A 115,343-nucleotide genomic window follows, 5' to 3' on the forward strand; every position below is an offset into this window, starting at 1 on the left:
CACGTTTTTCGAAGCAATTCGCAAGCCGCGTCAACTAAGGGTTTCTTCATGTACTGTCTACTTTCTTGACATAAGTCCATTTTTCATACAATACTGCTCGATCGGGTCTGATGGAGCGCAGGTTTGTACGTTTTTTCTTACAAAATCGCTCCGTTCGGCTCTGATGGGGCACAGATTTGTACGGTGCAGCAGGGTTGGCTATTGCTGCAATGTGGCCGTTTTTTGGGGAGTTTCATTATAATTTCTGCTGATTTTAAAGCGACAGCTCGGGCTTGTCGTAATAGCGGATGGCTTCCACCTTGGCGAATTCCTCTTCCAGCTCCTTGCGATAGGCCAATGCTTGATCAGTGGAATAAGAAAGCTCGCGGCTCATTATCTCGACCACCGCGTCCACCCATATTCGTGCGGAGTAAATATCAAATAACAGCATGCCGCTTCGCCTGACCAAAAAATCGGCTGGTTTCAGCGCAGCCTCGTTATGAATTCCATATAACAATGCCGCATGGATATGTCTAGGCAAGCTTGGCCTGATAACACCGCCGAAACTGCCAGGTTTGCCTGCCCCGCCAAACAAAGCCGTCTTTTCAGACTCGACTGCTCCACCAGACAAATCCGCCTTTTCAGACTCGGCCGCTCTACCAGGTAAAGATGCTTTTTCAGACTCGACCGTTCTTACAGGCACATCCTCTGCCTCTTTGGCTGGCTCCAATTGTTTCGATGCGAATCCATTCGCCGCTTCGTTCGTTTCAGGCAGCAAAGCCAGCACCTGCTCCGTGTTGGAGCCATAGCGGCGAGCCAGCGCCTCGGCGTCGTTGCGAGCCAATCCGGCGTGAAGGCCTGCCAGCACCATTTTGTCCAAAAATTCGGGATAACCGATTGATCCGCCTACATCGCCGCCGGACACCGGTATGCTGCGAGTCGTGCATGGACCAAACAGGGATGCTCCTTCCTGAGCCAGCTCGCGGGCGACGATATCCGTCACCGTCTCCGCCATTTTGCGATAGCCGGTCAATTTCCCGCCGGCAATGGTCAGCATGCCAGACGGCGAGCGGAAAATTTCATCCTTGCGGGAAATTTCCGAAGGGGACTTGCCCTCCTCATAGATGAGAGGACGAAGGCCGGCCCAGCCAGACTCCACATCAGCGTGACTCAGCCCCAGGCCGGGAAACATCCCGTTTGCGGCTGAAAGCACATATTCGACATCTTCAGGCGTTATATCGGGATTAGCGGGATCGCCGGTGTAGTCTGTGTCGGTTGTGCCGATATACGTTTTGCCATCGCGCGGAATCGCAAACATCATGCGCCCGTCGGGCGTATCAAAGTAGAGAGCCTGGCTCAGAGGAAACCTGCTTTGATCAAAAACCAGATGAATCCCTTTAGTCAAACGCAAGCTTTTACCGGTTCTGGATGCATCCATTTTCCGCAAATCATCCACCCATGGACCAGCGGCATTAATTATTTTTTTGGCTTTTATAGTACAGGAGCGCCCTCCAGCACGATCTCGTGCATGCACACCGATCAAACGCCCGTTTTCATACAGAAGCTCCTCTGCTTGGACATAGTTGACTGCTTTTGCACCAAGCTGCACTGCCTTTTTGACCACCTCAATGCATAAACGCGCATCGTCCGTGCGGTATTCCACATAAAGGCCGCCGCCCTTCAGCCCGTCCCTTTTCAAAATTGGCGCCTTCTTAAGCACAGCCTCCCGATTAAGCATGCTTCTGCGCTCGCCACGTTTTACCCCGGCCAAAAAATCATATAATCTCAGTCCAAACGACGTTGACCAGCGGCCAAAGGTGCCTCCTTTATATATGGGCAGGAGCATAGGCTCCGGCGTAGTCACATGCGGGCCATTTTCATAAACAACCGCACGTTCCTTTCCGACCTCGGCCACCATTCCGATTTCGAATTGCTTCAAATATCTGAGCCCGCCGTGAACCAGCTTGGTTGAACGGCTTGATGTCCCCGCAGCAAAATCCTGCATGTCGATCAACGCGGTTTTCATTCCGCGAGCCGCCGCATCCAGCGCAATGCCCGCTCCTGTAATTCCTCCGCCAATGACTAGCAAGTCCCATTGCCTGCGCTCCAGCTCCATCAGATGCAAGGTTCTTCGTTTGGATGAAAACTGGTTTTCCATACTCATCCCCTCCAATGCGTTCCCTCTTGCTTCCCGTATATGATGCATCGGAAATAATGTTCCTCTGTTGCGTTTACTTAAACGCTCGTGCTGCCTGAACCGCCTTTTTCCAGCCGCTGTACAGTTCATTTCTCCGAGACTCATCCATATTAGGCTCGAAGCTTGTCTCCAGCCGCCACACCTGGCGAATTTCATCGCGGTCCTTCCAAAAACCGGTTGCCAGCCCGGCAAGATAAGCCGCACCAAGCGCTGTCGTTTCATTGACGACGGGCCGCTCGACGGGCACCTGAAGCATATCGCTCTGAAATTGCATAAGTAAATTGTTGCGTACAACGCCGCCGTCGACGCGGAGCGCAGTAAGCGCAATGCCGGAGTCCTCCTCCATTGCTTTCAGCACATCCTTGGTCTGATAAGCTAGCGCCTCCAGGGCGGCACGGATAAAATGCTCCTTTTTCACTCCCCCGGTCAGGCCAAATACGGCTCCGCGCGTTTCGCTATCCCAATAAGGAGTGCCCAATCCAACAAACGCGGGCACAACGTAAACGCCCTCTGTCGAGGAAACTCTTGCCGCATAAAGCTCGCTGTCCGCCGCCGACTTGATCATGCGCATGCCGTCTCTCAGCCATTGAATGGCCGAGCCCGCAACAAAAACGCTGCCTTCAAGCGCGTATTCTACCCCTCCATCAATACCCCACGCAATGGTGGTCAGCAAACCATGTTTGGACACGATAGGTTCACTTCCCGTGTTCATCAGCATAAAGCATCCTGTACCGTAGGTATTTTTGGCCATTCCCTTTGTATAGCATGCTTGACCAAACAGCGCCGCCTGCTGATCCCCTGCAATTCCTGCAATAGGAATGCCATTGCCGAAATACAAGTGTTCCGCCGTTTTCCCATAAATCTCAGAAGAAGAACGAACCTCCGGCAGCATGGCGGCAGGTATTCCCAAAAGCTCCAGCAGCTCTTCATCCCACTTGAGCTCGTAAATATTAAACATCAAGGTCCGCGATGCGTTGGTATAGTCGGTAATATGGCTTTTGCCATCGGTCAGCTTCCAGATCAGCCAGCTGTCTATCGTGCCGAACAGCAAATCGCCCCGCTCCGCGCGTTCTCTCGCACCTTCGACATGATCCAGAATCCACTTGATTTTGGTTCCTGAAAAATAAGGGTCCACCAGCAGGCCGGTTTTGGCCCGAAACGCGGATTCATGTCCCGCCTTGATCAGCTCCTGACAAATATCCGCGGTTTGACGCGATTGCCATACGATTGCGGGATGCACGGGCCGGCCCGTATGCCGGTCCCAGACTACAGTTGTTTCCCTTTGATTGGTAATGCCGATGCCATGTATCTGATCCGCGGCGATATCTCCCTTAAGCAGCGCAGAAGCCATAACTCCAAGCACCGAAAGCCAAATTTCATTGGCGTCCTGCTCAACCCAGCCAGGCTTGGGATAATAGGCCTTAATCTCCTCCTGGGCTGAACTTGCAACTTCGCCCTTGCGGTCGAAAATCATGGCGCGGGTGCTGGTTGTCCCCTGATCAATCGCCATTATGTAGGATTGCTTGTGCTTCATAAGCCCCTCCTTATCTCTAAAGAACTTAATCACATTATGCATGGTTTGAAACAATTGGTGAAGAAAAAGATTTCTAGGAAGCAAAAGCCAAAGAAACAGGTATCAAATCGGTATGAAATACGTATTGAATGGGTATTGAACATGTATGAAACACGTATGGAACACGTATGGAACATACATGGGAATACAACCGGGATGCTTGTCATAAACAGGGGGTTCAAACTCTACCGGACACAAATGTCCGGTAGAGATGGATTTCAAGGCTATTGTCCTCTGTAACAGACAAAAATGTCTGTTACAGCAAAAATAACCGGTTTTTTCATACATTTTGAAGCTCTAATGGACATAAATTTCCGTTGAAATTGAGAATAGCTGCTTTTTGGCCTTCTTACGGACATTTGTGTCCGAAACAAATACACCGGCAGCAATGTAAACCAGTAATCCGTCTTTTGTTGAATTTCATTAATGAGGATTATTCATCCCTCTTCCCAGCCTGCTTTACTCCTCTCAGCAACGATTACCCTTGACACAGCAATGGAGCAGATAAAAAAAGTTGGAGAGGAAACGAAAGCATTTCCCTCCAACTAGATTTCGTCTTAATGATTAGCGGCTTAAGCACCAAGAATCCAAGAAGTAATGGCAGCCTGAGGCTTAATCAGCCCTTTGCTGCTTCGCAAAATTGCGCTAGCGCCTGTTCCACAATATATCTTGGACATGCCAGGTTCATGCGCAGCCAGCCTTCTCCCTCACTGCCAAAAATAGAGCCTTCATTAAAAGCCACCTTTGCTTTCTTGTACATCAAATCCTTCAAGCCGTTTTTGTCCAGTCCCAACTCCCGGCAATCCAGCCATAGAAGATAGGTCCCGTCCGGCTTCAGCGGCTTAATTAGGGGAGCATGCTCCTCCAAATAAGCCAGCGCATAATCCAAATTCCCCTTTACGTATTCCAGCATCGCCTCAAGCCATTCCTCGCCCTCCCGGTACGCTGCTTCCACAGCATCCTGGGCAAAATGCTGCGCCATATGCAGACTTAGCGTCTTCAGCCTTTTTTCCAGTTGGCTTCGCAATGTTTTGTTGGAGACGACCATAAAGGAGGTTAACAATCCCGGCAAATTAAAGGTTTTGGTAGCGGCCAGCGCGGTAATCGTAATGTCGGCAATTGCCGGAGACAACGTTGCAAACGGGGTATGCTGATGTCCGTCAAAAACCAGATCGCAATGAATTTCGTCGGATACAACAATGACTCCGTAACGCAGACAAAGCTCTCCCAGCGCAACCAGCTCTTCGCGGTCCCATACCCGTCCGCCTGGATTATGAGGACTGCACAGCAGCAGCAGCTTGGCGCCACCCTGGAAAAGAGTCTCCAAATGATCAAAATCCATCTCGAAGCGGCCGTTCCGGATGACCAGCGGATTAGTGGCTACAGTCCGTTCATTGCTGGTAATGACATCATAAAACGGATAATAAACCGGGGATTGAAGAACAACCGGCGCGCCGGGTTCGCTAAACAATTCAACGGCCAGGCTAAGCGTTGTTACAACGCTTGGCGAATCCACAATCCATTCCTTCTCCAGCTTCCAGTTATGACGGCGCTGAAACCAATTCTGAATACTCTCAAAGTAGCTATCTTCACGAATGGCATACCCGTAAGCGCCAAGCGAAGCACGTTGCTTCAGAACCTCCTGAACCGCCGGAGGGCTGGGAAAATCCATATCCGCTACCCATAGCGGCAAAATATCTTTATTGCCGAACAAGGCTTCGCGCTGATCCCATTTGTAGGATCTTGTATTGCGGCGATCAATCAGAGTATCAAAATGAAAGGACATTGACTACACCTCTTCTGATGAAATAAATGACGAACAAGCTTTTCTTTATCTTATCGGTTATTCAACCTTCGATCAACAACCAGCTTGCTTTGGGTGGTAATACGAAGATAATCATTATGTACTCCTCAGCAAAAAAAGCTCCGCTTGCTGCATTCAGCAAGACGGAGCGGTAAGCTAACTAACAGTATCCTAAGAGCGGTATCCTAAAAGCGGTATCCTGTATAAGTGGAACGCTTATCAGTTGATCTTGCTCTACATTATTTATTGAAAGCAGGAACTACAGCGCCTTTGTAGGTTTCATTAATAAACGTTTCAACCTCAGGCGAATGCAGCGCTTTGATCAGCTTCTGGATCGCTTCGTCGTCCTTATTGTCAGGACGGGTAACCAGAATATTTACATAAGGGGAATCCTTGTCTTCAATAAAAAGCGCATCTTCAACCGGGTTCAAATTGGCTTCAAGCGCAAAGTTGGTATTGATTGCGGCAATATCCACCTGGTCCAATACGCGAGGCAAAGTAGCAGCCTCCAGCTCAACGATTTCAAACTTTCTTGGGTTTGCTTTAATATCGGCCACTGTTACGTCTACTCCCGCATTTTGATCCAGTTCAATCAAGCCGTGTTGGGCCAGCAGTAGCAAGGAACGTCCGCCGTTGGACGGATCGTTAGGAATTGCGATTTTGGCGCCGTCCTTTAATTCGTCGATGCTTGTAATTTTGTCGGAATAAACGCCAAACGGCTCAACGTGCACGCTGGCAACGTTCACAAGATCATAGCCGTGATCGGCATTGAATTTCTCCAGGTAAGGAGTGTGCTGGAAGAAGTTTGCATCCAGCTGTTTCTCGAAAACTTGAATATTGGGCTGGAGGTAGTCGCTAAATTCAACAACCTCAAGATTGACTCCTTGCTCCTTCAGGACAGGAACAAGCAAATTCAAAATTTCGGCATGCGGCACGGGCGATACCCCTACTTTAAGGGTAACTTCTTGGGCCGGCGCTTCAGTAGAAGAACCATCGGTTGGAGCTTCCGTAGCCGCAGCCTGGGAGCCCGATGGCTCCGGACTTGCGCTGCCTTCCTTGGAGCCGCCTCCGCAAGCTGCCAATACCACTGTCAACATTAATACCAAAGCCAAAACCCATCCTGTTTTTTTCATCTCATTCTCTCCTCCATATCTAGTATCTGGTATCTAATATCTAATTTCTACTATCTAATTCTGGTATCTTTATTCTACTTTCTGCTAAAATGCTTGACTAATGCGTCGCCCGCCATCTGCAGCACTTGTACAAGCACAAGAAGGAAAGCTACTGTAACGATCATGACATCCGTGCGGAAGCGCTGATACCCGAGACGCTGAGCCAAATCGCCAAGGCCGCCGCCGCCGATAATGCCTGACATTGCCGTATACGATACAAGCGTAATCGCGGTAATCGTCACGGCTGCAATCAAGCCGGTCCGGGCTTCGCGAAGCAGCACATGCCATACGATTTGCCACTTGGTAGCGCCCATTGCCTGCGCTGCCTCCTGTACGCCGCGATCCACCTCGCGAAGCGCAGCCTCCACCAGTCTTGCAAAAAACGGAACAGCAGCAACAACTAGCGGCGGAATTGCGCCTTGTACGCCAATGGAGGTGCCTATCAGCATTTTGGTAAGGGGCATAATCAAAATCATCAAAATAACAAAAGGCACCGATCTCAGCATATTGACAACCAGCGACAACACGAAATAAGAAATTTTGTTTTGAAGCATCTGCCCCGGTCCGGTCAGAAACAAAATAATGCCAAGCGCCAGGCCCAAAATGATGGTAAACAGCAGCGAAACGCCCATCATATACAAGGTTTCCCTGGTGGCTTTAAACATCAAATCCCAATTGATTTCATCGAAGTAGCTAATCATCCGTCCCAGCAGCGATTTTCCATTCAACAAAGTATCATTCAACAAAGTCCCATTCAACAGAGTTCCATTCAACTGAAATCCGTTTAACAGGGAGCCATTCAGCAGATTCAACAGAATGCCATTCATCGGAGCACGCTCACCTCCAGTCCGCGGGAGCACAAGCCGCCAACAACGGCATCAACGTCGGCATCGCTTCCTCTCAGCTCCACGACCAGTTGACCATAAGGCGTGTCTTTCATGCGGGAAACCGTTCCTTGAAGGATGGCAAAGGTCGCCCCGGTTTCCTTGACCGTTTCATACAGCACCGGCTCATATGTTTGCTCACCGCGAAAAATAATGCGCAATATCCGTCCGCCCGAGCCCGCTCCGTTATAAAACGCGCTGCTGTCGATACTGTCCGCCACCTCGCTAACAAACTGCCTGCTGACTTCATGCTGCGGCTTCAAAAAAACATCAAGCACATCGCCAACCTCTACAATTTCGCCTTGGTCCATGACAGCGACCCGATCACAAATCGCTCGAATGACACCCATCTCATGTGTAATGAGCAAAATGGTAATTCCCAGCTTGGTATTAATGTCCTTTAGCAGCTCAAGTATGCTTTCCGTTGTTTGAGGGTCCAGCGCCGAGGTTGCCTCATCGCAAAGCAAGATATCGGGATCACTGGCCAGCGCCCGCGCAATGCCGACCCGCTGCTTCTGCCCGCCGGATAGCTGGGAAGGGTATTGCTTGCGATGCTGACTTAGACCAACAAGCTCCAGCAGCGAAGCAACCTTTGCGGCGATTTCCTTTTTCGGAAGCTTGCTCAGCTTTAGCGGAAACGCAATATTCTGCTCCACGGTCGCTGTACTGAGCAGATTAAAATGCTGAAAAATCATGCCGATCCGCTTGCGTTCCTTTTGCAGCTCGCCTTCCTTCAGCGAAGTCAAATCCTGGCCGCCAACCAGAACCTTTCCGTTTGTTGGACGCTCCAGCAAATTGACGCAGCGGAGCAACGTGCTTTTGCCAGCGCCCGAACGGCCTATAACGCCAAAAATCTCTCCCTTCTCCACTGTCAAATTGATGTGTTGAAGCGCGGTAACGATACGGTCCTTCGCCCTGTATTCTTTATCAATGCCGATTAGCTCAATCAGGACAAACACTCCTCTGCAAGTCTATAGCAGTTGTTACGGCCTCAATCCCACTAATCCATACTTATCTTATTGGATTAGTATAGTATATTTTGGAAGCAATAACAACCTTAAAATTATACCCTAATCCTGTTATTGTTTGGAACACAACCATCCATATAAATATCAATTTGGATCATACGCGATACCGGAATGCGCTGCCATGACACGAATCACAACACAAGCGGCACATCGCGAAATAAATGATAATGATCACATTTTAAAGGATATTTAAACCTTTGGGTTTCCTATAAACGCGGTGGAGATATTCCAGTATTTACATCCACATTCCTACTAAAACATGCGGGTTTTGTGACTTGATTCTCTTCCGGTTCCGCTCTAAACTGGTAGAATCTACATGCCTATTGGAGGAAATCACGATGAATAACTGCATTATAGGAATTGACCTTGGCGGCACCAATATAAAAGCCGCCGTCTACGACCTCTCCTTTAACTGTCTTACGGACAGAATGATAGATACGCAAGCCGACGGCGGACCGGAACATGTTCTGAATCGTATTGCCGAGCTGGCTAAAGCCATGCTTGACGAATTGGGAATGACCAAAGCTGATGTCTCCTGCATGGGTATGGGCATCCCCGGTTTGCTTGACCCTGAAACGGGGTTTTCCGTATTTTCTCCCAACTTCCCGGGCTGGAGCAACGTTAATGTCATAGAAATTATGAGCCGTACCTTTGATTTCCCCATCTTTATCGACAACGATGTTCGGGTCAACCTGTACGGGGAATGGCGCTTCGGCGCGGGAGCCGGGTGCCGGGATTTGGTGCTGCTGACGCTGGGTACCGGACTTGGCTCAGGCATCGTCATGGGCGGTCGCGTGCTTTACGGCGCCACCTCAAGCGCAGGTGAGATCGGCCATATGAATATGTACCGTGAAGGCCGTCCCTGCAAATGCGGCAGCTCCGGCTGTCTGGGACGGTATGTATCCGCAATCGGCATGGTCAATACGTTCAAGGAACATCTGAGCCAAGGAAGAACAAGCATCATCGCGGAGTGGACGCTTGGAAAACCAGAGAGGATCACCGCCCGCATGATTTCTGAGGCTTATGATCAAGGGGATGTTCTGGCAGCCGAGGTGCTTCAGGAAACGGGTACATTGCTTGGATTCGGGTTAAGCAATGTTATCAATTTATTTAACCCGGAGCTGATTATCATCGGAGGCGGCATGTCCGCAGCCGGAGAACGGCTTCTTCAGCCAACACGCGAAGCCATCAATGCCCATGCCCTGGAAATGCCTCGCCAAGCCTGCAGCATTGTTACCGCCCGCTTGGGCGGCAAGGCAGGAATGCTTGGAGCGGCCGTTTACGCCTATGAGCGCAGCCTCGGCAAATGGAGCGGAGGCAAGGAGGAGCAAAAGGCATGAGACATATCATGATCGTGGAGGACGACAGCAAAATTGCCGGATTGCTGAAGGAGCATATCCAAAAATACGGCTACAGGGTTACTTTGGCTAATCAATTTGATGCCATTCTGGACAGCTTTCTCGCCCTGCAGCCGGACCTTGTGCTGCTTGACGTTAATTTGCCCAGCTTCGACGGCTATTACTGGTGCCGTCAGATTCGCACCGTCTCCACCTGCCCCGTTTTGTTCATATCCGCCCGGGACGGGGAGATGGATCAGGTCATGGCGCTGGAAAACGGCGGAGATGATTATTTGACCAAGCCGTTTCACTACAGCGTTGTAATGGCCCGCATCCAGAGTCATCTGCGGCGGGCATACGGAGAATATTCAGAAAAAAACGAGGAACGGGTCGTGGAGCTTGCGGGACTCCGGCTTTTTACCGAACGGCTGGAGCTGCACCTGAAGGAGCACAAGGTTTTGCTGACACGCAAGGAGGGCGATTTGCTGGAGGCGCTTATGGAGCGAGCGCCACGCATCGTTAGCCGAAGCTTTTTACTGGAAAGGCTATGGGATGATCAATCTTATGTCGATGAAAATACATTGAATGTCAATATTGCCCGTACGCGCAAAAAGCTGCTGGAGCTTGGCATTGAAGAGGCGCTGGAGACTGTGCGAAGCGCCGGATACCGCTTGAATTACCCGGGAGAAGGCGGGGAGAAGCCTTGAATCTTTTCCTTCGCGAGCACAGGCTGCTCCTTTTTATCCAGGTGCTGCAATTTGGTATAGTAGCCGGCTTGTTTTGGCTGGACGGCTATCGTAATTTATCCCTTATTTTTTATGCCCTCTTTCTGAGCCTGCTCATGATGGGAGGGTATTTGTTCTACCATTATGCAAGCCGCAAGCGTTATTACGAGAAGCTCCAGCAGCCCTTGCGGGCCTTCACGGATTCCTACGAAAAGCTGGGCGAATCCCCTGCCGCGGCAGCATTGGAAAACCTGCTCCACGAGCAATACCAGCTGTATCAGCAGGAGGTTGGCAAGCTTCAGCGGCAGCAGGAGGAGCATTTGGTTTTTATGGACCAGTGGGTGCATCAAATGAAAACCCCCTTATCCGTTATCGAGCTTACATTGCAGCATGACGACTCCCCCGGCGTCGAAAGCATTCGCGAGGAGCTGGAGCGTATGCGGTCAGGACTAAGCACCGTGCTCTACATGGCTCGTTTACGAGGTTTCAGGCAGGATTTTCATATTAAAGCCGTGGATTTGGCAAAGCTTGTTCGCGAGGTGGTCCACGACAACCGGAGATTGTTTATTTTGCAAGGCGTATTTCCGGAGGTTAAGGAGAAGGCTGAAGGACTGGTTGCGGAGAGCGATGAAAAATGGCTGTTTTTTATGCTTTCCCAGATCATTGGAAATGCCATCAAATATTCTAGCAGCGAAGGCGGAAAAGTTGAAATTACACTCTTTATGCAGGATGGCTGCCCTGCCCTGTCGGTGCAAGATAAAGGAATAGGCATTCCCGCTGCAGATCTGGGACGGGTGTTCGATCCCTTTTTTACCGGGCAAAACGGCCGCGGCATGCGTGAATCTACAGGCATGGGGCTTTATCTGGTTAAGGAGGCCGCCCGTCATCTGGGCCACGATATCCAGCTTGAATCGCGGGAGGGCGAAGGCACAACCGTGTCACTCCTGTTCCGTTCGGGACATAGTCTTACAAATCTGTAATACAGCCGAAAGAAAAATCGATAGCTGCAATAACTCCTTCGTCCCTATACTAAACGTACAAAGCGAGGATATGACGAAAGGAGCAAAACAACCATGCTTAACATGAATGGTGTAGGAAAAATCTATTCCGGCAAGGTGCCTTATCAGGCATTGACGGATATACACTTGAAGATAGAGAGAGGCGAATTCGTAGGCATCATGGGGCCATCCGGCAGCGGCAAAACGACGCTGCTGCAAATCGCTGCCGCGATCGACAAGCCAACCTCCGGGACTATAACATTCGACGGAAGAGACATCACGTCGCTAAAAAGACAACAGCTGGCGGAATTTCGCAGACGCGAGCTGGGCTTTATTTTTCAGGATTTCAATTTGCTTCATACGCTTACGGTCGAGGAAAATATCGTGCTCCCTCTCACACTGGAAAACGTTAGCGTTAAAATCATGAAAAGCAAATCCGCCGCTATTGCGGAAAAGCTGGGCATAACGGATATTCTGAACAAAAGAATATTCGAAATATCCGGCGGCCAAGCCCAGCGTACCGCAATCGCCAGAGCGATGATTCACGAGCCCAAGCTGCTGCTTGCTGATGAGCCGACAGGCAATCTGGATTCCAAATCAGCCCGCGACGCTATGGAAATGATGGAGCATATCAATAAAACCGAACGCACGACGATGATGCTTGTCACTCACGATCCCGTAGCTGCCAGCTATTGCCACCGCGTTGTCTTTATTCAGGACGGCAAGCTTTATACGGAAATGAACCGCGGCGATAACCGCCAGCATTTTTTTCAAAAAATTATTGATACGTTGTCATTGTTAGGGGGACGTTCAGGTGACCTTTCGCCAGTTCGCATTCCGTAACGTTTTCCGCAATAAACGATTGTACGCCGCCTATTTTCTGAGCAGCATGTTTTCCGTCATTGTGTTTTTCACCTTTTCCATCTTTGCCTACCATCCCGCTATCATTGCATCCTCTGATGGCTCATCGGCGGGAGGACCGCTGTCGGTGGCTAAGTGGATTATTTACGTGTTTTCGTTTTTTTTCGTTTTGTATTCCATGAGCGCGTTTCTGAAATCCAGATCGAATGAATTTGGCCTGCTTATTTTGCACGGCATGTCGCCTCTCCAGCAGCGCCGGATGATTTTTTTGGAAAACATCATCATCGGCTTTGGCGCTACGATTGGCGGTATTGCTCTGGGTACGGCTTTTGCCAAAGGCATTTTACTGCTGGGCGAAAATGTGCTTCAACTGGAAGCGTCACTGGATTTTTATTTTCCGCTTCAAAGCATCTGGATAACATTGCTGTCCTACTCCATTCTTTTTGTAGCCATATCCTTTTTTATTTCTGTCGTATTGAGACAAAAAGAGCTGATTGATTTGATCAAGGGCACGAAGCGTCAACGTTCGGAGCCGGTCAGCTCGATCTGGCTGTCGCTGCTATCCGCAGTGCTGATGGCCGCTGGTTATTGGCTTGCGCTAACTGTGCAAGGACTTGAATCCCTTGTGCTGCTTCCTGTAATCGCGCCGCTTGTTATTGTAGCGACCTATTTTCTCTTTACCCAGCTTAGCGTCAAAATCATTCAAAGCCTGAAGAAGGAAAAGCTCTTTTTCTGGCGGGGACGCAACCTGATTCTAATGTCGGATCTCAGTTACCGGATGAAGGACAACGCTCGAACCTTTTTTCTGGTCGCCATCGTCTCAACGGTTTCCTTTAGCGCGATCGGCGCCTTGTATATAGGAAAAACGTTGTTAAACAAAGGATTTGAAAACAATCATTATATAGTCGACTACAGCTCCAAAGCCGGCAATGAGCAGGAGCAGGAGCATATCGAAATCATTAAGCGGGCGCTTGCGGACAACTCCGTTGAGGCCAAGCTGATGGACACAACCATCAATTATTACGACATCGAAGGCGCGGAGTCTCCGGTAGCCATTATTAATCAAAGCACCTTTAATAGATTTGCTGGAGCGATGGATGAGCCGTTGCTGGATTTAGGCAATGACGAGGTCGTATTAGTTAATGTCGGCTTGCAAATGGCTTATGAAAATGAGCAGCTGACCCATACAAGGACGCTGATGCCGGACGGCGCAACAAAAGCCTTGGTTACCCCGCTCGAAACGATGGCATTGCCTAGAGAAAGAGGTTATCTGGTGGCATCAGACGAGCTTTATGCCGGCTTTCAGAACCCCGTTGAAGCTGGCCGGTATTATGGATGGTTTGCTGAACCTGGGCATGAGAAGGCTATAGCCGTTGGAAAAAGTCTGGCTGGCCGTATCGCCTATCAAGATTTGCTTTATAGTTACTCATCGCCAGCTTACGAGCAACACCAATTAAATGCGCTTTACGCTCCTATGCTGTTCATTGGCTTGTTTGTTGGCATCGTCTTTTTTGTATCCGCAGGCAGCTTTATCTATTATCGGCTATACAGCGATCTGGATGAGGACAAGACCAAATTCAAGACTATAGCAAAGCTGGGACTCAGCGACAAAGAGCTGGAAGCCGTACTGACTCGCCAGCTGGCTATCTTGTTTTTTGCTCCTATCCTTGTTGCTTTAATCCACGGGGCGGTTGCCTTAACCTCCTTATCCAAAATGCTGCAGTATCCAATTGTTTACGAGTCGGTTACGGTGCTTGGCATTTTCCTGGCGGTTCAGGCGGTTTATTACCTGGTCGTCCGGCATCTGTACATCAAGCAGATCAAGTCAGTGCTATAGCATACGGCGAAGGGGCTGTCCGAAAAGTCTGTTGCGGTACAGTCTCTTCGCATAATTGGCCGGGCTTCGCAGGAACTGGCGTCCCTCCGGCGATAGATTTACACCGGTCCCTCTATTTCTGCTTTCAATTGTTCAAACCACTCTAGGTTAACCAAGTGATGAGAACGGGAATTTTGATTCATGCGACGGTAATAATCGATTGCGCCGGGAATTTGTTTTGTGTTAGACAGGTACTCATCAAGAAGGGCGATTCGGGTTTTAGTCTGGTCTATTTGTGATTGAATCAGTTTCAGCAATTTGTTTTTGTCATATTCATCCGCAAAGAGCAGTGCCCCATAAAATTGAAGGTTCACATATTCCGATTTGGTGCCGTATTTGACCATTAATTTTTCGAATTCAGCTATTCCTGAACCGGTAATTTTAAAATTACGAGTTTCGCGCCCACTGGCTGCTGCAGAATTCTGCTGAATTTGTTCAATCCAGCCTTTTTCCTCAAGCTGCTGCAGATTGTAATAAAACGAGCCTTTCGTGAAGTTTACAATGTATTTGTAGTGGCGTTTTTCCATTAAAGCCAAAAGCTCATAGCCGTGAGCACCCGGGTTTTGGATAAGTAAGCCAAGGATTAATAATGGGATCAAGGCTGCATCACCTTCGCCATCTGCGCCTCGAATTCCGCGTACGTGATTTTACCTGAAGCCAAATTCATGCTATGAAGGTACATTTGTTCTGCTTTGGAATAATCGCGCTTCACTTTAAGCGACTGCTTCTCCCCCGGGATAGGCTCCAGGACATGACACTTTCTTGAGAAGGCCTCGAAATAGCGGTAGCCGAATTTTCGTTGTGAAACTGCATCTAAATGAATGCCATCAGGATTTGCGGTCAATCCAGCCGCCGTTACAAAATAACAATTTTGCTGGTTGTTAGCGAAGCGCTGCAATTGCTCATTGACCTGTCGATATTCTGTTGCGTGTTGTCCAAAACCTGTCTTCCCAAGGAAATCACCTAGTCCTCCAATGATTAACGGCACTTCATCAAGCTTCAATTCGTTTCTTAGGGTCTGGATGATAAGGGTTAACTTCTCGTAATAAGTTTCATGTAGGGAACGATAACTGTCGCTCTCTCCCTGGTGCCAAAGAATCCCGCAGATTTGACTTGACTGCAAGGCGAAACGTGCTTCGGACAAAGCATGCTGAAAAAGGATGCCTTCCGGATGCCAGTCATTTAAGGAACTGCCGCCTTCTGCACAAGGAATCAAACCAATTTCTTCATCGGGATTGGCTTTCGACCAAGCATCGGCAAAAGACGCCGCAAGGCTAATACCGGAAACCGGACGGTCATAATTAATCGGTTCTGTCATCATCTGCCATTGCCCATTGCGCAGCATTTTTATTTTTTCATGATAGATAGGATCGACTTCATGCAAAAATCCACGGCCCGCCATATTTGATTGACCCAACATTAAAAAAGATTTTATCATTAAATCCTCGCTCCCTTACATCACCACTGTAGTCTGATTAGAATAGAAACATTCTATAGTCTAATTAGACTATTGTCAATTAAGTCATATTGGAGCAGCAGGACAGGGATTGATTTTTGTTTACTATTAAAAATAGTTAATAAACCACCGAACCAAGCTATCCTTTCTGCGACTTTATAGATGAAAGCTTTCGAACGAGAGGTGAAAACCATGCCAAACAAGGATTTAGGCAGCCAAATTAACTTTTTATTGGGAGTAGCTTTTCGTAAATGCGGCAGTCTTGAAGACGCGCAGGATTTAGTACAGGAAACCTTGCTGGCGTCCATTGCTTATCTTTCAAAGGGCAAAACAATCGAAGAGCCTAAAGCCTGGCTTCTTACCGTTTTGAATCGCAAATATTATGATACGCTTCGAAAAAAATATAACTATCCAAAGGTCACTATTGGTGAGTATTTTGACATTGCTGACGATAACCTTGCAATTGACGAAATTGAAAAATCGGATGAAGCCGAAGCCATACGGCGTGAAATTGCCTATCTTTCAAAGATTTATAGAGAGGTAATTGTTCGGTTTTATATGAACGGCGAAGAGGTCGGAGGAATAGCAGCGGCACTGGGCATACCAGCCGGAACCGTAAAAAGCAGACTGTCTGCAGGCAGAGAGCGAATGAAGAAAGGGTTGAACAGGATGGATAGCTACCATAAACAAAGCTATGAACCAATTGAGTTGCATGTTGCAAACAGCGGTCAATGGGGAATGAACGGTGAACCGGCTTCTCTTGTTAACCATGATCTGATAGCCCAAAATTTGTTGTATTTAGCCTATTCAAGGCCAATTACCATTGAACATTTATCACGCGAGATTGGAATTCCTGCTGCTTATATTGAACCGATTATCCAAAAGCTTGTGAAGGGCGAGTTAATGAGACAAACAGGCAACAAGGTATACACCGACTTCATCATATCCACTCTTGAGGACAGGGGAAAACACATCCCCGCGCAAAAACAGCTTGTAGAAAACCATTTTGAGCAGTTTTGGAGTGCCATTCAAACGGGGCTTGATAAACTCCGCCAAACCGATTATTTCCTTCGCTTCAACTCTGATCAGCGCCACGCGCTGGAGCTGTATTTTGTTTTTAACTGTATGGATTACGGCATTCATAGGACATTCAATCAGATTTTTGGTAAGGAACAGATTATCACTGACCGCCCCAACGGCGGAAAATGGATTGCTTTTGGATACGCCAATTCCAAGAAGCTGGATTATCGGGAGCATATGGACATAATGAAACATGCTTACGCGGGCGAAAGACATGTGTATCTGGAAAACTATCTCGGTTCAAAAATGATCGGTATGCATGTTTATGACCCGGAAGGTTTTCCGGTAAAGCTATATCATCGAGATCCATATTATAAATCCTTTTATGGTGAACAGGATGGAGATTATTTGAAGCTCCTTTATATCATTCACAGTGGCATTAATCCTGTTGAAACCGGATTTAACATCGAATTGCTTAAAAGTATACCCTGGTTGACTGAATGCAAAATTCTGCGGTCGGACAACGGTAAAGTGGAACTAAACATACCCGTGCTTACACAAAAAGAGTCTGAATCGCTCTGGCAAATATGCGCCGAAACAAAATCCGCCATGACGGACGATCTGAAGGAGCTGCTCTCCGGATTTTATAGGGGGAAAAAGCAGGAGATTCCCCTGCATATTAAAAGCGTCCCCCTTCAAAAGCAATATCTATGGTCGAATCATGCGTTTTTATTTGCGACATTGCGTTGCGCCATAAAACGCGGAAAACTGTATGATGGCGGTTATGATCTGGAAGCACAACCACCGTATCCGATGATTTTTATTGTGGAGGGCTAACCTGCTGTTTTGCACAACTTGCTTACCAGGGGGAGGCCAGCGCCCCATAGGGACTTTAGCCCAAGAGCTAATGCCTATGCAGGCATACAGAAAAAATCCAGTTAGATCATCTGCTGACCTAACTGGATTTTCCTATTTCTTCTCAGTTACACATCTATTAAACATAGGGCAAAGCCTTAAATCTTATAAGCCTTCATAGCTTTGCGGATTTCCTTCCAGCTTGGGCGTTTGCCGTACATCAGGACGCCCGTGCGATAGATCTTGGCCGATATATATACCGCCACATATATGGAGACCAGCAGGATAGCGATGGAAACAAGCACCTCCCAGGTCGGAACGCCTGTAAGTCCAAGCCTCAGCATCATCACATAAGGCGAGAACAGAGGAATAAAGGAAGTAACCTTAACCAGCAAGCTGTCCGGCGTGCTGATGCTGAACATGGCGATGTAGAAGCCTGCCAGTGAAATAAACGTCATCGGCATTGTTGCCTGCCCCAAATCCTCCGTCCGGCTTACGATGGAGCCAACCGCCGCATAAAGCGTAGCGAACAGGAAGAAGCCGGTCAGGAAAAAAATCAGGGAATACGCAAGTATCATAGGATCAATGGCTGACAAATCTATGTTGAAGCTGCTAAGCGCGCTTTTGTTATGCGGCAGCGACAGATTGATCAGCATAACGCAGACGTAGAGAGAAACCTGAGCCAGCACAACCAGGAACATGCCGAAAATTTTACCAAACATCTGCTTAAGCGGCGCAACGCTTGTGATGAGAATTTCCATAATGCGCGAGCTTTTTTCGGCAGTTACTTCGGATGCGATCAATTGGCCCGATGTCATGATGGCCATAAACAAGAAGATAATAATAAAGTAAATCAAGCCCATATTGACGCCTTGCTGAGCTGACGATTTGCCCTCTCCGCCCGATCCGGCGGTAGCAATCTGCAGCGTTGTAATTTTGATCGGCGCTTGAAGCGCAGCCAGTTGGCCCTCGCTAAGGCCCGCATCCTGCAGTGCCGTTTGCAAACGAATATTTTGAAGGGCCGTTTGCAGAGATTCTGTTATGCTGATATCCAGAAGCTTCTCCGACTTGTAGGACATAGCGGGGTAGCCGCTGTCGCTCATATCGCCGAACTCAAGATAGCCGCTAATGGCTCCATCCTTAATAGAATCCTGCAATAGCTGTTCGTTCTGGGCGGCGTCGCCCTTGTCCGGGAATGCCATCATTTTGATTTTGCTGCCCTCAATAGCATCGAAATAAGCTTTAAGGCTGTTCCCCGTTGCAGTTCCGGCATCCTGCTCCTGTTGGGATTGGATGTAGCCAATTTGTTTTGCGCTGGATTCGCCCTTGTCGAACTGAGTAATGATGTAAGGAAGATTGATGCCGATACTGATAATGAGTGCAATAATAAGCGTTGTAATAATAAAGGCTTTGCCGCGGAATTTGTTCCTCGCCGTAAATCCAACTACTGTCCAGAAACTATTCATTACGCTCACCCACCGTCTTAATAAAGATTTCGTTTAATGTTGGTTCCTTAATTTCGAAGCGTGTCACTTCAGCCTGCTCCAGAGCATGACGCAAAATTTCCGGTCCTACAGCTTCCGACTGGATGCCGATTTCATAGCCGTATTCATGGTTTTTGACAAGGGTAACGCCGCTAATGTCTTCAAGCCCCTTCACTTCCGTTCTTGTGCTGAGGATGACGCGTTCCCGCGGGAATTGGCCTTTTAACTCCTTCAGATTGCCGCTTAGCACCGTATTGGACCGATGCAATATCGTAATGTTGCGGCACAGCTCCTCGACATGCTCCATGCGGTGCGTCGAAAAGAGAATGCTGCTTCCGGAATCCCGCAGCTCTTTTACAGTAGCTTTCAGCACTTCAACGTTAACGGGGTCCAATCCGCTAAAGGCTTCATCAAGTACAACAAATTGCGGCTTATGGTTAACGGCGGCGATAAACTGGATTTTCTGCTGATTGCCCTTGGACAGCTCCTCTACCTTTTTGCCGTAATATTCCGGAACCTCAAATCTCTCCAGCCAGCGCTTCAGGTTTTGATCGGCATCCCGTTTGGACATGCCGCGAAGCTGGGAAAGGTAAATAATCTGGTCACAAACCCGGATTTTGGGATACAGCCCGCGTTCCTCCGGCAAATAACCCAGCAGGCCAAGCTGCTTTGTGCTGTAAGGCTGACCGTTGTAACGAATTGTGCCGGAATCCGGATAAATCAGCCCCAGCACCATTCGCATCGTTGTTGTTTTGCCAGCGCCGTTAGCGCCCAGCAAACCATAAATTTCGCCTTTATCGACCTCAAAGCTGATGCCGTTAACGGCTGTTTTGTCCGCGTATTGCTTCATCACGTTTTCAACTATTAATGGTTTCATGTGAACAATCCCCTCGTTTCATGTACTCTTGATCCCAAACCGTCCTGCTGAAGATGTGCTGCCAATATATCATCCAATTCCAAGGCTTGCCTGCTGCTGATAGCTATGCCGTTTAGCCTGCACCATTCCTCTGCGTCCAGCGCTTTTCCCGTTGTAACACGGAACGACGACGCTCCAACAGCTTCAATGCCGCATTGACCGGGAAGCTCCGCCAGACGCCCTGGCGTTAACTCTTCTCCCGAAACATATAGCGTAAACCAGTTTCCAAACAGCTCATCCTTTTCATACATGCCCAGCACCCGGCCTTGCGCCACAAACACAATGTAATCCGCCAGACGTTTTACTTCCTCGATAATATGCGTATTCATCAAAATCGTTTTACCGCCTTGGCCCATATACCGGTGCAAAACATCAATCATCGTTTTCCAGGCGATTGGGTCAAGTCCCGACGAAGGCTCATCCAATAGCAGCAGCTCCGGACTATGGGATATAGCAAGCGCAAACTCGAATTTTCGGCGCATTCCCTTGGACATTTTGGACATCCGCTGATTATCGCTAACGCCCAAGATATGAAGCAGCTCCTGATATCGGTTGACATTCCAGCTTGGATACCAGCGGCTGTAATAAAGAGCCTTATCGCAAGCCTTCAAGTTATCGTCCAGCTTAAATGGTCCTTCCGCCAGATAACCTATCCGCTGCTTAATCAAGTGCTCATCTTCGCCGCCCATTTCGTTTCCCAGCACTGTAATTCGCCCGTAATCAGGCTTGCTGAGATTCAGCGCCATACGAAACAATGTGCTTTTCCCGCTGCCATTAGGGCCAACTATCGCCGTAATAAATCCTTCCGGGATGCCAAGCGTAACCGGTCCTAGCTTAAAACTGCTTCTGCTTTGAACAACTCCGTCAAAAACAATAGCCTGCCGCTCCTCCATGTCTCATCCTCCTTCGCCGTAGTGCCTGTTTATTGCCTCTTTGAACAACTGATTCAATTCTTCCTTGGTACACTTCACTCTTGTTCCAGCCACAATAGCTTCATCGATGGCCTCCATCACTCCCGCCAAACGCTGCCGATCGCGCTCCTGCTCTCCGACTCGCGCCACATAGGTGCCTGTTCCCTGACGAGTTCGCACAAGCCCTTCCGTTTCCAGATCGCTATACACCCGTTTCACCGTTATAACACTGCATTTAACAGCTTGTGCAAGCTCGCGGATAGAAGGAAGCAAGGTGCCCTCGGCCAATTGCCCGCTTACAATCAAAGCTTTGAGTTGAACCTCTATTTGCTGATAGAGCGGCTCGGAGCTTTGCTCGTTAATTTGAATGGGCAGACGCATCGCTTCACCCGCTTTCCAGATTATCTAAACAAATCGCGTTCAATTATGCGGCCTGCTTTTGCCCTATAACTAACGAATACAGCTAAAACTGCCGCACCAAATGGAACCAGACTAATCCAGCCCTTTCCATCCCTGCATAACTCGTATATCCTTACCAGCATAGAATACTGAATAAGATGCGAAAACAAGATAGTTCCACCCAGGAACAGCACCACAATGCATACACAAAACCAGAAATAAAACTTGCCTGAGTATCCAATCTCGATGTACGTATACATAACTCCTGCCGCTATCGCGTAGCTGAACCAGTATAATACGAATAACAGGTAGCTGACTAAATCAAGCGGGACATTGAACAACTGCGTTGTCATAAGGTAAAAAAGGATAAAAAAGAGACCTGTTGTCGGGATGGCGTTCATGAATAACAAAAAGATTCGCCCTAGTGCGATCTGACGATTCGAAATCGGAAGTATTCTCCAGCCTACAACCCTGTTTGTATAATCATCGGATTTCCAATAAAACCCTTTAACCTGAGATGACATCAGACCAAGCAGCGGAAGTATTCCGACAGCAAGAAAGTCCATCGACCAACCGATAAAGGGATCAACTTCACTATCCCGAAGCCCATCCGCGAAGTATTTGCCCAAAAAGATCAGCAGGTAAAAGATAAAAAAAACGCCCATTAAATGCCGCCATCCGCCTCTTTTATACTCTTCCTTAGCAAAATACCATGCGCCTTGCCAAGTGTTCATGCGTTTACGCCTCCTAATATATGCCGCACATCGTTTATATACTGTATATATCTATATACACAGTATATTCACACTATAATCCGATGTCAACCCCTTGAATATTAAAAAAGACCGTTCCACGCAGAATGATTCAACTCTGCAGGAACGGCCATTCGCCGAATTCCATTACACTTTTTAACTAAAAATGGCATCAAACAGCGGTTTAACCTCCGCAGCGGGGTATATGACGTACAGGATGAGATAAACAAAAACGCCGGTAATCGCCGTAATAAACCAGATGATGGAGGTAACTCGCCCAAGGCGGCGATGCTTGACCATTTTTTTGCGATAGCCCAATACGATGGTTGTAATCCCGAATACGGCAGCAACCGTAGCGAGGACAATATGGAACAGCAGGAAAACAAGATAATAAGGCTTAAGTCCATCAGGCCCGTTATATGGGGTACTGCCAATAAACAGCGTTCGTGATGCATAGATGACAAAAAAGATAACTGCCGCAACCGCGGCCCACAGCATAACCGTCTGATGCTGATCAAGCTTGCGCTTGATGGCAAGCCGCCACCCGATGGCGACCAGCACAGCGCTAACTACAATAAAAAAAGTGCTGGTCGTCGGCATAATCGTATTCAAATCGCTACCACTCAATCACATCACTCCATTTCATCCCTATTGTACCGTACCGGGATTAGGTAAATCATCCTCTGTATGCTCGCGTTTAAACCATTGCCGGAAAATATAGGCCAAAATGATGCCATACATCAGCTCCTGAACCAGCTTCATGACGATCCCGCCAAGCTGCTGATCCTGCAGCACTCCGCCCATAAAATTGAAAAACTCGGGGCCTCCGAATTCCGTCAATAAATATGCCGTATCGCCAGGAATGCAATATCCCATCGCGGTCGCCCATACGTTAGGATCATTGTATGTCGCGTATAAACCCGTATCCGCAAAAATAATAAGCGCGCAAGCAGGCGTCAGCAGCACTCCGTTGGCAAACACATACGCCATTCTTTTGACATCGGTCAGCCTTGACCATTCAGGAACCGGAGAAGCCACTTGCCACCACATCATAAAGGATGTTATAAGCAGGGCAACATAATAGAGGCGATGTACCGCAAAATTGGTCATGACATAATCATGCACAACGGGAACATGGTAGATAGAAAATAACATATTAAATAGAATAAGCGTTATAACGGGATGCATCATAAAATTTAGCCTGCGCCAGAACGGACGGCTAAACCACTTGCGCCACAGAAATGCCGGCGTAGCCAATAAAACCATAAGAGGCACAATCAAATAAGAGATAGACATATTAATCATATGAAAAGTAAACATCAAATGACCAAGGAAGTTTAGCGGCCCGCCATGGGAAAGATAGAACAAAAAAACGGCAGACACAAACAGAGTTTTTTGCCACCCGCTTGCTCCCTGCTCCTTCGGAGCATGCTTCTCCCGATATGGGCCAACCAGATAGAAATACAAGATAACGACCGCAGCCATAGCAAACAAAAATAGCGGCGTCCACAATTCCTCAAAGCTGAAATAGCTCAGGATGCCAAACATAGCAATTGCACTCCTTTCGTGCCTACCGTAATCTACGCAAGAAGAGGGACCCGGCAAGGGACCCTCCTCTGTTCAATTATGCCACACGGGTTACCATTACCACCATACCCAATATTCTGCCATAATGACGCAGGTAAAAACGATAAAGACGCCAGACAAGATGCCGATAATGGCGAAGCGATGTCCACGATCCTTCATATGCATCCAGAAGGCCATCTGTACAAACACCTGAAGCACTGCCGTTCCCAGCAAAATAATATAAATGAAGTCTTTGTTGATTTCGCCGCCGATGACAGTTGCAAACGCAATAAACGTTAGCAAAATGGAGAACACAAAAGCGACTATATGCTTCTTGGGTCCTTCAACCTTATGCCGCCTTCCGCTTTGCTCCGGGGAGGAACCATTCGCTGCCATGCGTTAAACCACCTTTCCCATCAAATATACGACTGTAAAGATGAACACCCAGACAACGTCGATAAAGTGCCAATACATACCCGCGACATAAACCTTCGGCGCGGTAACAACGGTCAGGCCTTTTCTCTTCAGTTGGATGATCAGCAGCGTAATCCACAAAATGCCGAACAAGACGTGCGCTCCATGGAAGCCGACCAAGGTATAAAACGATGAGCTGAACGCGCTGGTTGTAAAGCCATGACCTTCAAGCACATAATGATAAAACTCGTAAATTTCCAGGCCAAGGAAACCAAGGCCAAGAAGAACGGTAATAATCAGCCAGTTAATCAAAGCTTTTGTTTCGTGTCTATGCATCGCCTGAATGGCGAACACGCTCGTCAAGCTGGATGTAAGCAAAATAGCGGTTGCGATGGCCACCAATCCGAGATCAAATAAATGATCTGGCGTCGGGCCGTCCATCACAGAATCGCGAAGCGCCAGAAATGCTGCAAAAAGTGTGCCGAAAAGCACGGTTTCTCCACCAAGGAACAACCAGAAGCCAAGAACCTTATTACGGCCTTCAAGCGTGGCTTTTTCCGGCTCGTGAGGCAATTGCCCTTCTGTGTGTGTATGAGCACTCATGCTTTTCCCCCCATATCCTTCAGAATTTCAGCCTCTTCAATATGGAAGCCGTGATCGTCGATTACGGAACGAAGCAGCATCGAAGTAAAGGTTATTAGCAAGCCAACAATCCCGATCATATGTCCCATTGTCAGAGGCGTGCCAAGGAAGTGTCCCCAATCAGGTGCGTACATAAAGCCAAAACCGGCAATAAACAGGCCCAATCCCATACAAAACGGCAGGATTGACGGCGATGGCATATGAATGGGACCAATTGGCTCCGCAGGAGTCATGCCGCTGCGGCCTTCCATTTTTTCCTTCCAGTAAGCATCGTAGCCACGAACAAGAGGCGTTTGTGCAAAGTTGTATTCAGGAGCCGGCGAAGGAATTGTCCATTCCAGGGTACGTCCGTCTTCCCAAGGATCGAATGCGGCGGTTTTTGGTTTTGCAAACGAAGCAGCGACATTAATCAGGAACATAATGGTTCCGATGCCCATCATAATCGCTCCCACCGTACTGATCATGTTCATTTCGTTAAAGCCGAGTCCATCCAAGTACTGCCAAATTCGGCGAGGCATCCCCATCAAACCAAGGAAATGCTGGACGAAAAACGTTAAATGGAAGCCTATAAAAAACATCCAGAACGTCAATTTACCCAACGTTTCATTCAATACGCGCCCGAACATTTTTGGCCACCAGTAATGCAAGCCCGCAAAAATGCCAAGCACCAGTCCTCCTACAATTACGTAGTGGAAATGCGCAACAACAAAATAGGAGTCGTGATACTGGAAGTCGGCTGGCGCAGCAGCAAGCATAACGCCTGTAACGCCGCCCATAACGAAGGTCGGAATAAAGCCGACCGCGTATAGATTGGCTGCCGTAAATTTAATGGAGCCGCCCCACATCGTAAACAGCCAGTTGAAGATTTTGATGCCGGTTGGTACGGCAATCAGCATCGTTGCAATCGAAAACAACGCGTTGGCGATGGGACCTAGCCCGGTTGTGAACATGTGATGCGCCCAAACCATGAAGCCCAGGAAGCCGATCAAAATTGTTGCAAACACCATAGAACTGTATCCAAACAATCGTTTTCGGGAGAAGGTGCTGATGACTTCCGAAATAATGCCAAAGGCAGGCAAAATCAAAATATATACCTCAGGGTGTCCAAAAATCCAGAAAATATGCTCCCAGAGTACTGCATTGCCTCCTGCGGAGGGATCAAAGAAGTTAGCTCCAAACAAGCGGTCGAACATAAGCGCCGCAAGACCAACGGTCAATGCAGGGAATGCAAACAGAATCAGCGCCGATGTTATAAAAGCCGCCCATGTAAACATCGGCATCCGCATAAAGGTCATGCCTGGCGCCCGCATATTAATAATCGTAACCAGAAAATTAATGCCGCCAATCAAGGTTCCGATCCCTGCAATTTGCAGGCCCAATACATAATAATCGACGCCGTGATTGCCGCTATAGGTTGTTCCGGCCAGCGGCGCATACGAGGTCCAGCCCGCATCGGGCACGCTGCCTACAATCCAGCTGACATTCAGCAGCAATCCGCCAAACAGGAACGTCCAAAAGCCAAGCGAGTTCACAAAAGGAAACGCAACATCGCGCGCTCCGATCTGAAGCGGTATAACCGCATTCATCAAGGCGAACAGCAGCGGCATAGCCGCAAGGAAAATCATGGTAGTGCCATGCATCGTAATAAGCTCGTTATACGTATTTGCGCTTACAAAATCATTCTGAGGCTGCCAAAGCTGTACCCGGATCAGAATAGCCTCCAGGCCCCCGACCAGGAAGAAAAAACCTCCTGCTATCAAATACAAAATCCCGATCTTTTTGTGGTCAACGGTTGTCAGCCAGTCCATAATCCCACTGTAACGCTTGACTGCATGACCATGTGCGTGAGCATGTGCCAAAGCAGGAACCCCCTTCAATCACTGATGATTTATTCAAAATCTAACGTTAACTCCGACAAATACTTGGCGATGCCCTGAATTTCTTCTTCCGTCAAATCGTATTGATTTGACATTTCATTTCCGGGCTTGATCGCTTCCGGATTTTTAATCCATTTGTAGAGATTGTTGTAAATCGTATCTTCGTGCTTGTATTTAATATCATCAGCTTCAACGTTAACCAAAATGCCTGCTACGCTTTCCCTGCTGCCAATACCAGTCAGGTTAGGAAAAGCAGGGCCGCCCATGTCGCCAACGGCATGACATGCCAGACATTTCTTCTCGAATGCGTCGGCAATCGCTGGATCGCTTGGCAGAGCTACAGGAGCCTGCATCGCTGCTGTCCAGCGTTCGAAGGAGGCGGAATCAACGGATTTCACCTTGAAGTCCATCAGACCGTGGGAAGGACCGCATAGCTCGGCGCATTTGCCTAAGTAAACGCCTTCTTTTGGAGCTGAGAAATACATTCTATTTACGTTACCAGCAGGATTTGTATCTATTTTGCCTGCCAGTGCAGGAATCCAGAAGGAGTGAATGACATCAGCCGATTTGGCTTCAATAGCGACTACGCGATTGTTGGGGATGACAAGCTCCTGGGAGGTCTTGATGCCGAGCTCCGGATACTCGAATTCCCACCAATATTGATGAGAGGTCACGATAACTTTAACCGCTTCCGGGTCATTGCTGTAATCTTTGGACAGATTGAAAACGGATTGCACAGTAGGCACGCCCAAAATAATTAGCAAAATAACGGGAATGACAGTCCAGATAATTTCCAGCTTATGGCTGCCTTCCACTTGCTTGGGAATGCTGTTGTCTCCCTTGCGTCTGCGGAAACGAATTATGACATAAACGCAGATTGCGAACACGACAATAACAACGAATGCCATAATGGTAATCGCCAGTTTCATCAGTCCGAACTGTTCCTCTGCTACTGGCCCTTGCGGATTCAGCGCCGACAGATCCTCTCTGCCGCAAGCCGACAGCAGTAACGCCAGCATAGCCATAAGCGGCGCAAGCCGTTTTACAAATTGCCACCGTTTCATCATTAATCAACCCCATTTTTGACTTTTTCGCAAAGACCGAATTTTCCCGTGGCAAGCGGTCTGTTACGTAATCTGTTGATGATATTTCACAATGCTGTAACATAAATCACTTAATTAAATATAAAGTTGTGTCTTGTTTTTGTCAACGCTCCACAGAGAGTTCACAAATTGTTCTCAAAGCTGTCAAAAACGTTGCTGCAACAGCAATTTGACATTGCTTTATTCCTAATTTTCCCCTTGCAATCAAAATTACTCTATATTTCATTAAAGCCCGAAGCAATGGCTAATTATGTACGGGTTTGGAAACGTATATTTAGGGCCTCCGAACCCACACTAAGTGCAATACCATGTTGAAATGGAGGCAATCCGCGATGAGGAAAAAAGCAGTATTGCTGCTGCTCCTGGCCTTGTTTGCCGTTTTTCAGGCAGGCTGCAGCTATAAGCAGGAATTTCAAAGGAGCGATTCCGATTACGGCAGCAGAAAAAACGGAGATCCCAAAAACAGCGGAGTCCAGTCGTATGGCAAAGCGTCAAGCAATCCCAATCAGCATCAAAACGTTTTTTTTGAATACAGCTCGGCGCTTTCCAAGAAGGTTACAGCATTAAACGGTGTAGCGGCTGCAAACGTCATGCTGACGGACAAAAATGCGTATGTGGCGATTATGCTGGATTGGACGGCGGTGGGCACAAAGAGTACCGGCGGAATTAAGGAGCAGAACAACACCGGAACCAATGAAGGTGTCTACAACATCGATAGCGGTACCCCTTACGGCAATGGCCGCGTTGCCGCTTCACCCTACAATTCCTTCTTTACCGTCAGTGATCATAATCAATTATCCCATGAGCTCAAACAGACCATTGCCGATTTGATCCGAGCCGACCTTCCTATGGTCCAGGAGGTTCACATTTCCGCCAATATGGAGTTTGTGAACTATTTCAACGAATTTGCCAAGGAAGCTTGGGGCGGGCGTTCGCTTGCGCCATGGACTGACAGCTTTAACACGGTTGTTCAGTATTATTTTGACGGGGGAAGCGTTATGCCCAAGCCCATTACGCAGCCAGGGCGAGTATCGCCCCAGGATTGGCAAATGGTCAAACCGCATTGAGAAAATCTCTTCCTATATATATGTGAATGCAAATCAGCTAACCAATTAACATGCGTCTTGAACTTCCGCAAGCAGCAGATATTACCCTATTTATGCAACCTGCAGGCGCTCAAAGGCATCCAACATTGCCTTTGAGCGAGCATCAATGACCACGCCTTATCTGGAGTGCTCCTCTTGGGCCAGCTTTCCTTCCAGCAGCTGCAGTTCTACTCTCAGCCGTCCGATGCTTTGCCGGATTGCTTCATTGCCGGATGCACTTGCCGGTTTGCTCTGAGGAAGCGTTCTGCCGTCCATCGTATGGAAAGTCATCTGATTATTTCCGTCGATTTGCGCTAAAAATACCTCCTCAACCTTCAAAGACTGCCGTTTTAACTCAGCATTCAAAAAATCTTCATTTTGGCCGGACTGTTGAAGCTCATCCTTTACCAGCTTTCCGTCCATGATAACGGAATAAGTCTGCTTTTCCTCGCCTGGGTCCCATCCCAGCATATCGGGTGTTATGGGCTGGTATTGCTTCTTCAGCAATACATCCAGTTCTCCGCTTGGCTCCAAGACGGCAAATTCAACATCGGCCACGCGAAAAACCTCCTTTTTGCGCAGCTGCTCCATGAGCTCAGCAACGGTTACTCTTTCTTTCGCAAGCTTGCTTTTGTCAAGCTTCCCGTTTTTGATTAGCACGGTGCTTTTGCCATCGATGTAATCGTTGACCCCTTTGCTCTTTAGCGTCCAATATTCAATGCCTACCGACACGCTTACCCAAACGCAAAGCGATATGATTCCCAAATACCATAAATTATCAATGTCAAGCGATATGTAGGCAGCGATGTTACCGATTGAAATCCCCGTTATGTATTCAAACAAGGACAACTCTGAAATTTGCCTTTTGCCTAAAAGCTTGGTCAAAAAAAACAATATGACAATAGCGGCTACGGTTCTTATAATGACCTCTAACCATTCTTGCATGTCTGTTCCCCTCCCACTTAAAATGGTTGTTCAAGAAGCCCGCTTCCTATTATAAAGAAGCCAGAGCTTTTTGAGCTTCAATTTATATGGTGTCCAAAAGGAGAAAAGTCATACAAATGGTTAGATGATTCATGGAATCGCTAAAATTAACAGTTGCTTTTTGAAACATAATGAGTTATGATAATAAGAATGATATATTTAACCCCTATGAAATCCTCAGTAAGATTCAATTTACCCTCTGATTTTGATTTCTAACTGACCCATTGAGCTTTGATTTTGTTAAGGAAATTCTGATTCACGCTGGCGCGGTCATTGGAGCCGCAAGGACGGAAGAGAGGTAGGGCTTTCGTTGTTTTGGGATGAGAAGACATTGGTGATTAGGGCGTATCTTTTCTTTAAACGTTGAGACACACCCGGGCATTTGGATTAAACCCGCTACAGGTTAAATATATATAAATTAAGGGCAGCCATCCGGCAACTCAACACTAGTTGCTGGAATGGGCTGCCCTGTCCAATTTTCAGGAAAAAATCAATTAAAGGATGTCGTAGCCTTGTTCTTCTATGGCTTCTCTTATTTGCTCTAGGGACACCTTGGCTGAATCATAGGACACCTCTACTTGACCGCTGGCAAGATCAACCTTTCCGCTGGCGCCAGCCTCCTCAACTGCTTTTTGTACGGAGCTTACGCAATGGCCGCAGCTCATGCCGGAAACCTTCAATACAACGTTTTCCATGTTCATTCCTTCCTTCCTCTTATTTCATTAATTTATTGACGGTGACAAGCAATTCCTGAATAACCTCTTCTTCGCCCGCTTGAATACGTTCAACCACACAGCTTTTCAAATGGCCCTCCAGCAGCAGCTTGGCTACACTGCCCAAAGCAGATTGTGCGGCTGCAATTTGCGTCAACACGTCATCGCAATACGTATCCTTTTCAATCATCGCTTTGACGCCGCGAATTTGGCCCTCAATCCGGTTTAGCCGGGAAGACAGATTTTGCTTCAGCTTCTCGGAATGATGACTTTTGCGAGGCTCATCTCCGCTATGACTATGGCAGTGCTGTTCCTCCAGGCCTTCATGTGCAGAATTCATCATGCTACCTCCACTGGCTTCATTTGATGTCATCATTCTATCATACCCCTATAGGGTATGTAAAGATGATCCGCCATTCTCTTCGATAAGCAACTTTTTAGCTATTGTAAATGCAATCCAACCTGTGTTTAGCTATATTTAATGGATATAATACTTACTTATTCAGGAAAGGGATGAATGCTATGACAACGATTAACTTTGCGCATCGGGGAGCCAGCGGTTATTGCCCGGAAAATACAATGAGCGCTTTTGTGAAAGCCGTAGAGCTCGGCGCTACCGGAATTGAAACCGATGTCCAGCGTACAAAGGACGGGGTGCTGGTTCTGATTCATGATGAATCGCTCCAGCGGACAACGGGCCTTACGGCGCTTGTCAAGGACATCACGTATGAGCAATTATCGGCCCTGGATGCCGGGAGCTGGTTTCACTCTGATTTTAGCGGGGAAACCATTCCAACGCTGGAACAGCTGCTGTCCTTTGGCAGGGAGCATGGGCTTATTTTGAACCTGGAGCTAAAAAACGGGCTTGTTCAATACGAGGGGATGGAAGCGGAGGTTCTGAAGCTTGTTTCAGAATACGGTTTGAATGACAAGGTTGTTATTTCCAGCTTTAATCACTATTCTCTTGCTTTATGCAAAAAGCTGGCGCCGGATATCTCCACCGGTGTTTTATATATGGAAGGTCTTTACCGTCCATGGGACTATGCGCGCACTCTTGGCGCTGATGCATTACATGCTATTTTTTATGCTGTGCTGCCAGAATGGGTGGAGGAAGCCCGGGAAGCCGGTGTGGTTTATCATCCCTTTACTGTAAATGAACCCCGTGATCTGGAACGAATGCTGAAAGCCGGGGTTGCTGGAATTATCACGGATTATCCCGACCGGCTCCACACATTACTAAATAAGGGGATGGTGCGTTAACGATGAGGGAGTTTTCGGCGAAAAAAATATGGCTGCTGGGATTGGGCTTTTTCAGCATAAGCATCACGTGGGCGCTTTATAATGCTTTTGTCCCTTTTTTCCTGGAAAAGTATTTGTCCAGCGTATCGGCAATCGGCTTTATGATGACGATCGACAATTATTTTGCCATCTTTCTTCAGCCGATTATTGGCCGCTTAAGCGACCGGACCCGTTCCAAACGGGGAAAGCGTATGCCTTTTTTAATGATTGGCATGCCGCTGGCGGCTTTATTTGGAGCATTGATACCGTTTCATACGAGTTTTATTGTTCTGATCCTTTTTATGGTATTGATGAATTTGGCAATGAGTCTGTACCGTTCACCCACCGTTGCGCTTATGCCTGACCTCACACCTGGCAACAAGCGGACTCAGGCTAACGGCATTATCAATCTGATGGGCGGAATAGGATCTATTCTTGCCTTTGCCGGAGGCTCCTACCTCTTCGAAAAGCATACATCTTTGCCTTTTCTGTCTTCTTCTCTGATTACAATCGCTTGTCTTGGCGCGTTGCTTTATTTTATTTCGGAATCCAGAGATTCCGGCACCTTTACGCCGACGGAAAACGCGCCAAAGCTAGCTTCATTGCGCGGGGAGTGGAATTTATCCACTTTGCTGCTGCTAGGCGCCATCTTTTTCTGGTTTTTCTCGTATCAAGGCGTTGAGGCGTTATTTACCCTTTATGGCAAAAACCAGATCGGCTTGTCCGAAGGCCAAGCCTCCTTTTCACTTGCCTTTTTCTCTCTCGCATTCGTCCTTGCCGCGCTTCCCAGCGGTATGCTTGGCAGTCGTCTGGGCAAACGAAAAGTCATTATGGCAGGCGTTATTGGGCTTATCGCTATTTTTGGCCTTCTATCATTTGTTCAGGATTTATGGACTCTTCGGTTATTTCTGCTTGCCGGCGGCGTTTTCTGGGCTTTGATCAATATTAATTCCTATCCCTTTATCGTTGCTCTTGGCAAGGAGAGCAGCATCGGAACCCGAACAGGCATTTATTACTTTGCCTCTTCCCTTGCCGCTATCTCCTCTCCCCCGCTTCTGGGAAAGCTGATTGACCTGTTGGGCTACGGCATTTTATTTTACGCCGCTGCCGGAGGTATGGCCATTGCCTTGCTTTTCCTTGTTTTCATCCGGGACCAAGGCCGTAATGAGGCAATCTAGTTAATGAATGCTGCTTTTGCTAAAGTTTCCGCCCAGAACGTCTGATACGTGTTCGATTGCAATAAATGCTTTTTCGTCTATTTCCTGCACGATCGCTTTTAACTTGGCAAGCTCCAGGCGGGATACGACACAGTAGATCACCTTCGTGTCTTCGCCTGAGTAGCCGCCTTGAGCCTGCAGCAGAGTCGTGCTGCGTCCCAGCCTGTCCACGATGGATTGGGAGATTTCGGAGTATTCCTTGGAGATGATGGTAACCGACTTGGATTCATCCAAACCTTCCACCACAATATCAATGACTTTGATAGCGATGTAATAGGTAAGCATGGAGTACATAGCAGAGGACCATTCAAATACAAAACCGGCAACAATAAAAATAATGACGTTAAAAATCATAATAACCTGGCCTACAGCCATTCTCAGCTTTTTAGAGATCATAATGGATACAATCTCGATGCCATCCAGCGCTCCGCCAAACCGGATAACGAGGCCTACGCCCGCGCCAAGGATCATGCCTCCGAACAAAACACCCAGCAGCTTGTCTGCGGGAAACGCTCCGCTATGATGCAATAGAGCCGTTGTCAGCGACATAACAATAATTCCGTATAAGGCTGAAATGGCAAAGGTTTTGCCCAATTGCTTGTAGCCCCAAATGAGAAAAGGGACGTTTACAATAAATAAATACAAGCTGAGCGGTAACGGAGTAAGGGCCGAAAGCATAATGGATATGCCGGCGATCCCCCCATCGATGATATTGAATGGCACAAGAAACTTTTCAAGGGCAACCCCCATCAATATGGAACCGATCGTAATAAAAAAAACGCGTTTAGCAATTTCAAGCAAAGAAAGCTTCCTATGCTCTTTCCCATGTGGCATCCCGCCGCACCTCCATTTATTCAAAAAAGCCTGCATTTTATTATAAAACGTTCTGCCCCATTTTCCCATTCAAATTTTTCTTATCCATGCAAAATAAATCCAATCCTGCGAAGTATTCACTTTAGAAGTTATTATAATACGTAATCATTGGAATAAAATTCAAAAGCCTTCCAGCAAATAAATCGCTGAAAGGCTTATTAGGGGCTGTCCGAAAAGTCACGTGAAACGAATAACTATTCAGCAGAGAGGTCCGAAGGGGAAAGGGTGTCTTGAGGGCGAGTTTTTTTGTCGGCTTTTATCCACTACAAAATAGGATCAAAATAAAGCAGACAAAAATGTTTGAGCTTCCAAGACACCCTTTTCCTTCGGACAGCCTCATCTCTGGAATCAGGAGTTTTTCAAAAGCTCTGCAATATGGCTTTCTATTTTTGCAGGTTCATCGGCAGAGCCAAAACGTTTGACCACATTCCCTTCACGATCAACCAGAAACTTGGTGAAGTTCCACTTGATCGCNTCGGACAGCCTCATCTCTGGAATCAGGAGTTTTTCAAAAGCTCTGCAATATGGCTTTCTATTTTTGCAGGTTCATCGGCAGAGCCAAAACGTTTGACCACATTCCCTTCACGATCAACCAGAAACTTGGTGAAGTTCCACTTGATCGCTTTTGTACCCAACACTCCGCGCGCTTCCTCCGTCAAATGCTTGAAGAGAGGGTGCGCATCTTTGCCGTTTACGTCAGTTTTGGAAAAAAGCGGGAAGCTTACGCCAAAATTCAACTCGCAGACTTGAGCAACCTCGCTGTCCGTTTCCTTTTCCTGATTAGCGAATTGACCGCTCGGAAACCCGAGCACAGCAAAGCCCTGCTCGCTGTATTCATCATGAAGCTTTTGCAGCCCCTTGAACTGGGGAGCAAAGCCGCAGCCTGTAGCCGTGTTGACGATCAGCATAACTTTGCCCTTATAAGGGGCAAGCGTACCGGTCTGGCCCGTAATGCTTTTAACTTCAATATCGTAAATGGACATGTGTATTGCCTCCTCATATATATTTTGCATAATTTAATTTTATACAATCTATATAGAGATGTCAACCTAGGCTTCAACAGCAGCTTTACAGGGTAACTCCGTCTTTAAAAATAGCAATTTCCTTAAAGCCGTTGCGCTCGCTGCACGTTTTAGCTTCACCAGAGGCCAATTGAAGCAAATAGCTCCACAATTCGTCGCCTAGCTCTTCCATGGAATGACTGTCCAGCAGCCTGCCCGCATCAAAATCAATCCAGTTTTTCTTGCGCGCCGCAAGTCCGCTGTTGGTGGATATTTTGACCGTTGGCACCGGGCCGCCAAACGGCGTTCCCCTGCCTGTGGTAAACAAAACAATATGCGCGCCGGCCGCAGACAGCGCCGTCACCGAAACCTGGTCGTTGCCCGGAGCCTCCAGCAGCGTCAATCCGGGCTTCTGCGCCTGTTGTCCGTATGGTATAACGTCGGAAACCAGAGCATGACCGCCTTTTTGCGTGCAGCCCAGCGACTTTTCCTCTAATGTTGTAATGCCGCCCGCTTTGTTGCCTGGAGATGGATTTTCGTAAATTTCCTGATTATGACGGATAAAATATTGCTTGAAATCATTGACCAAATGAACGATCTGATGGAAAACGCCCTCGTTCACGGCCCGGTCCATTAATATTTTTTCAGCGCCAAACATTTCAGGCACCTCGGTCAAAATAGCGCTGCCCCCCGCAGCAATCAGCCGATCCGACATTTTGCCTACCAGCGGATTGGCGGTAATGCCGGAAAAGCCGTCAGAGCCGCCGCATTTTAGGCCAATCTTCAGCCGGGAAACAGAGACCGGCTCTCTTTTGAACGTTTCCGCGTATTCAACAAGCTCCTGAATCAGCTCCAGCGCTTCTTCTATTTCATCCTCCGCCTGCTGCGCCTTCAAAAATTTGATTCTGCGCTCATCATGAGGGCCGATAGCTTCCTTAAAGGCCTCCACCTGGTTGTTTTCACAGCCCAATCCAACAACAAGCACACCTGCTGCATTGGGATGGCGGGCCAGCGAAGCCAGCAGCTTCTGCGTAAAAGCCAAATCGTCGCCTAGCTGCGAGCAGCCGTAGGGATGAGCGTAATGGTAAACGCCGTCCACGCGATCCCCAAACTCGGCCGATGCGCGGCGAGCAACAATATCGCAGGTTTTGTTGATGCAGCCTACCGTATTAATGATCCAAATCTCATTGCGAATGCCAACTTCTCCATTATCGCGTATATATCCATCAAAATAGAGAGGCTTATTCGACGCCTCCGCCCCATTAGCTCCATCGCTGGGTTCCGCCAGCTCCTTATTTGTCAGGCCTGCACCATGCCCTTCAACGGGACCAGCGCCAGCGGCTTCGGCCTTTTCGCCGGAGCCCGGTCCATCGGCTGTTGGCTCGTAGGTATAATCCAAAATTCCTTTTAGTCCGGTCGACAGGTTATGCGTATGAATCCATTCTCCGGGTCCAATGTCAGTTGTGGCAACACCAATGGAATAACCAAACTTAAGCACATGCTCCCCCTTGGTTATTGCGCGCGCCGCTACCTTATGTCCCTGGGGAACATCCTCGGCCAGCACAATTCCACTATCGGCATTTGGATCATCCAAGCGCTGCCCCTTGGCCAAATCCTTGAGAGCGATAATGACCATATCATCGCGATGAAGCCTAACTCCGTTGTTCATGATCCGTCTCCTCCCATTGAGCGATCAAATTTGCTGCCGCTTCAGCCAGACCAGGAGCCGACGCGTTCAGATCAACGCCCCAAAGCTGCTCTAAAGCCAATAGCTTACGAAGCGTTTCTTGCAAAGGTTGATGTTGCCCCTCCGCGGCTGCCCATACTTCGGCGATGGTCTCCAGCAATACAGCATCGTCCTTAACGATGTAGCGTTCACCATTCAGATCATGCCCTTCGAATCCATCCTCGCCGCTAGCGATTTTGTAATAACGCAGCAAACCCGCAAGGCCATGAAGCAGTCCGTCAGGCAAATCATTTTCATAGTAAAAGGCTATGGACGGAAGCAGGCGGGTTTTGAATTTGCTCAAGCTGTTCATGGCAATATCGGAAAGCCTGTGGCGGATAAAAGGGTTCAGAAAACGGCCCGCCACTTCTTCCGCATAGCTCTCCAGCTCCTGCTTGTCGTATGGCAGGGATGGAATAATCTCCTGGCCAATCGTCCTTTTTACCAGCGCGCCCCACTCCGGATGCTCCATGGTCTCCCTTACTTCCTTGAGGCCATGTACCAGACCAACCAGCGCCATCAACGTATGGGCCCCATTAAGAATACGGACCTTCCGCTGCTGATATGGCTTCAGTTCCTCCACCCAATGCACGTTTAAGCCGCTTCTAACAAGCGGAAGCACGTTTTCCAGCTCAGGCTCGCCTTCAATAACCCACAGGTGATAAGGCTCGGCCGTTGTAAGCATAGGATCGCGGTAGCCCCATTCCTTAAACCAGGCCTCCGCCTGGGCCTCATCGGGGTAACCCGTTACTATCCGGTCCACTAAGGAATTCAAAAAGCGGTTATGCTCCAGCACCCACTGAACGAATGCCTCCGGCAAGTCCCAATCCTTGCAGTAGTGAAGCACGCATTCCTTCAATGCATCGCCGTTGCGCTCCAGCAGCTCGCAAGGAAAAATGTACAACCCACGGGTTTTATCCCCGTCAAAGGCCAAATATCTTGCATACAGAAGCTGCGTCAATTTACCGGGATAAGAAACTGCCGGCTGACCATCCACCAGCGCCTCGGGCCGATAGGCTATGCCGGCTTCCGTCGTATTGGACACGACAACCCGCAGCTCCGGCCCCTTCGCAATGTCAAGGAATGTCTCCCAGTTGCTGTAGGGATCAAATACACGACCGAATATTTCGACAACTTCCTTCCGTTCAACCGGCTTTCCGGCCTCCAGCCCCCGAACCACAACAGTATACAAACCGTCCTGCTCCGCAAGCGCTTCGATTTTCGGCTTCCCTCCGGGTCTTGGCTGGACAACCGCGACGCTTCCTGTGTAGATGCCTTTTTTCCGGCTTTCGTACAGCATCAAATCGACAAACCCTCTTAAAAAATTGCCTTCGCCGATCTGCAGGACTGTAACGGGGGCGCTTCGCAGCGCCTCCAATCTTTCCTTGCCTGACTCCCCCAGCACTTCCTGGCCAAGCCGAACGCTCGTCATTACGTCAACACTCCTTTAAAGGTCATTCAAAGCTTTGAACAGGTATTATTCAACCCTTTATGCAAAAAAGATTACTTCCTTATTAATTCCGGTTGTTTCGTCTTCATTATAGCGAATGAATAATAGTGCTTTAATCACAGATTCATACCTGTTTATAACCTATTTTGATGTAATTTGAATCCCTTTATAGATTTGCGCGATCTTTTGTAAGCCTTTCCAAAATATCTTGTATACTTGTATGGTAGTGTGGTAGGATGTTGGATAAGAGGTGAAGAATGATGAACATGCTTAGGCGCCAGCGCAGCGCATCGACCCGGGACGAGGTTTATGCGGCACTGCGCGAGGATATTCTTAGCCTGAAGCTGCCGCCCGGAACTCCCCTGTCGGAAAACGAAGCTTCGCAGCGCTTTGAGGTCAGCCGGACACCGGTAAGAGAAAGCTTGATGAAGCTTGCCCAGGAGGGACTGGTGCAAGTGCTGCCGCAACGAGGCACCTTCGTTTCGCTCATCGACACCTCGCTTGTAGAGGAAGCCCGGTTTATGCGGGAGCATCTGGAATGCGCTGTTGTAGAGCTGGCCTGCACCGCTTTTGACGATCAAAGCTATCGGGAGCTGATGTCCAATCTGGATCGCCAGCGGGGAAGCATCGAACGGGTCGATCTGGAGGGCATGTTCCAGCTGGATCAGGAGTTTCACGAGCTGCTGTTCAAGGGCACAGGCAAAAGCCATACCTGGGGAGCGCTCGGGCAGCTGACCGTTCATTTGAACCGCAGCCGCAGGCTTCGGCTTGTCGACGATCACAACTGGGGCCACCTGTATGAGCAGCACCGGCAAATAGCGGAAGCCATTTCGGCAAAGGACAGCAGTCACGCAAAAGCTCTAATGAAAAATCACTTGAATTTGAATGTGGCCGATCAAGCATTGTTGAAGGAAAAATATCCCCAATATTTTATTTAGGAGGTTATGATTGCGATGCGCATGACGTTCAGATGGTTTGGCGAAGGCAACGATACCGTACCGCTTCGGTATATTACGCAAATTCCAGGGACGGAGGGAATTGTCTGGTCCCTGCATGACGTGCCTGCCGGCGAGGAATGGCCGATGGACAAAATTATGGAGGTCAAAGCTCAAGCAGAGGCAGCCGGCCTGCACATTGATGTTGTTGAAAGCGTTAACGTGCATGAGGATATCAAGCTGGGACTGCCGTCCCGCGACCGTTATATCCATAACTACAAGGAAACGATTAAAAAGCTTGGCCAAGTCGGTGTTAAAGTGATTTGCTACAACTTTATGCCGATTTTTGATTGGCTGCGCACCGATCTCCATAAGGAAACGGAGGACGGCTCGACAGCTCTCTTTTATGAAAAGAGCCGGATCGACGGCACCGATCCTTTCGAGCTGGTCCGGGTCATTAACGAAAACTCCGCATTGACAATGCCGGGCTGGGAGCCGGAGCGCTTGCAGCATCTCTCCACCCTGTTTGAGGCTTACCGGGGCGTAACGGAGGAGGACCTGTGGACAAACCTGTCCTACTTCCTGCATGAAATTATTCCGGTGGCCGCCGAAAATGGCATTACAATGGCGATTCATCCCGATGATCCGCCATGGAGCATTTTTGGATTGCCGCGCATTATGACGTCACATGCCAACTTTTCCAGATTTCTTTCCCTTTACGATCATCCCGCAAACGGCATTACCCTTTGCAGCGGCTCTTTAGGCGCCAATCCCGAAAATGATATTATAGCCATGATTCACGATTTCAAGGACCGGATTCCGTTTGCCCATATCCGTAACGTACGCGTCTTTGATAATGGAGATTTTATCGAAACATCCCACCGGAGCCAGGACGGCACCGTGGATATCGCGGGAATTATGAAGGCTTATCACGATATTGGCTATACCGGCTACGCGCGCCCGGATCATGGACGTCATATTTGGGATGAAAAATGCCGTCCCGGCTACGGCCTGTACGACCGCGCCTTAGGCATTATGCATCTGTGGGGGCTGTGGGACGCTTACCGTTATGAGGCCGGCCAGGGAGGTCAAGCAAAATGAGCGGAGAAAATAGCGGAAGCTTAATGAGCAGCGGCAGTTTACCTCTGCATTCTGCACTTAACGGCAAGGTTGCTGTTGTAACCGGCGGGGCAGGCGTTTTGTGCCGGACGATGGCGCTGGAGCTTGCCAGGCAAGGCGCAAAGGTTGCCATTGTAGGCCGCACCGCCTCCAAAAATGAGGCTGTGGCAGAGGAAATCAGGGCGCAAGGCGGCATTGCCTTCGCCGCAGCATGCGATGTTACTAATGCGGAAAGCACGCGCGAAGCAAGCCGATCCATTATGGAGGCGCTTGGCCCATGCGATATTCTGATCAACGGGGCGGGCGGCAATCATGCCAGCGCCAATACAACCAAAGAAACCTTTAGCAGGGAAGATTTGAACAAGGAAGGCTTGACCACCTTTTTTAATCTGAGTCTGGACGGCTTCAGACAAGTACTGGATCTTAACCTGATGGGCTCCTTGATCCCGTCTCAAATATTTGCGGAGCAAATGCTTGACCGTCCTGCTCCCGTCATTATCAACATTTCTTCCATGAGCGCCCCGTCGCCCATGACAAAGGTGCCTGCCTACAGCGCCGCCAAAGCAGCCATCGACAACTTTACCAAATGGCTTGCGGTTCATATGGCGGAAACCGGCATTCGCGTCAACGGAATTGCGCCCGGTTTTTTCCTGACGGAGCAAAACCGCGCATTGCTGCTGAATAGCGACGGTTCATTAACGGAGCGTTCGCGCAAAATCATTTCGCAAACGCCGATGAAGCGATTTGGCCAGCCTCAGGACCTATTGGGCGTTCTGCTGTGGCTGGTCGACGACACCGTCTCCGGCTTTGTAACCGGAGCAACCATCCCTGTTGACGGAGGCTTTATGGCCTATTCCGGCGTTTAATACAAAAAATCGCCCCGCATCCGCAGGAAAACGGATGTGGGGCATTATAGTAAACGACCACCTAGAGCGTGTCTGAAAACCGGCTTGAGGTCATCTTGCACCGCCTTTCCGCCCCGGCCTGCGTCCATTTTGCTTGACTTACCCCCGGTAAGCCTGCACAAAACTTCCTTGTTTGGAACGAAAAATCGGTACTACCACTCGGAGTATTCAGACACGCCCTAAACAACCTGCATTGAAATTTCCTCGTATTGGCTGTCAAAGGAAATGCGCAGCTCTTTATCTCCAACGTACCAGAGATTATCTTCCTCCATAAAGAAGGTAATGCCTTCCACTTCCTGTTGCAATCCCGCGTTTCGCGGCGTTTCCTTCGTGATACCAAGCGATAAGCCGGGATGTACGCTGCCGCAGCCGCCAAGCCTTACAAAAACACGCAACGCGTCTCCTTCGGCAAGCTCCATTTGTTCCTTGTACCACAATGCCGCAGCCTGCTCCACATTCATTTTCATCCTGCTCAACCCCCGGCAAATTTGTGATCCTTCTCTTCAACCTTACCCACTTTGCCGAAGAAATGCAACCATTCATTAGCCTAAGAAAATAGAAAAAGACTTCAAAAACATCATTCGCTAGCGAAGAAAAAGCTTAGGCCTCGGACAAAATCCGTTTTTGGCCTTCCAATGCTTTAATCGGAGCAATGTTTTGCGTAAACTCCAGTGTGCCCAGGTAGGCTCCATCCTCAGCTCTTACCGCATAATAACGAATCAGAACAAACTTATCCTTAAACGGAATCCAGAAATCCTCGGAGTCCTTTTTGCCCGCTTTAAAATCGGCCAGCAGCTCATTCACAACATGGACGCTTTGCGGCGGGTGGCAATTTTGCACAGTGCGGCCAATGACTGCTTTTGTCCGGGCAAAAATCCGTTCCTTGCCGTGGGAGAAATAACGAACGACATCATTTTCATCAATGAAGGTCAAGTCCACCGGCATGTGGTTCATGATCCCTTCCAATTGAGCCACGGACAAAATACCGGTACTGAAACGGACAAAGCCGTTTTGAACGCCTTGTCCTTGATCGCCTTCGTCGGCCTCCTCCGCGCCTTCCGGCTCGGGGGCTCTTGCCGGCACCCAGGTTTCGCTGCCGTCGATCAGACAAAATCCGATTTGGTCGCTTTCCGCCGCTATTTTGACCCATTCGTCTTCAGTCAGTTTGCCTAGCGCCATCGGCAAGAGAATATGTTCCTCCTTGTAGATCATTTCATTAACCTCGCGAATGATATGCTCCAGGCAGGCAGCTATTTCATCCTTGTGGCCGGGATTGGCAGCAAGCTCCGCTTTAACCTCTTTGATCATAGCGCGAATCGTATCGTCCACACCCCACATTACTTTAGTCGGGCCATAGATGCCGTATTTCTCCAGGTAAGGGAACAGCAGATTTTCCTTGCGGCTATAGTGCTTGTCAATATCCAGCAGCAGGCTCAAGTCTTCCAGCAATTTATAAATGAGCTTTTCTTCCTGATTGCCTTCCTTAAGCTTGTCGGTATGAAGACGCAGCTTGAAGTTTACAAGCTTCTCCAGCTCCCGGTTCTCCAGCTTGAACGTGTGAACGGGATGCCCCGGCTGCTCCTCCGGCTTTGACGAACGGTGAATTTCCTCAATCGAGCCTTTGAAAATAGCTGTATGAACGGAGCAAAGCCGCTGTACCTCCGAAACGGGTATGCCTTCCTCCGTCATTAGCGCATGTTCGATTGCCGATATTTCGTCGATCGATACGTTTCCGACCGCTTCATGAAAATGTGCTTTCACTTCATCCACGCTTTTCCCTTGATGAAGCTCTTTTATAATATCCTTCAGCATTTCCTGCCGGCGGCTTCTTGCCTCTTGTCCCTGTTCACGATTATTAATGATTTCGCTCATGTCCGGTCCTCCTCTGATGTACTGCCGTACGCCAGGCCAGACATGACTTTAAGCTGACACTAACGTGTACCCAGAGTATACTGATAACGATTATCACAAGTCAATATATGCAATGGTTCGTTCACATAAACACTATATATTGATATTTTCTGTGAACTTGAATTTTCGGATAGCCCCTTGGAGCCATAAGGAGCTGATGTGGATAGCTGGACTCGGGCTTGCTTTTTTGAGCGCGCTTTAAGTTACCCTAATCAATTGCGGCTGCGCGGCGAAGCAGGATATTAGCCAGCAGAACGAGGGCTGCAAGCAGCATAACCGTTGCGACAAGGCAAGCTCCGAACCTGCTGCTCCATTCCAGGGAGCCCATAACGGCTTGGCGGGCAAAACCGGGAAGCGCTCCAGGCAGCCAGCCTGCATATTTAGGAAACAAATTAGAGAGCAAGGACAATACAGCGCCCGCGCCCAGCGCTGCAAACGCGGCTCCTGCCGCGCTTCTTAGCGCGGTACTGAGCAGCAGCGTCAATGTCAGCAGAACAAGCAGCCATAGCTCGTAGAGCAGAAAGCTGGATAACACCGCTTTAAAGGCAACCGCCTCTATTAAAAATCCGGTATAATACCATGCCGCGCCATATCCGGCAAGCAGAGACAGCGAGGACAGCAGCAGCATAGCCCCCCATTTGGACACCAGATAACTAGCGGGAGATACAGGCTTTACCAAAATCATCGAAACTGCACCGCTATTTCGCTCGCTCGAAACCGTGCCCATAAACACCAGCACGATGACCAAGGCTCCAAGCGATCCGAATTGCGCCAGCGTTTCGGCCATCACCTGCGCTCCGGTTGGCAACGGAATTTCGATGACGGAGCCATCCGGCAAATTCCCCGCCTTTTCCAATATAACCGGCATATAATAAGACGTTACCGGCTGCATGATGCCAAGCGCGATAAAAACAATCGGCACCCAAATCAGCTTCAAACTGCGAACCAGCTCCAGCAGTTCCTTGCCAAACATTGCTGCAAACCGCGATAAACCGGAGGATGGCCGCACGCTCCTCTCGCTTGCTGCTAATCCGCTCATCCGCTCACCACCTTCATAAAAAGATCCTCAAGCGAGGAAAAACCAACCTCCAGCTTGCTTACCCCCACATTCTCACGCAGTAGCTCCTCCAGCAACGACCGTCTGGCTTCAGCAATATCATCAACGATAAGACGGACCAGATATCCCTCAACCTCTACTTCCCGAACATGGCGCAGCAGCGGCATGCGTTGAAGCGGCAGATGAGAGGAAGTCATATGAGGGAGTGCCGCGGCAGTGCTTTCGTTCTCCCTTTCAACAGTCTTTTGCGCAAACGACTCTGCATCCCTTTTGAGAGTTAACGCCCATTCGCGCGATGCCTCCCCTTCCTCCAGCCTGATGCTGATAACGGGAAGACGGTTATTGTTTCGAACCTCCTGCAGCGAGCCTTGAAGCGCAATTTGACCAGAGGCCATTATGATGATGTCATCGCACAGCTCTTCTGCGTCATGCAGCACATGAGTTGAAAAAAGCACCGTCGTTTCAGACTTCAGCTCCTGAAGCAGCTCCAGCACCTCGCGCCGGCCAATGGGATCAAGCGCGGAAACCGGCTCGTCCATAACCAGCAGCTTGGGCTGGTGAACCAGGCTTTGCGCCAGCCCAAGCCGCTGCTTCATACCTCCGGAATAACCTTGAATACGCCGCTTGCCGGCTTCCTCCAGCCCAACGCGGGACAACAGCTCGCTCGCCCGAATATCTGCCTGGCGTGCCGTTAGGCCGCAAAGCTTGCCCGCGTATGCCACATATTCCTTGCCGGTCATCCAGCCGTAAAAAGACGGCGATTGCGGCACGTAACCAAGCAGCTCCCGCATATCCCGGTGGCTGCTTCCGCTGCAGCCGTTTATGCGCACTGTGCCTTTCGTTGCTTTTAGAAGCCCTGTCAGCATACGAATGGTCGTTGTTTTCCCTGCTCCGTTTGGTCCCAGCAGAGCGGCGCAGCGGCCTTCCATAACAGTAAAGTCCAGGCCCTTGACGGCCTTTGTTGTTCCAAATGATTTAACGAGGCCTTCAACCTCCAACAGGGGCCTCATTATTCATTTCTCCTTCCAAAAACCATAAAAGCGATTGGGCCAATCAAATTAGCAAATATGATGACCAATATCCATACCCATTTGGGTCCCCGCGTTTGGCTGGACTTGATACAAAGAACTAACGCTATCACCATCAAAATAAGCTGCAAAACCATAATGGGCGCAATAATGGGCAGCAATTCCTTGAGTTGTCCAAGCTCCTCGGCCATATTCATCCTTCATCCGCTCCTTTTCCATCCTAATTTGAGTCCTGCCCGCTCCGCCCCCGCTTCTTGCGCGAAGGCCGGATAACAAATACCCAATACACAATCAGGGGAGTCGGAAACTGGGTCAGCGCCCATAACCCCCAAAACCATTTCATTCCGCCTCTTTTGCCAGAGTCCAGAAACAGCCAGGTAGATTGGCCTACCAATATTGAACCAATCAACAGCCAAAACCATATCGATTCCCTCAGTAGCTCCTCCATCAGTCCTTCGCCCACCCGACATATTTATATCCAAATATGAGCAGAAACACCGCTCCAACGGTTCCATAAAATCCCCAGAATAATCCCGGGCTGGCTTCAGCCATCCAAACCATTCCCAATAGAATAATTACCGCAACCAGCCAAAACAGGGTCAGCTCGGTCCACATAGCTTTTTGGCGCTTACGCTTGTGATCCGCAACCATTATTTCCAGCTTGCCCAGCGCAGGCGGCTCCGGCGTATGGGCAGCATCAAACTGCTTCAGCTTTTGCATCATATTTTCCTGAAACCAGATTGCGTCTGTATCGCCTTTTTCACTTTTATCGCTTTTATCGCTTTTATCGCTTTTTCTGCTCTTTTCGCTTTGTTCGCCAACTGATTGGCTGCGAGATTTATCCAAGTCGTAACCATTATTCATGCTCGCCAAGCTCCTTTCTGATCAGCTTCATGCCAATGCTTAATCTGGATTTTACCGTCCCAAGCCTGATTTCAAGCATTTCAGCAATTTCCTCCTGGGAATAGCCGTAATAATATTTCAGCAGCACCGGCATCCGATGATGCTCCTCCAGATTGCTAAGCGCCTGCAGGGCGGCAGGCCATTCCTCCATAAGGCTTAAGGTATCAAAGCGCAAACGATGATTATTTACTTCTTCCTTCAGCCATCGCTCCTCCCTTTTGCGGCGTCTGGCCTTATCAATCGCCAGTCTGGAGGAAATTGCAATTAGCCAGGTAGAAAATTTGGAGCGCTCCTGAAACGTGGAGATCCGTTCAATCGCTTTAAGCATCGTTTCCTGGACAAGGTCCTCCGCCCTGCTTCGGTCCATGGTCAGCTTCAGCGCATATTGGTACAACAGCTTGTAATTGTGCTGCAGCAATTCCGCCAGCGATGTTCCATCGCCGCGCTTTGCGGCAGCAATCAGCTTGGCTTCATTTCCCAATGAACCCGCGACTCCCTTCGCTTATGGTGTTTGATAACTACTTAGACGCATGGCTTCCTCGCTTCGTTCATTTTTATTTGACAGCTCCCAGTAGTACAATCAGCTTAACCTTTAAATTCCAGTCCCAATCGCTCATACAACATCGCCAAGCTTTCGTTCATTGTTTGGTGAGCGGTGTCAATGACGATGCGATCCCGATCCCAAACCTCATACCATCGGTTTTCAACCTTCTCCCACGTAGGAAGAACAAAGCCGGGAATATCAGCAGCACGCGTCTCAATTCGATGTCTATGTTCACAAACGTCAGAGCAAATGACTTCAACTTCAACAAATGGAGCTTTAAGAGAATCCGCCACATTTCGCCAAGCTTGACGGGTCACCTGGATAGGGTTAACTGTATCTGCAACGACGTCGAGGCCCAATCGGAGATTTTGCGATGCGATTGCATAACACACGAAGTATCCCTCAGGTCCGTCAACCCATGTTCCTGCGTCCCGCATAGCCTGTTCTACGACATCGACCCGAAGATACGCTGCCCGCAGCTCCCTGGCTAGAGCTGATGATAACGTGGTCTTTCCGGCGCCTGGCAATCCGCTGAATATATAGAGCATAATATTCGCCTCCATCACTTTTTTAGGTCGTGTCTGAAAACCCGCTTGAGGTCATCTTGCACCGCCTTTTTGCCCCCTGCTGCGTCAGTTTTGCTTGACTTACCCCGGTAAGCCTGCACAAAACTTCCTTGTAGGGAACGAAAATTCGGCAAAACCTGTTCCTCTCGGAGTATTCAGACACGCCCCAGTTTTCCATCACAATCAAAAAAAGAAGCCTCTTTACCTTCAGACGGTAAATGAAGCCTCTTAAGAACGGCTGTACCAGTTCCAAACCTGTTCCACATCGCTCTGCTCCAGGCAGGACACGCCAAAATTCATCGAACTGCCAAGCGCATAAACTGACAATGAAGCCAACTCTTTTCGGCGTAGTCCCAGCGAGCGCGAAACCTTCATCGCTTCGATGCGCGGTCTTGCAATCAAATAAGTGCTGCGACTTAGCCAGCGCCGTCTAAGAGACAACTGGCGATCCTCTAGCAGAACGCCAGCGGAGCGGTGGCAAAAAAACCTCCATGCCGCCACCAGTGGAACAAGGAGAAGACACCAGCTTCCTGCTGCCCCAAACATTATAATACAGGCAATGCTTGCCGCCGCGGCAAACAGCAGCGGAATACGCAAGTAGTAGAGCAACGCTCTACGCGGCGGGGGCTGCAGCTTTTGCCCGCTTTTCATGCGGAAGCCGGGAATATAACCATCCAGCAGCTGCTGGATTTCGGAAAGCTTAATGTAAGGATGCAGCATCAGCATCTCCTGCTTATCGGAGGTTACGACCTGCAGCTTGACCTCGCCATAGCCCATCCATTGCCGAAGCAGGCTTTCGCCAACAATGACGGCCTGTACATTGCGAGGATTAAAGACCACCATCTTTTTCTCCAGCAGACCATAGCTCAAGGTAACCTGATCGCGTTCCCTGACAATTTGGAACCCGCTATATTTAAGCACATAAAGAACGACTGACAAACCCCAGGCAAAAATCAAAACAGCCAGCGATACAAAGATGATCATAAGTACGCCAGACACTAACCAGGCGGAATCTTCAATCACCTGTTCAAAAAAATGATCCGGCAGCAAAAGCTTAATAAAATCGTCGGCAAAGGAATAGATCCCCGCCAAAAAAGCCAATGCCAAGCCAAAGTTTAGTGAGGTAGCCGCAGCTTGGAAGAGCTTTCCCGGCCCTAGAGAGATGACACGCGCATGCTGTTTATTACCCTGGCCACGGCGCTCCGCATCTTCGCTGCGCAGGCCGGATGTCCATAACGCATCACTTTGCAGCGGCTCGGACTCTGCTGACCGCGACGCGGCTACGCCCTCTTGAGACTCGCATGCTGCCAACGGCGAGTCCGCCGCTTTTTCCTGCGCTCCAAAAGCCGCATCCGATGAAGCAGGGTGTCCCGCAAACTGGCGCAGCTGGTCCTTGATGGCGCCGGCTTCCTTTAAGGACAAAGCCTGCAAAACGGCATCCGCTTTTTTGCCGCCGCCCGGCGTTTCGATTTTTAACTGCGCGATGCCAAGCAGACGCTGGATAAGAGGCTGCTCCACATTAACGGAATGGATACGTGAGTAATAAAGGGTCTTTTCCTCGCGGAACAGATATCCTTTCCTTATGACCATTCGGTCGTCCTCCAGCCGGAAAACGGTCGTCCTCCATTCCAAATAGCTAAAAAATAAAATAAGGACAACAAGACCCGAAATACCGGCGAGCCAATACCATTCCAGCAGCCTGGACCAGTTGAAGCCATTAAAAATCCCGATAAAGATAAGGGGGAGAAATCCTTTGACCGCACTCAATAAGCCATACAGCAAATATAGCGGATGAAGGCGTCTTTCTTCATTCATCTTTTTCATCCACCCTTGCCAATACTCCTATGCGCTGCTTCAGCCGCTCCGCATCCTCAAGCTTCAAGCCGCTTATTTTATGCGTAGTTGCAGCCGTTACAATCAACACTTTGGCAAGCCCGAATTTGCGCAAGATAGGACCGCTCTCCATCTCAACATGCTGCACCTTCACCATAGGCACAAGCACATTGCTAATAAAAATCAGGCCTGACCGAATTTCCAGCTCTTCCTGAAACAGCTCATATCGGAATCTCTCAAAATGGACCTTCGGCACAAGCCATGTAAATACGATCAGGCTCAGCACTAGCAGCGCTAAACAAATCCAGACAGGAAGCAACGTCCATTCCCGCCATTCCGCTACAAACCAATAAGCGGCAATTAACAGCGCAAATATGCCGTTGGATATGCTTTCCTTTAACCGGTCAGCCTTTAAGTAGTCGGGATGCAATCGTTTTGTTAATGCCCGGTTCATAATATCCTCCTTATTCCATCCTCCTCCTATTACACCAATTTTAATGCGGCCAGTCAACTCGCGACCAGCTCCGCCGTTCCTTTAATCGTCCACTCTATAGGATCAAGCCCCCGATAGGTTTGAGGGTGCTTTATACCCGTAATCAGCACGACTCCGGGCTTTTGCAGCACAACCTCATATTGATAGGCTTCATTAACATAAACATAAGGAAATTGCTGCTCCGAATTGATAATGTCCAGCACCAGCACCTCAACCGGCTCCCGCAGCCAGGAGCCCGGAAGCGGAGAACCGCCGCCATCCAGCAGAAGATTGGTTTGCAGGTACTGCATGGCCGCCGCAGCGGCCTCCCTCTCATCAAGACGAAGCACGCCTTCTCCAAGCGCTTCCTTATCCAGCTGCTGGGCCGCGGCGTGAGCCGCACGGTTAACGGCGCGTTTCCCCTGGAACAAATGCTTCATTGCAATTTCTTCATCCACCTGAATAATATGACACAGCAGCCAAATCGTCATCATGGCCATAATAGCCACCAATTTGTGCATTCCTTCCACCTTCGTCCGCTTCAGTTCACATATTCGCTCATTTTCATGCCGAAAGCCCGCATCCTGGCATCCGGCGCAATAGCTTCAATACCAATCAGTGAATCAATAACAAATAGTCTTTCGTAAGGGTAGCTGATAATCAAGGCAATCCCGATTCCTCTAGGCACAGGCGATGATGATTCCCCCGCCGAAACGCCGCTGGTCGTGGAAAGCTCGTATTCCAGCGCTTCCCCGTTTAATCCCAGCTTTGACAGCCTGTCTCTGGAGCGCTGCAGCATATCTTCGCCAATGTAGCCATACGTGCCGCTTGCTCCAACCTCCAGCAAAAAATCCACTTCCTGCTGAAGCGCGGCTTGTCGCACGATTGCCACATGTCTGTAGATTGGCGAAAACATAATCCAGCACAGCATAGCCGAAAACAATACAAAAACGAGAAGCTGCTTCAAGGGCTCATCTCCCTAATATGCTGGCTCATGGCCCCTCCGCTGCGGCTTACTCCGTTTTTTAGCCCGCTGTCCCCCTCGGCGGCAGCCGCATAAACAAGCACCACCGTAATAATAAGCATCAAAGTAATCAGCAACGAACGCAAGCTGCTCCCTCCTTCCGCCGTCCCCGCGCTCCTTACACCGTTTCAACAACACATCATTAAGGCAGAAGAGTGTTAATTCGTGTATTGGCTGCATTTCCTTGCGACTGAATTTGAGCTCTTGTTCCCGTCGTATCCTGAGCAATGATGGAATTAAACAACACAACAACAACAACCAGCAGCATAACGGTCATCAAAATATTGCGCATCTTTTCACCTCCTTTCCAAAAACCTCGCGTCACGGGATCAAAAAGGGACTAGCCTAATGACTGAAACAGCTTCTGCCCTTCCATAACCCAAGGGTAGATAAATACCTGAAAGGTATAGAGAATCGGCAAGCCGGCAACAACAAACAGCAAATAAGACGCCGATTCCTTTCGTCCCTCTTTGGCAAGCTCCAGCTTTTCCTTATAATCGCCGATTCTTGCCCGCAGCAGGCTGTAATAGTGGCTGCTTTCATGAAGCCGGAGCGCATCAAGCGTTTCCGCAAAGCTTAAACCGTCTTCGCTGCCGATACGCTCCTTGAAGCTTTTGAGGGCAAGCGCGGGATCGTGATACCATTCCGCCAGCAGCCGCTCCAGATCGCCCCTGATCGCACCCGTTAGCGGAATGCATCGTGTCAGTTTAGCGTGAATATGCAGCGACGAATCGCATAAATAGAGCAGCTGATTACTAATCCGGTAAATATCCCCTGTCATTTGCAAGCTGCGCATTTTGGCCAGAGACCGCAGCCACATCCGGTCAACCTTCAAGCCAGCCGCTAGCAGCATAGGGATGCCAAGCACCAGCTGAAGCTGCAAGATCGACAAACGGCCTTGTCCAAACCATCCCGCTGCTGCCGCTGCCAGAAGCAATATAATCATCGCCAATCTGCGCAGTGCCGCGTACCACCCGGGATCATCCGTGATCCCGCAGCCCGCAAGCAGCAAGCTTCGCTCTTGAAAATCAGGTCTGTTTGCCTTTATGCCAAGCAGCTTCAGCAGCCGCTCCGGGGGAGGAGAGGCGCGCCATTTTAACTGCGCCAGCCGCCTCCAGCGTCCAGGACGGCGGGGGAGCATGGCAAGCAGCGCATAAAACCCTGCTGCGCCAAACAGAAACTGCCCCGCCAGGCTGGCCGTTCCGACAAAGCCAATCATCCAATGATGCATGGATAAGCTCCTTTACATTTTTTTGCGAGACAACCATAAGCCCATTAAAAAGGAAGCAAAAATCAACAAAAATGAATTGAGCAGCATGTCTCTGCCCCGAGGGTCCAGAAAATAATAAAAGTAGGAGTTTTCCTTGTTGTAATAAAGATTGATACCCATAAACAGGCCAAGAAACAGCAAAGGCGTAAAGTTGGCGAGCCTGATTTCCAACAAGCGGTGACGTTCCTGCTCATTGGAGCGGCGCGCTTTCCTCATGTCGGAGATCAGCTCCTTCAAGCCTTCCGACACGGAGACGCCCTCCCCAAGCGAAACCCTCAAAATATTAACAAAATAATCTCCCCACACATGCCCCAGCGATGAGCCAAGCAGCTTCAGGCTCGCCTCATCATCCCCGCGCACGGACAAATTCCGGTATAATTGCTCGAATACGCCCTGCATGGGCCCCAGCAGACGTTTTTCCTCCACTGCCCGCTGAAGCGCAACCTTGACCTGGCGCTCTCCCGTTACAAGATAACACTGGTAAAACAGCTCCACTGCCGGCAAAAAGTCTATTTGAGCTCCCATTCTGCGATGAACCAGCAAGGCCCGTAGCCAGGTATAAGGAAGAAAGCCAACCAACAGTCCAAACAGCAAGGCGCCTTTTGCCGTCTGAAAGAAGAGACTTCCTCCCGTTATGCCAGCAAGCAGCAGGACCCCGCTTGCAGCGATAAAAGCATCCGGCTTAATCTCAAGCCTCAGCGTCTCCAGCAGCTCGGACACATGATTCTGAATGCTTTTGTACCGCCCAAAATACCGCAGCAGCAAATTTCTTGCGCTGTAGGGCGATTCATAGGTCAGCCTGCTAGTCAACTGTTTTTTGCCAAGCCACAAGGCAAGACCGGAATAAATGCTGATGCCAAACAGAAGGAAGAGCAGCAAGCCTGCAGCCCAGAATGCCCACCCGCTCATACGGCATACCCCGCTGCCGCCAGACGGCTCGCAGCCCTTGGCGAGGGAGCATCAGGCGAGTTCCATTCCCCGCTGGCTTCATCCAGCGTAAACCAGTCCCTAACTTTAACCTCGCCGGCATGCCAGATCAGCTCTCCAATACGGGCCACTACCCTGCGGCCCTTCCACAGCTTCATTTCAATGCCAACCTCCGTTACATATTCCGTAATCCGCTTGGCCAGACGTTCCGCATTCATCGCGCGGCCATCCAGCATGCACATGTCGGTGATTGCCTCCGGCACATCCTCCAGATGGTTTGCATGTACCGTCGTCATGCTTCCGGAATGTCCTCGCGTACAGGCTCTGACATAAATGTTGGCATCGTCATCGCGAATTTCGGCATGGATAATTCTTTCCGGCGATTGGCGGAGCGCCAGCCGGAAGGCTTGACCTGCGGAATGACTGGCGTCCTCCTCCGAGGCCTCGTATTCCACGATGTTTTTATCCGGGAAATCTCGTCCCAGCATCATCTCGAACCGGTTTTCAATCGTTACAATCCGCTCTGTATCTGGCAGCTCCGCGATAAAGGCCTTCATCAGATTCGTTTTGCCGGAGTTGGTTGGACCGATGATGACCAGATTAAACCGGGCCTTAAGCACCGCGCGAAGCAGGCGCGACATCTCCTCGTTCAAGGTGCGGCATAGGGGTCCAGCCAATACATTCAAGCTGAAGCTTTTTACGGTATAGAAACGGATGGTCAACGTCGGGCTTGCCGTAAATCCAAAGCCGGTCATCGTTACGCGCGACCCGTCGCGCAGCATGACTTCCGCCCAGCGCTTACGGGGCGTGATGCGGTCGTTGTTGTATAAAACGAGGTTTTGCTGAATCCGCTCTACCTCTCTGATGCTGCCGAAGCTATAGGAGGAAAGCCTGGCTATGCCGCCTCGCACTTCATAAATACGCGTTCCCACCACCTGGACCTCCTCCAGTCCCGACCTGCCTGCCAGCACAAGCTCCAGAACGTTCAACCCCACAACCTCTGCAAAAAGCGCTTCCGCAAGCGTCGCATACGGATGCCGCCAGCCATCGTCATGTATCCGCAGCGATTGCAGCCTGTCCTGAATGACGGCGAGCACTTGCGTCCTCTCATGCGGAAAACCAAGCACCGCTTTGTTGAGCGTTTCCCCATATTGCCTTCGTTCTTCACCGGTTATGCCCCGCGGAGCGCTCAGATAGGAACGCATATCCTCTGCCAGCTTATGAAACTCCTCCTCCCGGCCCTGCTCCGCCAATTTCGCACTTGCGTCGGTTCCCATAGCCTCCGGCATGGCTTCAAGCACAATTTCTTCCCCGCCTCTGGATACCATTGCGGCAAATTCTGATGGAGAAAATCGTTGCTCGCTCATTTGCTTTCACTCCCCTTTATACCGAATCAACGCCGCCTCGCAGCTTGGTCAGCTTTCGGAACCACGGCTGATTTTGCATGGGTGAAAAGCTCCTCTGCAAGCCATGGCGCCTTAATAGCTCCCTTGCCGGCTTAATCATTGCTTTTTTACCCTCTCCGTCTCTGCGCAGCCAGTCCTGAAATTGCCCCCTGTCGTAGCAGCTGTAAAGCGCGCTGTTTAATTGCAGCTGACCAAGCGGCTTTACTCCAAGCTCCTTGCAAATTTGCTTCATGCTGTACCCTTCTCCTCCCCATGCTCCATGTACAACGACACAGTCATACTGATTTGAATTTATCTGGAATAACGGCGATACCTGACCGATCCAGCGTTTTCCGTCTTCCTGAAAATGAGATAATGCCGGCGTCGTTACAACAATCCGCGTCTCGGCCTCCCGAATGGCGCAAACCGTGGCAGCATTATCCCAATAAGCCCCGACATCCAGCACGACAAAATCAAATGTTCGTTTGGCAATTTCAATCAAATGGCTGATTTCAAGGGGCTGATAATATTCCGCCTGCTCCCGGTTCAAGCTGCCAAACAAAATATGCAGATTGGCTTGTCCCGGAAGCGAAAGCATGGCTCTGCCCAAAAGCTCCGGCGATAGCGAGGCGGAATGAAGCTCAGGCTTGAGCTGATCCAATGTGGCGGGCGGCTTGTCCACTCCCAAAAAACGATGCAGCTTGGCGCTTTTGAGATGCAGACAGAGGAAGCCGACTGAAATGCCTCCCGCTTCCGCCATGCGCAAGGCGGTTGCAAACGCCGCTGTAGTCGTGCCAATGTTGGGCGTTGTGCCTACAAACACGGCCGAGGATGATAATCGTCTGCTCACGGCGTTTTCTCCTCTCCTGAGCCCGCCCCCCCAAAGCGTTGGAACGATTCCGGACTGTATGCTACAACCAGCTTGATCTCTCCGTCACGGCACAGGTTGTCCAGCTCCAGCCATTGCTCTTCGGTCAAGTTCAGATTGAGGAAATCAATAGGACCGTTGGCATCGCGCCGCGCTGCATACATCCCTTCCTTATTGCCGTCCGCCAATGCAAGCAGATGAGATTGAGCCAAGTTGTCTATTTCCACATTGCCGGAGGTTTTGACGGAAGCAACCACAACGCTGTTCGGAAACAGCTTGCGCGATTCCCCCTCGCCTCCTGAAGCGTAAAGCTGAACCAGATCGCCGGCCCGGATACCGCTTGAAATCGACTTGATGTAATCCTTAGGAATACCGAATGTGGATTCCTTAAAGCCTGGCTGAAGTCCGTATTCATTCAGCTTCCATGCCAGCAGCGGCTCGCCCTTGCCCAGCGGAACCGCCGCCTCCATACCTATGGCTGCATACCTATCAAGCAGCATATCTTCTGCAAAAGCATCGCGCGCCAGTCGCGCAAGCTCCAGATCCTCTTCCTTGATCATCTCTCCGGCCGCAATAAACCGTTTGGGAATGACAACGCCAATCGTTTCCTCTGCGGTTAGCTGCTGGCGTTGAAGCTGGTATAGTCCATATACAAAACACGCCGACAATAAAGCCGCGGCAAGCGCCATCCAAAGTTTTCGATTGTTTCTCATTTTCAGCATCTCCCTCTTCTGGCAACAAAAAAAGAACGCATTCTCCGCTGCAGCAGCGTTAAGAATGCGTTCTTCGCATAAATGTGCCTATATTCAATAGTCAATTTCCAATTGAGCTTATAATAGCAAAGTCACCTGGCAATTGTCTATCGTTTTTTAAAAAACATGCCATTAAAAATCAATCAAACCAACGCTAATCAGCAAGGCATCGTCTACCTTGCGCATCGTTTCATCGTCCAGATGGGTAATTTTGTCAGTCAGGCGTTGTTTGTCGATCGTTCGGATTTGCTCCAGCAGTACAACGGAATCACGGTCAAAGCCATGGCTTGCCGCATCCATTTCAACATGGGTAGGCAGCTTGGCCTTCTGAATTTGCGCAGTTATGGCAGCCACAATAACGGTTGGGCTAAATCGGTTACCGATATCGTTTTGGATAACGAGCACTGGGCGCACCCCGCCTTGCTCCGAGCCTACCACGGGCGACAAATCAGCAAAAAACACATCTCCGCGTTTTACGATCACATTCTACACCCCGCTCACGAGCCGACCGAGCGTATGGTTCGCTTCTTCCTCTGCCTGGAAAGCCTCCGACGCCATATTTAAATTGATTTTCGCCATCTCCATATAGCCGCGTTGCATGGATTCGCGAATTTGGCGTTTTTTCCGTTCCACCAAATATTGCTTCATGGCTTGACGAATAAATTCGCTGCGGTTCGAGTTTTCCTTGGCAACGATTCCGTCCACCTCCTCAAGCAATTGATCGGGCAAGCTGATCATAATCCTTTTCGTATTATGCAAATTGGCCACCGAACTCGCACCTCCAAAACTTTTCCAACCCCGTATTACACATTATGACAAAATATCGCGGCGACTATACTTCAACATGTCTATGCCGTCCGTATAGCTTTTATGCTATATGGCTTGTATGCATGAAAAATGCCGGAATTCAGCCTGTCAAAATTACTCGACATGCGACTTTATACTCTTAATTCGCTATTTCTCGCTCATTTCCTTCATGGGTCAAAAAAAGAATTTCATGGAAATAGCTTTCTTGCGGAATTACGCCTCAAAATATTCAAAAATCGAGCGGATTTGCAACCCTGACAACCGTACCATTCTCGATATATACGCGAGGAACGCGGGCGGCCAGCATACAAATCAGCTCGTATGGAATACTTCCGAGCTGCTCGGCTACTTCCTCGGCAGTAATGATCGCTTCGCCTTGCTGCCCGATCAGTACAGCCTCCGCTCCTGCCTCTATTGCCCCGGTTCCGGCCGCCGCCTCTCCCAGCGACACCATGCATTGATCCATGCAGATGGTTCCGACAATAGGACGTTTGACCCCATCAATCAGCGCATGGGCCTTGCCCGTCAACAGACGGCTGAAGCCATCCGCATAACCAATCGGCAGCGTTCCGATGATTTCATTTTTTCCGGCAAAATAGCGTGTTCCATAGCTGATTCCCCAACCCTCTGGAGCATGCTTCACAAACACGACCTTGCTTTTGAGGCTGAGAACCGGCTCCAACTTGACCCGGCTGCGGTTTACCTCCTGCGAAGGATACAAGCCGTATAAACCGATGCCCAGCCGTACCATGCCGCCTGCCCATTCCGGGGTGTCGATGCCGCCCGCGCTGTTGGCAGCATGAATGAGCGGAATACTCCAGCCCCGTTCCTTAACGGCCGCCGCAATTTCCGAAAAACGGTCATACTGCAGCTTGGTATAGCTTTTGTCGGCCTCATCCGCATTGGCGTAATGAGTGAACATGCCTTCAACCTCAAGCTGCGGCGTATTCAGCGCATTTTGAATAAAGTCGAGGCTTGCCTTAACGCCAATAACGCCTAGCCTGCCCATGCCGGAATCAATTTTGATGTGAACCTTCAATTTTAAGCCGCCGGCGTCTTCCAGAGCTGCTGCCGCATCCAGAATGTCTTTCCGGAACAAGCTGATCGCAATCCCGTAACGGCGGGCAATCTCCAGACCGTCGGCCGGAACAAAACCCAACACAAGAATTGGAGCTTTAATGCCCGCACGCCGGAGCTGCAGCGCTTCATCCAGAAATGCTACGCCCAGATAGTCTACGCCAAACCGCTCCGCCGCCTCCGCTATTCCAACCGCTCCGTGTCCATAGGCATTCGCCTTGACGGATGCCATAATGCGGCAGCCCTCCGGCAGCGAAGCTTTCACTGCCTCCAGATTGCGCCGCATCGCATCCAGCGATATTTCAACCCTGGTCGGGCGATAATAAGCATTCAAATCCTTCACCTTCTCCTCCATGCTTCCCATCTGACAGTCCGAGCTTTTTGCACATAAAATCAATGTTACCCCCGCAACTTCGGACTGTCAATGAAATGAATGCCAGATCAGGATGACACCTATTGGAAATGGATGCTGATCCTCTTTATTTCCCGATTTCTCCCTGCACGGACTGCGCTATTTTGAGCATTTCGGATTCCGGCAGATTCCCGCTGGACAAGCGGAATTGACTGCCTTGATAGCTCCATGTCAGAGTCTGGAGCTCTTCGCCCGCCGTCAGCTCTGCGATGGTATAGCCAAGATCCACCAGCGTTCCCGGCACTAGCGTAGTCGCCACGTCCTTAAGCTGAGTTTGAATAAGCGAATAGCTGTATGTTCCGTTAAAGCGCGTCATCAGTCCCGGTTGACCGGCATATTCAATATCGGAGCTGTCCTGCCAGCTTACGCCTTCGGGCATATACAGCGGCTCCATTGCTTTAAAGGTGCTTTCGGCTTTCCCCGACTCCCCGGCCGTTTCTTCATTTTGAGGCGCGGCTGCTGCTCCGTCATCCGGTGTTCCGACGGACTCATCATCGCCTTCAGCCGCATTTTCACCCTCTTTGCTTCCGCTATTTTCCTGGGTCGATGCATCGTCATCCTTCTGCCCATGACCTTCGCCGGAATGCTCCGGGGTCGCCACGGTTGGCGCATCTCCGCCAGCTCCGGATGGAGCGGCTTCCGCCTTCATATTGGCTTCGGTCTCAAACACGCTTTTGTCAAATTTGGGTCCAAAGCTGAATTTATCAAACTTTACATCCACCATCACATTGGCATTGGTATCGCTGACTTCAACCTGGCGAGGGCTTAAATCATCCTTATCCAGCCAGATTTTCTGGCGCGCCAGCGCTCCGCTGTTGTAATTTGCCATAACGTCAAACACATATGCGTCTTCGTTTGTCGCAAATTGCCTGGAGTTATCCACGATGATGCTGTTTGCAAGCGTCTGGAACAAGTATACTTGACCCTGGCTCTGCGGCCAGTCGCTTTGGAAACGGAAAACCTTGTTCAGCTTCGGCGTCAGCACAAAAACGCCTTCATCATTTCTCAGTACGATTTGCGTAATGTCCTTTTCTTCGTTAGTAAGCTTGATTCTGTAATGATTCGGCTTTTGGTAAGAAACCTCCACGCCATAAGTCAGCGGCTGCTGACCTGTATGAAGCGTCATCGTCCCGCTTCCCTGATAGCTTTCCATGCTGCTGACAAACTTGTCCAGCTCCTTCACCACGGACTCGGCGTCCTTCGTTCCGCAAGCAGACAAAACAAGTGAAAAAATCAGCACAATTGCCGCCGTCCATGTCATGCGACGCATGATATCATCCCCTCTGCACCCATAATTTTAACTGGCTGATACCATGTTTATGAGGGGACTCGGCCAATTATGCGGACGACTTTGACAAGCTGCCTCCGACGTGACTTCCGACTTCACCGATCAGGAATATCTTCATCCGTTGTGGAATGAATTCATGAGCTCTGGAATATCTTCAGCGCCTTGTCCAAAAGGATGCGCAAACCAAAAAGAGGCTGCCCGAAAAGTCAAGCGGAACGAATAACTATTCAGCAGAGAGGACCGGACTTTTCCGGGAGGGACCAGCTTTGCTGAATAATTATTCTCCGTAACAGACTTTTCGGACAGCCCCCTTGCAGGCAAGCTATTTTGTGAGAAAGGAAGGATTAACGGTAATAGGACGTAGTTAACGGAACAAAGGCAAAGCTGTTATCTTTAATGTCGTAATGGACATACAACGACTCTACGCCCCCAATGTCCGCTTCAATGGTAACCAGCCCGTCTTCGACTTTAACAACATCCACCTGCTTCAGGATGATATCGTTGTCGCTATCCCTGATCTCCATTTTTTCGATATCCTCGCCAATGGCTGCAATTTGAAGATAGAGCTTTTGATGCTCCTTTTTAGGATAAAGCATAAAGCTGCCGCCGCGGCTTCCCTTTCCGTTATCGAAGTAAGCCTCTTTATAATCAATGCCTTTGTACGTCGTCTGATCCGGGTCCTTGGTATGGTACATATTATCAAAGCCTTGAGCTATTGCCGTACCGTCCACCTTTTCGCCAAGAGTGATGGTTTTGGTTTCATTGTCGTAATCGACCGCTACGCCCAGAGCGTCCGAGATGGCTCGAATAGGAACGTAGTTGGAGTCCTTATAATTAATTGGAACGATGGCGTTGCCCTTGGCATCCTTCAATTGAATCGGCGAGCCGTCAACTTTAACCTTGATTTCAGGATTCAAAAATGCCTTGATTTCCTGCATTTTGGTCGCAGCCAGCGCCCCCGTCCCCATACTGAGCAGCATCGCAGCGCTTATGCCAGCAATAATTACGCTTTTTTTCAAGATTTCTCACTCTCCCGCAGCTTCGATTATGTTTAAACGTGATAATCGTACAAGAGAAAAAGAGGAAATTCAAGTAGCTGCGGTTGTATCTGGGTAGTCCCTATTTCTTATTTTTACCTGATATCGTTCATTTTTCAGCTCACCGCACGGACTGCCGCCCTATTTGTATGTCCTTTTGTCTTATCCCTCTGCCTTATCCTTTTGTCTTAAAGCCTCGTTTTTATCGGCAAAACGTTCATTATGGGAAGAGACGCCCGCCATCTTGGATTCCGTTGGGTCAATATATAATTTGGCGCTATTTACAGCAAGCACAGCGTCATTAAAAGCGCCGGCAATAAGTCTTATTTTGCCTTCATTCGTTACAATATCGCCTGCGCCGAATATACCCGGCATACTGGTGCACATGTTAGGCGTAACCGAAACTCCATATTCCTCGCAGCTTAATCCCCACTCCAGAATGGCTCCGCCAAAATTTCTTTCATATCCATGATTGACGAGCACCTCATCCACTTCAACGTCCAGCTCTTCCCTGGAATCAACATGCTGCAACGTAACATGGTGTATTTTATTTTTATTGCCGTGCAGGCGGGATACGATATAAGGCACATAGGCTGTTGCTACAGCTTTCATACGTGTGACAGAAGCTTCAAAAGCGCTAAAGTCGTCCCGTCTGTGAACAACGTACACAGCTTTGGCTATGTTGGCAATTTCAATGGCCCAATCAACCGCTGAATCGCCTCCGCCGGATATAAGCACTGCTTTATCCTTAAACCTGTCCAGGCTCGTTACCGTATAGTGAAGATTGTTAAGCTCATAACGATCGGCGCCTTCAACGGTCAGCTTTTGGATGCTCGTAATGCCGCGTCCGGTAGCCAATATAATTGTTTTTGTATAATGCTTTTCTCCCGTATTGGCGGTAAGAATAAAAATACCGTCATCCCGCTTCTCCATTCCGACCACCTCTTGTCCAAAAACGATAACGGGGTCGAAGGTGCTGGCCTGTTTTATCAAGGAATGAATAATGGCTTCGCATCGAATCGGCTCAATTCCGCCTACATCCCATACCAGCTTTTCCGGGTAGGTTCGCATAAAGCCGCCCAGTTCATGCTTTGCTTCAATTAATTTTGTTTTCATTTCCCGCATTCCACTATAAAAAGCAGCATACATTCCGGCAGGGCCGCCGCCTATAATAATGACATCATAAATATCCTGCTTCATTTAGCGCACCAGCTTTTCTACTAAGTAGTCAAGAAATAGAGGAGTGCCGACCAAGCCTTCGCCAACTACAAAATCTGCCGTTTTAAGCGGGTATACATTTCCTTTTTTTACAGCCTCCATAGCTTTCCAGAGAGGGCTGCTTTCTAATTCCTTCATGGATTCCTCGCTGCTGTAATTTTGCATTTGGCGCTGCTCCACAAAAATATGGTCCGCGTCAAGCTCTGGCAGCACCTCCAGTGACATAGGCGTAAACCAGGTATCATTATCCTTCAACATCGTTGGTATATTCAGTTCAAGCTGTCTATACAGCATGTCGCTGCCGGGGCTGTCCTTTTCGGTGCCCAAAACACGATATTGCTTTTGTTCTACGCGCAAAACGAGAATTTTTTCATCGCCGATAGCCTTGTGCAGCTTTTCTTTAGTTTCTTCTATTTTTTGCCGGTACTTCTGAAGCGCAAGCCCGGCTTCTTTTTCTTTATGGAACAGCTCGCCCAGCACGGGAACAAAATCAGGGATAGCAATGCCGGCATCAACAGCAACCGTTGGAGCAATTTTACTTAAAGCCTCGTATTTTTTTTCATCAATGGCTGCGCCTTGAGCAATAATGAGATCCGGCGCCGCTTCAAGAATGAGCTCGAAATTTTCTTCATATTGCTGGACCTGAATCATTTTGACCTTATTTTCATTAAATATCTTCGGGCGGTATTCCGGTTCGATTTCCTCTACAAGGGTAACCATTTGGGGGATTACGCCAATCTCGATTAAATTTTCAGCATAGCTTGAGGTCAGCACCAGCATATTTTCAGGCTTGGCAGGAATGGTCACTTCACCAAAGACATCCTTTACAACACGTGTTTCAGGTTCGCCTTTGCTCTCCGCAGCTTTTGTTGAGCAAGCCGCTATCATTAATACAACGAGCGTTAAAATCACATACAGCATGGTTTTTCTCATTACAATATATCCCCTTTTTATTTGATAATGATTATCACTACCAAATTATAAAGAATAATGAGCTAACCTGCTATAGCGTAATGTGTCTTAAAAATTGGATTATTGTGTTTCCGGGCAAGTGCTCCCCATTATAAATGGTTCAATCTGCCCCAGCATTTTTCTTTTGCCAAATACGCTGCAATTATTAATCCATAAGCCTGTATCCACATATAAAACCCGTTTGTTTTTTACCGCATCCAGCTTGGCCCACTGCTCGCTTTTTTGCAAGGCTGCAAAGCTAAGATCAGCACTGTAATAATCCATGATTCGTTTTTCAACCAATAAATAATCGGGATTTGCTTCCTCCAGCTGTTGTAACGAGCACGGATTGAAATATGGTTCGTTCGTGCGAAAAATGGCAGGCATTTGAAAGCCCATTTCATTGTACAAAAGCAACGCCGCGTCGCAGGAAGACTCTCCTATGTAACGGTAACCCGATTCCTCTACGCGCAGATAAAGGACAGTAGAGTCAGTTGTTACTTTTCTTTGTATGCTGCTTTTAACAGCTTCCGTCTGCAGAGCCAGCTCCTTAATCATTTGCTCGGCTTTATTTTCCGAATTAAACAGCCGACCGAAATAACGAATAACCATATTCAGATCGTCAGGCAGCCTGGTTATGACTGATGCAAAGGTCCGAAAATATTGCTTGATCTCTTCCGTTAAGTAAGCGCCAATAATCAAATCGGGCCGCCGATGCGCAATAATATTTTGTTGAATGATATATTGAGGCATTTCCAATAAGGTCACGCCATTTTCCAAAAATAAATCCTTCTGATAATCGGGGGTTAGCGATTTATTAACGACAACACAATCCGGCCTAACACCTAATGCAACTGCAATTTCTGCGTGTGCAGAGGAAAGAAAACAAATCCGGTATGTTGCGATATTTTGTTTGAATTGCTTGGGCGGACGGCCAACGATTGCTCTAAACTGCCGGCTAAAATATTGAGAATCGTCAAAACCCGCCTTTTTCGCAATGCTTCTAGTTAAATCCTCTGTAACAAGCAGCATTTCCTGGGCGCGTAATATCCGGTAACGAATCAAATATTCGATCGGAGTTTTCTGATATAGCCTGGTGAATATTTTGGAATAATACGAAGGACTATAACCGGCAATTGCCGCAAGATCCTCTCTTGCAATTAGTTGATTGTAGTTTTGCTGCATATAAGTAACCGTATTTTCCATTCGTTGTTCAAGTGTGTATTCATCTGTTTGTTGTTCTTGTTTTAATTCCTTTAACAGGCGGTACAAAATAAATTGCTTAATGGTTACGTTCAACTCGCCTATTGGTCCAGCGAGCGCTATACGAGCATCTGTCACCGCCATTTCAGGCACTTTTTGCATGTAAAAACCCGTCGCTGTATTTACGCTCCACTGGCAAATTGAGTTCATAGCTGTATCGTATACCTTAAAGCTAATGAGATAACCTGAAAAATCCAGTTGATTTGCAGAGGTTAGCCGGATGACGGCCCCTCTTTCTACAACCATTAAATGACCAAAGCTGATATGCTCTTCATACCCATTAACAGTCAAGGCTGCCTGGCCATCCGCAACTAACAGAAGAGAAGCATTATCCAGCTGCTGGTCTGGTTGCTCAAATAACGCTTTTGCCAAATCTTTTATTTCGATGCAATGCATAAGCCAATCGGGATTGGAATCAAGCATTTGGATGCTCTCCTTTGGTTCATTGTTGATGAGACTTGGTGAGAAGCGAATGCCTTCCTCCCTATTGTAGTGCATAACCTGCAAAAATAAAGGACCTAAAAAAGGGCCCCTCCGTCATATGACATCGGGACGCCTCTGGCAAGCTATTTCCAGGACGTGCGCCCTGATCAAAATTCTATGCAGCTCATTATTCTTATGGCTGGCTCAGCGTATCTCCCTGTACGGGATGAAGATCATTTTCCCATTTGACGCGCAGCGACTTGCTTGCAAACAAATCGTCGCCATCCGAGACCTGGAAATGCAGATGCGCTTCGCTTGAGTTGCCGGAATTGCCGCTTAGCCCAACGAGATCGCCTTTTTCCACCAAATCGCCAACCTTAACGGTCACGGAATCTTTTTTGAGATGGGCCAGATAGCTGAACTCTCCATCCCCATGATCAATGATGACGACATTGCCGGCCGGCTGCTTGTCATTCATTGTGCCTACCGGTTCATTGTCCGGAATATCGCTCACAACATGCACGACCTTGCCGGCGTGGGGAGCCGTAATGTCCTTGCCGAAGGCGTAATAGCTTTCATTTTTCGTCGGATCGCCATTATAGGAGAAGCCGTCCTTCACCTGAATCAAATCGTAGGCGTAGCGTTGGCTTTCATATTCATAATGATAATTCGCCATCACGTTTTCGCCGCCCCAGAATACAAACCAGTCCTCGGTCAGCGGCAAGGAATACGTAAGCTTGGTAAAGGCCTGATCACTTTCAGGATAGGTTTGCAGCGGCATCATCTTGAAGCCGATTATTTCCCCGTTTTCGGTCAAAATGACGCTAATGCCTTTGCTCGTGTCCTCATTTTTCCACGTTTTGTAATGGCTGTTGTTCAGCTTCAGCTCCGACACGTCATGCCAAGCCTTCACATCTTCGCTAAAGCCCTTTACGGCTTTACTAAAGTCGCTCCTTGAAAATTCCTTGCGAAAATCGGCGCTTAAGCCATCATAAATCCGGTCGTATTCTCCTGCTTCAACCGCGCCGATAATTTCATTTGGAGGAATAATGACCGTTTCCTCTGACTCTCCGCCCCCACAGCCTGCCAGCAATAGACTTGCGCCAATACACAGCGCCATTCCCTTTATTGCCAATAACCCTTTTTTCATCTCCGGTTCCTCCATTCGCTTGCGTATTTCATACTCTTTGCTTACAACCTAAATGTAGCAAACGTACCTTGTCGCTAACGTAACAATGTCTTAACGCAAGCTTATTTATTGCCGAAAAAGTTAAGACTCCGTTAATACAGCCTCAGTCCCTGCGTGTACGCGTCATGTTACAATATACCTATAATCCGTTTATAAGGCATCTGCTAATAAGACTTGCTCCAACAGGAGGCTTAATCATGAATGATACCCCCATTTTGCTCGTGGACGACGAACAAGCTTTAATTCAATTATTAGATACCGTTTTCCGAAAAGAGGGATTTTCACATATAGACCATGCGGCAACAGCCGAAGAAGCCATTGAAGCTTGCCGCCGCAAAAGCTACGGCGTCATTGTGCTGGATGTAACGCTGCCAGGCATGAGCGGCATAGAGGCATGTCCGTTTATTCGCAGCTTGACGGATGCCCCCATCCTATTCCTCAGCGCACGCTCAACCGACTTTGACAAGCTTTCCGGGTTTGCCGTAGGAGGCGATGATTATGTAACCAAGCCTTTTAACCCGCTTGAGATCGTAGCCCGGATCAGATCGCTTATCCGCCGCAGCGGCGGCGCTGTCTCCCCACAGATTCAGCAGGAAGCTGCAAGGGCTGGCTGCTACGACTTCGGCAGGTTTCAGGTGGATGAGCACGCAGTCGAGCTGATTGTAGAAAATCGGTACATGCCTTGCCCTCCTCTTGTATTCCAGCTGCTGCTCTTTTTTGTCAAAAATCCAAATCGGGTTTTTACAAAAAGCGAGCTATACGAGCGGGTGTGGGGAGATCACAGCATATCCGACGATAATACGGTCATGGTTCATATTCACCGGATTCGGGAACGAATTGAACAAGATCCGGCACGGCCGGAATTTTTAGTGAACGTCAGGGGCATGGGCTACAAGCTGGTGAAAAAAACAACGGAGTATCGCGACGAGGAGAAATCAGCGCCATGAATATTAAGTGGCGTCTCGCCCTAAAGCTTGCAGCGGGGCTTCTGGTTGTTGGAGTAATTTTGCTGGTGCTGGGCGGCTTTATCCTCAATTGGGGCACCGACAGGCTGAACCGGCTGGAGGCAACCCGCCAGTTCGAGAGCGCTGGCCTGTACCAGCTGGTTCAGACGCTCCAGCAGGATGGGGGAACGATTCGTTTTGACCCTGAATTGCTGGCAATGGTAAGGGAGACCAACGGCTGGCTGCAGCGGATTGATGGGGAAGGCAAGGTGATCGACTCCTATCTCGCTCCCCCCGATGTCCCATCCTCCTACGGTCCGGGCGAGCTAACCTCGTATTGGCTTGGACGAACACCGTTTCGTTACCAGCTATACTTATGGATACAGGATAAAGACGGCGTCACGCATACGCTGCTTTATGGCAAAAAAAATGATAATGACTTGCTGCTCAAGAGCATAGTCGAGACAGTCAAACAAAATAACGAAAGGCTGGAGCTTCCTCCCAAGCTCGCCCGAACCCTTGAAGACAGCCAGTCATGGCTTCAGCTTCTGGATGATAACGGCAAGCAAATCGCATCGTTTAATGCGCCGAAAGAAGCCCTGACCCAGTTCTCCCTTCAGGAAATGGCTCTGCGCGCCGTCTATCCCGACCGCTATGGAAGCAGCCTGATGACGCAATACGAACCGGACAGCGGTTTGACCTGGGTATTAAGCACGCCGCTGGATAACAAGGCGCCAGGGCGGAAGCCGCTTATTCAGCCTGATTTTGCTATTTTGCTTGCAACAACCGGGATGCTGATTGCATCCTCCATGATTGTTTACGCCTTATTCGCCTGGTGGTTCGGGCAGCATTCCGGCGTGCCTGTTCTTCATATGATGAATTGGCTGAAGGCTCTGGGCAGTGGAAGCTATGCCGAGCCTGCGGGAGCAAACGGAAGGCCCCGAAGCATCAGCGCTGTCGGCAAACGCAGAAGGCGTTATCGTCTTTATGGAGATGTTATGGATTCGCTGGAATCGTTGACGCGAACGCTTATCAGGGATGCGAAGGGACGGGAAGAGACGGAAAAAAACCGAAACGAGTGGATTGCGGGCGTATCCCATGATTTAAAAACGCCGCTTGCTGCCATTAAGGGATACGCCCATATGCTGGAAAACCCTGCCTATGATTGGTCAGCGGAGGAAATGCGCTCCTTTGCCCGCGTCATGCTGGATAAATCCACTCACATGGAAGGACTCATTAGCGATTTGACCTTGGTCTATCAGCTGCAAAGCGGGGCCGTTCCTCCATCTCTTGATGAGGTGGAGCTAAACGCCTATATTCCGGAGACATTGTACGGTGCGGGCATCACGCCCGACAATCAAGCCTCCCGAATTCTGTTCCTGCCGGCAGAGGAGCCTGTTAAGCTGCATATTTACAAGCCCTGGTTCCAGAGAATAGTCGATAATTTGACTGCCAACGCCTTTTTGCATAATTCCAGCTCCACTACGCTGACTGTATCCGTGTCTGTCTCGGAAGAAGGCGATAAACAACTCATTTTTGCCGATAACGGAGAAGGCATGGACGAGCAGACCATGGCACGGCTGTTTGAGCGTTATTACAGAGGGACGGACACAGAAAGCTCGCCTGAGGGCACCGGGCTTGGCATGGCTGTGACTAAAGCGCTGGTCGAGGTACAAGGCGGAGCAATAGCCGTAGAAAGCGGCAAATCTAAAGGCACAACGATTACCCTTGTTTGGCAATCGGACAAAAGCCCAGCTAACCTCTAATATGGTCTTGCGTATGATGCAGCTCTCGATATCTTTTTTAATTAATTGCTAGACATGGGATAAATGTACTAAGATAAAGAATATAGAAACTATAATCAGACACGGGATACAAAAAGGAGATTTATTATGACAACAAAACATTGTTTTTCCTGCGGAGCGCCCGTTGCGCCTAAAGCCGCACATTGTTCAAATTGCGGCGCAAAGCTGGCCGGCAATCCGTCTTCATACCCGTCTGCGCCACCGCCGCCTCCGCCACAGGAATGGTTTAGCCAGCAGCAAGCCCAACAGCAGCCTTACGGCAACCAGCAATATCAGCAGCAGCCCTATGGGAATCAGCCATACGGCTACTCCCAGCCTCCCGTCTATTACAATCAGAAAAACAAAATCGTTGCCGGTTTGCTAGGCATCTTCCTGGGCGGATTTGGCATCCATAAGTTTTACCTGGGCAGAATCGGCTGGGGCATCGTGTATTTGTTGTTTTGCTGGACTTCTATTCCGGCTTTTATCGGCTTTATCGAAGGTATTATTTATTTGGCCTCCAATGATCACAACTTCCATATGAAATACAGCAGATAAGGATGCATTTGATATACCCGATTGCCCTTTATGCAGGAGCGTGCGCAGCCAAAGGGCGGCTTAAACCAAAAAGAAGAGGGAGAAACCAGCCATAAGGCTCGTATCTCCCTCTTTCCCTATCTCGCTGCTGTCTGTTCTTTAAACGGTTTTGAACACGGAGACGGTTTGCTGCAAATCCTCCGCCAATTGGGCAAGCGATTGAGCCGTCGACGCTGACTCCTCGCTGACTGCCGCCGCTTCCTCCGTCACCGCAGAAATGTTTTCCACCGCCGTCAGCACGTTGGCTGCCTGGGCTGCCTGCTGCTCGCTTGCAGCGGCAATTTCCGAAACCCGTTGACCGGAATCATTAACCATGCTGCTGATCTTTTGGAAGGCTTCGCCGGATTGCTCCGACAGTTGAGCGGTTTCCTGTACAGCCGCAACGCTTCTTTTCGTATTTTCCTGCATGCCTTGAATAATCGACGCAATTTTTTTCGTCGCCTCGCCGCTGCGCTCCGCCAGCTTGCGCACTTCGTCGGCTACAACCGAAAAGCCTCTGCCTTGCTCGCCCGCCCGCGCAGCTTCAATAGCAGCATTCAACGCAAGCAAATTCGTTTGATCAGAAATATCTTCAATTACTTCGATGATATCGCCGATTTGATGGGAATCCCGCTCCAGCTGCGCCATCTGCTCGCGCACTCCGTTCATGCTCATGAGCGACGATTCAATAATGACCTTGCCTTCACCCGCCAGCTTCATCGTTGCATCGGAGAGCTCGGAGGCTTCTTCCGTGCTTTCCGCAACAGCCTGTATTGCGGACGTCAGCTCGCTAAACAGCTCGTTGATCGTTTGAGCAGCCGTCGCCTGCGAGGTGCTGCCGCTGGCAATTTCTTGAGTGCTTGCGGAGATTTGCTCCGCGGCCGCAGCTACGCTGTGAGAGGATGACACAATATTGCCCACCGTCCCGTTCAGCTTGTCAATCATGCTGTTAAAGGATGCCGCCAGCAAACCAACCTCGTCATGCGTATCAAGAGTTGCCTTTTGACGCAAGTCGCCATCCGCCACTTTCCCTGCAATTTGAACCATTTGGGCAAGCGGCCTGGATATAATTTTGGCAAGAATGATGCCGAACAGAATACACAAGGCAAATGCGGCAACAACAAAAATGATGGTGCCCATAAGAGCCGAATCATAAAGAGCCTGTCCATCTTGGTAGGCCTCTTCCGCCTCTTTTACATTAATGTCGGCGCTATCGTCCAATATTTTTGCAAGGTCGTTCCCTTTGGAAACCAAATCGCCATTAATCAAGTCAAACAGCTCGTCCAGCCGGTCCTGCTTGTTAAATTCGACTGCTTTCACAAGCAAAGAATCGTATTCATTCCACGCATTATCAAAAGACTCGATAATTGCCCGGCCAGCCTCCGTTAAATTGGTAGCCCTGTAGCTGTCGATCCGATTTACCACTTCTCGTTTCGCCTCTTCAAGCCTCTTTTCGGCATCGGCATTTTGCTGCGGCGTTTTTGCCATATACATATCCCGTGCATAAGTACGCAGCTGGTTGTAGCTGACACTAGCCTGCAAGGCTTCCCTGACCGGAATAAGCTGATCCTGATACATTTTTTTCAAGGTCACGTTCAAATTGTTCAGGTTAGTAAGTCCATACACCCCGACGCCTGCCATCAAAATTGAAATAATAATAAAGGCGGAGATCAGCTTGACGCTTATGCGTAAATTCATAAACCATTTCATCTGTATTGCCTCCCTGTCTGATTATAATCCCGCTGTTCCTTATCAGATGAAGCCATTAGCCTTTTTGAACAAGCCTCCCGTTTCCAGGATCAACGCTATTTTTCCATTGCCTAGAATCGTAGCGCCGGAGATGCATGGCACTTTACCGACATAGGCGCCAAGCGACTTGATCACAACCTCCTGGTTGCCCAGCAGCTCATCCACGCAAACGGCCATTTTCTGCTCCGCGCTGGCAATGACAACAACCGGCACTTTCCCGCCGTTCCCCGCCCCTCGCGAATAGCCAAACAAATCATGAAGCCAGACAAGCGGCAAAAGCTGATTCCGTATCGCCAGCACAGGCGATCCCTTGATCATCTGCAGCTCGGACAGGTCTACCCGCACAATTTCAACAACCGAGCTCATGGGCAGAATAAAACGCTGATCGCTTGCCTTGACCAAAAGACCGGTTGTAATCGCCAGCGTAAGCGGCAGACGAATAATAAAGGTAGTTCCTTTTCCCAAAGCCGTATCAATGTCGATCCTTCCATTTAGCCGTTCAATATCCGTCCGGACGATATCCATCCCGACACCACGGCCGGAAATGTCGCTAACCGCTGTCGCCGTAGAAAATCCCGGCTGAAAAATAAGGCGCAAGCTTTTAAACTCGTCCAGCATAGCGGCTTCTTCTTCCGAAATGACGCCTTTGGCAAATGCCGAGCGGCGCAGTGCGGCAGGATCAATGCCCGCTCCATCATCGGAGATGGCGATTACCACCTGATTATCCTCGTGGGACGCCCGAATTTTCACAACACCTTTTGCAGGCTTTCCGGCCGCTATCCGCTTTTCAGGAACCTCGATGCCATGGTCCACCGCATTGCGGATCAAATGGATAAGCGGGTCGCCGATTTCTTCTATTAAAGTGCGATCCAGTTCCGTATCGCCGCCTTCAACAACCAAATCGACGTCTTTGCCTAATGTCAGAGCCAAATCCCTTACCATTCGGGGAAAACGGTTCAACAGCTGCTCGATTGGCAGCATCCTGACCTTCATGACGTTTTCTTGCAGCTCGCCAACCAATCTGGACAAGTGATCCGTAATTTCGACCATCCCCTCAAGCGCCTCGGATGAACCGTATTGCCGCTTAAGGGTTAGAGAGGCCTGCTTCATGCGAGTCTGGTCGATAACCAGCTCCCCAAGCAGGTTCATAACCTCCTCCAGCCGCTCAACCTTTACCCGAATCGTTTGACTGGAATGCTTCTTATCCGCTGCCGGAAAGCTGCTGATCTCCGGGCGATCCTCCGATTCACTTCGCAAAAATACCGCTTCACCGCTTTCGCTAATCAAAGCATCTGCATCAGCGCAGTCCTCCCCTGCGGCAACTTCGCCCGTGGTTGAGCTTGCAACTTCAAATTGCGACTCCAAAATCGACGCAACCTGATCAAGCGGCGTTCCGGGCGCCAGCAGCCAGCGAATCCTTCCTTCCGGCTCTTCAGCGTCCGAGCCATCAAGCTTCGGCTCGCTCCACAATACCTCGCATATGCCGCGCAGCTTCAGATCGATAACGCTTATTCTCGCCATCTTCATCAGGCAGTCATCAACCAGCACAATTTCCGCCCATTGAAGCCTCTCCCCATCGCGGCCATATTGGTTAATGAGCGCAACAGCATCCTCCGGCCATTCCGGTTGTTCAGGACAGGAAGACTGTTCTGTCTTTCCTTGAGTGGTATACGCCTTAAGACGGGCGGCGATATGAACCGACGAGGACAAGGCAGTATTCCGAATGATATTTCCTTGCATATCCTTGATGCTGTCCAGACATTCAAAAAACAAATGGTCCAGCTCGCGCGTCATGACAAGTTCCTTCCTGCGCAGCATATCCAGGAGATGCTCCCACTCATGGGTCAGGTCCTTCAATTCCTCATACCCCATTGCAGCGGACGAGCCCTTTATCGTATGAGCAACGCGGAATAAACGCTGGATGCCTTCTGCAGTTGCGCCTTGCTGCTCCAGCCGCAGCAGCTCCTCCTCCATCTCGTCGATCTGTTCGCCTAGCTCCTCCAGAAAAATATCTCTATATTCAACGTAATCGGACATGCCAGCTCCCCCTTACTTCCGTAGCAAAACTTCATCGATTTTCAAAATACCGACGAGTTCTTTGTCCGAAACGCCAATACCGGTAAAATAGGCGCCGTTTATCCCACCGATACGTTCAAGCGGAGGCTGGATATCCTCATAGCGCGCAACCTTGTGAACCCGATCAACAATAAGACCGACGGCTTCCTCCTGATGATGAACGACAATAATGCGAGTAGCTTTTGAATACGGCTGATCCTGCAATGAAAAAAGCGAACGAAGGCTGATTACCGGAATAATTTTGCCCCGAAGATTAATCACGCCTTTTACATAAAACTGACAGTTCGGTATTTCCGTAATATCCTGCATCGTAATGATTTCGTGCACCTCGGCGATTTTGATGGCATAACTTTCATTGCCAATTCCGAATTGCACATACTGTGTCAGTGCTGTCTCGCTCATATGCTGGCTCCCTTTCTGATTACACCCTGGTCAGTTCAACAAGCTTGCGGCCGATTTCATGAAGGGGCAGCTGGTACTGGGCCGCTCCCCGCTCTACTGCTGCTTTTGGCATTCCATACACAATACAGGTGTCCTTTGCTTCCGCAATCGTTGATGCGGCAGCCCCGTCCTGTCTTGCAAGCAGCATTTGCTCCGCTCCGTCATCTCCCATCCCCGTTAAAAGTACAAAATGGCGTTTTATGCCTTGAAGAGCGGATACAGAACGAAACATCTCGTTCACGGAAGGACGATGCCTGCTGCCGGTTTCTTTTTGATGGAGGCTTGCCGCGTATCCTTTTCTTGTCTCCATCACATTGAGATGGAAATCTCCCGGGGCAATGTAAACGCCGTTATTGCCAATGGGCTGCTCGTCCTTTACTTCCACAACATTCAGATGAGTGACTGTATTCAAGCGCTCTGCCAGCGATGCCGTAAATTTGGGCGGCATATGCTGAACAATAACGATAGGATGGTGGAAATGCGCCGGAAGTCCCGACAACAGCTCCGTTAATGCCTGCGGCCCGCCTGTTGAAGCGCCCACCGCCACAATTTGGGTTACGGGCTTCATAGAGGCCTCCTCTATGCGGGGTAAAGCAGCGTTTTTTTTCTCCAATCCCGCCAAACGGCGGAGCCGTCCTACAGGGGCTCCATAAGCCGCCTTGATTTTTTTGACCAGATCCATTCTGATCCTGTAAATATCAAACAGCGCCGAGCCCGTAGGTTTCGTTATAAAATCAACAGCGCCGGCCTGCAAAGCGCGAACCGTCTCGGAAGCTCCCTCCTTGGTGAAGGAACTGATCATAATAACGGGAGTTGGATGTTTTGCCATAATTTCCGTCAGCGCCGATATTCCATCCATGTCCGGCATTTCAATGTCCATCGTGATCACATCCGGCTTTAATAAAGCCGTTTTTTCAATTGCCTCCAGACCTGTACGGGCTGTGCCTGCAACCTTCATGCCAGCTTCCTCTATGTATCTGGATAACAGATTACGCATAAACAATGAATCATCCACAATCAATATGCGATACATGGCCCCTTTCCTTTCACACATTCTGAAGCCGCTTCAAGCGCCGATATCAATAGGGGCCTTTAATATTAAGTGCATCGGCGATTTTGCTTCGATAACGTTTGCCGGGACGAACTCCGTACAAAATTTCTGTAAACCGGTTAACGGGTATTCCTTCCCTCTCACAAAACTGCTTTTGCGTCATCCGCCTTTCGAGCAGCTCCCGCTTTACTTCCAAACCAAAACGGGTAAGCTGATTGGACTTGATCATCCTTTGCACCTCATCTTATCCTCACCTCATATTAATAGGACAAAACATCACGCAGCGTACTGACGACGCGATTACGGTGAAACGGCTTAATAATAAAATCCTTTGCGCCTGCGCGAATAGCCTCAACCACCATATCCCGGTGTCCGATTGCGGAACACACGACAATGCTTGCGTCAGGATCAAGCTCCATGATTTTTCGGATTGCTGTCAGGCCATCCATGGTGGGCATCGTAATATCCATCGTTACGACATCAGGCCGGTGCTCCTCATATAAATGGACCGCTTCCAAACCATCACTCGCTTCCGCCACAACGGAAAATCCGTTGGCCGCCAGAATTTCGCTCATGGAGGCACGCATAAATGCTGCATCATCCGCAATCAAAACCGTCTTCATTTCCTTACTTTTCCCCCTTTCATTTCATCGTTCGCCATAAAACGACAGGCTATAAATAAAAAAATCACCATCCGCGTATGTAGGCCTTGAGTCTTATAGTCAACGGATGGTGATTTTTTATTTACATACAAATAATGTATTTCGTTTTGTAAGGTTATTTACCCAACATCCAAATACCGCCTCTGGTGATATAATAATGAGGAGATAATAGTATTATTTTAATCATATATCTGATATGAGATTTTTGCAATAATTTCTTCATTATTTATCTGATTTAGGATATAGAACGAAACGGGAGGAGAGCTATGCATACTTTCGCTGAAAGATTTCAATATTTAAGGAAACTGACGGGATTAAAACAAGCCGAATTTGCCGGCAGAATAAACCTTTCACAAGGAAGACTAAGCGATATCGAAAAAGGGAAAAACAAACCCTCCGCCGATACGCTGGTATCTGTGGCACAACAGTTTTCGACCGATGTGAATTGGCTTCTGATGGGAACAGGAACGGCTCCTCAATCGATTGAAATCATGAACGAGAACTTAAGTCTGGGGGAAGCTTCTGGACGATTGGATTCAGAACTATTAACCGAACATATCGCCGAAAAAGAACTCATTTCCAAATTCAAGATGTTAAATAAAGACAATAGAAAACATATAGAAAAATTTATGTGCTATTTGATATTCGAGCAGCAAGACTATAGTCCCACTACGCAGGGGTTTTCTAGTCAAGAAAATTGCTAATCGCTATTTTCTAATTAAAAGTGGTATTTTTTCCACAAAAAGATGATCCACATACTCCCCTAATGTCTGTGAAGCCTCTTATAATCTCCATTGTTGCAAAGGGGCTGTCCGAAAAGTCAAGACTTTTGGGACAGCCCTTTCCTCTGCATCTTATTGTATCGGATACCGTCTGATCCTTTCGCTCGTTTCAACCCTTTCCTTGTCGCTCAGCAGGACGCTGTCGTCCTGTTGAACGGGAGACCAGGGCACTTCAAATGAAACGAGCGTCCCGATGTCCTCAACGCTTTCAATATGCAACCCGCTGCCTCCGTAAAGCGACAGCAGCCTGCGGTGAATATTCATCAGGCCTACGCCGCCGGCGTGGCGCTTGTCCTGCAGCAGGCTGCTCCGTTCGGAGGCTTTTATCCCCTTGCCGTTGTCACGAACGGAAATAATGACCTTGTCCTGCTCCTGAGCTACTTTTAGCACAACCGTCCCGCCTGCCGCCTTCTGCGTTACGCCATGGCGGACCGCATTTTCAACGATCGGCTGAATGCTTAGCGGAGGAATAAACAGCTGCAGTCCCTCCTCCACCTCATATTCCATAACCAGCCGTTTGCCAAAACGAGCTTGCTCGAGAGCGGCGTAGGATTGAACAAGCTCCAGCTCCCGCTCCAGACTGACGAGCTGCTGTCTGCTGTGAAAATCAAAGCTGCTGCGCAAATATTTGCTTAAATCAAGCAGCAATTGCGTTGCCTTGTCAGGGTCCGTAGGACAAACGGATATAATGGTATTCAAGGCGTTATACAAAAAGTGCGGCTTGATCTGCGCCTGCAAAAAAGCAAGCTCCGAACGAATGACGCTTTGGAAGGAACGACGCAGCTCCAGCAATGTCCGTACTCTGGCCCTCAGTACAACAGAATCTACTGGCTTATTGAGAAAATCGTTTATGCCTGCGCCAAAAGCCGTACCGATATCTCCTGCCAGATTTCGTGCGGTCAGCATCAGCACGGGAAGCTCCGATAGGGTGAACCGCTCTCTAATGCGCCTGCACAGCTCAAGGCCGGACATTTCCGGCATCATCCAATCCGTAATAACCAAATCTACCCCGTTGTTGCCGCTAAGCACCTCCAGCGCCTCTTCTCCGTTATCAACGGCAATGACGCTGTAATGCTCAATCGACATCAGGTTGATCAGCACCTGCAGATTGACGTGGTCATCATCAACGACCAGCACCGTAAAATGCCCCGGATCATCGCTTGGTTCGTTCGCTGGATGCCGCTCGCCACTGCTAGGGGGCTGTCCCGCCGTTTGAGGAAGCGAGTTTTTTTTCACAGCCTCCTCCGCTTCCGACTGATTCAATGCAACGGGCATTGTAAAGGAGAAAACCGAGCCTTCCCCAGGCGTGGAGCTTACGCTGATTTGGCCGCCATGCAGCTCGATCAGCTTTTTGGTAATGCCTAGGCCGATGCCCGTTCCCGGACTTCGCGGCGATTCGGCATCGCTTGCGCCGCTATGGTAGGGAAGAAAGATGGACTCCATTTGCTCCTTTTGTATGCCAATCCCGGTGTCGGCAACGCTGATGCGAACCATGCCGTCCAGCAGCTCGCCATAAATCCGCACTCCGCCGCGATGAGTGAATTTGACGGCATTGCCGATCAGATTAAACAAAATCTGGCGTAGCCTGTCCTCGTCGGCATTCACTCGCGGAAGGTCGGGAGGCCACCCCTGCTTCAGGTACAGTCCCTTTTTGTGCAGCAAAGGCTCCATGACCTCAATGACGGATTGCGCAGCTGCCTGCAGCTTTACAGACCTGAGATTCAGCGAAAGCTGTCCATTCCGCAGGGTGGAAAAATCCAAAATGTCATGGATCAAGAAATTAAGCCTTCTGCCGGTGGCCGCAATCATTCCAAGCTGCCGGGCTTGATCGGAATCCGGCTTGCCTGCTACGCCCTCCAGCAGCGATTCAGCAATATTTACGATGCCATGCAGGGGAGTTCTCAGCTCATGGGACGTATTCGCCATAAATTCATCCTTAAGCCCGTCCAGCGTAACAAGCTTGTGGGATAGCTGCTCCACCTTGCTGAATGAGGAAGAGAAGCGCCGGGCCAGCATCAAAATTTGCACAATAACGAAAACCAGAAGCTCATAGGACAAATAAAACTGCATGTCCAGCATCCCTTGAAGCTGAATCAAATTAACAAAAGCGTAAATGCTGAGGCTTATAGCGCTCAAAAGCAGGAAATACGCATCGGGCGTTTTTTTTGCCACACCTCTTCCCAGCACAAACAACAAAACCGAAATAATGATGCAGAATATAAGAGCCGGAACAATAAACCATTTGGAGTAAATCAAAGGCGGCAGCAGCACCCCTACTACCAGTGAAATCCAAGCCAGTATTTTCGTAAAACGAAAGAGTCTGCCGCTCATGGCGCCAGGCACGGACACATTAATGTAGTGGAGCAGGAACAGGTATCCGAAGGTTGTTGATACGATTTGCAGTCGAAGCATCAGCTCATAAGGCATATCCGGCAAAAGCTGACCCAGCAGCTTTTCTCCATGCGTTACTACGAACACTAGAAGCGATCCGCAAAAAAGCGCCAAATAAAGCAGCGGCTTTTCACCGCGCCTCATAAAATAAAGAAACATAAAAAACAAGAAAAACAGCGAAAAGCCAACAATGCTAATAAAGTCGCCGAACAAGCCGACATCCCTTAGCGACAGGATATCTTGCTCCAGCCCAAACCATACGGGATGTAAAATGCCGCCATTGGCGTAGACGTGATTGGATACTTGTATAATGATTTCGACCGAATTGCCTTTTAGCTCGGCAAAGCCGATGTAAGGAATATTAGATGAAATAGAGAGTTCTTTTGTTGGCCCTGGTTCTCCGCTGGCCCCGACTTCCTGGTCGCCCAAAAAAAGCTTGTTGGCCATTCGGATATTGGTTGTGCGAATGCCATAGGTAACCTTCTCGTCACCCGACAGCTTGACGAGCAAACGAAAGGTGCCGAATCCCGTCCCTTCACGCTTGCCGTTTTCCGAAATATAATCATTCCATCCTCCGGGCAACTCAAAAAGGCCCGACAACGCAGGCCTCTCTCCCGCTGCTTCTGCTGACGCGGCAAAATGCTCCGGTCCAAGCAGCTGATCGCGATAAAATTCCCACTCGCCTCTAAGCGCAACGGCCCCTTGAGATTCCAAATTCCATTCTTGTAAATCCAGAACACCGTCTTTTGCATAAGGAAGAGAATCGGCCCCCCATTGGTGGCGAATAAAGCTGATGACCGGTATTGCCGAGATAATCAGAAAAAAAAGAAGGATGCCCCATAATTGCTTTCTCAACTCATCACATCCTTCTGCCTACTGTAGCTCTGCGCTAAATAGCTTATAATACAGCTCCGTTGTATGGTGTTCAGGCAACACGCCCAATTCATTCATTAGCGTATCCCGGAACGTTTGATAGCTTTCTCTCACCATAATGGCGTGATTTAATTTTTGGTAGCATTGCATAACCAGACGGCACAGCTCGTCCGAATAAGGAAAATGCTCCTGCGCACGCAGCAAGCGCTGCAGAGCCTCCTGGTTTTTGTTTTCCTCCAGCTCAAGCCTGGCCATGCTGCATATTAATTGAAAATAGCTTTGCTGAAGATTCAACCGTTTAGTTTCGGCCCACTCGTAATTGTGATCCTCATAATATTCGCCATGGTAAAGCGAGAGGGCATATTCATATTTGTTCCAGTCGGCAAGCCGCAAGCCGCCCGAGCCAGAAACGATTTGTTCAAACTCGTCCACATCCGTCTGAAAGCCGCCTAATGGAAGACGGTAGCTTTCATCCTCGTATTCCACGGTGCAGGCTGCCCCCCACTCCCGCAGCAAATGTCTGATCCGGGACACGGAATGGTGCAGATATGTAATCGCCTTGTCTTGCTCCTGTTCCCGCCAGAGCTTTTCGATCAGCCGCTCTTTCGTTACCCATGCCCCTCTCAAATGCAGCAGGTAGGCAAAAAGCTCCTGGGCTTTTTTGGTGCGCCACTTGACCTTTTCCCTGGAATCTACTCCGTTGACAAGCTCCAGGCGCTTGAAGCAGCGAACGGTTATGACATCAGCCGCAGCCGCCGCAGCTTCCGTACGCTCGGCATGCTTGCCCGACATCGCCATATATTCCAAAACACGATCGATCGTTTTTCTGATCCGGTCCGCATCCACAGGTTTAAGCAAATAATCCAGCGCATACAACTCGAAGGCTTCCACCGCATAAGCGGAATAAGCCGTAACGTAAACAATTCGGATAGAAGGAAACTTCTCTTGGATCAACTCCGCGGCTTCCAGACCATTCACTTCCGGCATGCCAATATCGAGAAAAGCAATATCGGCATGCTCGGGCGATAAATGCTGAAGAGCTTCCTTCGCCGATGTGTATTTTCCTGTAATTTGAACCCTGCCGTCGTTCTGGAGCAAACGCTCCAAATGAATCAAAGCCGGCTCCTCATCATCTACCAATATGACCTTCAGCATATCCCATGTCCCCGCATCGTAAAAATGTCATTCCTACCCTTCAATAATACCATGACGACGCAAATGCCAGATAGCATCCCGCGTTACTTACAGATCAATTATAACGCCTGACTCTGGACATGTTCTATACATTCTGTACAACACAATCAAAGCCGCTTTTACGCAATTGTACTGGATGCCCCGCCCCCCGACCCGGACCATCCCCGCCTAAAGGCCAGCATCAAGAATAGACCACGGACCGTTACCGCTTCAAGCTCACTTTTGTAAGATAGAGACATAGAAGAAACACACGAAAGGATGAATCCTAATGAACAAACTTTATCGGTCGGTAAGAGACAGCAAAATTACTGGATTATGCGGAGGTTTCGGACAATGGCTGGGCATTGATCCCACCGTTATCAGAGTTCTCGTCGTCATTTCCCTCTTTTTCAGCTTTGGCACTACGGCATTGATCTACTTCGTGCTTTCCATGTTCGTACCCAAAGAGCCCTTTCAAGGCTACACAAACAGCAACTACTACTACTAACCAATAATAAGGCGTGTTGTAAACAACAACGATAAAAAGGAGAGAGATCAAATGGGAATTTTACAAAGAGTATTCAGCATGACAAAAGCAGCGGCTAACGAGGTTTTGGACAAATTCGAAAATCCGGTTATGATGCTGAACCAATATTTGCGCGAGCTTGACGAGGAAATTGCAGCAACGGAACGCAACGCTGCCAGCCAGCAGGCACAGGAACGGCTTCTCGCATCCAAGCTGAAGGAACAGCAGGCGCAAGCCGGGCATTACGAGGAAAAAGCGATTCAAGCCGCAGCGGCGGACCGCGAAACAGAAGCCCGCGCAGCGCTTGAGGCCAAGCTGCTGTATCTGGAGCAAGGCGAGGAAACGATCCGCCTTCAGCAAATCGCCCGTCAGGCGGCAGAGGAGCTAAGCGAACGGATTGAAAGCTTGAAGGAAGAGCGCGTGCGTCTGCATAGCAAACGTGCGGAGCTGGCGGCCCGTGTCAGAACGGCCAGCGCAACAACCAATTTTGCGTCGTCCACTCTAAACGGGGCGGTAAGCCAGGCCTCGCGGGGCTTTGACCGGATTGAACAAAAGGTGATGGAATGGGAAGCCCAGCGCGAGCTTTCCAAATCCGCCAACGGTTATTCCGCAACGGACTCCTTTTCCCCGGCAGCCGTCGCCCAAGAAGGACGGAATGAGCGGGTAGAGGAAGAGCTTCAGCGTCTGCTGAACAAAAAATCCGGCAGCTAACGCCGCCTTAAACATAAAGAGTGTGTTCATGGACAACCTCTAGGTAAACCCCACAACCAATAAGCTGGAGAGAAACATCTTGTTTCTGCTCCAGCTTATTGGTTTGAACCGGCTTTTTGAGCAGTCCTTTTGCCCCTCTTGCTGCTGGATCTATTGCTCTTGTGTTGCCAGCAAGCTTTCCACGATAAAGTCCAACTGCTTATCCAGAGAATAAATATCGTTGTAGTAGGATAGCCCAAAGCTGATTTCTATCAGACGTCCTTCCTTAACTGCAGGAATGTTGTTCCAGATCGTATGATCCGACAGATCCACCATCCCGTCATATGAGGAGCGGAAAATATAGTCGCCGGCATATTCGTGAAGCACCTCGAACGAAATGGATTGCGCGTTGGCGGCCTCCAGCGTTTCAATATTATGCTGAAGCTTTTCCGGACCTTTCATACCCAAATATTCATAAATTATTTGAGAGCCCCGTCCATAATTGATCGTGTCAACAACAGCCATATTGCCTTTTCCGCCCTCCATAATGGATACGGTTTTGTCCAATATACCTGCTTCCTTCAGCTTGATCTTGCTTTCCTCCACCTTGGCGAGGAAGTTTTCCATTAACGCTTTGGATTCTCCCTCGCGGCTTAATACTTCCCCCAGCATGCTCAAGCGCTCTTCCGTTGACATTTCAAAATAAGGCAAATACACCGTAGGCGCAATATCCTTCAGCATATCGTATGTCTCCTCCGAAGGCACAATGATCAAATCCGGGGCCAATGCCAATACTGCCTCCGGGCTAGGCTCAAACCATTCGCCCAGCGACTGGATATCTGAAAGCCGATCCTGGAATGCGGCTCCCTCATAAACAGACGAGACGCCTACGGGAACAATGCCAAGCGACAGCACATCTCCTAGCAAATACAGCACAACTACGCGCTCGGGATTGCGCGGCACCTCAACATCACCTTTGACCGTTTTTATAACGCGAGTTGCAGATTCAGGCTGCGCTGCTGGATCTGCGATTGCGGCAGCTGTTTGTGCTGGCGCGGTCGAGCTGCTATTTCCCGCAGCGCCATTTGTTGATACGCCGGAGCATGCTCCCAGCAAAAGCGTCAGCGATATCATCAGCGCCAGCATAATGGATGATTTGTTCATGACTTTCATGGATTTCATTTTCTCTCCTTTATATTGATAATGATTATCATAACCAATATAAAGGTCTTTGCTATTTACAGCAATGTCATAATGCGACAAAAGCGATGGCATTTTCAGACGAAGCAAGCTTTCATTGTTAGCCTTTCTAAAACGCATCGGGGCGATGCCGACATGCTTCTTGAACATTTTGGCAAAATGATAACTGTCAGAATAACCGATGGCCTCAGCAATAGCCTGTAGGCCAAATCCCGAATGCAGCAACAGCTTACCGGCATGCGCCATCCGTATCCAGGTCAAATATTCCACCGGGCTGAGTCCCATCGTTTCCTTAAATCGTCGCGTCAAGTGGCGCGGACTCCACCCAAGCCGCCGGGCCAGATTTTGAATTCCCGCATTATCTTTGTAGTGATCATTCAAATAACGGACGGCAAGCGCAACGGGGTCTACGTGAGATATCCCTTCATCAACACTCTCCAACTGGCTCAGCACTTCATATACGGTTGTATAAAATAAGCCTTTCACACGAAATCGTTCCAGCATCAGACCGCTATCCCAGCTTCGGCGCATCTCCTCCACTCTTCCGAGCATCTCACTTGGCGACACCGGAACAAGGCCGTATTGCAGGCTAAACGGATTTCCCCGCTTCATTAACTCGGCCAAATAACGCCGTGGCGGAAACGGAGCCGACGCTTTATAGTACACCATATAGCAGGAAAACTCCCCGCATTCTGAGCGTCGCTCCAATTGGAGCCTGCTGCCCTTGCACAGATGCAGGACATGGAAGGGAGAGCTATAAAATTGTTTATCGTCAATCGTAACGCTTGCGCTTCCTTGCTCCGCGAATAAAAATACGCTTGATGGCAAGACGGAGCAATGGTATTGATAATCCGCATTTAAACGCAAATAGCGAATATCCGTCACTCTGCTATTGTACTGCTCCCATATCAGCAGCCTGTTTTCCAACTGCATCTCCTTCAACTCCTTGCTGAACCGCTCCAAACAACCATCGCTGTTATAGTAGTATACATGATAATCATTATCACTTATAGAGCAGCACGGAAAATTGAACACTACAGATGCTAATATTCAAGATGTGAATTTTGTCACAATTTATCTATTGTCTTTTGGAGAAGGATCGTCTATGATTGTGACATAAGGTTGTGAAACAAATCACATTAATGCAGTTGGTTGTGAATTAATTCTCATAGTTACCGTCAAAAAGGGGATGCTTTATTTATATCCAGCATCTCGGGCAAAAAAATGGCCCCTATCTGAAGCATAATCTGAAAGTTTTTAAATACAAACCTGGGAGGTACTACCTGATGAAACCACTTAACATTGCTGTGATTGGATGCACCCATGCCGGAACCGCCGCCATTGTAAACATCGCCAAATTGTATCCCGAAGCTGTCATTACCGTGTTTGAACGAAACGATAATATCTCCTTCCTCTCGTGCGGCATCGCCCTACACGTTGGCGGCGTGGTCCAGCGGGCCGAGGAATTGTTCTACTCCTCGCCGACTCAGCTGGCCGAGCTTGGCGTAACGACTTTAATGCGCCACGATGTATTATCGGTGGATACGGATGCCAAGCTGCTACGTGCCCGCAATCTGGAAACAGGAGAAGAGTTCCAGCATCATTTTGACAAGCTGGTGGTTACGACCGGCTCGTGGCCGATCATCCCCAAAATGGACGGCATTCATCTCGATAATGTTATGCTTTGCAAAAACTACAATCACGCTCAAGCCATCATTGAAAAAGCCAAGGATGCCCGCCGTATCGCCGTTGTTGGCGCAGGCTATATCGGTATCGAGCTGGTAGAAGCTTTTGAAATGCTGGGCAAGGAAGTTACGCTTATAGATAATATGGACCGCGTCCTGTACAAATATTTGGACAAGGAATTTACAGATGTTACCGAGCAGGATTTGCAGGCAAAAGGTGTTGAGCTTGCGCTTGGCCAAACCGTTCAATCGTTCGCAGGGAACGAAAAAGGCAAGGTCACAACCGTGATGACCAACAAAGGCCAATACGAAGCCGACATGGTTGTCCTCTGCATCGGATTCCGTCCAAACACCGAGCTGCTCAAGGGCCAAGTAGATATGCTGCCGAACGGAGCGATCATGGTTGACGAGTATATGCGCACCAGCAAGGCGGATGTATTCGCTGCCGGAGACAGCTGCGCGGTTCATTACAATCCAACCGGCGAACATGCCTACATCCCGCTTGCAACCAATGCCGTGCGCATGGGAACGCTGGTTGCCCGCAACCTGCTTGAGCCGACGGTCAAATATCTGGGCACGCAAGCAACCTCGGGCATCAAAATTTACGATTACAATATCGCATCGACAGGCTTGACCGAAACGGCTGCTCTTGCTGCGGGCTTGAATGTGAAAAATGTTACAATCGAAGATAACTACCGTCCCGAATTTATGCCGACCTACGAAAAGGTTACGCTGAAGGTTGTTTATAAAGCCGATACCGGTGTTATTGTAGGCGCGCAAATTATGTCGAAGGCGGACCTGACGCAAAGCATCAATACGATGTCGGTATGCATCCAGAACAAGATGACAATGGATGAGCTTGCTTTTGTCGACTTCTTCTTCCAGCCGCATTACAACAAGCCTTGGAACCTGCTTAACCAGGCCGGCCTGCAGGGTGAGGTTCAGCAAGCAGAAAAGCTGCAAACCATCTAATCCATCGCTTACCCGCTAATTAGCAGCAATTCCATTCCCATCCGGCCCCTGCCGCTCCTTGCATAAGGAGCGGTTTTTTTGCGTCTGGAGCAGCCTTCCCTGCCAATCTGGCAAAAATGGTAGCCGACCACCACTCTTTCTATTAAAATAGAAATAGGAATGGGGCTATTTTCCTAATAGAAGACACAAGAGGTGTGCAATCGTGGCAATTATCGACGTAGTCAAATATGACGGTTCGCCGGATGTATATGCATGGAAGCATCCTGACGGAGAGCTTGGTACTTGGACCCAGCTTATCGTCAATCAAACGCAGGAAGCTATTTTGTTCAAGGACGGTAAAGCGCTGGACAGCTTTGGCCCGGGACGCCATACGTTGAGTACGGCCAATATTCCTATTTTGAGCAAATTAATAAATATTCCCTTTGGCGGAAAATCTCCATTTGCCGCCGAGGTTTGGTATGTCAATAAAATTAGCGTAATGAATATTAAATGGGGAACCAGCTCGCCCATCCAGATCAAGGATGCCAAGTTCAATATAATGGTGCCAATTCGCGCATTCGGACAATTCGGGTTAACTATCGAGGATAGCCGCCGATTTTTGTTAAAGCTGGTGGGAACTCTTCCCCGCTTCACGCGCGAAGCGTTGTCCCAGCACTTGCGAGGCGTCATTATTATGAGCGTTACGGAAGTGCTGACTGCCTATTTGCTGCAAAAGGGAATCAGTACACTGGAGATCAACGCATTTGTAGGCGAAATCTCCCGAGTTTCGGAGGCGCGGATTGGAGAAGCGCTGAAGGAATATGGCATCAAGCTGCATCATTTTTATTTTGAAAACATAAATGTGCCGGAGAATGATCCTTCTATTGAAAAGCTGCGCAGCGTGCTGAACAAACGGATGGAAATGGATTTGGTCGGCTTTAATTACCAGCAGCAGCGCTCCCTCGATATTATGGAAGGCGCGGCAACAAACAGCGGTAGTTCAGCTCCACTCTTTATGGGAGCCCAATTGGGCGGTGTAATGGGAGGAGCGATTGGCGGGCAAATGTCGAATATGTCTGGCGTTATAAATGCGCAAGCAGCTACGCCTTGCCCTCACTGTAAAGCGTCCATTTCCCCAGATGCTTTATTCTGCAGCTCCTGCGGCAAAAACGTCGGTGCGGGAGCCGCGGCCAAATCGCACAGTTGTGACAAATGCGGTGAACCTTTAGCAAAGGATGCCCGTTTCTGCGCTAAATGCGGCGACCCGTACCATGCTTGTCCTTCTTGCGGAGCAGATGTTCCAGATGATAGCGCCAAATGCCGCGGCTGCGGCACGGAGCTGCCCAGGCCTTGCGTAAGCTGCAAGGAACCGTTGCAGGGGGGCGCAAAATTTTGTCATCAATGTGGCAGCGTTCAGCCGACTGGAGGTCAATAAACATGACTACAGAGAAAAGAGGCGCCTTTGCCGCAATTTTGATTTATATGGCCGCCGTCGCTTTAACTGCTATTTTGTTTATCGTCGCCCTGCCGTTAGAGAACTGGAGCATTAAAACGATTATTGGTTTTTGTTCTCTGATTGGCGGGGAAACTGCATCATGGCTATTGGCAACAAGCATTTCACGAAAAAGAGGTGCTCAGCATTCCATACCCTCCAATTTGTCGCTGCTAATAGTAATTGGAGGATATACTGCTGTATCTTTAATCCTTTCCTTTATGACGTTTATGCCGCTGATGGCATACGTCGTTATTCATGCAGCCGTTCTGTTGATTACGGTTATACTGGGCGGTCTGCTTTATGCGGCACGACGGAAAATGGCTTCAGGCTTTCGCCATGATACGGAGCGCACCGCTGGCTGGAGCAGCATTATCGCAGCCTCGGCGCTTGCCCGTGCCAAGCTGGAGCACTGGGAGCCGGACAAAAGAAGACTGCTGCAAAAAGAGGTCGATGAATTGGCTGATATTATTAAATACAGCGATCCTGCAACGATTCCGGCATTGGCCGAAATAGAGTATACATTACACCTGGATCTCCAGGTATTATCCCAAATGATTGACGCCAATCGAGAACAGCCTTCGCACAGCCCCAAAATCAAGGAGCTTCAGCAAAAAGTTATCGAAACAGTTAACGAAGCCAAGCTTAGAAACCTGCAATTGGCGTCTATGAAGTAGGGGGGAGGGCCAAGTGCGCGGATTATCTACTCTGTTGTTTTTTCTTGGCATCGCAACCTTCATTGTCGGTGTGGTTATGGGGGTTGGCGCATATTTAGTTGCAACGGAAACATCTGCAGGTCCTGATGACAAATTAATTATGATCATTGTTCTTGCTATTATTTTCGGCTTATCCTATCTTTTCTTTGTATTATCTAGAAAAGCGGGCCGAAAAGCTATCGAGCTTGCCAACCCGACACAGAATTCATCTGCATTGCAAGGGAATCAAGTTAATGCCAAAGCAGAAAGGAAAACAGGAATGCGTATCGGAGGTATTATATTAATTGTAATATCGGTCTTCTATGGGTTATTTGGGCTATTATTCACAACGATTATAGTTGTGGGAGCTATAATGTCGAATCCAGCGGAAGAAGGAACAATTTCAGGCAATTGGGTAGCTGCCGTAATCTCTTTTATGTTAATGGTTATTCCCGCAATTACAGGCGTCTGGATCGGCAGCAGCATGCTTAAAAAAGCCAGTGCCAAGCGCAATAGCATGCAAAATGCGGCGCCAGCTTATGGACAAAATATTCAGCAAGCGCCCCAGATGACCTCGCAAGAAGCGTATTTAAAAGCTTCCCGGCAAGCGGAGCAGGCCGAGCAAATGAGAAGACAAGCGGCTGCAGGCCAAGCGGAGCAAGCACGGCGGCAAGCGGGGGCGGCAGAAGAAGCAAAACGCAAAGCAGCTGCAGCGAAGCAGTCGACTCGAGAACCGCTGCTTCATAAGTCGGCGGATACTGCCTCCTCCCCGCCGACCAGACCCCAGCGCGCCCCGCAATCCGTGGCGTGCAAGGGCTGCGGAGCGCAGCAAAATGTTGTGCCTGGTCAAGGCGCCGTATGCGAATATTGCGGCACTGCATTAACCTGATGGAAAACTTGCTGGCCCTGGTCAGACGGACTACAGCTTCAAATAATAAATCGCCAGCTGCGTGCGGTCCCGCAAGGAAAGCTTGCCCAATATTTCGGATATATAGTTTTTGACTGTCCCTTCGCTCAGATATAAGGTCTGGGCGATTTCTTTGTTGGACAGCCCCTCCGAAACCTTTCGCACGATCCCTTGCTCCGCCTTGGTTAATCCAAGCCGTTCCAGCCTGGCGTCCTTATGATCCGGCGATTGCGGTTCATGATTCAGCCAACCCGCCAGCTTTCGGGCTATTTTGGGATCAATCAGCATATGCCCCTTCGCAACTGTCCGGATGGCATCAATGATGATTTGAGGCGGCGTGTTTTTAAGCAAATAGCCGTTTGCGCCCCGTTTGATCGCTTCAACTATGTAATCATCATCGTCGAAGGTGGTCAGAATCAACACGCCGATAGAGGGGAATGCCCCCTTGATAAGGCCGGTTCCCATTACGCCGTCGCATTCCGGCATACGGATATCCATCAGTACTATGTCGACGGCGCCGCGCGTCTGAAGAAATTCCAGAGCTTCATAGCCATTGGCGCAAACGCCGGCCACCTCTAGTCCCTCCTGCATGCCCAAAATCATCTCAAGGCTTTCTCTTATATAAGGATCGTCATCTACAATAAGCAATGAAATCATATTGATCAGCTCCTTCAGCCTTCCTGCCTCCGATGAGGCAAATATGTCGTCACTTGAAACGGCTCCGACGCTTGCACCTCTATATACCCGCCATGCCGTCGCGCCCGGTCCTCCATTCCGGCAAAGCCCATGCCGTTATTCACCTTGCTTTTTCCCGGCATGACAGCCCCGTTGTTGGAGACGGCAAACACGATAAGCCCATTTAAAAAACGAAGAGTAATCGTTATTTGTGTCGCCCCGCCATGACGAACGGCATTGGTCATCGCCTCCTGGGCGTTGCGGTACAATGTAAGCTCCTCGCTGGGATAAAGCGGGTAAGGCTGGCCGTCTATATGCAGCCGAACCTCGATGCCGGAGCTATCGGCAAACTCCTTAATCAGCCGATCCAGCGAATACCGCTGCGTCTCCTCCTGAGCCGGCTGAAGTCTATGCACCGTCGTCCGCAGCGTTTCCATCCCTTCGGAAAGCTGGTCTCGGATTTGGGTAATCAGCTTGCCCGCTCCGCCTGGATTTGAAGCATACATGTGACTAAGCGCCTCCGACATCATTTTTACCCGGATCAGACGATGCCCCAATTCATCATGAATATCCCTCGCAATCCGGTTGCGTTCATTGGCTTGCGCAAGCTGCTCCAGCTGCTTGGCGTCAACTCCCATTCGCCGCTTCGCCTCAGCCAATTCATAATGCTTGCTTCGCAGCTCGTCATAAACAATCTCCAGCGTTTCGTTTTGCTTCTGTATTCGTTCCAGCGTATAAACAAGCAGAAGCGTTACGCCAAACATCATATGAAGAGCAAACTGATAGATAGGGTCAAGGAAATACGTCAGCCGGATCAACGCCACATAGCTGAGCAGCAGCAGGGGCACGCGTAAACGCATATTTCTGCCTCCCCTTTCCAGCAAGGAAATCAATACAGAAAACAGACATAAATGAATGGCATCCCCATACGATAATCCTGCAATTAGGATAAGCGCCAGCTCAGCGGGAACAAACAGCATTTCCAATGACTCCGAAAGCTTGCCCCTCGCCTGAACAACAAGCAGCAAGGCAAAAAAATAAACAAAAAACAGGGCGTCCTTAATCATTCCGGAATGAAAAAAACTATAAACAAACGGCAATATAATAAACAAATATCGCAGTAATCTGATTGTGCCGGCCATCAGCTAGCCTCCTTGAATACCGTTCAAAATCTTCCCCAGTATAGAGGAAATACGGCAATTAGGGTAGCATGACGGGGCTCTTTTTATATAAAAGATGACTTTAGTCATGTTGAAAATGACAGATTCAACCTGTTTTTAAGGTCGTGGTCGGCTATAATTCAATCATCAAGCAACGGGAGTGAAAAAAATGGCCATTATACAAATTAAAGATACGGTCAAACGTTATGGAAGTTTGTTGTCCGTCGACCATCTCAATCTGGACATACGCGAAGGCGAAATTTTCGGCCTGCTAGGCCCCAATGGAGCCGGCAAAAGCACAACGATAAATATGCTCAGCGGCCTGCTGCCCATCGACAAAGGAGATATTACAGTCCAGGGCGTTTCTGTAGCCTCCGATCCTCTCAAGGTCAAGGGCATGCTTGGCCTGGTCCCGCAGGACCTCGCGATTTATGAGGAATTGACCGCTATCGAAAACGTAACCTTTTTTGCCCGGCTGTACGGTTTAAAAGGAAAGCTGCTTCAGGAACGAGTAAAAGAGGCGCTGGCATTTGTTGGATTATCGGACCGAAGCAAGGATAAACCAGGTTCCTTCTCCGGCGGGATGAAAAGACGGCTCAACATCGCTTGCGCGATCACTCATCGTCCCAAGGTGATCATCATGGACGAACCGACGGTTGGCATCGATCCCCAATCCAGAAATCACATTCTGGAATCCGTTAAGGAGCTTAACCGGCTTGGCTCAACCATTATCTATACGACCCATTATATGGAGGAGGTTGAGGCGATCGGGACGCGGGTTGGCATTATTGACAAGGGGCGGCTTATTGCGTGCGGCACAAAAGCAGAGCTGGTGGAAAGGGTCAGCGATGAAGAAAAGCTCGTCATTGACGCAGATGGTCTGACAGAGGAAGCGCTTGGCGAGCTTGAGCTCCATCCCAAGGTTAACAAGCTGCTCCGAACCGGCTCCGGGCTGGAGCTGTACATGGGCTCCTCTCATGCTTATCTTCAGGATGTGCTGTTTATTCTGACTAAACATAACGTCAAGCTTCAATCGATAACACGGGTTGAACCGGATCTGGAATCGCTGTTTCTGTCCTTGACCGGCAAAACGCTCAGGGATTAGGAGAATGAAGATGCTGGCGATGATCTATTATGACCTGTTGCAACTGTTCCGCTCCAAGCAAATCTGGTTTACCCTGTTTGTGCTCCCCATCGCGCTCATTTTTATTTTGGGCTCGGCGCTCGCCAACGATTTTGAAGGGCAAAACAAAGATATCTCTTCGGCAAAGCTATCCGTTTACATAGGGGATAACAACCCCTTGACAGAAGCTTTACAAGCTTTTTTGTCGGATGACAGCTTGCCGCTTAAGGTCAGCTATGCAAAAAATGAAGCTGAGGTTCGGAGCTCGCTCCAGTCCAAAAGGGCAGATTTCGGCATTCTATTACCCTCCGGGAAGGAGGCGGCCAGCGACAGCGGGAGCCAGCTTAAGCTGCACACGCTGCTGGGAAAAAATGCTATTCAGAACATTGTCGCTCAAACCGTGCTTCAGCAGTTTGTCGAAGGGCTGAATGTCCATGCGACCATTCAAAGCCTGGAGGCTGCTCCCTTGGCGAACGGCGGGCAAGCGATGCAAGCTGCTGCCGGCAGCGGGACCGCATCCGAATTTTCTGCCGCAACTGCTGCGATTGACAAGCCGGAAGCAGCTGAGGCGTCAGAAGCCCGCTCCCGCATGGAGCATATTGTTGAAACGTCCGTTACCTCCAACCTGGGCCAATTTCGCGCGGTTGAATATTACACGGCTGCCATGATGGTTATGTTTCTTATGTATTCCGGCATGATGGCGGGAGTTGACCTGTTGAAGGAAAAAACCAATAAAACGTTGTATCGGATAAAAGCAATGCCGGTTCCGGGTTCGGCCATTTTATTGGCCAAGGTAGGCTCTACTCTGGTCATTACAGCCATCCAAGTCGTGGTTGTGCTTGCCGTCAGCCGAATTTTTTATGATGTCACATTTGGCGGCCAATGGCTTCAGGTTGCCCTGCTATGTCTGCTGATCTCGTTATTCAGCATCGCGCTTTCCCTTTTGCTGTCGCTGCTGATGAGCTCATCCAAATCACTGCAGACCGCCTTCCATTGCATCATCGTATTTATGACTTTTGTAAGCGGCGGATTTGTGGCGGGGGTAGGCGGCGTCATCACCGATATTGCCAAATATACACCGGCCTATTGGGCCAAGGACGGTATGCTTGAATTGGTGCTGCAAGGCTCCTATGCAGGTATCGGCACCCACTATTTATGGCTTGCCGTCATGGCTCTGATTGTGGCAGCCGTTTTGGCGGGCATTTATAAAAAGGAGGGCTTCCGATGAAGATTCTGCTCATTGCCTATCAAATATTGCGAAGAACCTTGACGACCAAAAAAGGGGTTCTCCTATACATTCTTCTGCCATCCTTGCTTATCGCGGGCATTGTCAGCCTGTTCGGCAATACCGTTAAGGCGCCCTTTCCGGTTGCTTACGTCAATCTGGACCAGGGGCGTCTAGGCGAAGACCTGATCCGCCAGATCAATACAAACTCCCTGTTCCAGGCTTTCCCCGTGAAGGATTCCGAGGCGGTCACGCAAGCAGTCCGCAAGCGCGATACGGATACCGGCATCATCATTCCGGCGGATTTTACGGAGAAGCTGCAATCCGGCCAAGCGGGAGGGGTGGAGGTTTACCAGGTCCATAAAAATGAAAGGAGCTACGGGCTCCGCTACTTCGTTGAACAAAAAATCAATTCCCTTCAGCAGCTTAGTCTTTGGGCGATTGGCTCAAGCGCAAAGGACACTGGCGGGAGCGATGCAGGCACAATAGACTCTGAGGCTTTGCTGGATGCAGCCATCAAGCAGCAGCTGGAGACTCCATATTTGTCGGTTGTTGAAAATGCGGGAAAGCAGTCTCTGGATAATACGACCTTAGCGATGATGTGCGGGTTTACACTGATGTTTATGATGGGATTAATGAACAGCTCTGTAACCACCATTATGGAGGATAGGGAAAATTTCATTACAAGACGGATTTTTGCAGCGCCTGTCCGAAAGTTCGATATTTTCGCCGGAAATCTGCTTGGCATTTTTATTGTAGGCAGCTTGCAGCTCCTTTCGATCTTGCTGGCTACCCGTTATTTGTTCCGTTTTGATTACGACATCCCGTTTTTTTCTCATTTTATAGTGCTGGAGCTGTTCCTTCTGGCTACAATGGGGATTTCATGCGCGGCAGCGGGAATGGTGAAAAACGTAACCAATTTAAGCATGATTCAAAACCTGATTCTGACGCCTACCTGCATGATTGGCGGCTGCTTCTGGCCAAGGGAGATCATGCCCGATTTTCTGCAAAAGGCAGGCAATTTTGTTCCCCAAAGCTGGACGATCGACGCCATCCTGGAGCTGACAACTGGCGCAAGCCTGCCGGATATTTGGCCAAATCTGGCCGTCCTGCTGCTGATGGCAGCGGTGCTGCTCGGTTTTGGAGCCGTCGTTCTTCAGCCCTCCAAGGCAGCGTAAGACATAGCGCCAAAAAGCATGCCGCCTTGCCGCTAACGGCCTAGCGGCAAAGAGGCTGCCCGAAAAGTCAAGCGGAACGAACAAAGATTCAGCAAAGAGGACTGGAGGGAGAAGGGTATCTTGAGGGCGAGTTTTTTGTCCGCTTTTATCCACTAAAAAATAGGATCAAAATAAAGCGGACAAAAATGTTCGAGCTTACAAGACACCCTTTTCCAGCAGGTACCGATTTTGCTGAATCATTATTCACCGTAACAGACTTTTAGGACAGCCCCGTTTTGCGCTAATGGCGTTAGGCTTGAAACGATTGCTCACGGCGACGAAACAAAGCGCTGAGTGATACCCGCGCACACCACAGGGACACCACTACAAACAGGAAGCCCCATACCAGCGCGGGCAAAAAGGCCGCCCGGCTCAGGCTGGTGGCGTCTCCGGCAAAACCCGGCTGGGTCAACGACAAATAAAAGATTACAAATGAAGATACAACCGACTCCACCAGACATAAAAAAGCAATCAGCAAATAATAGCTTTTTTGCAGCCATAGGGGAGCCATAAAGGCTACCAGTGCTGTAATAACGGCAAAGCCGGCGCTCCAGGCCATTCCATATCCGTTGCGTACAAACAGGACCAAGCCTACAGCCGACAACAATGATACAATGACCAATCCCGTCTTCAGCCTGCCGGCAGCATATAATTGAAACAACAGCATAGAAAAGAAGGCGGCTCCAATGTAACCCGCCAGAGCAATTGGTATCAGCATCCAGTTTTCCTGATACCGGGTTAGCGTTACTCCGCTTTGATTGGCGTACAATTCAATTTTCATCACGTTTCCTTGCAGAACCAAAGCAGCTAGCGCATGAGACAGCTCATGCACTAGCGTATTGACATTGCGAAAGAAGGCTGAAAACGGCACAAATCGGGTTAATATCAACGTAATGACTAAGATAATGCCTGTTCGGAACCATGAGAACATTCCGATTCACCTCCTGCTGTTGCCCCGATTTCGTCCACGCGCTCCATCATTTGCCCGTTCACTAGCTTTGCATAAAGCTCGTTGCTTTGCAGAAGCTCGCCATGCTTGCCTTGTCCGCTGACTTGTCCCTGCTCCATGACGATAATCCGGTCCGCTCCGGCAATTGTGGACAAGCGATGAGCGATAACCAGCGTGGTGCGCGACGCCATCAAGGCTTGCAGCGCTTCCTGAACCAGCCCCTCCGACTCGCTGTCCAGATGGGCCGTCGCCTCATCCAGCAGCAATATTTCGGGGTTGCGCAGGAAAGCTCTCGCAATGGCTAATCGTTGCCGCTGTCCTCCCGACAGCTTCACTCCGCGCTCGCCAACCTCCGTCTCCAGCCCTTCCGGCAAAGAAGAAATGAAGTCGAGCAGATTGGCGCCGGCGATAGCCGAACGGATTTCCTCCTCCGTGCACTCATCCAGGCCATAGGTCAAATTGTACCGGATGCTGCCCGCCATCATAGGGCTTTCCTGCGACACATAAGCAAGCTTTCCACGCCATTCCTTAAGCGTCATATCCTGAATCGGCTTGCCGCCGTAGGTAATGCTCCCGCTTCCCGGCTCGTAAAAACGCTCCAATAACGAAAACAGGGTTGTTTTGCCGCCTCCGCTAGGTCCTACAATAGCAGTCATGCCGCCCGCCACAGCCTCAAAGGAAACATCGCTCAGGATAGGCCGGTCCTCCGAATAAGCAAAGCTGATATCTCTAAACGACAGCTCCGCTCCTTTTTCGACGCGGCTATTATCGCCGCGGACCCGATTGACGTCTACTTCGGCCTTGGCCTCAACATGCAGGGTCTCCCAGCCTTGCTCGCCCTTCTGCTCCAGCAGCTCGATAATACGCTCCGAAGCTCCCATCGCTTTCTGGAACTGTGTAAAAAACGAAGCCATCTGTGTAAATGGCATAACAATCTGAAACATATACAAAATGATAGCGACCATCTCGCCGTTGGAAAGCTCTCCCTGCGCCACCCTTACTCCGCCATAGCCAATCAGCAGCACGAGAATAAGCAGCATAACCGTCATCATTAAAGGCGTGACGATGGAAAGAATCCGCGCTTCCTTTAGACCAAACTGAAACAAGCCCGAAATTCGCGCCTTGCCCTGCTTCCTCTCAACGCCTTCAGCGAGCGAAGATTTCACGAGGCGAATTTCGGACAATACGCGGCCAAGATCACCTTGGAATAACGCAGTTTCGTCCTGCATCGCCTTGGACACCTTGAACATCCGGCTGCCAAGCGGCCACAGCACCAGCAGCGCGGCTGGAACTGCAAGAAGCATAAGCAGGGTCATTCTCCAGTCAATGTAAAACAAAATAACGACGCCGCCAACAATAGCTACAATTCCGCTCAAAAAACTAATGACATGCCCGACAATAAAATCCTTGATAACATTGGTATCATTAGTAACCCGGCTCATCGTTTCACCCGACGAATTGCGGTCAAAAAACGACACGGGCAGCCGCAGCACCTTTTCCCATAATTCCTTCCGAATACCGCTGACCATATATTGTCCTACATAAGACATGGAGTAAACCGAAAAAGCAGACATGCCCGTCTGTACGATAAAAACAGAAGCAAGTCCAACAATCGTCATTGTCTCAAGGGCGGAAGCCGATACCTGCTCAACCAGATTTTTGGTCAGCAGTGGAATGAGCAGCGACAAAGCCGTTTCTCCAAGCCCAAGAATAACCGCCCCCGCAATAATCCATGCGGCTGGCCGATGTCTTTTTAACAGCGATATAAATGCTTGAACGTTCACCATGATTCACCTTCCCTTAATTTATCCCATTCCCGTTGGAATAGCTGTGGATCGTCCACTCGGAATATGATAACTGACACCGTCCTTTGAACCCCGTACAATATGTTTATTTGCATTGGCTTCTTTAAGACAATTTCGAATTGAGGCGTATCGAAACGCATGAATGAGAGGTACACTCCCTCTTCTGCTTTGTCGACCAAATCAATTTGTCGCGCTTTGCGGAGACATTCAATATTATCTAGTGAAATGGCAATGGTGCTTTGCATACCCATGCGGATATAGAAGGTATCCTTGCTTAGCAAATGCAGCAGGTGGCGACTGGATTGATAAAGTGCAATGATGTACAGGATACTGTAGACATTTAGCACCAGCACTATCCAAGCGACAATATCGTTCCACCTGCTTAAAAGAAAATGCATCAAAGCCGCTTCCACACCTATCAAAATAGTAAAAAAAATAACGAGCAACTTTAATTGGGACCCTCTGTGGTAGGTATAGACAGAACCCCGCAATTGTGGCGGCGCCTTTTTTTTGAACCAAACGAACAAAGAATAATAGAATGTATTCCGCATGTTACCGGCCTCTTTATGGGTTATTGTTGTTCGCTTGTTGAATTATCGTTCTGGTCATTAATCAGAAGGCTTTGAACATCAAGCAGCTCCAGCACCTTGGCAAGAAACTGCTCCTCGTCCGGCGTGATCCACATTTGGTTAAAGATCGGATTGTCATGAACAGCCGTATCATCCATTTCAGCGATTTTGACCAGATCCTGTTCATTCAGCTTGACCAGTGAATCACCCAAAACAGTCTTTAATACATCCATCAATCGTTTCCCGTCTTCCAGCACCTGGAGATCATCCGGAGTTCGGCCGTCATGGTAATGCCGAATGAGCTTGACAAACTCCGAAGTCAGCTTTCGCTCCAGCTCTCTTTTGTCGGTCTCCTCCTTATCCCGCATAAAAATGGTGTCCAGAAAAGGCTCCGGCAAATATTGCGCAAGCTTCTCCCGCTGCTCGTCTTCATGATAAATATTGTGGATAAACAGAAGCAAAAGCGAATTTTCCACATGACCGGCGTTATTGGCGATATCGCGTATCCGCTCCATCGTTCCCAATACCCGATCCAGCTGCTCCCGTTTATGAAGCAAAAGCTCATATTGCATCTCAAGCGATTCCTGGAGGCTTTGATTGCTTTCCTGCAAATGCTCGCCGATCTCCTCCAGCGAAAAATTCAAATATTTAAGGGTTGCAATTCTTTGCAGCTGCAGCAGGTCGCTTTCCCGGTAATAGCGATGTCCCTGCGCATTGCGGCCTGACGGCTTTAACAACTCCTTCCGGTCATAATATCGAAGCGTACGCTCCGTTAACCCTGTTAATTTTGAAAACTCGCCTACGCTGTATGTTTTTTCGATTAAGCTTTTTCCCTCTTCGTGGTTCTCGTTTTGAGTCATGGCGTTTTCCTCCCCTTGCATTCACTTTACCAGCTGACGTTACGTCAAGCGCAAGTAAAAGTTTCATACTTAATGAAGTCAAAGTAAATACAGATATTGTGTTTTATAATCCAATCTACACAAAAAAATAAAATGGTTGTATTAATACTGTGAATCTATATAATATAAATGTATTTATTTTCTTTATACACCACCGCAAAGGGAGAGATTGTGTTGAACAACATTCAACCGCAGCAAGGCCAACAAGGCGGATTTGCACCGCATCCAGGCTATCAGCAAGAGGTAGCTCCAGTGATTTCCATGAAGGAATGGCTGGTGACCTTGCTGATTATGATTATTCCGATTGTTAATATTATTATGATGTTTGTATTTGCATTTGGCGAAGGTAATCCTTCCAAAAAGAATTACTTTAAAGCGTCGCTGTTGTTTGCAGCGATTATTTTGGCTATTTACATCGTTATTATGATTCTGTTTGCAGGCGCTCTGTTTTCGGCGCTTAGCAGCAGCTCATATTAAGCTGAAAATTGCCCCTTTTGAAGCGATACTCCCCTTAAGACAAGGGTGATCTTCAAATTGCGGTCTATGGTATGGCGGCCGCTGTCAATGTTAAAACAGCTGTTGTCTACGTTAAAGCAGTGCAAGCAAAAGGCGTTCCCGCTGGGAACGCCTTTTGCTTTGAGCTATTTTCTAATGTATATATTTTGTGTGGTATTAATCAACCGCCTTAAAATGGAACACTGTACTTGAAAAATCGCCGTGGAATTGCGGTTTGGGAAGGCCTGCATACATAAGCTCATCGCCGCCGTATACGGTCTCGCTTCCCTTGAGAATATAGTTTTTGCCGGCATCCAATCCTTGCAGCCGGAAACGGCCTAACACGGGATTTGGCTCCTGCAAAACGGTGACAAAAACGGCAAACGCTTCGCTTTTGTCCTTGGCTACGAACATCCAGGCCGTATCATTGCCTTCAAAAGGACTTAGCAGACGATAAAAATCGCCAAACTGAACGAGATGGCGGACTTCCTTGTAAAGCGCCACTTGCGCTTTAACCTCTACCTGCTCCTCTTCGCTGAACCCCGTCAAATCCAGCTCGTAACCAAAGTTGCCGGATAAGGCCACATGCCCGCGGGTCGATAGAGATGTAATCCGGTTCACCTGATGATTCGGCACGGCCGATACATGGGAGCCCATGGCGCTTACGGGATAAACGATGCTGGTGCCGTATTGGATTTTGAGACGGGAGACGGCATCCGTGTTGTCGCTTGTCCAGGTTTGCGGCATGTAATACAGCATACCGGGGTCAAAGCGGCCTCCGCCGCCGGAGCAGCTTTCAAACAGAATATGCGGGAATGCCGTCGTGATGCGCTCCAGCACGGAGTACAAGCCCAGCATGTAACGGTGCGCCGTTTCGCGCTGGCGTTCCGCAGGCAGCAGCGCAGAGCCGATTTCCGTCATATTGCGGTTCATGTCCCATTTGACGTAGGTGATCGGTGCGCTGGACAAAATATCGCTAACAACCGTTACGATGTAATCCTGAACATCGGCCCGGGACAAATCAAGCACCAGCTGGCGGCGAGCCTGCGTCCGTCTGCGTCCTTCGACATGCAGGCACCAGTCGGGATGGTTGCGGTACAGCTCGCTCTCCGGCGAAATCATCTCCGGCTCGAACCATAGCCCAAACTCCATATTCAGATTTTTGACCCGCTGAACCAGATCAGGCAAGCCGTTAGGAAGCTTGTTGCGGTCCACAAACCAGTCGCCAAGCGACGAATTATCGCTGTCGCGTTTGCCGAACCAGCCATCGTCCAGCACAAATAACTCAATACCGAGCTGCTGTCCGGCGGTTGCGATCGCTTCAATTTTGTCCGCGTTAAAGTTAAAATAGGTCGCTTCCCAGTTATTGATCAAAATCGGTCGAGCCTTGTCACGGAATTCTCCGCGGCACAATCTGGTGCGATACAGGTCGTGATAGCCGCGCGACATGCCGCCGATGCCTTCGTCGGAATAAACGAGAATCGCCTCAGGCGTCTGGAAGCTTTCTCCGCCTTTCAGCAGCCAGTTGAAATCAAAGTCGTTGATTCCCGCGAACAGGCGAGCCGTATGAAACTGGTCCACCTCGACACCCGCTTTGAAGCTGCCGCTATACACAAAGCTCAAGCCGTAAGCTTCGCCAAACGTTTCTGTTGTTCCCTCCGCAAGCAGCGCGATAAAAGGATTTTGCATATGGCTGCTGGAGCCGCGGCGGCTTTCGACCGCCTGCAATCCGGGAACCAGCTTGCGCTTATGAACATGGCGCTCGCGTACCCACGCTCCAGAAAGCTGCAGCATTTCAAAGGAATCATGCGGCATGTCCAGGCTGACGCTATATGCGCGCAAAAGGTTTAACGGGACAGCGCTTGTGTTTACGAAGCGTACAGAACGTGCAATAGCCGGATGGTCGGCAAACGCCGTGTAAGACAAAATCGCCTTCAGACCGGATAACTCGTCCTTTACGGTAATTTCCAGCGTTTGTGCTTCTTCCTGGCTTTCTACATATACAGCCGGCAGTCCTTCAAGTCCCGGTTTACCTTGCCGTATCGTGTGAGATTCGTATAACAGCTCCATTACCGTCGTCCCATTTTGCAATTGCGCTTGAAAGGCTGGCTGGCGGAAATCGGAGCTTCCGAAGGAAGGGTACTCCTGCGGCAGCGTATCGAGCGAATAGGCAAGCTGCTCCATATCCGTGCTTGGCGAAAAGGACGCTCTTTCTTGCAGCTCCAGCAGCTGGCTTAAATGTCCGCCGCGAATCCTTTTGCCCCAATAATAATGAGCCAAATGGCCTTGTTTGGTAACGCCAAGCACATAGCTGACGTTTTTGGATTGCAGGTGAAACACATTTTTATCCTTCAAATAAGTAATGGTCATTTTCTTTCGCCTCCATTTTGTTCTAAAGAAACCCGTTTATCCCCACAGCTTTCACGAATCATAAACGAGGTATTGACGCCGACATGAACAGCCGCTTCTCTTCCTTCCAGCCTTTCCAGAAGCAATTGGACCGCTGTTCGTCCCATCTGCTCCGTGTATACCCGATTAGTCGTCAGAGGCGGCGTCAGATAGGATGCAATCTCAATATCATCAAAGCCAATCAGCGACATGTCCTCTGGCACGGAAATCCCTTGCTCGTGAAGGGCCCTAAGTGCGCCAACAGCCATAGGGTCGCTGCCAAGCAAACATGCTGTGGGACGGTTTTCTCCCGTTTCTTCGAGCAAGGCAATCATGCCGCTGTATCCTCCGGCGGATGACCATTCCGCCTCCCGGTTAAAGAGAGGCTGATACAAGCCGCTTTCCTCCATAATTTGACGATATGCTTCACGTCTGGAATCTCTTGGGCTGCCATGATCATCGTCGTGTTCTGAGTCCAGAGCGCTCGTCAGCGTCAGTCGGTGCACCCTCTCTTTGCCTCCCATATAGGCAATGCGTTTATGTCCCATTCCGGCAAGATGACGCAGACTCTCCTTGACAGCTCCTTCAAAATCAGCCTTCACAGTATCAAAAGCCTCCAGCTTGTGTACATGATTCACGAATACGATACGTTTTGGGTCTCCGTACAGGGAGAGCACGTCGCGATGATCGATGGAGCCAACCACGATTAGTCCGTCCAAGCCATGAACCGGACCCCATTCTGTGTCGCCGTTTCCACGCATGATCTTGGATATTGTTAATCCGCATTCCTCACAGCGCTTCTCGATTCCTTTTCGAATACTGGAAAAATAAGGGTCATGTGCTTCATCCTCAAGGGTTGACCACATCAGCAAACCGATCTCGCGCCGCGACATGGACTCTTCCTGCTTTAGCCGCCGGAGTCGCTTCGGCTTATATGCCAGTTCTTCGGCAATACTAAAGATGCGCAGACGGGTTTCCTCGCTGACCGAAAGCGTACTATCGTTATTCAGAACGCGGGATACGGTTGCAGCCGATACGCCAGCATGAGCGGCAATTTGTTTAATTGTTGTCATGTGCGCTCCGTTCCAGTTCATATTTAGTTAATAATTTTACTTAACAAATCAATCATAGCAAACGGAAGTCACATATTCAAGCTTGGCATTCAAACGCGTTAAGCTCGAGTTTCCGGGACGGAAGCCTGCTGAAGGAGTATAAAGGGGGATGGTAAGCGGTAGCGGCGGTTCACAATCAATGGACGATTTAAAATATGATTATTGAAATTAACGAGAGGTCGCCATGTCCGCAGGAATGATGACATCACAAATTTGTGTATTAAAAAAAACGCCACTCATTTGTGACGTTTTTGTGAATTTAACTATTTCAACACCTTTATTATACCATAAAATAACATAAAAGTCAAGTCTATCATCTGAATCCACCACAATGTTATAACGGATATGAGGTGATTAATTATGAAACAACGAAGCATGACCGCGCTGGTAAGCGCATTTGCAAGAGCCTTTCATGCCAAGTCTGATGGCGTCAAAATTTTTGATGACGCATTGGCGCGGCAACTGCTAACGGAAGAAGAATACGATGGCATTTCATTTAATATGTCGGAGAACGTCGCTGTTTTTGAACCTGGCTTCAGCGGCACGCGCGAGGAGGCGCTGCGTCTGATTGTCGACCGCCAGCTATCCCCCACGCCGCTTGGACGATCCGCTTTTACCGAAGAGGCGCTGGAGGCTGCAGTTGCCCTGGGAGCAAAGCAATACCTTCTATTTGCGGCGGGCTACGACACCTTTGCCTACCGTCAGCCGGAATGGAGCAAACAGCTCGCTATTTTTGAAATCGATCATCCCGCAACGTCTGCCGACAAGCAGCAGCGCTTATTGTCCCTTGGAAGAGACAAACCCGCCAATCTGACAGCTTTAGCGTCCGATTTTAATGAAGCAGACTGGAGTCGGGTGTTGCTTGAATGCCCGATTTTCGACAAAAACCAGCTTAGCTTTGGCAGCTTGCTTGGCATCAGCTATTATTTGACTCCAGAACGTTTTGCAGCATTATTGAAAGACATCGCTTCCATCATGCCTTCCGGCAGCAGTCTTGTGTTTGATTATCCCGATGAGCACACGCTGACTGATTCAGCGGGGCCGCGGGCCAAAAGACAGGTTATGATGGTTGCGCATGCGGGAGAACCGTTTCTTGCCAGCTACTCTTATTCGGCGATGGAGCAGCTTTTGGAGGAATCCGGCTGGCTGATCTACCGCCATCTGGTTCCTGGCGAAATTACGGAGGAGCTGTTCGGGGCCTACAATCGCTGCCATCCCGAACAACCCATCACGGCTTTTGATAATGTTAATTATTGCCTCGCCGTCAAGCGTTAGGGACCAATGAGATGTTGATGAAAAAAAGCGGGCCTTCTTTCCTCTAGGAATCGAAGGTCCGCTTGCAGGTTACTTAGACTTGGATTGCGGCTGTACGCCTTTCTGCTTGGGCGGGGTTGTGCCGATAGGCGCAACATTGCCCGACTTTCCGCCGGGAGCCTGCTCCGCTTCCAGCTTGGTTTTTCCTCCTGGCGCTTGCTCGCCGCCTCCCGTTTTTGGCTTCAATTCCACCGTAGGCTGCGGCGCCATGGTTGGCTTCACGTCTGGCGTTGGCTGCGGTTGCATCGTTGGCTGAACGGTAGGGGATGGCTGCGGCTTTTCCTTGCGATGGTCATTGAACCGTTTAGGCCCTTTGTCGCCGCCCGCTTTACGAAGCTCCTGATGAAGCTGCTCGGCCGATTTCCCTTCCGTCTGAATGCCCCTCTCCTTCGCAAGCTGGCGAAGATGGTCCAATCGCTTCGCCAAATGCTGCTCCTTGAAGGCTTCCCACTTGGCAGAATCCTTTTCCTTGGCAGCCTTCAGCTCTACCTTCAATTGATCAGCCGTTTTGCCCGTGGTGTCGATGCCGAAATAAGTTGCCATTTCCTTCATTCGTTCCAGCCGGTACGCCTCGAATTGGCTATCGGTCATACTGCCGCGATAATGCTCCGGACCGCCATTAATACGGTCTGCAGCTGCATCAAAAGCTATAGCCTGATCATTCTCCGCAGCGGTTAGCCCTGTTTCCCAATTATGCGCCGCCGCCGGCTTTGTCCATAACGAAGCTGCCGCAATGACCAGCGCGGCGGCTACAACCATCATTCCTCTTTTGTTCATCGTAAGCCGTCTCACCCTTCTGTCGCATTCAATTTGAAACGGGCTCTCAAACCGAATGTCCCGCTTCATCTGGATTATTTTGCCCAATGCCCCACCAGAATAGACATGGTTCGACAAACCCGCAACAAAAAACAAAGGCATCAACTATATAAGTTCGACTAAAAATCCGGCAAGCAGGCCAAAGTGAGGATAGTTCTGGAGAAAAGCATAGGCTTACGATGCGACCTTCTTCCAGAACGTTTCAAGCGTTCGCTTGTGTTTCCGGATTCCACCATTTAAACATTTATTTGAGGGAAATTCGGGAACAACCGCGATCGGAAGAACTTCTCACACGCCGGCCTACACCGCCGACACTCTTTTGTTCAACTTATATAGCTTTGCACCAGACTGGCAGTCCCCTGAAAACAAGTATACGTAATCGCGTCGATCTACTATGATAGATACAAACCTTGGCAGGATGTGAGTGGATAGCATGAGGCTGACGAACAAGCTCAATCACGAAAATTGGTTTCATAATCGATTAATCCGCAGCAAAATTACACTTGTTTATGTCCCCCTCATTATTGTGCCTTTGCTCGTTCTTGGACTAACAGCCAGTCATATCTACACAAAGGCCATCGTCGAGCGTACCGTGCAAAATGTAACAGACAATTCCACGCTTATTATTTCACAGCTAAGCGGAATGCTGGACAACGCCCGCAGCACGGCCAATATGCTCACCTTAAACTTAAATAAGCTGATTGCCGAAGGCCAAGGGCAGGGAACAGGACAAATGTCCGAGCTGCAGCGCTACACGCAAATTACGAATCAGCTCAGTTACGCCCTGGTCGTTTTCCCCGATGTGGAATCGGCGGCCTTTATAGACGACAAAGGGCAAATTTACGGCTCCAATACAGCATTGGAGCAACGGGCCGAGCTGGCAACAGCCAGCCCTATGCTAGAGCGGCTGCGGCAGTCAAACGGGGCATTCATATGGTTCCCGATGCAACTAAGAGATTATCTGGTCATTAATGAAAACGATCCCATCCTGACACTGGGCAAAAAGATCGCCAATATCAATACCGGAGCAACGTTAGGGTATCTGTTTCTGAATATAAAGGAAAGCGACTTATCCGCCGTCTACAGCAATATTGGCTCCGTGAAGCGAGGCTCCTATTTCATTGTTGGCGAGGAAGCGCTCGTCGTATCCTCTCAGCGAGCCAGCGATGTCCTTAAGCCGGTTGAGGAACCGACCTTGCGGCAGTGGGTGCTGAATCATTCCGTTAAAACGGAAGTGCAGCAATTGCAGCAGGGCAAAACTTTGCTTATCAGCACGACTATTCCCGACTTCTCCTGGCAGCTCATCTCTCAGGTTCCCTATAACCTGCTTACAGAGGAAACCGGGCAGCTGGCTATGCTTATCGCGCTGATCGGGCTGATTTGCTTTATTTTTGCGATTATTGGCGCCGGGGTTTTGTCCAATGTCATCGCCAAACCGATCATCCGATTGGCCCGCCATATGAAAAAAGTAAACGAGGGCAACCTGAACCAGCAGATTGAAGTCGGCTCTGCCGATGAAATCGGCTTGCTTGCATCCGGCTTTAATTCGATGATCGCCCGGGTACAGGAACTGCTCCATAACATCGGAACCGAGCAGCGTAAAAAACGGGAATACGAGCTAGCCCTTATGCAAGCGCAAATCAGGCCTCATTTTCTGTACAACACGCTTGATGTCATCTATACCTTATCCGAAATGGGACGGACGCGTGATGTGCAGCGAACAACCAAATCGCTCGCCGATTTTTACCGGTCCGCGCTAAGCCAGGGACGCGACTTGATCGACCTGGAAACCGAGGTTCGCAGTTTAAAGGACTATTTATCCATTCAGCGCATCCGGTACTCCGATGTATTCGACTACAGCATAGATGTGCCGGCGGAGCTTGCTGCATGCATCATTCCGAAGCTGACCATTCAGCCGCTTGTTGAAAATGCCATTTATCATGGCTTGAAGCACAAGCCAACCTTTGGCAGCTTGACAATATCCGCCCGCAAAAATGGCCAAACAATCATTCTGACCGTAAGCGACGACGGGGCCGGAATGGATGCCGGGCGGCTTGCGGCAGTTAGAGACGGACTCCTCGATTTGCGTCAAAAGGCCGGCTATGGATTAAGCAGCGTTCATGAGCGGATCAAGCTTTATTTTGGCGATGCCTATGGGCTGTCGATTGAGAGTCATTACGGGAGCGGGACAATTGTAACGGTTACGCTGCCGCTAAATAGCTTACAGGAGGAAACCTTCTCAGATGATAAAAATGATGATTGTTGACGATGAACTTATTTTTCGCGATTATTTGCGTACTGTCCTGGATTGGGAGGCGCTGGGCTTCTCCTTGACTTTGGAAGCTCGCAACGGCATTGAAGCTTTGGAGCTAGCGGCAGGCGATCCGCCGGACATTGCGCTGGTGGACATTACGATGCCGTTTATGGACGGCTTGCAGCTTTCGGAAAAACTGAAGCAGCTTTACCCCGCAACAAGCATCGTGCTCATTACAGGCCACAACGAATTTGATTATGCCCGGCGGGCGCTGAAGCTTGGCGTGGAAGACTATATTCTGAAGCCTTTTTCCAAGGATGAGCTGCTGCTTACGCTGATTCGGCTGCGGCAGGAGCACGAAAAGGCGCAAGAGGAACGGATGACGCTGCGCGGCAACATGGAAATGATCAAGGAAAGCTTCCTTGGCCAGCTCATAAGCAAGGAATATGCTCTATCGGAGGAGGAAACGCTTCGCAGGCTGATCCAGCTTGGTATTGAGGCAAAAAGCGGCGCTTATTCGGTAGCCTGCATCGAAATTGATCAGATGGATCTCAAGTGGAGCAAACCCGGCGATCGGCTGCTCATGAAATACGCTGTAACCAATGTGCTGAACGAAGCGCTGGAGGAAAGCGGCAGCTATCTTACTTTTAATGGGCCGGAGGGGCGGATCGTTTGTCTTATTCTGCATCCGGGCGGCCGAACGGAGGAAATGCTGTCCCTGGAAGGCCATGAAAAGCTATGTTATCTCATCCATAAATATTTGAAGTTCACCATTACAATCGGCGTTGGACGGAGCAAGCAAGGGTTCAGAGGGATTTCCGCCTCCTACGGCGAGGCGCTTGAAGCGCTGCAAAGCAAGTTTGTGCTTGGAAGCGGGCGCGTCATTCCGTTTGGCGAGCAATTGCCGTCGGCAGGCAATCAGCCGCTGTATCCGCCGGAGGTAAACGAGGAGCTGTTGGTTCTTCTGAGGCTTAATCAGTGGGCCAAAGTGGAGGAAAAGCTCGACGAGCTGTTTAAGCAGGTGCAGACGCGAAGGCTGCCCATAGATTATATTTATGTCATTTGCATGGGCCTGGTTTCCGTGAATCTGGCTTATTTCGAAGAATCCGGGCATCCCGTCGAGGATTGCTTTGGCGAGCAATTTTACCCTTATAACGAAATTCGGAAGCTGGATTCCGCGGAAGTCACCTTCCAGTGGCTGAAGGAGCTGTTCCGCAAAGCAGTCGAATACAACGGCAAACACCGCAATACCCGCTCTTCCAAAATAGCAAAGGCGGCAATCGCCTATATGGAGGAAAATTTTGCCGATTCCGGGCTGTATCTGGAGCAGATTGCCGGACATGTGTACATTAACGCCAGCTATCTGCGCGCCGTTTTCAAGAAGGAGGTTGGCGTTACCGTCAGCGATTATTTGACGCAATACCGGATGCAGAAGGCGCGCGAGCTGCTTGCTCGCAATACGTTAAAGCTGGCGGATATCGCGGAGCGGGTCGGCTATAACGATCCGGGCTATTTTAGCAAAAGCTTCAAAAAATTCTATGGCTATTCGCCAAGCGAATATGAAAAAAGCCGGCAATAGCTTTTGGCGCGCATCAATAAATAATCTGGCGCGGATTTTACCAAAAGGAAGCGTTTTTTTCATTACCATAAGAAGGGGCGCCTACTATAATCAAACTTGTAAAGAGAAACCTAATCGGGAGGTCACCTAATGAAGAAGCTAGCAATTGCACTTATGAGCTTAAGCCTGGTATTTGTTGCGGCTTGCGGATCAAGCAGCAATACAAAAAACGGAGGCGCTACGAATTCTCCCGCTCCGGCAGCAGAAGGAGCGACGTCTACGGAAGCATTGCCTACAGAAGCAACAGCCGAGCCGGTAAAGCTGCGCATTTACGCCCAGTATGCCGATGATGACACGAAGCTCCCTTATGACTATGCTGTAGCCGAGCTAAAGAAGGAAATGCCAAATGTCGAGCTGGAGCTGGAAATTCAGGCGCAGGATGATGGGCAAAAGCTGAAAACCTACGCTGCGACCGGCAATCTTCCCGATATTTTCCAAGCGGGCCTTGATATCATCAACACGTTCAAAAAATCGGGCAACATTCTGGAGCTGGACAAATACGTTGACGAGCTTGGCTTCAGGGACAAAATGTATCCAAGCACGATGAATACGCTCGTAACGGATGACGGACACACTTACGCATTCCCTTATGCGGGAAATGAGTTTGCGCTTCTGTTCTACAACAAGGAGCTGTTTGAGCAAAACAACGTCGCGCTGCCAACCACGTACGACGAGCTAATGCAAGCCGTTAATACATTTAATGCCGCCGGAATTACGCCGATGTCCTTATTTGCTAAAGAAAAATGGATTACGGTTGCGCTCTATGACATGTTTGCCACTCGCAATGACGCAAGCGGTATTGTGAAGCTGGATAAGGGCGAAGCCAGCGCCAGCGACGCCGCTTACAAGGAAGCAGCGGAAAAGCTGGTTGAACTGGTGAAAGCGGGCCTGCTGCCAAAAGGCGCGACAAACCTCAACTATGACCAGGCGGCAGCATTGTTCCATCAAGGAAAAGCAGCGATGTTCCTGAACGGCCAGTGGGAAATTGCAGAATCAACGAAACAGCTTGGCGATAAAGTAGGCTGGATGTACTTCCCTGGAAAAGATGCAGCAAACTATGAAGCCAGCAAATACGCATTCAGCGGTGGCGGCGGACCGGCTGGCTACGCCGTTAACCCGGATACTAAGGACCCTGAGCTTACGGCGAAGGTCGCGGCGTTCATCTCCCTGAAATATGCGGAATACAAATATACCGAACGCGGCAACCCGCTTGTCGCAACAAAGGTGGATAAAGCTATCGTCACGGAATATCCGCCAATGATGCAGCAGTTGTCCGATGATATTGGCAAAATCACGAGCACAACCGCCTTTGCATGGGGGATGTCCGATGCCAAGTTCAAAGCGGCAATTGAGGACGCTACGCAAAGCCTCATGACCGGGGCATACAGCGCTGACGACTTTGTGCAGGACGTAAACAAGGCGATCCCTCAGGCCAAATAAGAGCAGACTGCCCTATATATTCTGCAGGATAAGGAGAGGGGCTGTCCGAAAAGTCAAGCGGAACGAATAACTATTCAGCAGAGAGGACCGGAGGGGAAAGGGTGTCTCGAGGGCGAGTTTTTTTGTCGGCTTTTATCCACTAAAAAATAGGATCAAAATAAAGCGGACAAATAGGTTTGAGCCTCCAAGACACCCTTTTCCTGCAGGTACCGGTTTTGCTGAATAGTTATTCACCGTAACAGACTTTTCGAACAGCCCCTTTTTACTCTCTCTCAAGAGGGTGCGCCTGCGCCTTCAGCGGTTAGATCGACATAAGGATGTGATGAGATGAACAAATTTCTCGGAAACAAAACAGCGATATTATTGTTTATATTGCCTGCCCTCCTGCTGTATAGCGTGATGGTGTTTTACCCCATCGTGCAAACCTTTTTCCGCAGCCTGTATGAATGGGACGGCCTGACGGAAGGAACGTTCATTTGGTTCGACAACTACAAGCGGCTGTTCGAGGACCGGCTGTTTTTTACCTCAGTATATAACGGTCTGATCTTCGCTTTGATTATAACGGTTACGCAAATCGGGATTGGCACGGTGCTGGCGTTTGCGGTTGCCGATATGAAGTTTAAGGGACGCCGGATTTTGCGAATTGCCTTCTTTATTCCCGTTGTCCTCTCCATTACGGTTGTGTGCCAGCTTTGGCTCTCCATCTATAACGCCGACTACGGGCTTATCAATCGGGTGTTTGACATGCTTGGTTTGTCCTATCGTCAGGACTGGCTGTCCAGCAGCAAAACAGCCATTATCGCCATTGCGTTTGTGAATGCATGGCAATATATGGGCTATCACTTTGCCCTGCTGCTTGCCGGAGTAAAGTCCGTTCCCGAGCAATATATGGAGGCGGCTCGCATCGATGGCGCAACAAAGCTTCAAGCGATCTGGAAGATCAACATTCCAATGATGGCGGAGACCTACAAATTTTGTCTGGTGTTTGCCATCACGGGCGGCTTAAATGCTTTTGCAAACATGTTCATCATGACAAGCGGCGGCCCGGGAACATCGACTTACACGCTTACCTATCTGATGTATCGCTCGGCGTTCCGCGTTGGAGAATTTGGTTATGGCAGCGCGGCGGCGGCTATTCTTGTACTGGAATGCTTGCTCGCAACGCTCATCATCAATCGCTTTATTGCGAGAGAACGCCTGACATATTAGAGGCCGTGTCAACACGTATGCTTAGTAGCTGCCCGGTACTGCGGGAACATGGAAACTATTTTCAAGGCAGGAGTGATCAAACAACATGACCTGGATAATGAGAATGAGAAAAAGCAGGCCTGGACTGCCGATCTTCCTTTGGCTGTATGCGCTTATATCGGTGTACCCTCTGCTCTGGATGATCTTTTATTCGTTCAAAAATAATGATGAGATTTTTGTAACCAATCCCTTTGGGCCGCCTGCCACGCTGCGCTTCGAAAATTATGTGGCGGCCTGGTCAAATTACGATGTGCCGGTCTATTTTATGAACAGCCTGCTTGTTGCGATTGTCACCGTATTGGGCGCGCTGCTGCTGGCGGTTATGTTCTCATATGCTGCGGCTCGCCTTCGCTGGCGCTTCAGCAAGCTGGCGCACACGTATATTCTGATCGGCATGTTTATTCCGATTCAAGTAATTATGATACCGCTTGCCATTCTGGTGCGGGACTTGAATCTCGCAAATACATACGGGGCGCTGATGGTTCCGTATATCGCCTTTAATATTTCTTTTGCATCCATGGTATTCTACGGCTTCTTCCGCAGCATCCCCATTGAAATGGAGGAATCGGCTTGTATCGACGGGGCCAGCATCTATCGAACGTTCTTCAGCATTATGCTGCCGATTATCAAGCCTGCCCTGGCAACAATGGTTATTTTTATTTTCCTTAACTCATGGAATGAGTTTACGATGGCCGTTATTCTCATTACAAAAGAAAGCCTGAAAACGCTCCCGCTTGGCCTCTTGTTCTTCCAGGGCCAATTCACAACCGACTGGGGCGCGATGGGCGCCGCCATGACGATTGCGAGCTTGCCAACGGTGCTCATCTACGTTTTGTTCAGCGAGCAGGTGGAGAATGCATTAACAGTAGGTTCCGCGGTTAAGGGGTAAGGTTTGGTTTTTCCTAACCGCTTCCAATGTTCGCTTGTATTCGTTCCCGGATTTGGCTATTTGCTCCTATCCTTCAGGAAATCCGGGAACAACCGTCCCGTGTTTTCGTCAGAAACGTTGCTTGGAAACTATGCTCCTTGAATCCCTTTAAGCTGCTCCAGTTTTTCCACCAGCTCCTGCCGGGAAAAATGCTCCCCGATAAACACGGCGACGTCGTGGACGTCCCCTTGCGGTTCAATTCGCATAAAATCGGTTTCCTTATACGCGTACTGGAACAAAAAGCGGCTGCCGCTTGATGTGTCGCCAAACCTGACGATGCCTTTGGCGCGATAAATATTGTCCGGCAATGTATTCAGCAGTTCCTCAAAGGCTTCGCTATCAACCGGCCCTTCAAAATAATAAGTAACGGCCATAACATGATCATGATCCTGACCAGCTTTGGATGAAATCATGTTAAAGGGGGAACGGCTTTGTACAGATTGCATTTGTGCAGATTGGATTTGTGTGGACCGGGGCTGTCCCTCTGTTTCCGTCTGTGTTTCATGTTGTCTAGAAACGGCTGCTCCATTATCCATGTCCTCAAATGGAGTCCAATCCTCCAGCTGTCCGCGGAATGAAGAAACGATGGGCGCATACGCATTCCATTCTCTTAGCAATTGCTGCGCCTCCACCTTCTCCTCGGGCTCCAGCCTGTCCCCTTTACCCAATACAAGCAGTGTTGCACAACGAACGCCCTCCAACAACAGCTTGAAGGTTTTGCCCTTTCCATTTCTCCCTCGTTCCAGCAATAATGACCCATCCACTACTGTAATAACGCCCTGTAGCTGAACCTTCTGATACATGGACGCTTCCGTAATCCCATCGATGGATTCCAGTGGATTTGCGGCTCCCGTTGCTTCAATCAAAATAATATCGGGCTGCTCCCGTTCCATCAGTCCATGAATTTCCAGACTCAAATCTCCCCTGCTGCTGCAGCAGATGCACCCGCCCAGCAGCTCGGACATAGGCAGCTCGTCGTCAAAAAGCTGGCGCTCCAAATTTACGTCGCCAAGCTCGTTCATAATGACGGCTGGTTTTCTCCCCTGCGCCTTTAAACGCTCAAGCAATGCCAGAAGCAGCGTTGTTTTGCCACTGCCAAGAAACCCTGCAAGCAAATAAACCGGCGTAAGCCCGCCTGTATTGTTTTTGCTGGAATCCGGGGCAAACAAAGGATCGCCGTTTGTATTTGTATTTGTCTTTTGTGTCATATTCTCTCTCCTGTTTCTTTTGCAACTAAAGCGCGGATGGCGCCGTGTTTATATATGTAGTATATCAAAATATAGGGATTAGCCCTATCCTCGGTTATGCATCAACGCAAAACGCCTGGACGAAAACCGCCCAGGAGTTCTGCATGCTATCTCAGCTTGTTATAGGCAATGGAAAGGGAGAGATAATTAGTACAGGCAAGCGCGAGTAATGATTACCAGAAGGATAAAGAGCACGAGGATGCTTCCAGCACTGTTAAAGCCGCCTACAGGACCGCAAGCTGCGCCTGCTACAGGATAGTGGTTGTTTCCGCCGCCAGAAACGTTTGCTGCATAGTTCATTCATTGTCATCTCCTTTTTTCTCAAGGTACAGTATCCTATGTATAAGTTGGAAAACGGTATAGGCGTTTCGGAAATATGTGCGTTTGCTTATTTTTGTATACGCCCAAACCATCAGCCCCGGTCACGGCGAATTGTCAGTCCACACCCCGTTACATGTCCATCCATTGCCTCACAAATATCCTCGCATTAGGCAAAAGCCGAAGTTCAATTGCCATAGGAACAGCTGCCCAATCAACCAGCACATCAGGCGCATAACCTACACTGTACTCAAAACGTAAGGAGGTGCATGTTTAATGTCCGGTTGCGTTGGTGGTGCTTATAACAACGTTGGTGCGATCCTGGTTCTCTTCATTTTGCTGGTGATCATCGCTTGCAGCTTCGGCTGGGGCGGCTACGGCGGCAAATGGTAATTGATCATATGTAATGCATCCTCCATGCATGCATCGATGATTACAGCTCTCGTCTAACTGATGAAAGGCCCGCCATTTGGCGGGCCTTTCCAATTGAAAGTCTTTTTGCGAATGATCCGGCTATTAACTCGGGATTGTCAAATTAATTCTTCATTGCGCAATTCCTAAAAATTGGACTCTAGTCTCATTGAATACGATATTCATAAAACTTTTTATGCAAAAATAACCTTCCACATATAGCCATTAATCTCTATTAGTTGTAAACTTAGAAGAAAGCACAGCTTAAACTCGGGAGGTCGGTGATTCTATGACTCTATGTGCTTGCAGGGAAGGGATTGAAAGACTCCGCAGCATGATGGAGCTGGCATTTGAACAGCACGAATCCTTTACCGATCCTTCGGTGCTTGCCGCCAGCCAAAAGCTGGACGACGCCCTAGTGCAATACCGAAAATGTCCCCACTTCGACATATGCAATACATATGGCTCTTCCTCCTGCTCTACAACTGGGACGGAAAAGCCAAAAACGGTTGCCAAACGTATGGTCGGTTAAACATAGACGGAGCTGTCCGAAAAGTCTGTTACGGTGTAATAAATATTCAACAAAAGCGGTACCTGCAGAATAGTTATGCGTGCCGCGTAACTTTTCGGACAGCACCGTTTTTTTTGCATATGAGCAATGAAGACGAACGATATGACAGTATCTGCGTGATCCCCTGCCCCGATCGTCCAGACATGTTATTTAGGCAAATGGTACGGAACGGTCGTAACAATAATATCGCGCCTGTACAGCAAATACGTATGGAGCAAAAAGCCGGATTGGTTATGCAGCATATTATGCCAGCCCTTTTTGGGAACAAACTGGGGAATAATAACCGTCACCCGGTAATTTGCCGCTCCTGCTTTACGCTGCATGACATCAATAAATTTGGACAACGGCTGAATGATGCTCCGGTACGGCGAGTGCAAGGTTACCAGACGAACATCGGGCTGCCACTCGGCCCATTTTACCCGGAATGCTTCTTCCTCTTCCCGATCGAAGCTGACATGAACAGCGATTAAGTGATCGGCAGCCAAGGATCTTGCATAATTGAGCGAACCCTCCACAACCTTCGTAATGCCCGCCACCGGTACAATCAGCACATTTCCTTCAATGGAAGGTTCGTGCTCCTCGCTTATTCTGAGCCCGTCCCCAACCGCACGATAGTGGCCGCGAATGAGAAGAAACACTACAATCAGCGCCGGCAGAAAAATAAGCACCGGCCACACCTGCGTCGGTTTTGTCACAAAAAAGATCAGCACAACCGTCAGACTCGCCAATGCCCCTATTGCATTAATGCCTAGCTTAAGCGCCCAGCCCTTTGGCTTTTCGCGGAGCCACTTCAAGGTCATGCCCGTTTGCGAAAGCGCAAATGGAATAAACACGCCCACTGCATAAAGCGGAATAAGCCGTTCCGTACGCCCCTGAAAAGCGATAATGAGTACAATCGACAGCAATCCCAGCGCAATGATGCCATTGGAATACCCTAATCGATCGCCTCTTGCCGAAAACATTCGGGGCACAAATTTATCTTTTGCCAAATTAACCGCAAGCATCGGGAAAGCCGAATAGCCCGTATTGGCGGCCAAAATCAGAATAAGCGCCGTCACGCCCTGAATCAGGTAATAAACGAAGCCGCGGCCAAAGGTTCGCTCCGCGATATCCGAAACAAGCGTCACCTCAGGACGGGGCGAAATGCCGTAATAATAGGCAAGAAAAAGGATACCCGCGAATAAAACCGCAAGCAGAATCCCCATTGCGAGCAATGTTCTGACCGCATTTTGGGCAGCTGGAGCTTTGAAATTAGGAATTGCGTTGGATATCGCTTCAACCCCTGTTAATGCTGAGCTGCCGGAAGCAAAAGCCTTTACCAGCAAAAACAGTCCGACTCCAGCTACCGGCACGCCAAATGTGCCATGCGCTCCCGGCGGCTCCTGACCGGTCGCAATACGCCATAAGCCGCCGATGATCAAAATAAGCAGCGCCAGTACAAACAAATAGGCGGGATACGCCATAATGGATGCAGATTCCGTGAGGCCTCTCAAGTTCAGCAGCGTAATGACCATTACGAACAAAATAGCAATCGGAACGTTGTATTCATGCAGAATCGGAATTGCGGAGGTAATTGCATCCGTCCCTGCCGAA

General features: G+C 49.2%; 109 protein-coding genes and 2 pseudogenes (1 of these 111 running past the window's edge). 34 read left to right on the top strand and 77 right to left on the bottom strand.

Features of this window, described 5'->3' with window-relative positions; all coding sequences use genetic code 11:
• Positions 1-253: 253 nt before the first annotated feature.
• From A7K91_RS20990 to A7K91_RS21015, 6 genes are all read right to left on the bottom strand, one after another.
• The gene (locus tag A7K91_RS20990; RefSeq protein ID WP_068686431.1) at positions 254-2,137 is read right to left on the bottom strand and encodes a glycerol-3-phosphate dehydrogenase/oxidase; all 1,884 of its coding nucleotides are present in this window, start codon (positions 2,135-2,137) and stop codon (positions 254-256) included.
• A 73-nt stretch (positions 2,138-2,210) separates the two neighbouring features.
• Positions 2,211-3,710 carry a glycerol kinase GlpK gene (gene glpK, locus A7K91_RS20995; protein ID WP_068686433.1) on the bottom strand — a complete coding sequence of 500 codons (1,500 nt, stop codon included), beginning with the start codon at positions 3,708-3,710 and terminating at the stop codon, positions 2,211-2,213.
• A 655-nt stretch (positions 3,711-4,365) separates the two neighbouring features.
• On the bottom strand, positions 4,366-5,535 hold the full coding sequence (locus A7K91_RS21000; protein WP_068686435.1) for a MalY/PatB family protein: 1,170 nt from the start codon (positions 5,533-5,535) through the stop codon (positions 4,366-4,368).
• A gap of 257 nt (positions 5,536-5,792) precedes the next feature.
• Positions 5,793-6,686: a MetQ/NlpA family ABC transporter substrate-binding protein gene (locus A7K91_RS21005; RefSeq protein WP_068686437.1), complete on the bottom strand. Its 894-nt coding sequence runs from the start codon at positions 6,684-6,686 to the stop codon at positions 5,793-5,795.
• 74 nt (positions 6,687-6,760) lie between these two features.
• Complete coding sequence (locus A7K91_RS21010; protein ID WP_068686559.1) at positions 6,761-7,426, bottom strand: methionine ABC transporter permease; 666 nt, start codon at positions 7,424-7,426, stop codon at positions 6,761-6,763.
• Between the two features lie 122 nt (positions 7,427-7,548).
• A complete protein-coding gene (locus A7K91_RS21015) occupies positions 7,549-8,559 on the bottom strand; it encodes a methionine ABC transporter ATP-binding protein (protein ID WP_068686560.1) in 1,011 nt (336 codons plus the stop codon).
• Positions 8,560-8,975: 416 nt separating this feature from the next.
• On the opposite strand from A7K91_RS21015, the gene A7K91_RS21020 reads away from it, so the two are divergent.
• The 5 genes from A7K91_RS21020 (at position 8,976) to A7K91_RS21040 (ending at position 14,395) form a co-directional block, all read left to right on the top strand.
• Positions 8,976-9,977, top strand: coding sequence for an ROK family protein (locus tag A7K91_RS21020; RefSeq protein WP_068686440.1), 1,002 nt, complete (start codon positions 8,976-8,978; stop codon positions 9,975-9,977).
• Positions 9,974-10,681 carry a response regulator transcription factor gene (locus A7K91_RS21025; protein WP_068686441.1) on the top strand — a complete coding sequence of 236 codons (708 nt, stop codon included), beginning with the start codon at positions 9,974-9,976 and terminating at the stop codon, positions 10,679-10,681. The genes A7K91_RS21020 and A7K91_RS21025 overlap by 4 nt, the downstream gene beginning before the upstream one ends.
• Positions 10,678-11,679, top strand: a complete 1,002-nt coding sequence (locus A7K91_RS21030; protein WP_068686443.1) for a sensor histidine kinase — start codon at positions 10,678-10,680, stop codon at positions 11,677-11,679. The genes A7K91_RS21025 and A7K91_RS21030 overlap by 4 nt, the downstream gene beginning before the upstream one ends.
• A gap of 93 nt (positions 11,680-11,772) precedes the next feature.
• Positions 11,773-12,540 carry an ABC transporter ATP-binding protein gene (locus A7K91_RS21035; protein WP_068686445.1) on the top strand — a complete coding sequence of 256 codons (768 nt, stop codon included), beginning with the start codon at positions 11,773-11,775 and terminating at the stop codon, positions 12,538-12,540.
• A complete protein-coding gene (locus A7K91_RS21040; RefSeq protein ID WP_068686447.1) occupies positions 12,512-14,395 on the top strand; it encodes an FtsX-like permease family protein in 1,884 nt (627 codons plus the stop codon). Before A7K91_RS21035 ends, A7K91_RS21040 begins: the two co-directional genes overlap by 29 nt.
• Before the next feature lie 98 nt (positions 14,396-14,493).
• Here the strand turns inward: A7K91_RS21040 and A7K91_RS21045 are convergent, their stop codons facing one another.
• Together A7K91_RS21045 and A7K91_RS21050 are read right to left on the bottom strand one after the other, a co-directional pair.
• Complete coding sequence (locus A7K91_RS21045) at positions 14,494-15,033, bottom strand: PadR family transcriptional regulator (RefSeq protein WP_068686449.1); 540 nt, start codon at positions 15,031-15,033, stop codon at positions 14,494-14,496.
• A complete protein-coding gene (locus tag A7K91_RS21050; protein WP_068686451.1) occupies positions 15,030-15,872 on the bottom strand; it encodes a sialate O-acetylesterase in 843 nt (280 codons plus the stop codon). The genes A7K91_RS21045 and A7K91_RS21050 overlap by 4 nt, the downstream gene beginning before the upstream one ends.
• Before the next feature lie 210 nt (positions 15,873-16,082).
• On the opposite strand from A7K91_RS21050, the gene A7K91_RS21055 reads away from it, so the two are divergent.
• On the top strand, positions 16,083-17,747 hold the full coding sequence (locus A7K91_RS21055) for a sigma-70 family RNA polymerase sigma factor (protein ID WP_068686452.1): 1,665 nt from the start codon (positions 16,083-16,085) through the stop codon (positions 17,745-17,747).
• Between the two features lie 176 nt (positions 17,748-17,923).
• Here A7K91_RS21055 and A7K91_RS21060 read toward each other — a convergent pair whose 3' ends face one another.
• The 11 genes from A7K91_RS21060 to coxB all read right to left on the bottom strand — a co-directional run bounded on the left by A7K91_RS21060 (position 17,924) and on the right by coxB (position 27,793).
• The gene (locus A7K91_RS21060) at positions 17,924-19,231 is read right to left on the bottom strand and encodes an ABC transporter permease (protein ID WP_068686453.1); all 1,308 of its coding nucleotides are present in this window, start codon (positions 19,229-19,231) and stop codon (positions 17,924-17,926) included.
• Positions 19,224-20,126: an ABC transporter ATP-binding protein gene (locus A7K91_RS21065; RefSeq protein ID WP_068686454.1), complete on the bottom strand. Its 903-nt coding sequence runs from the start codon at positions 20,124-20,126 to the stop codon at positions 19,224-19,226. The genes A7K91_RS21060 and A7K91_RS21065 overlap by 8 nt, the downstream gene beginning before the upstream one ends.
• Entirely contained in the window at positions 20,123-21,058 is a 936-nt protein-coding gene (locus A7K91_RS21070; protein WP_068686455.1) for an ABC transporter ATP-binding protein, read from the bottom strand. The genes A7K91_RS21065 and A7K91_RS21070 overlap by 4 nt, the downstream gene beginning before the upstream one ends.
• 3 nt (positions 21,059-21,061) lie before the next feature.
• Positions 21,062-21,457, bottom strand: a complete 396-nt coding sequence (locus tag A7K91_RS21075) for a GntR family transcriptional regulator (protein WP_068686456.1) — start codon at positions 21,455-21,457, stop codon at positions 21,062-21,064.
• Between the two features lie 20 nt (positions 21,458-21,477).
• Entirely contained in the window at positions 21,478-22,209 is a 732-nt protein-coding gene (locus A7K91_RS21080) for a hypothetical protein (RefSeq protein ID WP_068686457.1), read from the bottom strand.
• A 174-nt stretch (positions 22,210-22,383) separates the two neighbouring features.
• The gene (locus tag A7K91_RS21085) at positions 22,384-22,827 is read right to left on the bottom strand and encodes a DUF420 domain-containing protein (RefSeq protein WP_068686561.1); all 444 of its coding nucleotides are present in this window, start codon (positions 22,825-22,827) and stop codon (positions 22,384-22,386) included.
• A gap of 48 nt (positions 22,828-22,875) precedes the next feature.
• On the bottom strand, positions 22,876-23,775 hold the full coding sequence (gene ctaG / locus A7K91_RS21090; protein ID WP_068686458.1) for a cytochrome c oxidase assembly factor CtaG: 900 nt from the start codon (positions 23,773-23,775) through the stop codon (positions 22,876-22,878).
• 96 nt (positions 23,776-23,871) lie between these two features.
• A complete protein-coding gene (locus tag A7K91_RS21095; RefSeq protein ID WP_068686459.1) occupies positions 23,872-24,189 on the bottom strand; it encodes a cytochrome C oxidase subunit IV family protein in 318 nt (105 codons plus the stop codon).
• A 3-nt stretch (positions 24,190-24,192) separates the two neighbouring features.
• Complete coding sequence (locus A7K91_RS21100; RefSeq protein ID WP_068686460.1) at positions 24,193-24,810, bottom strand: cytochrome (ubi)quinol oxidase subunit III; 618 nt, start codon at positions 24,808-24,810, stop codon at positions 24,193-24,195.
• Positions 24,807-26,657: a cytochrome c oxidase subunit I gene (gene ctaD, locus A7K91_RS21105; protein WP_082967659.1), complete on the bottom strand. Its 1,851-nt coding sequence runs from the start codon at positions 26,655-26,657 to the stop codon at positions 24,807-24,809. Before ctaD ends, A7K91_RS21100 begins: the two co-directional genes overlap by 4 nt.
• 80 nt (positions 26,658-26,737) lie before the next feature.
• The gene (coxB, locus tag A7K91_RS21110) at positions 26,738-27,793 is read right to left on the bottom strand and encodes a cytochrome c oxidase subunit II (protein WP_068686462.1); all 1,056 of its coding nucleotides are present in this window, start codon (positions 27,791-27,793) and stop codon (positions 26,738-26,740) included.
• 368 nt (positions 27,794-28,161) lie between these two features.
• Here coxB and A7K91_RS21115 point away from each other — a divergent pair, with 368 nt between their 5' ends.
• Positions 28,162-28,896: a YhcN/YlaJ family sporulation lipoprotein gene (locus A7K91_RS21115; protein ID WP_068686463.1), complete on the top strand. Its 735-nt coding sequence runs from the start codon at positions 28,162-28,164 to the stop codon at positions 28,894-28,896.
• A 156-nt stretch (positions 28,897-29,052) separates the two neighbouring features.
• Here A7K91_RS21115 and A7K91_RS21120 read toward each other — a convergent pair whose 3' ends face one another.
• From A7K91_RS21120 to A7K91_RS21130, 3 genes are all read right to left on the bottom strand, one after another.
• Positions 29,053-29,859: a DUF421 domain-containing protein gene (locus A7K91_RS21120; RefSeq protein WP_068686464.1), complete on the bottom strand. Its 807-nt coding sequence runs from the start codon at positions 29,857-29,859 to the stop codon at positions 29,053-29,055.
• Between the two features lie 533 nt (positions 29,860-30,392).
• Positions 30,393-30,593 (bottom strand): cation transporter, encoded by a 201-nt coding sequence (locus tag A7K91_RS21125; RefSeq protein ID WP_068686562.1) that lies wholly within the window; start codon positions 30,591-30,593, stop codon positions 30,393-30,395.
• A gap of 19 nt (positions 30,594-30,612) precedes the next feature.
• The gene (locus A7K91_RS21130; protein ID WP_425415668.1) at positions 30,613-30,951 is read right to left on the bottom strand and encodes a metal-sensitive transcriptional regulator; all 339 of its coding nucleotides are present in this window, start codon (positions 30,949-30,951) and stop codon (positions 30,613-30,615) included.
• A 173-nt stretch (positions 30,952-31,124) separates the two neighbouring features.
• Between A7K91_RS21130 and A7K91_RS21135 the strand changes: the two genes are divergently transcribed.
• Together A7K91_RS21135 and A7K91_RS21140 are read left to right on the top strand one after the other, a co-directional pair.
• Entirely contained in the window at positions 31,125-31,871 is a 747-nt protein-coding gene (locus A7K91_RS21135) for a glycerophosphodiester phosphodiesterase (RefSeq protein WP_068686466.1), read from the top strand.
• Between the two features lie 2 nt (positions 31,872-31,873).
• Positions 31,874-33,067: an SLC45 family MFS transporter gene (locus A7K91_RS21140; protein WP_068686467.1), complete on the top strand. Its 1,194-nt coding sequence runs from the start codon at positions 31,874-31,876 to the stop codon at positions 33,065-33,067.
• Here the strand turns inward: A7K91_RS21140 and A7K91_RS21145 are convergent, their stop codons facing one another.
• From A7K91_RS21145 to A7K91_RS21160, 5 genes and pseudogenes are all read right to left on the bottom strand, one after another.
• On the bottom strand, positions 33,068-33,940 hold the full coding sequence (locus A7K91_RS21145; RefSeq protein ID WP_068686468.1) for a YitT family protein: 873 nt from the start codon (positions 33,938-33,940) through the stop codon (positions 33,068-33,070). It lies immediately after the preceding gene.
• A gap of 387 nt (positions 33,941-34,327) precedes the next feature.
• Positions 34,328-34,453, bottom strand: a pseudogene (locus A7K91_RS27170) (glutathione peroxidase); the annotation flags it as partial.
• A 23-nt stretch (positions 34,454-34,476) separates the two neighbouring features.
• Positions 34,477-34,962, bottom strand: a complete 486-nt coding sequence (locus tag A7K91_RS21150; protein WP_068686469.1) for a glutathione peroxidase — start codon at positions 34,960-34,962, stop codon at positions 34,477-34,479.
• An 85-nt stretch (positions 34,963-35,047) separates the two neighbouring features.
• Positions 35,048-36,649 carry a UxaA family hydrolase gene (locus A7K91_RS21155; protein ID WP_068686470.1) on the bottom strand — a complete coding sequence of 534 codons (1,602 nt, stop codon included), beginning with the start codon at positions 36,647-36,649 and terminating at the stop codon, positions 35,048-35,050.
• Complete coding sequence (locus A7K91_RS21160) at positions 36,633-38,138, bottom strand: tagaturonate reductase (RefSeq protein ID WP_068686471.1); 1,506 nt, start codon at positions 38,136-38,138, stop codon at positions 36,633-36,635. Before A7K91_RS21160 ends, A7K91_RS21155 begins: the two co-directional genes overlap by 17 nt.
• 278 nt (positions 38,139-38,416) lie before the next feature.
• Here A7K91_RS21160 and A7K91_RS21165 point away from each other — a divergent pair, with 278 nt between their 5' ends.
• Genes A7K91_RS21165 through A7K91_RS21175 form a run of 3 tightly spaced genes read left to right on the top strand, consistent with a single transcriptional unit; the run spans position 38,417 to position 41,076 of the window.
• Positions 38,417-39,094: a GntR family transcriptional regulator gene (locus A7K91_RS21165; protein WP_156739742.1), complete on the top strand. Its 678-nt coding sequence runs from the start codon at positions 38,417-38,419 to the stop codon at positions 39,092-39,094.
• A 15-nt stretch (positions 39,095-39,109) separates the two neighbouring features.
• Positions 39,110-40,192 carry a mannonate dehydratase gene (gene uxuA / locus A7K91_RS21170; RefSeq protein WP_068686473.1) on the top strand — a complete coding sequence of 361 codons (1,083 nt, stop codon included), beginning with the start codon at positions 39,110-39,112 and terminating at the stop codon, positions 40,190-40,192.
• Positions 40,189-41,076 carry an SDR family oxidoreductase gene (locus A7K91_RS21175; protein WP_068686474.1) on the top strand — a complete coding sequence of 296 codons (888 nt, stop codon included), beginning with the start codon at positions 40,189-40,191 and terminating at the stop codon, positions 41,074-41,076. The genes uxuA and A7K91_RS21175 overlap by 4 nt, the downstream gene beginning before the upstream one ends.
• A 218-nt stretch (positions 41,077-41,294) precedes the next feature.
• Here A7K91_RS21175 and A7K91_RS21180 read toward each other — a convergent pair whose 3' ends face one another.
• The 29 genes from A7K91_RS21180 to A7K91_RS21310 all read right to left on the bottom strand — a co-directional run bounded on the left by A7K91_RS21180 (position 41,295) and on the right by A7K91_RS21310 (position 65,281).
• Complete coding sequence (locus A7K91_RS21180) at positions 41,295-41,582, bottom strand: HesB/YadR/YfhF family protein (protein WP_068686475.1); 288 nt, start codon at positions 41,580-41,582, stop codon at positions 41,295-41,297.
• A 133-nt stretch (positions 41,583-41,715) separates the two neighbouring features.
• Positions 41,716-42,987 carry a DUF438 domain-containing protein gene (locus A7K91_RS21185; RefSeq protein ID WP_068686476.1) on the bottom strand — a complete coding sequence of 424 codons (1,272 nt, stop codon included), beginning with the start codon at positions 42,985-42,987 and terminating at the stop codon, positions 41,716-41,718.
• A 247-nt stretch (positions 42,988-43,234) separates the two neighbouring features.
• The gene (locus A7K91_RS21190) at positions 43,235-44,065 is read right to left on the bottom strand and encodes an ABC transporter permease subunit (protein ID WP_082967647.1); all 831 of its coding nucleotides are present in this window, start codon (positions 44,063-44,065) and stop codon (positions 43,235-43,237) included.
• Positions 44,062-45,093: an ABC transporter ATP-binding protein gene (locus A7K91_RS21195; RefSeq protein WP_068686477.1), complete on the bottom strand. Its 1,032-nt coding sequence runs from the start codon at positions 45,091-45,093 to the stop codon at positions 44,062-44,064. Before A7K91_RS21195 ends, A7K91_RS21190 begins: the two co-directional genes overlap by 4 nt.
• On the bottom strand, positions 45,093-45,308 hold the full coding sequence (locus A7K91_RS21200; RefSeq protein ID WP_245697732.1) for a PLD nuclease N-terminal domain-containing protein: 216 nt from the start codon (positions 45,306-45,308) through the stop codon (positions 45,093-45,095). The genes A7K91_RS21195 and A7K91_RS21200 overlap by 1 nt, the downstream gene beginning before the upstream one ends.
• A 23-nt stretch (positions 45,309-45,331) precedes the next feature.
• Positions 45,332-45,559: a hypothetical protein gene (locus tag A7K91_RS21205; RefSeq protein ID WP_068686478.1), complete on the bottom strand. Its 228-nt coding sequence runs from the start codon at positions 45,557-45,559 to the stop codon at positions 45,332-45,334.
• Positions 45,559-45,975: a YxlC family protein gene (locus tag A7K91_RS21210; RefSeq protein ID WP_068686479.1), complete on the bottom strand. Its 417-nt coding sequence runs from the start codon at positions 45,973-45,975 to the stop codon at positions 45,559-45,561. The genes A7K91_RS21205 and A7K91_RS21210 overlap by 1 nt, the downstream gene beginning before the upstream one ends.
• Positions 45,968-46,495, bottom strand: coding sequence for an RNA polymerase sigma factor SigY (sigY, locus tag A7K91_RS21215; RefSeq protein WP_068686480.1), 528 nt, complete (start codon positions 46,493-46,495; stop codon positions 45,968-45,970). Before sigY ends, A7K91_RS21210 begins: the two co-directional genes overlap by 8 nt.
• A 104-nt stretch (positions 46,496-46,599) precedes the next feature.
• Entirely contained in the window at positions 46,600-47,106 is a 507-nt protein-coding gene (locus A7K91_RS21220; protein ID WP_068686481.1) for a P-loop nucleotide/nucleoside kinase family protein, read from the bottom strand.
• Between the two features lie 246 nt (positions 47,107-47,352).
• On the bottom strand, positions 47,353-48,939 hold the full coding sequence (locus A7K91_RS21225; protein WP_169833439.1) for a PH domain-containing protein: 1,587 nt from the start codon (positions 48,937-48,939) through the stop codon (positions 47,353-47,355).
• Positions 48,932-49,411 (bottom strand): PH domain-containing protein, encoded by a 480-nt coding sequence (locus A7K91_RS21230; RefSeq protein ID WP_068686565.1) that lies wholly within the window; start codon positions 49,409-49,411, stop codon positions 48,932-48,934. The genes A7K91_RS21225 and A7K91_RS21230 overlap by 8 nt, the downstream gene beginning before the upstream one ends.
• Before the next feature lie 53 nt (positions 49,412-49,464).
• A complete protein-coding gene (locus A7K91_RS21235) occupies positions 49,465-49,950 on the bottom strand; it encodes a hypothetical protein (protein WP_068686483.1) in 486 nt (161 codons plus the stop codon).
• Between the two features lie 20 nt (positions 49,951-49,970).
• Positions 49,971-50,396 (bottom strand): hypothetical protein, encoded by a 426-nt coding sequence (locus tag A7K91_RS21240; protein WP_068686484.1) that lies wholly within the window; start codon positions 50,394-50,396, stop codon positions 49,971-49,973.
• On the bottom strand, positions 50,393-50,539 hold the full coding sequence (locus tag A7K91_RS26565) for a hypothetical protein (protein ID WP_156739735.1): 147 nt from the start codon (positions 50,537-50,539) through the stop codon (positions 50,393-50,395). Before A7K91_RS26565 ends, A7K91_RS21240 begins: the two co-directional genes overlap by 4 nt.
• A gap of 56 nt (positions 50,540-50,595) precedes the next feature.
• The gene (locus A7K91_RS26775; RefSeq protein WP_169833440.1) at positions 50,596-50,745 is read right to left on the bottom strand and encodes a hypothetical protein; all 150 of its coding nucleotides are present in this window, start codon (positions 50,743-50,745) and stop codon (positions 50,596-50,598) included.
• A 48-nt stretch (positions 50,746-50,793) separates the two neighbouring features.
• Positions 50,794-51,684 carry a hypothetical protein gene (locus tag A7K91_RS21245; protein ID WP_068686485.1) on the bottom strand — a complete coding sequence of 297 codons (891 nt, stop codon included), beginning with the start codon at positions 51,682-51,684 and terminating at the stop codon, positions 50,794-50,796.
• Positions 51,685-51,696: 12 nt separating this feature from the next.
• Positions 51,697-52,632, bottom strand: a complete 936-nt coding sequence (locus A7K91_RS21250; protein ID WP_068686486.1) for a type II secretion system F family protein — start codon at positions 52,630-52,632, stop codon at positions 51,697-51,699.
• Entirely contained in the window at positions 52,629-54,017 is a 1,389-nt protein-coding gene (locus A7K91_RS21255) for an ATPase, T2SS/T4P/T4SS family (RefSeq protein WP_082967648.1), read from the bottom strand. Before A7K91_RS21255 ends, A7K91_RS21250 begins: the two co-directional genes overlap by 4 nt.
• A 16-nt stretch (positions 54,018-54,033) precedes the next feature.
• Positions 54,034-54,885 (bottom strand): CpaE/TadZ family protein, encoded by an 852-nt coding sequence (locus tag A7K91_RS21260; RefSeq protein ID WP_068686487.1) that lies wholly within the window; start codon positions 54,883-54,885, stop codon positions 54,034-54,036.
• Positions 54,882-55,616 carry an SAF domain-containing protein gene (locus tag A7K91_RS21265; protein WP_068686488.1) on the bottom strand — a complete coding sequence of 245 codons (735 nt, stop codon included), beginning with the start codon at positions 55,614-55,616 and terminating at the stop codon, positions 54,882-54,884. The genes A7K91_RS21260 and A7K91_RS21265 overlap by 4 nt, the downstream gene beginning before the upstream one ends.
• 171 nt (positions 55,617-55,787) lie before the next feature.
• Positions 55,788-56,138, bottom strand: coding sequence for a type II toxin-antitoxin system PemK/MazF family toxin (locus tag A7K91_RS21270; protein ID WP_068686489.1), 351 nt, complete (start codon positions 56,136-56,138; stop codon positions 55,788-55,790).
• A 3-nt stretch (positions 56,139-56,141) separates the two neighbouring features.
• Positions 56,142-56,423 (bottom strand): CopG family ribbon-helix-helix protein, encoded by a 282-nt coding sequence (locus A7K91_RS21275; protein WP_068686490.1) that lies wholly within the window; start codon positions 56,421-56,423, stop codon positions 56,142-56,144.
• Positions 56,424-56,691: 268 nt separating this feature from the next.
• Positions 56,692-57,882 (bottom strand): alanine racemase, encoded by a 1,191-nt coding sequence (alr, locus tag A7K91_RS21280; protein WP_342671752.1) that lies wholly within the window; start codon positions 57,880-57,882, stop codon positions 56,692-56,694.
• 136 nt (positions 57,883-58,018) lie between these two features.
• Positions 58,019-59,221: a DUF4367 domain-containing protein gene (locus tag A7K91_RS21285; protein ID WP_068686491.1), complete on the bottom strand. Its 1,203-nt coding sequence runs from the start codon at positions 59,219-59,221 to the stop codon at positions 58,019-58,021.
• A 362-nt stretch (positions 59,222-59,583) separates the two neighbouring features.
• Positions 59,584-60,258: a stalk domain-containing protein gene (locus tag A7K91_RS21290; RefSeq protein WP_068686492.1), complete on the bottom strand. Its 675-nt coding sequence runs from the start codon at positions 60,256-60,258 to the stop codon at positions 59,584-59,586.
• Between the two features lie 180 nt (positions 60,259-60,438).
• On the bottom strand, positions 60,439-61,476 hold the full coding sequence (locus A7K91_RS21295; RefSeq protein ID WP_068686493.1) for an NAD(P)/FAD-dependent oxidoreductase: 1,038 nt from the start codon (positions 61,474-61,476) through the stop codon (positions 60,439-60,441).
• Entirely contained in the window at positions 61,477-62,427 is a 951-nt protein-coding gene (locus A7K91_RS21300; protein ID WP_068686494.1) for an ABC transporter substrate-binding protein, read from the bottom strand. It abuts the gene before it with no gap.
• Positions 62,428-62,526: 99 nt separating this feature from the next.
• Positions 62,527-64,131, bottom strand: a complete 1,605-nt coding sequence (locus tag A7K91_RS21305; RefSeq protein WP_068686495.1) for an AraC family transcriptional regulator — start codon at positions 64,129-64,131, stop codon at positions 62,527-62,529.
• Between the two features lie 193 nt (positions 64,132-64,324).
• A complete protein-coding gene (locus A7K91_RS21310) occupies positions 64,325-65,281 on the bottom strand; it encodes a M23 family metallopeptidase (protein WP_245697733.1) in 957 nt (318 codons plus the stop codon).
• Between the two features lie 236 nt (positions 65,282-65,517).
• Between A7K91_RS21310 and A7K91_RS21315 the strand changes: the two genes are divergently transcribed.
• The 3 genes and pseudogenes from A7K91_RS21315 to A7K91_RS27400 all read left to right on the top strand — a co-directional run.
• Complete coding sequence (locus tag A7K91_RS21315; RefSeq protein ID WP_068686496.1) at positions 65,518-66,267, top strand: response regulator transcription factor; 750 nt, start codon at positions 65,518-65,520, stop codon at positions 66,265-66,267.
• Positions 66,264-68,030 (top strand): HAMP domain-containing sensor histidine kinase, encoded by a 1,767-nt coding sequence (locus A7K91_RS21320; protein WP_068686497.1) that lies wholly within the window; start codon positions 66,264-66,266, stop codon positions 68,028-68,030. Before A7K91_RS21315 ends, A7K91_RS21320 begins: the two co-directional genes overlap by 4 nt.
• Before the next feature lie 369 nt (positions 68,031-68,399).
• Positions 68,400-68,606 (top strand): annotated as a pseudogene (locus A7K91_RS27400) (TM2 domain-containing protein); the annotation flags it as partial.
• Positions 68,607-68,744: 138 nt separating this feature from the next.
• Here the strand turns inward: A7K91_RS27400 and A7K91_RS21330 are convergent.
• From A7K91_RS21330 to A7K91_RS21355, 6 genes are read right to left on the bottom strand one after another with little or no spacing between them, the layout of a single operon-like run.
• A complete protein-coding gene (locus A7K91_RS21330; protein WP_068686499.1) occupies positions 68,745-70,334 on the bottom strand; it encodes a methyl-accepting chemotaxis protein in 1,590 nt (529 codons plus the stop codon).
• 42 nt (positions 70,335-70,376) lie between these two features.
• Positions 70,377-72,410 carry a chemotaxis protein CheA gene (locus A7K91_RS21335; RefSeq protein WP_068686500.1) on the bottom strand — a complete coding sequence of 678 codons (2,034 nt, stop codon included), beginning with the start codon at positions 72,408-72,410 and terminating at the stop codon, positions 70,377-70,379.
• A 12-nt stretch (positions 72,411-72,422) separates the two neighbouring features.
• Complete coding sequence (locus tag A7K91_RS21340; protein ID WP_068686501.1) at positions 72,423-72,851, bottom strand: chemotaxis protein CheW; 429 nt, start codon at positions 72,849-72,851, stop codon at positions 72,423-72,425.
• Between the two features lie 19 nt (positions 72,852-72,870).
• Positions 72,871-73,923: a protein-glutamate methylesterase/protein-glutamine glutaminase gene (locus tag A7K91_RS21345; RefSeq protein WP_068686502.1), complete on the bottom strand. Its 1,053-nt coding sequence runs from the start codon at positions 73,921-73,923 to the stop codon at positions 72,871-72,873.
• A 46-nt stretch (positions 73,924-73,969) separates the two neighbouring features.
• Entirely contained in the window at positions 73,970-74,170 is a 201-nt protein-coding gene (locus tag A7K91_RS21350; protein ID WP_211274556.1) for a helix-turn-helix domain-containing protein, read from the bottom strand.
• A gap of 31 nt (positions 74,171-74,201) precedes the next feature.
• Positions 74,202-74,564 (bottom strand): response regulator, encoded by a 363-nt coding sequence (locus A7K91_RS21355; protein WP_068686503.1) that lies wholly within the window; start codon positions 74,562-74,564, stop codon positions 74,202-74,204.
• Positions 74,565-74,869: 305 nt separating this feature from the next.
• On the opposite strand from A7K91_RS21355, the gene A7K91_RS21360 reads away from it, so the two are divergent.
• On the top strand, positions 74,870-75,307 hold the full coding sequence (locus A7K91_RS21360; RefSeq protein WP_068686504.1) for a helix-turn-helix domain-containing protein: 438 nt from the start codon (positions 74,870-74,872) through the stop codon (positions 75,305-75,307).
• A 150-nt stretch (positions 75,308-75,457) separates the two neighbouring features.
• Here A7K91_RS21360 and A7K91_RS21365 read toward each other — a convergent pair whose 3' ends face one another.
• Positions 75,458-78,631 (bottom strand): hybrid sensor histidine kinase/response regulator, encoded by a 3,174-nt coding sequence (locus A7K91_RS21365; RefSeq protein ID WP_068686505.1) that lies wholly within the window; start codon positions 78,629-78,631, stop codon positions 75,458-75,460.
• A gap of 18 nt (positions 78,632-78,649) precedes the next feature.
• On the bottom strand, positions 78,650-79,804 hold the full coding sequence (locus A7K91_RS21370) for a response regulator (protein WP_082967650.1): 1,155 nt from the start codon (positions 79,802-79,804) through the stop codon (positions 78,650-78,652).
• 307 nt (positions 79,805-80,111) lie between these two features.
• Between A7K91_RS21370 and A7K91_RS21375 the strand changes: the two genes are divergently transcribed.
• Positions 80,112-80,330: a PspC domain-containing protein gene (locus A7K91_RS21375; RefSeq protein WP_068686506.1), complete on the top strand. Its 219-nt coding sequence runs from the start codon at positions 80,112-80,114 to the stop codon at positions 80,328-80,330.
• A 51-nt stretch (positions 80,331-80,381) separates the two neighbouring features.
• Positions 80,382-81,059, top strand: coding sequence for a PspA/IM30 family protein (locus A7K91_RS21380; RefSeq protein ID WP_068686507.1), 678 nt, complete (start codon positions 80,382-80,384; stop codon positions 81,057-81,059).
• A gap of 150 nt (positions 81,060-81,209) precedes the next feature.
• Here the strand turns inward: A7K91_RS21380 and A7K91_RS21385 are convergent, their stop codons facing one another.
• Positions 81,210-83,171, bottom strand: a complete 1,962-nt coding sequence (locus A7K91_RS21385) for an AraC family transcriptional regulator (protein ID WP_068686508.1) — start codon at positions 83,169-83,171, stop codon at positions 81,210-81,212.
• 353 nt (positions 83,172-83,524) lie between these two features.
• Between A7K91_RS21385 and A7K91_RS21390 the strand changes: the two genes are divergently transcribed.
• The 4 genes from A7K91_RS21390 to A7K91_RS21405 all read left to right on the top strand — a co-directional run bounded on the left by A7K91_RS21390 (position 83,525) and on the right by A7K91_RS21405 (position 87,950).
• Positions 83,525-84,895: an FAD-dependent oxidoreductase gene (locus A7K91_RS21390; RefSeq protein ID WP_068686509.1), complete on the top strand. Its 1,371-nt coding sequence runs from the start codon at positions 83,525-83,527 to the stop codon at positions 84,893-84,895.
• A 202-nt stretch (positions 84,896-85,097) separates the two neighbouring features.
• Positions 85,098-86,309, top strand: coding sequence for an SPFH domain-containing protein (locus A7K91_RS21395; RefSeq protein WP_068686510.1), 1,212 nt, complete (start codon positions 85,098-85,100; stop codon positions 86,307-86,309).
• Between the two features lie 2 nt (positions 86,310-86,311).
• Positions 86,312-87,043, top strand: a complete 732-nt coding sequence (locus A7K91_RS21400; protein WP_068686511.1) for a hypothetical protein — start codon at positions 86,312-86,314, stop codon at positions 87,041-87,043.
• 13 nt (positions 87,044-87,056) lie between these two features.
• On the top strand, positions 87,057-87,950 hold the full coding sequence (locus A7K91_RS21405) for a 6TM ABC transporter family protein (RefSeq protein WP_068686512.1): 894 nt from the start codon (positions 87,057-87,059) through the stop codon (positions 87,948-87,950).
• 30 nt (positions 87,951-87,980) lie between these two features.
• On the opposite strand, the gene A7K91_RS21410 is transcribed toward A7K91_RS21405, so the two are convergent.
• Both A7K91_RS21410 and A7K91_RS21415 read right to left on the bottom strand, forming a co-directional pair.
• Complete coding sequence (locus tag A7K91_RS21410; RefSeq protein ID WP_068686513.1) at positions 87,981-88,625, bottom strand: response regulator transcription factor; 645 nt, start codon at positions 88,623-88,625, stop codon at positions 87,981-87,983.
• 14 nt (positions 88,626-88,639) lie between these two features.
• Positions 88,640-89,785: a sensor histidine kinase gene (locus tag A7K91_RS21415; protein WP_068686514.1), complete on the bottom strand. Its 1,146-nt coding sequence runs from the start codon at positions 89,783-89,785 to the stop codon at positions 88,640-88,642.
• A 187-nt stretch (positions 89,786-89,972) separates the two neighbouring features.
• On the opposite strand from A7K91_RS21415, the gene A7K91_RS21420 reads away from it, so the two are divergent.
• The 3 genes from A7K91_RS21420 to A7K91_RS21430 are packed head-to-tail and all read left to right on the top strand — an operon-like array spanning position 89,973 to position 93,329.
• Positions 89,973-90,908 (top strand): ABC transporter ATP-binding protein, encoded by a 936-nt coding sequence (locus A7K91_RS21420; protein WP_068686515.1) that lies wholly within the window; start codon positions 89,973-89,975, stop codon positions 90,906-90,908.
• 10 nt (positions 90,909-90,918) lie between these two features.
• Entirely contained in the window at positions 90,919-92,154 is a 1,236-nt protein-coding gene (locus A7K91_RS21425) for an ABC transporter permease (RefSeq protein ID WP_068686516.1), read from the top strand.
• The gene (locus A7K91_RS21430) at positions 92,151-93,329 is read left to right on the top strand and encodes an ABC transporter permease (RefSeq protein WP_068686517.1); all 1,179 of its coding nucleotides are present in this window, start codon (positions 92,151-92,153) and stop codon (positions 93,327-93,329) included. The genes A7K91_RS21425 and A7K91_RS21430 overlap by 4 nt, the downstream gene beginning before the upstream one ends.
• 289 nt (positions 93,330-93,618) lie before the next feature.
• On the opposite strand, the gene A7K91_RS21435 is transcribed toward A7K91_RS21430, so the two are convergent.
• The 4 genes from A7K91_RS21435 to A7K91_RS21450 are packed head-to-tail and all read right to left on the bottom strand — an operon-like array spanning position 93,619 to position 97,551.
• Positions 93,619-94,299, bottom strand: a complete 681-nt coding sequence (locus A7K91_RS21435; RefSeq protein WP_068686518.1) for a M50 family metallopeptidase — start codon at positions 94,297-94,299, stop codon at positions 93,619-93,621.
• Positions 94,266-96,104: an ABC transporter ATP-binding protein gene (locus A7K91_RS21440; RefSeq protein WP_068686519.1), complete on the bottom strand. Its 1,839-nt coding sequence runs from the start codon at positions 96,102-96,104 to the stop codon at positions 94,266-94,268. The genes A7K91_RS21435 and A7K91_RS21440 overlap by 34 nt, the downstream gene beginning before the upstream one ends.
• Positions 96,098-96,673, bottom strand: coding sequence for a hypothetical protein (locus A7K91_RS21445; RefSeq protein WP_068686520.1), 576 nt, complete (start codon positions 96,671-96,673; stop codon positions 96,098-96,100). Before A7K91_RS21445 ends, A7K91_RS21440 begins: the two co-directional genes overlap by 7 nt.
• Before the next feature lie 20 nt (positions 96,674-96,693).
• Positions 96,694-97,551 (bottom strand): MerR family transcriptional regulator, encoded by an 858-nt coding sequence (locus A7K91_RS21450; protein ID WP_068686521.1) that lies wholly within the window; start codon positions 97,549-97,551, stop codon positions 96,694-96,696.
• 213 nt (positions 97,552-97,764) lie between these two features.
• Between A7K91_RS21450 and A7K91_RS21455 the strand changes: the two genes are divergently transcribed.
• Entirely contained in the window at positions 97,765-98,067 is a 303-nt protein-coding gene (locus A7K91_RS21455; protein ID WP_245697735.1) for a hypothetical protein, read from the top strand.
• A 195-nt stretch (positions 98,068-98,262) separates the two neighbouring features.
• Here the strand turns inward: A7K91_RS21455 and A7K91_RS21460 are convergent, their stop codons facing one another.
• Together A7K91_RS21460 and A7K91_RS21465 are read right to left on the bottom strand one after the other, a co-directional pair.
• The gene (locus A7K91_RS21460) at positions 98,263-100,455 is read right to left on the bottom strand and encodes an alpha-galactosidase (protein ID WP_068686522.1); all 2,193 of its coding nucleotides are present in this window, start codon (positions 100,453-100,455) and stop codon (positions 98,263-98,265) included.
• On the bottom strand, positions 100,452-101,546 hold the full coding sequence (locus A7K91_RS21465; RefSeq protein WP_068686523.1) for a LacI family DNA-binding transcriptional regulator: 1,095 nt from the start codon (positions 101,544-101,546) through the stop codon (positions 100,452-100,454). The genes A7K91_RS21460 and A7K91_RS21465 overlap by 4 nt, the downstream gene beginning before the upstream one ends.
• Positions 101,547-101,945: 399 nt before the next feature.
• Between A7K91_RS21465 and A7K91_RS21470 the strand changes: the two genes are divergently transcribed.
• Positions 101,946-102,860 (top strand): class I SAM-dependent methyltransferase, encoded by a 915-nt coding sequence (locus A7K91_RS21470; RefSeq protein WP_068686524.1) that lies wholly within the window; start codon positions 101,946-101,948, stop codon positions 102,858-102,860.
• Between the two features lie 69 nt (positions 102,861-102,929).
• On the opposite strand, the gene A7K91_RS21475 is transcribed toward A7K91_RS21470, so the two are convergent.
• Positions 102,930-103,676: a hypothetical protein gene (locus tag A7K91_RS21475; RefSeq protein ID WP_068686525.1), complete on the bottom strand. Its 747-nt coding sequence runs from the start codon at positions 103,674-103,676 to the stop codon at positions 102,930-102,932.
• Positions 103,677-104,148: 472 nt separating this feature from the next.
• Between A7K91_RS21475 and A7K91_RS21480 the strand changes: the two genes are divergently transcribed.
• The 5 genes from A7K91_RS21480 (at position 104,149) to A7K91_RS21500 (ending at position 111,164) form a co-directional block, all read left to right on the top strand.
• Positions 104,149-105,981 carry a sensor histidine kinase gene (locus A7K91_RS21480; protein WP_068686526.1) on the top strand — a complete coding sequence of 611 codons (1,833 nt, stop codon included), beginning with the start codon at positions 104,149-104,151 and terminating at the stop codon, positions 105,979-105,981.
• A complete protein-coding gene (locus A7K91_RS21485; protein ID WP_068686527.1) occupies positions 105,959-107,548 on the top strand; it encodes a response regulator in 1,590 nt (529 codons plus the stop codon). Before A7K91_RS21480 ends, A7K91_RS21485 begins: the two co-directional genes overlap by 23 nt.
• Before the next feature lie 129 nt (positions 107,549-107,677).
• Positions 107,678-109,027 carry an ABC transporter substrate-binding protein gene (locus A7K91_RS21490; protein WP_068686528.1) on the top strand — a complete coding sequence of 450 codons (1,350 nt, stop codon included), beginning with the start codon at positions 107,678-107,680 and terminating at the stop codon, positions 109,025-109,027.
• Between the two features lie 327 nt (positions 109,028-109,354).
• Positions 109,355-110,236, top strand: coding sequence for a carbohydrate ABC transporter permease (locus tag A7K91_RS21495; protein WP_068686529.1), 882 nt, complete (start codon positions 109,355-109,357; stop codon positions 110,234-110,236).
• A gap of 85 nt (positions 110,237-110,321) precedes the next feature.
• Positions 110,322-111,164, top strand: a complete 843-nt coding sequence (locus A7K91_RS21500) for a carbohydrate ABC transporter permease (RefSeq protein WP_068686530.1) — start codon at positions 110,322-110,324, stop codon at positions 111,162-111,164.
• 128 nt (positions 111,165-111,292) lie between these two features.
• On the opposite strand, the gene A7K91_RS21505 is transcribed toward A7K91_RS21500, so the two are convergent.
• Entirely contained in the window at positions 111,293-112,411 is a 1,119-nt protein-coding gene (locus tag A7K91_RS21505) for a CobW family GTP-binding protein (RefSeq protein ID WP_082967653.1), read from the bottom strand.
• A 186-nt stretch (positions 112,412-112,597) separates the two neighbouring features.
• Positions 112,598-112,750 (bottom strand): hypothetical protein, encoded by a 153-nt coding sequence (locus A7K91_RS26780; protein ID WP_169833441.1) that lies wholly within the window; start codon positions 112,748-112,750, stop codon positions 112,598-112,600.
• A gap of 294 nt (positions 112,751-113,044) precedes the next feature.
• Here A7K91_RS26780 and A7K91_RS26885 point away from each other — a divergent pair, with 294 nt between their 5' ends.
• Both A7K91_RS26885 and A7K91_RS21510 read left to right on the top strand, forming a co-directional pair.
• A complete protein-coding gene (locus A7K91_RS26885; RefSeq protein ID WP_082967654.1) occupies positions 113,045-113,161 on the top strand; it encodes a sporulation protein YjcZ in 117 nt (38 codons plus the stop codon).
• 307 nt (positions 113,162-113,468) lie between these two features.
• Complete coding sequence (locus A7K91_RS21510) at positions 113,469-113,711, top strand: aspartyl-phosphate phosphatase Spo0E family protein (protein ID WP_068686531.1); 243 nt, start codon at positions 113,469-113,471, stop codon at positions 113,709-113,711.
• 185 nt (positions 113,712-113,896) lie between these two features.
• Here A7K91_RS21510 and A7K91_RS21515 read toward each other — a convergent pair whose 3' ends face one another.
• Positions 113,897-115,343 carry the 3' portion of an APC family permease gene (locus tag A7K91_RS21515; RefSeq protein WP_068686532.1) on the bottom strand. The gene runs 377 nt beyond the window's last position, so the window shows 1,447 of its 1,824 coding nt (coding positions 378-1,824); its start codon lies beyond the right edge, outside the window; it ends in the stop codon at positions 113,897-113,899.

The organism is Paenibacillus oryzae, from assembly GCF_001675045.1.
In the GTDB taxonomy this organism is placed as follows: domain Bacteria; phylum Bacillota; class Bacilli; order Paenibacillales; family Paenibacillaceae; genus Pristimantibacillus; species Pristimantibacillus oryzae.

What these genes read in the sequence shown, in the direction of transcription:
- A7K91_RS21460 (WP_068686522.1), bottom strand. Translation starts at nt 100,455, where the DNA reads ATGACCATTACTTATTTGAAGGATAAAAATGTGTTTCACCTGCAATCC.
- A7K91_RS21175 (WP_068686474.1), top strand. Translation starts at nt 40,189, where the DNA reads ATGAGCGGAGAAAATAGCGGAAGCTTAATGAGCAGCGGCAGTTTACCT.
- A7K91_RS21070 (WP_068686455.1), bottom strand. Translation starts at nt 21,058, where the DNA reads ATGGAGGAGCGGCAGGCTATTGTTTTTGACGGAGTTGTTCAAAGCAGA.
- A7K91_RS26885 (WP_082967654.1), top strand. Translation starts at nt 113,045, where the DNA reads ATGTCCGGTTGCGTTGGTGGTGCTTATAACAACGTTGGTGCGATCCTG.
- A7K91_RS21005 (WP_068686437.1), bottom strand. Translation starts at nt 6,686, where the DNA reads ATGAAAAAAACAGGATGGGTTTTGGCTTTGGTATTAATGTTGACAGTG.
- A7K91_RS21055 (WP_068686452.1), top strand. Translation starts at nt 16,083, where the DNA reads ATGCCAAACAAGGATTTAGGCAGCCAAATTAACTTTTTATTGGGAGTA.
- A7K91_RS21155 (WP_068686470.1), bottom strand. Translation starts at nt 36,649, where the DNA reads ATGAACAACGGAGTTAGGCTTCATCGCGATGATATGGTCATTATCGCT.
- A7K91_RS21060 (WP_068686453.1), bottom strand. Translation starts at nt 19,231, where the DNA reads ATGAATAGTTTCTGGACAGTAGTTGGATTTACGGCGAGGAACAAATTC.
- A7K91_RS26780 (WP_169833441.1), bottom strand. Translation starts at nt 112,750, where the DNA reads ATGAACTATGCAGCAAACGTTTCTGGCGGCGGAAACAACCACTATCCT.
- A7K91_RS21380 (WP_068686507.1), top strand. Translation starts at nt 80,382, where the DNA reads ATGGGAATTTTACAAAGAGTATTCAGCATGACAAAAGCAGCGGCTAAC.
- A7K91_RS21000 (WP_068686435.1), bottom strand. Translation starts at nt 5,535, where the DNA reads ATGTCCTTTCATTTTGATACTCTGATTGATCGCCGCAATACAAGATCC.
- A7K91_RS21190 (WP_082967647.1), bottom strand. Translation starts at nt 44,065, where the DNA reads ATGAGCGGATTAGCAGCAAGCGAGAGGAGCGTGCGGCCATCCTCCGGT.
- A7K91_RS21355 (WP_068686503.1), bottom strand. Translation starts at nt 74,564, where the DNA reads ATGAAGACGGTTTTGATTGCGGATGATGCAGCATTTATGCGTGCCTCC.
- A7K91_RS21500 (WP_068686530.1), top strand. Translation starts at nt 110,322, where the DNA reads ATGACCTGGATAATGAGAATGAGAAAAAGCAGGCCTGGACTGCCGATC.
- A7K91_RS21435 (WP_068686518.1), bottom strand. Translation starts at nt 94,299, where the DNA reads ATGTTCTCATGGTTCCGAACAGGCATTATCTTAGTCATTACGTTGATA.
- A7K91_RS21310 (WP_245697733.1), bottom strand. Translation starts at nt 65,281, where the DNA reads ATGAAAAAAGGGTTATTGGCAATAAAGGGAATGGCGCTGTGTATTGGC.
- ctaD (WP_082967659.1), bottom strand. Translation starts at nt 26,657, where the DNA reads ATGGACTGGCTGACAACCGTTGACCACAAAAAGATCGGGATTTTGTAT.
- A7K91_RS21305 (WP_068686495.1), bottom strand. Translation starts at nt 64,131, where the DNA reads ATGCTTGATTCCAATCCCGATTGGCTTATGCATTGCATCGAAATAAAA.
- A7K91_RS21440 (WP_068686519.1), bottom strand. Translation starts at nt 96,104, where the DNA reads ATGGTGAACGTTCAAGCATTTATATCGCTGTTAAAAAGACATCGGCCA.
- A7K91_RS21180 (WP_068686475.1), bottom strand. Translation starts at nt 41,582, where the DNA reads ATGAAAATGAATGTGGAGCAGGCTGCGGCATTGTGGTACAAGGAACAA.
- A7K91_RS21265 (WP_068686488.1), bottom strand. Translation starts at nt 55,616, where the DNA reads ATGAGAAACAATCGAAAACTTTGGATGGCGCTTGCCGCGGCTTTATTG.
- A7K91_RS21445 (WP_068686520.1), bottom strand. Translation starts at nt 96,673, where the DNA reads ATGCGGAATACATTCTATTATTCTTTGTTCGTTTGGTTCAAAAAAAAG.
- A7K91_RS21485 (WP_068686527.1), top strand. Translation starts at nt 105,959, where the DNA reads ATGATAAAAATGATGATTGTTGACGATGAACTTATTTTTCGCGATTAT.
- A7K91_RS21020 (WP_068686440.1), top strand. Translation starts at nt 8,976, where the DNA reads ATGAATAACTGCATTATAGGAATTGACCTTGGCGGCACCAATATAAAA.
- A7K91_RS21330 (WP_068686499.1), bottom strand. Translation starts at nt 70,334, where the DNA reads ATGAAATGGTTTATGAATTTACGCATAAGCGTCAAGCTGATCTCCGCC.
- A7K91_RS21315 (WP_068686496.1), top strand. Translation starts at nt 65,518, where the DNA reads ATGAATGATACCCCCATTTTGCTCGTGGACGACGAACAAGCTTTAATT.
- A7K91_RS21085 (WP_068686561.1), bottom strand. Translation starts at nt 22,827, where the DNA reads ATGCCGACGACCAGCACTTTTTTTATTGTAGTTAGCGCTGTGCTGGTC.
- glpK (WP_068686433.1), bottom strand. Translation starts at nt 3,710, where the DNA reads ATGAAGCACAAGCAATCCTACATAATGGCGATTGATCAGGGGACAACC.
- A7K91_RS21285 (WP_068686491.1), bottom strand. Translation starts at nt 59,221, where the DNA reads ATGCGTCGCATGACATGGACGGCGGCAATTGTGCTGATTTTTTCACTT.
- A7K91_RS21300 (WP_068686494.1), bottom strand. Translation starts at nt 62,427, where the DNA reads ATGAGAAAAACCATGCTGTATGTGATTTTAACGCTCGTTGTATTAATG.
- A7K91_RS26775 (WP_169833440.1), bottom strand. Translation starts at nt 50,745, where the DNA reads ATGCGCAATATTTTGATGACCGTTATGCTGCTGGTTGTTGTTGTTGTG.
- A7K91_RS21250 (WP_068686486.1), bottom strand. Translation starts at nt 52,632, where the DNA reads ATGAGCGGGTGGGCATTCTGGGCTGCAGGCTTGCTGCTCTTCCTTCTG.
- A7K91_RS21375 (WP_068686506.1), top strand. Translation starts at nt 80,112, where the DNA reads ATGAACAAACTTTATCGGTCGGTAAGAGACAGCAAAATTACTGGATTA.
- A7K91_RS20990 (WP_068686431.1), bottom strand. Translation starts at nt 2,137, where the DNA reads ATGGAAAACCAGTTTTCATCCAAACGAAGAACCTTGCATCTGATGGAG.
- uxuA (WP_068686473.1), top strand. Translation starts at nt 39,110, where the DNA reads ATGCGCATGACGTTCAGATGGTTTGGCGAAGGCAACGATACCGTACCG.
- A7K91_RS21205 (WP_068686478.1), bottom strand. Translation starts at nt 45,559, where the DNA reads ATGGAGGAGCTACTGAGGGAATCGATATGGTTTTGGCTGTTGATTGGT.
- A7K91_RS21135 (WP_068686466.1), top strand. Translation starts at nt 31,125, where the DNA reads ATGAATGCTATGACAACGATTAACTTTGCGCATCGGGGAGCCAGCGGT.
- A7K91_RS21295 (WP_068686493.1), bottom strand. Translation starts at nt 61,476, where the DNA reads ATGAAGCAGGATATTTATGATGTCATTATTATAGGCGGCGGCCCTGCC.
- A7K91_RS21230 (WP_068686565.1), bottom strand. Translation starts at nt 49,411, where the DNA reads ATGAACCGGGCATTAACAAAACGATTGCATCCCGACTACTTAAAGGCT.
- A7K91_RS21010 (WP_068686559.1), bottom strand. Translation starts at nt 7,426, where the DNA reads ATGATTAGCTACTTCGATGAAATCAATTGGGATTTGATGTTTAAAGCC.
- A7K91_RS21360 (WP_068686504.1), top strand. Translation starts at nt 74,870, where the DNA reads ATGCATACTTTCGCTGAAAGATTTCAATATTTAAGGAAACTGACGGGA.
- A7K91_RS21350 (WP_211274556.1), bottom strand. Translation starts at nt 74,170, where the DNA reads ATGATCAAGTCCAATCAGCTTACCCGTTTTGGTTTGGAAGTAAAGCGG.
- A7K91_RS21390 (WP_068686509.1), top strand. Translation starts at nt 83,525, where the DNA reads ATGAAACCACTTAACATTGCTGTGATTGGATGCACCCATGCCGGAACC.
- A7K91_RS21400 (WP_068686511.1), top strand. Translation starts at nt 86,312, where the DNA reads ATGACTACAGAGAAAAGAGGCGCCTTTGCCGCAATTTTGATTTATATG.
- A7K91_RS21220 (WP_068686481.1), bottom strand. Translation starts at nt 47,106, where the DNA reads ATGCTCTATATATTCAGCGGATTGCCAGGCGCCGGAAAGACCACGTTA.
- A7K91_RS21195 (WP_068686477.1), bottom strand. Translation starts at nt 45,093, where the DNA reads ATGAGGCCCCTGTTGGAGGTTGAAGGCCTCGTTAAATCATTTGGAACA.
- A7K91_RS21120 (WP_068686464.1), bottom strand. Translation starts at nt 29,859, where the DNA reads ATGCAAGAATGGTTAGAGGTCATTATAAGAACCGTAGCCGCTATTGTC.
- A7K91_RS21495 (WP_068686529.1), top strand. Translation starts at nt 109,355, where the DNA reads ATGAACAAATTTCTCGGAAACAAAACAGCGATATTATTGTTTATATTG.
- A7K91_RS21075 (WP_068686456.1), bottom strand. Translation starts at nt 21,457, where the DNA reads ATGCGTCTGCCCATTCAAATTAACGAGCAAAGCTCCGAGCCGCTCTAT.
- A7K91_RS21235 (WP_068686483.1), bottom strand. Translation starts at nt 49,950, where the DNA reads ATGCACAAATTGGTGGCTATTATGGCCATGATGACGATTTGGCTGCTG.
- A7K91_RS21370 (WP_082967650.1), bottom strand. Translation starts at nt 79,804, where the DNA reads ATGCTGAAGGTCATATTGGTAGATGATGAGGAGCCGGCTTTGATTCAT.
- A7K91_RS21130 (WP_425415668.1), bottom strand. Translation starts at nt 30,951, where the DNA reads ATGAATTCTGCACATGAAGGCCTGGAGGAACAGCACTGCCATAGTCAT.
- A7K91_RS21480 (WP_068686526.1), top strand. Translation starts at nt 104,149, where the DNA reads ATGAGGCTGACGAACAAGCTCAATCACGAAAATTGGTTTCATAATCGA.
- A7K91_RS21465 (WP_068686523.1), bottom strand. Translation starts at nt 101,546, where the DNA reads ATGACAACAATTAAACAAATTGCCGCTCATGCTGGCGTATCGGCTGCA.
- A7K91_RS21210 (WP_068686479.1), bottom strand. Translation starts at nt 45,975, where the DNA reads ATGAATAATGGTTACGACTTGGATAAATCTCGCAGCCAATCAGTTGGC.
- A7K91_RS21145 (WP_068686468.1), bottom strand. Translation starts at nt 33,940, where the DNA reads ATGCCACATGGGAAAGAGCATAGGAAGCTTTCTTTGCTTGAAATTGCT.
- A7K91_RS21080 (WP_068686457.1), bottom strand. Translation starts at nt 22,209, where the DNA reads ATGAACACTTGGCAAGGCGCATGGTATTTTGCTAAGGAAGAGTATAAA.
- A7K91_RS21345 (WP_068686502.1), bottom strand. Translation starts at nt 73,923, where the DNA reads ATGTATCGCATATTGATTGTGGATGATTCATTGTTTATGCGTAATCTG.
- A7K91_RS21410 (WP_068686513.1), bottom strand. Translation starts at nt 88,625, where the DNA reads ATGATTTCATTGCTTATTGTAGATGACGATCCTTATATAAGAGAAAGC.
- A7K91_RS21035 (WP_068686445.1), top strand. Translation starts at nt 11,773, where the DNA reads ATGCTTAACATGAATGGTGTAGGAAAAATCTATTCCGGCAAGGTGCCT.
- A7K91_RS21160 (WP_068686471.1), bottom strand. Translation starts at nt 38,138, where the DNA reads ATGACGAGCGTTCGGCTTGGCCAGGAAGTGCTGGGGGAGTCAGGCAAG.
- ctaG (WP_068686458.1), bottom strand. Translation starts at nt 23,775, where the DNA reads ATGTTTGGCATCCTGAGCTATTTCAGCTTTGAGGAATTGTGGACGCCG.
- A7K91_RS21430 (WP_068686517.1), top strand. Translation starts at nt 92,151, where the DNA reads ATGAAGATTCTGCTCATTGCCTATCAAATATTGCGAAGAACCTTGACG.
- A7K91_RS21140 (WP_068686467.1), top strand. Translation starts at nt 31,874, where the DNA reads ATGAGGGAGTTTTCGGCGAAAAAAATATGGCTGCTGGGATTGGGCTTT.
- A7K91_RS21125 (WP_068686562.1), bottom strand. Translation starts at nt 30,593, where the DNA reads ATGGAAAACGTTGTATTGAAGGTTTCCGGCATGAGCTGCGGCCATTGC.
- A7K91_RS21050 (WP_068686451.1), bottom strand. Translation starts at nt 15,872, where the DNA reads ATGATAAAATCTTTTTTAATGTTGGGTCAATCAAATATGGCGGGCCGT.
- A7K91_RS21490 (WP_068686528.1), top strand. Translation starts at nt 107,678, where the DNA reads ATGAAGAAGCTAGCAATTGCACTTATGAGCTTAAGCCTGGTATTTGTT.
- A7K91_RS21065 (WP_068686454.1), bottom strand. Translation starts at nt 20,126, where the DNA reads ATGAAACCATTAATAGTTGAAAACGTGATGAAGCAATACGCGGACAAA.
- A7K91_RS21340 (WP_068686501.1), bottom strand. Translation starts at nt 72,851, where the DNA reads ATGAGCGAGACAGCACTGACACAGTATGTGCAATTCGGAATTGGCAAT.
- A7K91_RS21425 (WP_068686516.1), top strand. Translation starts at nt 90,919, where the DNA reads ATGCTGGCGATGATCTATTATGACCTGTTGCAACTGTTCCGCTCCAAG.
- A7K91_RS21185 (WP_068686476.1), bottom strand. Translation starts at nt 42,987, where the DNA reads ATGAGCGAAATCATTAATAATCGTGAACAGGGACAAGAGGCAAGAAGC.
- A7K91_RS21115 (WP_068686463.1), top strand. Translation starts at nt 28,162, where the DNA reads ATGAGGAAAAAAGCAGTATTGCTGCTGCTCCTGGCCTTGTTTGCCGTT.
- A7K91_RS21320 (WP_068686497.1), top strand. Translation starts at nt 66,264, where the DNA reads ATGAATATTAAGTGGCGTCTCGCCCTAAAGCTTGCAGCGGGGCTTCTG.
- A7K91_RS21150 (WP_068686469.1), bottom strand. Translation starts at nt 34,962, where the DNA reads ATGTCCATTTACGATATTGAAGTTAAAAGCATTACGGGCCAGACCGGT.
- A7K91_RS21510 (WP_068686531.1), top strand. Translation starts at nt 113,469, where the DNA reads ATGACTCTATGTGCTTGCAGGGAAGGGATTGAAAGACTCCGCAGCATG.
- A7K91_RS21450 (WP_068686521.1), bottom strand. Translation starts at nt 97,551, where the DNA reads ATGACTCAAAACGAGAACCACGAAGAGGGAAAAAGCTTAATCGAAAAA.
- A7K91_RS21095 (WP_068686459.1), bottom strand. Translation starts at nt 24,189, where the DNA reads ATGGCAGCGAATGGTTCCTCCCCGGAGCAAAGCGGAAGGCGGCATAAG.
- A7K91_RS21200 (WP_245697732.1), bottom strand. Translation starts at nt 45,308, where the DNA reads ATGAATATGGCCGAGGAGCTTGGACAACTCAAGGAATTGCTGCCCATT.
- A7K91_RS21470 (WP_068686524.1), top strand. Translation starts at nt 101,946, where the DNA reads ATGAAACAACGAAGCATGACCGCGCTGGTAAGCGCATTTGCAAGAGCC.
- A7K91_RS21420 (WP_068686515.1), top strand. Translation starts at nt 89,973, where the DNA reads ATGGCCATTATACAAATTAAAGATACGGTCAAACGTTATGGAAGTTTG.
- A7K91_RS21335 (WP_068686500.1), bottom strand. Translation starts at nt 72,410, where the DNA reads ATGTCCGATTACGTTGAATATAGAGATATTTTTCTGGAGGAGCTAGGC.
- A7K91_RS21225 (WP_169833439.1), bottom strand. Translation starts at nt 48,939, where the DNA reads ATGAATGAAGAAAGACGCCTTCATCCGCTATATTTGCTGTATGGCTTA.
- A7K91_RS21245 (WP_068686485.1), bottom strand. Translation starts at nt 51,684, where the DNA reads ATGCATCATTGGATGATTGGCTTTGTCGGAACGGCCAGCCTGGCGGGG.
- A7K91_RS21385 (WP_068686508.1), bottom strand. Translation starts at nt 83,171, where the DNA reads ATGCAGTTGGAAAACAGGCTGCTGATATGGGAGCAGTACAATAGCAGA.
- A7K91_RS21415 (WP_068686514.1), bottom strand. Translation starts at nt 89,785, where the DNA reads ATGGCCGGCACAATCAGATTACTGCGATATTTGTTTATTATATTGCCG.
- A7K91_RS21025 (WP_068686441.1), top strand. Translation starts at nt 9,974, where the DNA reads ATGAGACATATCATGATCGTGGAGGACGACAGCAAAATTGCCGGATTG.
- coxB (WP_068686462.1), bottom strand. Translation starts at nt 27,793, where the DNA reads ATGATGAAACGGTGGCAATTTGTAAAACGGCTTGCGCCGCTTATGGCT.
- A7K91_RS21505 (WP_082967653.1), bottom strand. Translation starts at nt 112,411, where the DNA reads ATGACACAAAAGACAAATACAAATACAAACGGCGATCCTTTGTTTGCC.
- A7K91_RS21255 (WP_082967648.1), bottom strand. Translation starts at nt 54,017, where the DNA reads ATGAGCGAGCAACGATTTTCTCCATCAGAATTTGCCGCAATGGTATCC.
- A7K91_RS21165 (WP_156739742.1), top strand. Translation starts at nt 38,417, where the DNA reads ATGAACATGCTTAGGCGCCAGCGCAGCGCATCGACCCGGGACGAGGTT.
- A7K91_RS21475 (WP_068686525.1), bottom strand. Translation starts at nt 103,676, where the DNA reads ATGAACAAAAGAGGAATGATGGTTGTAGCCGCCGCGCTGGTCATTGCG.
- A7K91_RS21100 (WP_068686460.1), bottom strand. Translation starts at nt 24,810, where the DNA reads ATGAGTGCTCATACACACACAGAAGGGCAATTGCCTCACGAGCCGGAA.